The organism is Streptomyces sp. NPDC003284, from assembly GCF_053589675.1.
In genome coordinates this window covers 277,959-382,873 of record NZ_JBSFSI010000008.1, presented here as the reverse complement: position 1 = coordinate 382,873, position 104,915 = coordinate 277,959, and the positions used below count along the sequence as shown (strand labels likewise).

The window sequence follows — 104,915 nt, the reverse complement described above, 5'->3', positions numbered from 1 at the left end:
CCCGAACTCTGGCCCGGCTCGGCCGGGTTGTTCAAGGTGCGTTCACCGTTCCGTTTTCCACAGAGGTACGCATAACTGTTGACCTCGGCGGGCGCGACGGCGCCGCACTTCTCCGTTCCGCACTTCTCCGTTCCGCACTTCTCCGTTCCGCACTTCTCCGTTCCGGGTGAAACATTTCCGGGGGTCCACCGCATCAATGGGGTGAGGGCGCGCGAACGGGCGCGCGGACCACAGGGGGGCGTATGCGGTGGGGCGGCGGCGAGGCGGGGTACGACGGGTACCCCGAGTTCGCGGCGGCGCGTGCCGGACACCTGTACCGGTCGGCCTGCCTGCTGACCGGCGGTGACACCCATCTCGCCGAGGACCTGGTGCAGGAGGCGCTCGGCCGGGCGTTCCTGCACTGGCGGCGGGTGTCCCGGGTGGGCAATCCGGCCGGGTACGTGCAGACCGTGCTGACCCGCTCCTTCCTCGCCCACCAGCGTCGGCACAGCAGCCGCAGGGAACGCGCCACCGAGGTGCTGCCCGAGGTGGCCGGACCCGACCCGGGCGGTGACGCGCCGCTGCGGCTGACGCTGCTGGAGGCGCTGGGACGGCTGTCCGCGAAGGACCGGGCGGTGGTGGTCCTGCGCTACTGGGAGGACCGCAGCGTGGAGGAGACGGCCACGGTGCTGGAGACCAGCCCGGCCGCCGTCCGCACCCGCTGCGTCCGCGCGCTCGCCCGGCTGCGCGTCTCGCTCGGCGACTCCCTCGGCGAGCCCGCCGGACGCTGACCCGCGGCCCCGGCTCCGGCTCCGGCCACGGCGCCTGCGCCGCCCCGGCGCCCGCACGCCCCACCTCACGACCGATCCCGGACCCACTCACAGAAACGGCGGTTCGCCATGCCTGTCGCAGACCACGACCCCCTGGGGGACGAGCACTTCGGGGAGCGGCTCACCGACGCCCTGCGGGACACCGGCAGCACGTTCCGGACCGATCAGGCCCTGCTCGCCGCCCGGGGCGAGCTGCACGGTCGGCGGCTGCGCACGCGCCGGTGGGCCGCCGTCGCGGGCGGTGTCGCCGGGGTCGCGCTGGTCGGCGTGGCCGGGGCGGTGCTCCTGCCGGGCGGGACCGGCGACCGGCAGCGGGAGGCGGCGGCCGCCACCAGCCCCGCGGCCCGCGCCGCCTCGGCCACGCCCGCCGGGGCGGTGACCGCCGACGCCCTCGTGGGCACCCTCAAGAAGCTGCTCCCGCGGGGCAGCTTCAGCAGCCAGGAGGGCCGCGGCACGGACACCCCGGTCGCCGGGAGGACAGTGTCGCCGTACGCCCGGGTCGTCTACGACGACGGGCGGGGCGAGGCCGCCGTGGCCGTCTCCGTGAACCGCCTGCTGCCGGGCGGCGAGGAGGCCCGCCAGACCGCGCAGTGCCCCGACGGGGCGTTCATCGCCTTCGACGACTGCTCCGCCGCGAAGCTCGCCGACGGCTCCGCGCTCGTCGTCCTCAAGGGCTACGAGTACCCGAACCGGCGCGGCGGTACGAAGCTGTGGAGCGCCGAGCTGGTGACCCCGCGCGGCGAGCATGTCTCGGTGCGGGAGTGGAACGCCGCCGCCGGGAAGGACTCCCCCGTCACCCGGGAGCAACCGCCGCTGGACTCAGCCGGGTTGAAGGCGCTCGCCACCGCGCGCGAGTGGCGGGCCTTCGCCGCCGCCGTCCCCGTCGACCCGCGGGCGAGCGCCGCGCCGCCCGCCCGGGGCGGCTCGGTGTCCGCGGCCCTCGCCGGTCTGGTGCCGCGCGGACTGAAGGTGGTCGCGAAGGGGACGCCGGATCCGGGCTTCGGGTACGTCGTCGTGGATGACGGCCGGGGCCGCAGCCTGGTCCAGGTGAACGACCAGCGGGACATGCGCGACGTCGAGGGCCAGTTGTTCGGCGCGGGCGCCGAGACGCTGCCGGACGGCACCAAGGTCGTCACGCGGCAGGGGCCCGGCGAGAAGGGCATCGACGGGATCGTCATGTGGACCGTGGACACGATCCGGCCGGACGGGCGCCGCGTGGTGGTCAGCGCCTTCAACTCCGGCGGGCAGAACGCACCGGCGACCCGGAAGGAACCGGCGCTCACGATGCAGCAGCTGGAGCGGATCGCCACCGACCCGAAGTGGCTGTCGCTCGGCTGACGACCGCTCCGAGGGCGGCCCCGGCGAGGTGCCCGGGGCCGCCCTCGGCCGCCGTCAGTCCTCGCTCTTCTCGCTCTTCGCCGCTGTCCCGGCGGTGGGACCGGCCGCCTCGTCCGTCCCGCTCCCCTCCGGCGCCGTCGACTCCTCCGACTCCGGCTCCTCCGGCTCCGTCGACTCCTCCGCCTCGCCGTCCTCGAAGTACGCGTCGAGGACCGCGTCCAGCTCCGTCTCCCAGGCGGCGAACCGGGACCGGGCCGGGGCCTCGATCTCGATGGGGTACCAGCGGCGCTCGGGGGTGTGCACGGTGACGGTGAACCGCTTGCCGAAGCGGGGCGTCTCCGTCTCCACGGCGCCGATCTCGTCCCAGCGGAACTCGCACTCCTGGTCGTCCAGGGCGAGGCGTACGCCCCGGTGGTCGGCGACGATCCGGGCCCGGCGGTCGGCGGCCTCGAAGACCGGGCCGTCCACGGGCTCCTCCGCGGCCGCCTCGTCGGCTTCCGCGGTCCCGTCCGCGGCGTCCGGGACGGGCGGCTGCGCCTCCGCGTCCGGAGTCCCGGCGTCCGCCGCAGGCGTACCCTCCGGCTCCTCGGGGGCCGTGTCCCGGGCCGCGGCGGGCGAGGTGAGGCCGGGGACGAACGCCGGGTCGAAACCGGCGCCCGACACGGGCTCGCTCTTCAGGGGCTGGCTGCTCGAACCTATGCGCTGCTCCACGCGGGCAGTATGGTCGACGATCCTGTGTCACGAACAGCCAGCCCCCGGCTTCGTTATCAGACCCCTACAACCGCGCGCCGCGACAGGTCCCCGGAGACGTACCGGGGACCCGGCCGCCCGGTCAGACGAACAGGCTCAGCACCGCCGCCACCGCGAAGCCCGCGAGCGAGAGCACGCTCTCCAGGACCGTCCACGTCTTCAGCGTGTCCCGTTCGCTGATGCCGAAGTACTTCGCCACCATCCAGAAGCCGCCGTCGTTGACGTGCGAGGCGAAGATCGAACCGGCCGAGATCGCCATGATGACCAGGGCCACGAACGCCTGCGAGTGGTGCCCCTCGGCCAGCAGCGGGGCGACGATGCCCGCCGTGGTCACGATCGCCACCGTCGCCGAGCCCTGCGCCACCCGCAGCACCAGCGAGATCAGGTACGACAGCACGATGACCGGCAGTCCGACGCCGTTGAAGGTGTCCGAGAGGGCCTGGGCGACCCCGCTGGCCTTGAGGACGGCGCCGAAGACCCCGCCCGCGCCGACCACCAGCAAGATGTTGCCGACCGGCTTCAGCGAGGCCGTGGAGACGGTCTCCAGGGACTTGCGCGACCAGCCGCGGCGGATGCCCAGCAGGTAGTAGGCGAGCACCAGGGCGATGGTCAGGGCCACGAAGGGGTGGCCGAAGAACTCGATCACCGAGCGGCCGGTGGACGGGTCCAGGGCCACGGAGGAGAAGGTGGCGGCGAGGATCAGCACCAGCGGGGTGCCGATGATGCCGAGGACCGCGCCGAGCGGCACCGGGGTCTCCTTCGGCCGCACTCCGGAGGCGTGCTGCTCGGCGAGGACCGCCCGCCGGGCCTCCTCGGCCGCCTCGACCATGTCCTGCGGCACCTCGACGAAGACCCGCTTGCCGATCCACGCGGAGTACGCCCAGGCGGCCAGCACCGCCGGGATGCCGCAGACGACGCCCATGAGGATGATCCAGCCGAGCTGCACGTGCAGCAGTCCGGCGGCGGCCACCGGGCCGGGGTGCGGCGGCAGGAAGGCGTGGGTCATGGACAGGCCCGCCAGCAGCGGCATGCAGTACAGGACGATCGACTTGCCGCCCCGCTTGGCGGCGGCGTAGACGAGGGGCGCCAGGACGAAGATGCCCACGTCGAAGAAGACGGGGATGCCGAAGATCAGGCCGGTCAGGCCCATGGCGAGCGGGGCGCGCTTCTCGCCGAACAGCCCCAGCAGGCGGGAGGCGAGCACCTCCGCTCCGCCGCTGACCTCCAGGATGGCGCCGAGCATGGTGCCCAGGCCGATGATGACGGCGACATGGCCGAGGATGCCGCCCATCCCGGACTCGATGGTGGAGACGGCGTCCGAGCGCTGCACGGTGCCGAACAGTTCGGTGACCGACAGGCCGGCCAGCAGGCCGACGGCTATGGAGACGGCGAGCAGCGCGACGAACGGCTGGAGCCGCGCCTTGATGATCAGGAACAGCAGCAGGGCGATGCCGATGCCGGCCACCAGGAGCAGTCCGGTCGTGCCGTCGACCAGGAGGAGGAGTCCGCCGGTGTGCGGGGGTGTCTGCGGCGCGGCCGCGGCGAGCGGATGGGACATGGGGGTCCTCTGCGTAAGTACATGCAGCTTTCGGGCAGGGAGGATCGCGGCGCGGCGCCCGAAGGGGTGGGGGCGCCGCGCCGTGAAGGGGGCGTGCGGTGGTACGAGCGGGTGGGTCGCGCGGAAGGCTCAGCCGAGGACGGCGAGCGCGTCGATCTCGATGAGGAGTCCCGCGGGCAGTCCGACGTAGACGGTGGTGCGCGCGGCGGGCGGCTGGGTGAGGCCCTGCTCCTCGAAGTAGGTGTTGTAGATCGCGTTCATCTCGGCGAAGTGGTCCACGTCGGTGAGGTAGACGCGGATCATCATCACGTCGTCCCAGCCCGCGCCGCCCTCTTCGAGGATGGCCTTGACGTTGGCGAGGGTCTGGAGGGTCTGCTCGCGCAGGGTGGGCCCGGCGGGGGTGGGGGCCTTGCCCTCCTCGGCGGGCAGGAAGCCGACCTGCCCGGCGACCTGGAGGATGTTGCCCTTCTTCACGCCGTGGGAGAACTTGGCGGGCGGCACGGTGTGGGTCGACGGGGTGAGTGCGGTCTTCTCGGTCATGCGGTGTCCCTGTGCGGTGTGGTGGTGGGGGCGGGTACGGGGGTTCTCCCGGAGTACTCGCCGCTGATGGCGGCCGCGGTGCGGCGCACCAGCGGGAGCAGGGTGAGGAGTTCGTCGGCGGTGACGACGACGTTGGGCGCGGAGACCGACATCGCGGCGACCACGCGGCCGTCGGCGCCCCGGATGGGGGCGGCGACGCAGTTGATGGACTCCTCGTGGCCGCCGAGGTCGGTGGCCCAGCCCTGTTCGCGCACCGTCGCCAGCTCGGTGAGGAAGGCGGCGGCGTGGGGGGTCGAACGGGCCGTGTAGAGGGGGTAGTCGAGCTTCTCGGCGATGGCGCGCCGTTCGCTCTCGGGCAGGTCGGCCAGGAGCAGCTTGGCCACGGCGGCGACGGTGATGGCGACCGGCTTGCCGATCCGCGAGTACATGCGCACCGGGTAGCGGCTGTCGACCTTGTCGATGTACAGCACCTCGTGCTCCTCGTAGACCGCGAGGTGCACGGTGTGGCCGCAGGTCTCGTTGAGGGCGAGGAGGTGGGGGTGGGCGATCTCGCGGATGTCGAGGTTCTCCATCGCCTCCTGGGCGAGCGCGAAGAGCCGGGCGCCGAGCCGGTAGCGCTGGTCGGACTGGCGGTAGACCAGGCCGTGTTCGTGCAGGGTGCGCAGCAGCCGCAGCGCCGTGGACTTGTGGACGCCGAGATGGTCGGCGACCCGTCCGAGGTCGGCGGGTCCCTCGGCGAGCAGCGGCAGGATGCTCAGCGCGCGGTCGACGGTCTGGCTCATGGCGTACGTACCTCCTCCTCGGCCCCTTCAGCGGTGCTCGTCCAGCCGGGGCCGAGTCGCAGTCTCCCCCACGCGGCCTCGTCCAGGGCGGCCAGCCGGTCGGCGCGCCCGCGGGCGGGGGGTGCGGCGAGGTCGCCGGGGACGGTGAGCGCGGCGGCGGCCGTCAGGTGGCCGTGGCGCAGCCGGGCGGTGGCGGGCAGGCCGCGCAGGGTGGCGGAGAGGAACCCGGCGGCGAAGGCGTCGCCGGCGCCGACGTGGGCGACGACGTCGACCCGGGGGGCCGGGACGAAGGTGGCGGCGGCCCGCGCCGCGCCGCCGGTCCGCTCGTGCACCGTGGCGCCGTCCGCGCCGTGCTTGACGACGACGGTGCGCGGCCCGTCCAGCGCGTCGAGGATCTCCGCGCCGCTGTGCAGTCCCCATGCCTCGCGGGCCTCGTCGTCGCCGACGAAGACGAGGTCGGCGCCGCGCGCCAGGTCCAGCAGCACCCGGGCCCCGGCGGGGTCCGGCCACAGTCCGGGCCGGTAGTTGACGTCGAAGGAGACCAGCGGGCGGCCGGGGCGAGGCGCGGTCAGGGCGCGCAGCAGGCCGAGGCAGCCGGTGGACAGGGCCGCGGTGATGCCGGACAGGTGCAGCACGCGGCAGGCGTCCAGGGCGGCGGTGGCGACGGTGTCCGCGGTCATCGCGGAGGCCGCCGACCCGGCCCGGTAGTAGGCGACCTCGTGGGCGTCGGTGGCCCGGTCGCCCGCGGTGCGGAAGTAGACGCCGGTGGGGCGTGCGGTGTCGCGGCCCACGTGGGCGACGTCGACGCCGTGGGCGCCGATGGTCTCCACCAGGTGGTCGCCGAAGCCGTCGGCGCCGACCCGGCTGACCCAGCGGGCGGAGTGTCCGGCGGCGGCGAGCGCGCACAGGACGTTGGACTCGGCGCCGCCGATGGCCCGGTCGAAGGACGGCACGTCGGCGAGGCGGCCGGGCCGGGAGGGCAGGAACGTGACCATGGACTCGCCGAGCGCCGCGACGTCCACGACGTCGGGGCCGTTGCAGGGTCCGGTGGCGGTCACGATGCTCGTAGCTCCTCGGTACGGGGGGCGGGATGCGGGGCTTTTCGTTGACCTCGCGTGGCCGAGATGTTAGACAGCATTAAGCGTTACGTGCAACGGTTGTTGCACATATTGCAATTCACCAGATCAGGGAGGCTCCATGAACACCGAGGCGCTGGCACGCCTGGCCGAGGAACGGGTCGACCACCGGTTCAAGGGCCTTCCGCCGGACGCGGCCGGGCTGACCGTGGGCGAGCTGGCGGCCCAGCGCCGCGACCTGTTCACCGGCGGCTTCACCACGCCGGTGCTGGCGCTGTCCGCCGAGCGCCTGGAGCACAACCTGCGCCTGATGGAGACCTACGCGGCCCGCCACGGCCTCGCCTTCGCCCCGCACGGCAAGACCTCCATGGCCCCCCAGCTCTTCCACCGCCAGCTCGCGCACGGCGCCTGGGGCATCACCCTGGCGCTGCCGCACCAGGTGCGGGTGGCGCGGGCCTTCGGTGTCGAGCGGATCTTCCTCGCCAACGAGCTGGTGGACCCGGCCGCCCTGCGCTGGGCCGCCGCCGAACTCGCCGCCGACCCGGCCTTCCGCCTCGTCTGCTACGTGGACTCGGTGCGCGGTGCGGAACTGATGGACGCGGCGCTGCGCGAGGCCGGTGCCACCCGCCCGCTCGACGTGGTCGTGGAGCTGGGCGCGGGCGAGGGCGCGCGCACCGGGGCGCGCACCGAGACGGAGTGCGCGGCGGTCGCGGACGCGGTCGCCGCCGCGGCCACCCTGCGGCTGACCGGGGTCGCCGGGTACGAGGGCGAGGTCCCGCGGGCGGACCCGGAGCGGGTGCGGGCCTGGCTGGACCGGCTGGTCGCCCTCGCCGCCGCCTTCGACCGGGCGGGCCGGTTCGCGGACGCGGAGGAGATCGTGGTGAGCGCGGGCGGCAGCGCCTGGTTCGACGCGGTCGCCGACGCGTTCGCGGACATCCCGGAGCTGTCCCGGCCGGTGCTCAAGCTGCTGCGCTCGGGCGCGTACGTCTCGCACGACGACGGTCACTACCGCGAGCTCACCCCGTTCAACCGGGTCCCGCAGGAAGGCGCCCTGGAGCCCGCCTTCCGGCTGTGGGCGCAGGTGGTCTCCCGGCCCGCCGAGGGGCAGGCGTTCGCCAACGCGGGCAAGCGGGACGCGGCCTACGACCTCGATCTGCCCGTCGCCCAGGCGGTGCGCCGCGACGGCGCCGAGCGCCCGGCGGACGGCATCGCCGTGACCGGCCTGTCCGACCAGCACACCTGGCTGGCCACCGGCCCGGAGGCCGACCTCGCGGTCGGCGACTGGATCGGCCTCGGACTGTCCCACCCGTGCACGTCCTTCGACAAGTGGCAGCTGATCCCGGTCGCCGAGGCGGACGGCACGGTCGTCGACTACGTCCGCACCTTCTTCTAGACCCACGCCCTCGCGGACCCGCGTCCTCCGGGACGCCCGTCCGCCCCCACCCGTACGTTCTTCCGGGAGCCGTCGGAGCAGACGGCACCGGCGGAAGGAGCCACCCATGGATCCGGTCGAGCCGGCCGATCTCACCGACCTCGTCATCCGGGACGCGGATGTCGTGGACGGCACCGGCGCCCCCTCCTACCGCGCCGATGTGGCGGTCAGCGGCGGCCGGATCGTGTCGATCGTCAAGGAGGCGGCCGCGGCGGGCTGCCAGCGCCCTCGGGCCCGGCGCGAGCTGGACGCGGAGGGCCTGGTCCTCTCCCCCGGCTTCGTCGACATGCACGCGCACAGCGATCTGGCCCTGCTGCGCGACCCCGACCACAGCGCGAAGGCCGCCCAGGGCGTCACCCTGGAGGTGCTCGGACAGGACGGCCTGTCGTACGCGCCGGTGGACGACCGCACCCTGGCCGAGGTGCGCCGGGCGATCTCCGGCTGGAACGGCCACGGCGACGACATCGACTTCGACTGGCGCTCGGTGGGCGAGTACCTGGACCGGCTGGACCGCGGCTTCGGCGGCGAGGGCATCGCCGTCAACGCGGCCTATCTGATCCCGCAGGGCACCGTGCGCGCCCTCGCGGTCGGCTGGGAGGACCGCCCGGCCGCCCCGGACGAGCTGGAGCGGATGCGGCGCCTGGTCGCCGAGGGCCTGGAGCAGGGCGCGGTGGGCCTGTCCTCCGGGCTCACCTACACGCCCGGGATGTACGCCGAGGACGCCGAACTGACCGAGCTGTGCCGGGTGGTGGCCCGCTACGGCGGCTACTACTGCCCGCACCACCGCAGTTACGGCGCCGGGGCGCTGGAGGCGTACGCGGAGATGGTGGAGCTGACCCGGGCCGCGGGCTGTCCGCTGCACCTGGCGCACGCCACCATGAACTTCGGCCCCAACAAGGGCCGGGCGCCCGAGCTGCTGGCGCTGCTGGACGACGCGCTCGCGGCGGGCGCCGACATCACCCTCGACACCTACCCCTACACGCCGGGCTGCACCACGCTGGTCGCGCTGCTGCCGGGCTGGGCGAGCGAGGGCGGCCCGGAGCGGATCCTGGAGCGGCTCGCCGACGAGGACACCGCCGAGCGGATCCGCCACCACCTGGAGGTGACCGGCTCGGACGGCTGCCACGGCGTGCCGGTGGAGTGGGAGACGATCGAGATCTCCGGGATCGGCGATCCGGCGTTCGCCGACCACGTCGGGCGCACGGTGGCCGAGACGGCGGCGGCGCGCGGCGAGAGCTGCTGGGCCGTCGCCCGCCGGCTGCTCGTCGCCGACCGGCTCGGCACGACGATCCTCCAGCACGTCGGCCACGAGGAGAACGTCCGGGCCATCATGCGCCACCGGGTGCACACCGGCGGCTCCGACGGCATCCTCCAGGGCACCAAGCCGCATCCGCGCGCCTACGGCACCTTCCCGCACTACCTCGGGTACTACGTACGGGAGTTGGGGGTGCTGTCGCTGGAGGAGTGCGTGGCGCACCTGACCTCGCGGCCCGCGGCCCGGCTCGGACTGCCGGACCGGGGCGTGGTCCGCGAGGGGCACCGTGCCGACCTGGTGCTGTTCGACCCGGCCACGGTCGCTGCCGGGTCGACCTTCGCCGAGCCGCGCGCGCTGCCCACGGGGATCCCGTACGTCCTGATCGACGGCCGGTTCGTGATCGAGGACGGGCGGCGCACGGACGTCCTGGCGGGGCGGGCGGTCCGCCGGACCCCGGTGTGACCGGCCGCCCCGCCGCGGCCGCTACGGCTTGGGCAGGACGCAGCCGGACCGGTTCAGGTCCAGCTGGTTGCCGGCCTTGAAGCAGGCCGGTATCTGGTAGGTCTCCTCGGCGTAGTTGATGCCCTCGCGGACGGTGACGTTGCCGTTCTCGTCGACCTCACAGGGGTTGTTCTCGGTGCAGCGCTCGCCGTCCTCGTTGCCGGTGTTGTTGACGGCGACGACCTTGCCGGTGGCGGTGTCGATGACGGGCGAGCCGGAGGTGCCGCCGATCGTGTTGCAGGAGGAGGTGTAGCGGACCGAGTCCTTCCATGTCCAGCCGCCCTCCTTGAGGCGGTACACGAAGCCGTCGATGTTGCAGCTGTAGGTGCGCTTCCAGTAGCCGGAGACCACCTTGATCGCGGTGCCGGCCACCGGGTGGGTGTCGCTGACGGTCAGCGCGCTGATCCCGTAGGAGCTCTTGATCTGCGCGTAGGTGCGGGTGAGCTGGTAGATCGTGACGTCGGTGTCGGTCATCGTGGAGTAGACGACCTTGTTGGCGCGCAGCGTGGCGACCTGGGAGCCGGCCGAGTTGAGCAGCCCGAAGGAGCGGCTGGAGCTCTGGTTGACGATGACCTGGCCGGGCGACGGGAAGCCGGTCTCCAGGCAGTGGCCGTTGCTGAGCACGAGCGCCGGGTCGCTGTCGGCGGAGGCGGGGAAGCGGATGACGGAGCCGGAGCAGTTGCTCAGCGCCACGGTCCCGGCGAAGTCGACGGCCTTGGCGGCGGGTGCCGTGCTCCCGGCCTGGGCCGAGGCCGCGGCGGGTGCCACGCCGGCCCCGGTGATCACCAGGGTCGCGAGCGCGGCCAGGAGAGGCTTGTTCATGTGGGGGTCCCCTCTTCGGACGTGAGCGACCGGAGATCTTCCGGCCGCCCTCTTGTCATGCGCATTGTGATGGCCTGCGCGGGCGTGGACAAGAAGCCGTCACGGCATCGCGGGTTCTCCCCCGGTGCGCGGGGCCACCGAGGGGTCCGCGGCGGCGGCTCCGGGACGCGTCAGCCGCGCCGGGCGCCTCACCCGGGCGAGGGAAGCGGGCCGCCGGGTGTCTCAAGTGGCGGAAAACACGAGCCACCGGGCGTTACCCGGCCGTAAGCTCCCAGACATGCAGGTGATCCAGTCGACCAAGCTCGCCAACGTCTGTTACGAGATCCGGGGACCGGTGCTCGAGGAGGCGATGCGGCTGGAGGCGGCCGGTCACCGCATCCTGAAGCTGAACACCGGCAATCCGGCCGCGTTCGGCTTCGAGTGCCCCCCGGAGATCCTGGAGGACATCCTCCGCAACGTCTCCACGGCCCACGGCTACGGCGACGCCAAGGGCCTGCTCGCCGCCCGCCGCGCCGTGGTCATGCACAACCAGACCCTCGGCATCGAGACCGACGTCGAGCACGTCTTCATCGGCAACGGCGTCTCCGAGCTGATCGTGATGGCGATGCAGGCGCTGCTCGACGACGGCGACGAGGTCCTCGTCCCGGCGCCGGACTACCCGCTGTGGACCGCCGCCGTCTCGCTCTCCGGCGGCACCGCCGTGCACTACCGCTGCGACGAGCAGTCCGACTGGATGCCCGATCTCGCCGACGTGGAGCGCAAGGTCACCGACCGCACCAAGGCGATCGTGATCATCAACCCGAACAACCCGACCGGCGCGGTCTACGACCCGGCCGTACTCAAGGGCCTCACCGACATCGCCCGCCGGCACAACCTGCTGGTCTGCTCCGACGAGATCTACGACAAGATCCTCTACGACGGCGCCGTGCACACCCCGACCGCGTCCGTCGCGCCCGACCTGCTGACCCTCACCTTCAACGGGATGTCCAAGGCGTACCGGGTGGCGGGCTACCGGGTCGGCTGGATGGCGGTCTCCGGCCCGCGCGCCCACGCCGACTCCTACATCGAGGGCCTGACCATCCTGGCCAACATGCGCCTGTGCGCGAACATGCCGGGCCAGCACGGCGTGGTCGCGGCGCTCAGCGGGCGGCAGACCATCGAGGACCTGGTGCTGCCCGGTGGGCGGCTGAAGGAGCAGATGGACACCGCCCACCAGCTGCTCACCCAGATCCCGGGCGTGAGCTGCGTACGCCCCAAGGGCGCGCTGTATCTGTTCCCGCGCCTGGACCCCAAGGTCTTCAAGATCAAGGACGACCGGCGGATGGTGCTCGACCTGCTGCGCCGCGAGAAGATCATGGTCGTCCACGGCACCGGCTTCAACTGGCCCGAGCCCGACCACTTCCGCGTCGTCACCCTGCCCTCGGCCGGCGATCTGCGCGACGCGGTGAGCCGGATCGGCACCTTCCTGGACGGCTACGGCCAGCCCTGACGCTCACCGTACGTGGTCCCGCGGACCACTTCCGCGACCCGACTCAACCTTAGACAGATTCTAATGTAGGATGTCTTCTGTCAGAGCACAGGAGGCCGTCCCATGTACGAACCGATCCGCAGCAAGTCGGTCCACAGCACGATGGCCGGCACCGCCTCGGACTTCCCCCACCGCTCCCGCGAGGAGGAGCTGGACATCCAGCTCGCCGGGCATCTCGCCGCGCTGCTCGCCGTCACCGACGAGCTGCGCACCCTGGCCCCGGCGGCCGACCTGGACACGGCGGCCGACCGGCTCGCCGAGCAGGTGGCCCGGCTGCGGGGAGGCCGCGCCCCGGTCCGCACCCCGGTGGCCGCGGTCACCGAGCTGCCGGTCCTGCACCGGCGGGCGCACGCGCTCGCCGGACGGGCACTCGTCGTCGCCGCCTCCCGGGCGGACACGGCGGCGGCCATCCTGGCGGCCGAGCGCATGGACGCGCACGCCGCCGCGCAGGGGGATACCCAGGAACTGAGCGGTACCGCCCAGTAACACCCGCCGTCACCCACACCCGCCGTCACCCCTCACGGCACACATGGCCCCGGGCCTGTCGTCACATTCCCGTCGTCCGCCCGGAGGGCGGGCCTCGCGGCGTCAGGTGCGTGCTCTGGGGGTCCCCCCTGCTCGAAGAGCTTGGGGGAGTGCCGGGTCCTGACCCGCGTACTGGACGTACTCGGGTCAGGACCCGGTGCGGCGAGTGGGGGTCCCCCCTGCTCGAAGAGCTTGGGGGAGCGTGCATGGCGTCGCGGGGCAGGCGGGAATGTGACGACAGGCCCGAGGGCCCCGCACACGGCCCCGGTCCGCGCGCACCTGCAGCGACGCGCGGACCGGGCGCCACACACCCCGCGCGGCCGCGCCCGGGGGACGCCGGTGGAGGAGAAGACGTGACCGTCCCCCGCGCCACCGTCCGGCCCGCCCGCCGCACCGACCTCCCCGAGGTCGCGGCCGTCTACGGCCACCACGCCCTGCACGGCGTCGCCACCTTCGACGAGGCGCCCCGCCCCCTGGCGGAGTGGGAGCGCAAGTACGACGACCTCGTCGCGCGCGGTCTGCCGTTCCTCGTCACCGAGGAGGCGGGCCGTGTCACGGGCTTCGCCCACGCGGGTCCGTACCGGCCCAAGCCCGCGTACCGGTACACCGTGGAGGACTCCGTCCACCTCGCCCCGGACGCCACCGGCCGCGGCCTGGGCACCGCGCTGCTGGGCGCGCTGCTCGACGCCTGCGGGCACACCGGGGCGCGGCGCGTGGTCGCGGTGATCACCGACCCCGGCGGCCAGGCGTCGGCCGCGCTGCACCGCCGCTTCGGCTTCACCGAGGCGGGCAGACTCACCGCCGTCGGGTACAAGCACGGCCGCTGGCTGGACACGCTGCTGTTCCAGCGGGAGCTGTGAGCCCCCCGCCCGGCCGGGCGGACGAGGACCGGCACGTGACCTCGCCGCCCTGCCCCGCCCGCTCGCGCTCCCCCTCCCGGTCCCGCTCCCGCTCCCGCCCTCAGCCGAAGATCACCACGAAGAGCACGAACAGCACCAGGATCGCCAGGATCACCGTCCAGACCGGCCAGTTCCCGCGGCCCTGCGGCTCCTCCGGGCCGCCGCCGCGCGGGCGGTCCTCGTCCAGGTCGGGGTTGTCCGGACGGTCGTGCTTGTAGAAGTCGCCGTCTCCAGCCATGCCTGATCACGCTCCTTCGACGGGGGGACCCCCGGGTACCCCGCAGCCCGCCCGGCCATACGGCGGGCTGAGCCGAACGGGTGAGCGCGCACGCACGGGAGGCCGGACCCGTACGCCGTTGTACGGGTCCGGCCTCCCGCCGGTCCGGCCGCGGCCGGCCGGAGCGACGGTGCAGGTCAGGGCAGGTCGCGACCGGCCGCGGAACTCACGGGGGCGACCCCTCGCGGGCCTCTTGCCGACGAGGGGCCCGCCCGGTCAGCCCAGGCGCTCGACCAGCGCGCGGTACTGCTCCCACAGCTCCTCGGGGGTGTGGTCGCCGAAGGTGTTCAGATGGTCGGGGACCAGCGCGGCCTCCTCGCGCCACACGTCCTTGTCGACGGTGAGCAGGAACTTCAGGTCGGAGGCGGACAGGTCCAGGCCGTCGGTGTCCAGGGCGGCCTCGGTCGGCAGGATCCCGATCGGCGTCTCCACGCCCTCCGCCTTGCCCTCCAGGCGCTCCACGATCCACTTCAGCACCCGGCTGTTCTCGCCGAAGCCCGGCCAGACGAACCTGCCCTCGTCGTCCTTGCGGAACCAGTTGACGTAGTAGATCTTCGGCAGCAGGGACTGGTCCTTGTCCTTGGCGACGTCCACCCAGTGGCCCATGTAGTCGCCCATGTTGTAGCCGCAGAACGGCAGCATGGCGAACGGGTCGCGGCGCAGCTCACCGACCTTGCCCTCGGCCGCCGCGGTCTTCTCGGAGGCGACGTTGGCGCCGAGGAAGACCCCGTGGTTCCAGTCGAAGGACTCGGTCACCAGCGGTACGGCGCTGGCGCGGCGCCCGCCGAAGAGGATCGCCGAGATCGGCACACCGCGCGGGTCCTCCCACTCCGGCGCGATGATCGGGCACTGGGCGGCGGGCGTGGTGAAGCGGGCGTTGGGATGCGCGGCCGGGGTGCCGGAGGCGGGCGTCCAGTCGTTGCCCTTCCAGTCGACCAGGTGGGCCGGGGTCTCCTCGGTCATGCCCTCCCACCACACGTCGTTGTCGTCGGTGAGGGCGACGTTGGTGAAGACCGAGTTGCCCCACAGCGTCTTCATCGCGTTGGCGTTGGTGTGCTCGCCGGTGCCGGGCGCGACACCGAAGAAGCCGGCCTCCGGGTTGATCGCGTACAGGCGGCCGTCCTCGCCGAACCGCATCCACGCGATGTCGTCGCCGATGGTCTCCACGCTCCAGCCGGAGACGGTGGGCTCCAGCATGGCGAGGTTGGTCTTGCCGCAGGCGCTGGGGAAGGCGGCGGCGACGTACTTGGCCTCGCCGGTGGGCGGGGTGAGCTTGAGGATCAGCATGTGCTCGGCGAGCCAGCCCTCGTCGCGGGCCATCACGGAGGCGATGCGCAGGGCGTAGCACTTCTTGCCGAGCAGCGCGTTGCCGCCGTAGCCGGAGCCGTAGGACCAGATCTCGCGGTCCTCGGGGAAGTGCGAGATGTACTTGGTGGAGTTGCACGGCCAGGGGACGTCCGCCCGGCCGGGCTCCAGCGGGGCGCCGAGGGTGTGCACGGCCTTGACGAAGAAGCCGTTGTCGCCGAGTTCGTCGAGGACCGGCTGTCCCATGCGGGTCATGGTGCGCATGGACACGGCGACGTAGGCGGAGTCGGTGATCTCGACGCCGATCGCGGACAGCGGCGAGCCCAGCGGGCCCATGCAGAACGGGACGACGTACATCGTCCGGCCCTTCATCGAGCCGCGGAAGATGCCGCCCTCGCCGCCCTCGCCCCGGAAGATCTCCCGCATCTCGGCGGGGGCCTTCCAGTGGTTGGTGGGACCGGCGTCCTCCTCCTTCTCGGAGCAGATGAACGTCCGGTCCTCGACGCGGGCCACGTCGGACGGGTCGGAGGCCGCGTAGTAGGAGTTGGGGCGCTTGATCGGGTCGAGCCTGCGGAACGTGCCCTTCTCGACGAGCTCCCCGCACAGGCGCTCGTACTCGGACTCGGATCCGTCACACCAGACGACCCGGTCCGGCTGCGTGAGTTCCGCGATCTCGTCGACCCACGAGATCAGGTCCTTGTGGTTGGTCGGGATGACGGGGGGAGCCGCGATGTCGCGCGCCACGATCGCTCCTAAATGAGGGATTTTCTGACTTGTCGCCCCGTGGGGGCTGCGACCCGGATGCTTCGTAGCCGCTCATCCGGTGCCGACCGCACTCATTTGATCATCCGCCGCAGGCGCCCATCTGTCCAGAGGGCCGCACAAGTGAGCAGCGTGAGGAATCCCACGGTCACAGCGGTTTTTTGCGTCTGCATGGAGGCGGGCTGAAAGAATTTTTGCGTTCACCCGGATTTCCGGTGATCACGCCACTCACCCGGTGCACTGACAGCCGACTTACGGTGACCTGGGTACCATGCCGCCCATGACTGCGTCCGCGTCCGACGCGCCCCTGGACACGCCGGCCGGTGGCCGCGGTCCGGCGGCGCTCTCTCTGCCGCACCCGATCAAGCCGAAGCTGCGCGGCTGGCTGCACCTCGGGATGTTCCCGGCCGTGCTCATAGCGGGCCTGGTGCTCACCGCGCTCGCCGACTCCCCCCGGGGCCGCGTCGCCTGCGGGATCTACGTCCTCACCGCGTGCCTGCTGTTCGGGGTGAGCGCCCTCTACCACCGGGGCAACTGGGGCCCGCGGATGGGCGGGCTGCTGCGCCGCCTCGACCACGCGAACATCTTCCTGATCATCGCGGGCACCTACACCCCGCTGACCCTGCTGCTCCTGCCCGGCGGCAAGGGGCAGTGGCTGCTGTGGGGGATCTGGGCCGCGGCGGCGGCCGGCATCGTCTTCCGCGTCTTCTGGGTCGGCGCCCCGCGCTGGCTCTACACCCCCTGCTACATCGCCATGGGCTGGGCCGCGGTCTTCTTCCTGCCCGACTTCATGCGCACCGGCGGCATCGCGGTCCTCGTCCTGGTGGTCGCCGGCGGCCTCCTCTACAGCGCGGGCGGCCTCGTCTACGGCATCAAGCGGCCGAACCCGTCCCCGCGCTGGTTCGGCTTCCACGAGGTCTTCCACTCCTTCACCCTGGCCGCGTTCGCGGTCCACTACGTGGGGATCTCCCTGGTGGCGTACCAGCACGCCTGATCCCCCCCGCCCGCCCTCGTCCCCTCCAGGCCACGGCTCGCACGAGCCGTGGCCTTCTCGCGCGCCCTCGCCCGGCTCCGGCTTCCCGGCGCCCCCGGCCATGGCCGCCCGGGGAACCGATGCCGGACAATGACCCCATGACGGCCGCACGTTCCCCCAAGCTCTCCCCGCCGCCCGCGTCGCCGAGGAGCCGGGGCGCCGCCACCGAGGGGCCCCGGCTCGGCCTGCGGGAGCGGAAGAAGATCAAGACCCGGGAGGCGATCCGCGCGGCGACGTACGCGCTGGTCGGGGAGCAGGGGTACGACACCACGACGATCGAGCAGATCGCGGAGCGCGCCGAGGTGTCGCCGTCGACCGTCCTCCGGTACTTCCCCACCAAGGAGGACATCGTCCTCACCGACGAGCACGACCCGTTCCTGGCCGCGGAGCTGCGCGCCCGGCCCGCCGACGAGCCGTGGCCGGAGTCGGTGCGGGCCGTGCTGCGCCGGGCCATAGCGGTGGGGGTGGACGCCGACCCGGAGGTGTCGCGGCTGCGCACCCGCCTGATGGCGGAGGTGCCCGCGGTGCGCTCGCGGATGACGGAGAGCATGTCGGCCACCAGCCGCCTGCTGTGCGACGCCCTGGCCGAGCGCACCGGCCGGGACCCCGAGGACCTGGAGGTACGGGTCTGGTCGATGTCCTTCATCGGCGCGCTGCTGGAGACCCTCCTGTACTGGGCCGAGAACGGCCACCGCGACGACCTCGCGGACCTCGTCGACCGCACCCTGGACGTGCTGGAGCACGGCCTGGGAGCGGCGAAGAGCTGAGGCAGGGCGCGGAAAACGGCTGCGGCGCGGCGCGCCGCTCGTGCCATCCTGACGCGATGAACGGTCCCGAGATCCATGTCGAGTTCGCCCCCGGCCTGCATCTGTTCGTCCCTCGGGCCAGGCGCCGGGGCGCCACCCCGGTCGTCACCGACGGCGTCTCCACGCTCGGCCATGTCGTGGAGTCCCTGGGCGTCCCGCTGACCGAGGTCGGCGCGCTGGTCGTGGACGGCCGCGAGGTGCCGGTCTCCCACGTCCCGCGGGCCGCCGAGACGGTACGGGTGGGGGCCGTCGACCGCCCCCAGCGGGTGCCCGGCGCCCCGCTGCGCTTCCTCCTCGACGTGCATCTGGGCACGCTCGCCCGCCGGTTGCGCCTGCTCGGCGTCGACACGGCGTACGAGTCGACGGACATCGGCGATCCGGCGCTCGCCGCCCGGTCCGCGGCCGAGAAGCGGGTGCTGCTCAGCCGCGACCGCGGTCTGCTGCGCCGCCGCGAGCTGTGGGCGGGCGCCTTCGTCTACAGCACCCGCCCCGACGACCAGCTCCACGACGTCCTGGACCGCTTCCGCCCCGGCCTGCGCCCCTGGACCCGCTGCACCGCCTGCAACGGCCTGCTGCGCGAGGCCACCAAGGACGAGGTCGCCGACCGGCTGGAACACGGCACCCGGCGCACCTACGACGTCTTCGCCCGGTGCCCCGGCTGCGGACGCGCCTACTGGAAGGGCGCCCACCACGACCAGCTGGCGGCGATCGTGGAGCGGGCCCTGGCCCTGCACCCGCAGGACGGCTGACCCCCTCCCCCGCCTTCGGGCACCGCCTGGCACCGCCTGGCACCGGGCGTCACCGCCCGTCACCGGGGGTGCCGCACCGGGGTGTTCAGCCGCCGAGCGCGGCGCGCAGGCGTTCGGGGTCGGTGGTCGGGGCGTCGCAGGTGAAGTCGCGGCAGACGTAGGCGGTCGCCTCGCCGTCCACCAGCGGGCGGTCGGCGAGCAGCGGGAACTCGTCGCCGCCGGGCGTGCCGCAGGCGACGACGGCGCCGGGCGCGGTGGCCAGGAGAGCCGTGCGGTGCAGGGTGCGGGTCCTCTCGTCGGTGAGGGACGGTCCGACGACGGCGACCTCGCGCGGCCCGTCGAGCAGCGCCTCGGCGACGGCCAGCCCCCAGCCGATGAAGCGCGGCACCCGCGGGCCGAGCGCCGTGACCACGCCCAACGCCCGCTCGGCGGCGGTGCGGTGGGGTGCGGAGCCGGTGTGCGCGGCGTAGCCGAGCAGCGCGCCCGCCGCGGCGGTCCAGCCGGAGGGCGCGGCGTTGTCGGTGGGGTCCTGCGGGCGGCGGATCAGCTGTTCGGCGTCGACGGCGGTGTCGTGGAGGGCGCCGGTGTCCGGGTCGGTGAACCGGGTCAGCACATGGTCGAGGAGCAGACCGGCGAAGTCGAGCCAGACGCCCTCGCAGGTGACCGAGGCGAGCGCGAGGAAGCCCTCGGCGACGTCGGCGTAGTCCTCCAGCACCCCGGCGTTCGCCCCGGCCCGCCCGTTCCTGCTGGTGCGCGCCAGGCCCGCGTGCTCGTCCATGTGCAGCCGTACGAGCAGGTCGGCGGCGCCGAGGGCGGCCTCGACCAGGTCGGGACGGTCGAAGTAGGCACCGGTCTCGGCGAGGGCGGCGACGGCCAGGCCGTTCCAGGCGGCGACGACCTTGTCGTCCCGGCCGGGCGCGGGCCGCTCGGCGCGCGCCCGGAGCAGCCGGCGGCGGATGCCGTCGACCCGGGCCGCGTCGTGGACGCCCTCGCTCAGCGGGAGCTGGAGGACGGAGGCGCCCTCCTCGAAGGTGCCCTCCTCGGTGACACCGAAGTACTGCGCGGCCAGTTCGGCGTCCTCGGCGCCGAGCACCTCGCGCAACTGCTCGGGCGTCCACACGTAGTAGGCGCCCTCGACGTGCCGCCCCGTGCCGTCGTCGCTGTCGGCGTCCAGCGCGGAGGCGAACCCGCCCTGCTCGGTACGGAGTTCGCGGACCATGAAGTCGGCGGTCTCCAGGGCGATCCGGCGGGCCTGCTCGGAGCCGGTGGCGCGCCACAGATGGGCGTAGACGCGGCACAGCAGAGCGTTGTCGTACAGCATCTTCTCGAAGTGCGGCACCACCCAGTCGCGGTCCACCGAGTAGCGGGCGAAGCCGCCGCCGAGCTGGTCGTAGAGGCCGCCGCGGGCCATCCGCTCGCAGGTGTCCCGGGCCATCTGGAGGGCGCCCTCGGAGCCGGTGCGGGCGTGGTGGCGCAGCAGGAACTCGATCACCATGGACGGCGGGAACTTGGGCGCCCCGCCGAAGCCGCCGCGCTGCGGGTCGTACTCCCGGGTCAGCGCGAGCAGCGCCTGCCCCAGCTCCTCACCGCCCGGCGCCCCCGCACCGCCGTGCTCGAACTCCCGCTGCGCCAGATCCCGCACGATCTTCCCGGCCACCTCGGTGACCTCGTCCCGCCGCGTCTCCCACGCCTGCTGCACGCCTTGCAGCACCTGCCGGAAGGACGGCATGCCGTGCCGGGGCTCGGGCGGGAAGTACGTACCGAAGTAGAACGGCTCGGCCTCCGGCGTCAGAAACACCGTCATCGGCCACCCGCCCTGCCCGGTGGCCGCCTGCACCGCCTCCATGTACACCGCATCGACGTCGGGCCGCTCCTCCCGGTCCACCTTGACACTGACGAAGTGCTCGTTGAGGTAGTCGGCGGTGTCCTGGTCCTCGAAGGACTCGTGGGCCATGACGTGGCACCAGTGGCACGCCGAGTACCCGACGCTGAGCAACACAGGCACACCCCGCCGCCGCGCCTCCTCGAACGCCTCCGGCGTCCAGGGCCACCAGTCGACGGGATTGTCCGCGTGCTGAAGCAGATAAGGCGAGGTCACGTCAGCCAGCCGGTTCATGCCTCCATCGTTGCACGACAAGAATCGTGCACGCGTGATTACGCATGCGCACCCGATCCTCACAACAGCACCTCGTCGCTCCGGGGGACGACCGACTCTCATGACCCCATCACGCTGACGGGCCGCCCCCGGTGGATCCTTCCGCGGGACGGTTCATGTCCCTCGCCATGGCGCCCAGGTGGCTCAGTGCCCCGGGGGCGAGGGAAGGAAGCAGCGGGATCGTGCGAGTCCACGCGTCGGACCGCAGGAGCTCCAGCGCGATGTCCCGGGCCGCCTCCTCGACAGGAGGATTGCCCTGGGCCTCAGCTCGGGCGAGTGCCAGGCAGGTCCGGATCACCCGGTCGTGGGCATCGCTGTGCGCAGCAGCCGCCGCCTGGGCGCCCGCCAGGTGCGCGGCTGCGGTACCGAGCGCCACCGCTCGGTCGTCCGGTGTTCGCGCCGCGTCGGCGTACCGCCACACGGCGGTGGTGTCGCCGTTCAGCGCTGCCAGAAGGGCCAGTTCCGCAGGAAGCTGCGGTCCCGACTGGCGCGCGTACCGCCATCTGCCGACCGCGCTTTCGACAGCGTTCACGGCTTCGTCCGGAAGGCAACGGAGCCGTTCCAGCAGGGCGAGGACGGCCATCGACCGTGCCGGCGGCGCCATGGCGGGGGCAGCCACGCGCAGCGCGGCCCGACCGAGCACGTCGCTCAGTCGGGGGGCCGGGTTCCGGATATCCGGGAAGGCAAGAAGCAGCGCCGCCAGCTCGGGAAGAGGAACATGCGGACTGCCTGCCTCCATCCGCCGTGCGAGGACCTCCACCAACGGCTCGGCGACACGTGCCGCCGCCTCCGGATCGTGTCGTACGAGCCCGGCGGCAATGGCCGTCAGCGCCTGCGACCGTTGCGCGGTGTCCCCCTTCGCCATCGCCGTGGCCGCGGCCTCGTCCCCGGCGTGAGCGAGCGCCTGGGCCACGGCATGAGCCAGATCCGGGGTGGCTTCGGCGGGTGCCAGCCTGGCTGCCGTTCGGGCGTAGCGGGCGCCGGGGTCGTCATGTCCGGCAAGGGAGCAGCCTAGGGAGAGAGCCGCCAGGTGCCGCGCGCGGGCAGATGCGTCCGGCAGGTGTTGTACGAACGCTTCGGCCTCGTCCGACACGCCGGCCGCGCCCATGACCTGGCAGAGTTCTGCAGTCCAGTCCTCGGGGAGATGCGAAGAGCTCCCGGGCTGTGCTGCGGGGCGACTCCGCAGCGCCTCCTCCAGGAGGTCCCCGGCATGGAGGAGACGGCCCGCGCTCACCTGGTCGTCCACCTCCAGAAGCACGGGAAGAAGAGGCTGTCCCGGGCGATCGGGGTACGGGCCGTCGCCGGGGCGCAGCAGGCCGGCCGACCGCCGGTGCGGGGCAGGATGCCGGGGCGGGGAGGGCGACCGTGTGTCCTCGGGTTCTGTCCGTGCGGGCTGTGGTGTCCGAGTGGCTTGTGTTCTGTAGGCCGTACGCGCTTCCTTCCGCGCTGCTCGCTCGGCGTCATCCTTCTTGCGCTTCGCCTTGCGTTCTCTCTCGCTCTTCTCGGCAGCCTTCTGCTCTGCCTCGTCGGCCCATCGCCTCCTCTCCTTCTCGGCTGCCTCAAGGATCAATTGCGCCCGTTCCAGCAGGGGATCCCCGAGTATCCCGACGCGATGGTCCTCCGGTACTGCCTCCATCTGATGCCTGATGTCGTCAAGGTCGCCCATCGCCTCCATGGCCACTGTGGCCTTGGCCAGGCGCACCAGTGTCCCGGCGAGTTCGCGGCGCAGGTGGGCGCGATCAGCTTCGGACAAGGCATCAGGTGGAGCGTCGGGATCCCTCAGGGCCTCGATCGTCTGATGCGTCAAGGCTCGTGCCTTCCGCAGCTGTTCAGCGGCTCGGCGATATCGCTTGGCGGGCAGAGCGACGAGCACCGAAGCCGCGGTGGCCAGGACGTCGACCGATCTCAGTCCTTCCGTGTCGCCGAGTTCCTCACAGACGGCCTCGATGCGATCACCTGCGTACCGGCTGAGGTAGGGCGCCACCTGCGCCAACGCACCGTAGAGTTCCACTGCCGCGGTCCGGGCCCGCAGGTCACCGGCGTTGAGTGTGTCCGCCCGGCAGTGCAGCGTCATGACGGCATCCAGTCTCTCCGCCGCCTCGGTGATCGCTGCTGTCCCGGCCGCCGGGTCCTGGAGCACTGCGTGGAATATGGGCCGGGCGGCGTCGGGGCCGTTCAAACAGGCGAGCGTTCCGGCGGCGCAGAGGAGTCGGGCGTACGACTCGGGGTCTCGGAAGGCGCCGGGAAAGCCCTGATGCGCACGGTCCCGGGCCAGCCACTCCGCTGACTCCCACACGAGGACGCCGGTATTCAGGTTGGTCTGTCCCGCAGAGGGCTGTCCCGAGTACGCCAGTTCCACCGCCATCTCCGCCAGGTGCACGGCCCTGTCGACGGCGGTGGGCGCGGAGCGGGCCAAGCCGTGTGCGCGCTCCGAGTCCCCGAGCCTGACGTACAGAGCCGGGGCTCCGTCGGGCACGGGCGTGTCATGTGCCAGGCGCAGCAGGGACCGTGCAGCGTAAAGGGGGATGAGCGCCGCCAGACGGCCGGCGTCGGACGTGATGTCCGTCGACGCGCTGATCTCCCTCTCGAAGGAGTCCAGCTGAGCGAGCGGGATGTCCGGTCCGGCTGTGCGGGCGAGTTGGCGCAGCCGGAGCAGATCGAGGACGTACGACACCCGTTCGGAGGTACCGGCCAGCAGGCGGAGCTGATGCGCCAGAGGGTACGGAGGAGTGTCGTCCGGCCAGCCGGCCGCGCGCCACCTCCGCGACCAGAGCAGCAGTTCCTCGGTGTACCGCAGGACCATGGCTTCTCCCACGTCCTCGCGCACCGCGCGTACGAGGTGGGAATCTGCCAAGGCATACGTCCCGAGCAGCGGATCCTCGGTCACCAGGGCGCGCCCCACCGGGCCCTGCACCAAGCGGTCGAGGCGGTCTGCGGAAAGCCCGGTCAGCTCTGCCAGATCCGTGGTCCGCAGGCCGCCGTCCGCCACAGCCAGCAGCGCCGCGACCGGTTCGCCCAGCGCAGCGGCGTCGGGGGGCGGTTGCCGGAGCTTCGGTACTCCTGCGATGGGCAGGAGCGTTCGCAGATGACGGCTCTGACGCAGTGGATGCCGCTTCCCGGGAACGTCGCGGGGAAGGGGGGCAGAGCGCCGCAGAGAGACGATGACGCGCATGTTGGGCGGAGGACGGGAGGGCAGAAGCGCGGCGATGCTCTTGCTCGCGGATCCCCGTACGGCTCGGTCCGGGACCTCGGGTTCGTCCCCGAAGTGATCCCTGGGCTTCGGAGTCCTGCCCCTGACCGTCGGCCCCGGCCCGGCCGGGGCGCCCGACCAGGCAACGTCGTCGTCGAGTCCGTCAACCATGAGCAGAAGGTTCCGTCCGTGGTTCGCGCTCTCGGCGGCTGCTTCGGCGAAGAGAGCGTTCCACGCACGGGCACCCTTTGGAACCGGGCTCCCGGATATGCCGAGAAAACAGTCGATCTGGCCGGCGATCTCCTTCTCGAACTCGGCTCGTGTGTCCGTGCCATGGGCCGCCGAGACGAAGAAGGTGAGGATGTCGCTACCGACAGGAGGCTTCTGACGGACATACCCGGCGAGCAGGGTCGTCTTGCCCACGGGGCCATCGGCATGCCAGCACAGATAGGACAGTGCCCCAGGACGGGAATCCTGGACAAACGCCTTCATCTCCGTACGTTCGTTCGCCCGCAGGCGGACCTCGGCTGCGGAGACCTCGGGGGCCGCACCGTGCAGTCCGATGAAGCGAAGGCCGGGCCGGTTCACGGAGGTCTGCCCGTGCTGAGCGCTCCTTGCCTCCTCCTTTGCCGCCTTCAAGGCGGCTTCCCACTCGGCTTCCGAGTACGTCGGCGTACTGCTGTGCCCGCCCTGCGACCTGGCCACCACGGCCAAGAAGTGACGCAATCGCTCCGGTGGGGGGACCGTCTGCCCGCCGATCCAGCCTTGCAGCGTCGCGCGAGGGACATCCAGTTCCTTGGCCACACCGACGTAAGTGAGCCGCTCGGAGTCCCACGTCTCCCGCAGCATTCTGTGCAGCGTGCTCCTCGCGTGTCTGGCTGAATCCTTCACCGGCCCGCCCCGTCCGTGTTCACCGCGCGGAAAACTCGACTGCCGCCGTGCCGTTTCAAGCCTCTGACCTGGGTAAACCGCAATGCGATAGGCGGCGCAACTTCCCAGCACAAGGCCGCCGCCGCCAGTCTGGAGCCATCACCGCAGCAGCCGAAACCGGCTCTCGACAGAAAGATGGCCCATGTCCCAGCTTCCCGAACTCCTGCCCTGCACCCTGCTCCTGAGCGGAACCGCCGGCCTACTCTATGTGGTCGCTCTGCTCACCGTGGCCCTCGTCTCGGTCCTCGCCTCCGCACAGGACCGCCGCAGGGACGCGCGGACGACGCTCAGCATCCTGGTGCGTCGGCGGCCGCGTTGAGCGCGGCCCCCTCCGATACCGCGCGCACCGACCGCACCGGCGCTTGTGACGGGTCCTGACCAGGCAGGACAAGTACTTGGCAAAAAGTGGGAACTCGGGAGCTTGAAGTGCACTTTGCTGCACACTTGTTCTCTCTCCATCAATGACCTGAAACCAGCTGTCAGGGGCGGGAGCTGCCGGAGAGAATTTTGTGCGTTGCCGCCTGCTCAAGCCGTGGCGTCGCCTGCAACTCTGCGCCCGCAGAACGCAGGCCCCGACACGAAAGGAGCGACATGGGTAAAGACAGCACGTGAGTGGCTGGGGCACCGCAAGGGGGAGCTGTTCCTCATCCCGGAGGCCGGAGTGGTCAGCGCGGTAGCGGTCAAGGTGATCGACCAACTCTGGTAAAGGGCAGTTCTCGACGCGATAAAGGCCGATGCGGCCGACGAAGCGCTTCCCGCTCACTGCGGGGATGGCCCGTCGGGAGCCTGCAGAGCTCTGGAATGGGCTTTCCCCCGCGTGTGCGGGGACATCCCGTACCTCCGGTCTCCACGGACCGCCCGGAGGACGGCTCGATACGGGGGGCACCGCCCTGGTCTGAACCACCACCTGTTGGGTTTGCGGTCATTGGACAGAAGGAGGTGGCACGGACTTGCCCGAGGTACGACCACCGATTCCCGCCGGGCAGCGCGTCGGCTGGGACCCTCGCTTGCAGCCGTGTATCCCCGCCGTCGACCTCGACGGTGCGACCGCGCACCACTCCCTGAGCGAGGTCTTCAACCGGGCCGACGACCTGGCCGCCCTCGACTGCGCCTCGCCGGGCGAGACCGTCGCCGTCCTCGAATACTTGTTGGCCATCTGCTTCGCCTCCGGCACCTGCCCTTCCTCCGACGAGGACTGGAACGCCTGGATCCTTGGCCAAAGATCCCTCACGCCGGCCGCCGAGTGGCTGTTGAACCAACCGGCGGACTCCTGGGACCTGTTCCATCCCACCCGTCCCCTGGCGCAGAATTCCGACCTGTCGAAGGATCTCCGCAAGAGTGGCACCGGAACCGCTCAGCTGATCATCGAGCACTCCGGCGACTACAACCAGCACTTCGACCACCATCATCTCGAACGCGACAACCCTCTCCCGGCAGCGGACGCGTTCCGCGCCACCCTCACACAACACGTCTACGGCCCTTATGGACGGGCGCGCATGTCCGGGGGCGAGCTCGGCGCCAGGGTCACCAATCTCGCGGCGGGCCGCCTGACGGGCCGGATCCGGATCGTCACCCTGGGGGGAACACTCGGCGAGACGCTGCGCCTGAACCTCTATCCGCCCGACGGGCCGGGGAGGCCGCTCAACACCTCCTGGACCACGTCCGTCGTCGAGCAGCGCAGGTTCGAGGAGAAGCGGAGACCCCGCGCGCCGCGGAGCTCCGCGGACCTGCACAGCGCCCTGGGGCGTTCCGTACTGCTGCGTCCAGCACGCGGTCCACACGGGCAGCTCATGGTCGACCGGGTTCTGATCGGAGCCGGTGAGGTACTGGATCTCGACCCGGCGCGTCATCTTCAGGACGCCGTCTACAGCACGACGACGAACGGTGTGTCCAAGCCCTTGTGGCCCTCACCCAGCCGAGCCCTCTGGCAACAGGCCCACGCTCTGTACGGTGCCGTCAACGAAGGCCGGGGAGGGATGTACGCGCGGCTGCGGTCCCTTCTTCCGTACCGGCGACCAGAACCGGAGGAACAGGACCCGGAAACGCTGCGGGGCGCCCCTTACCACCTCTGGGCTGTCGGCCTGCTGACCAACAAGGCACTCCCTGTCATCTGGACCCACGGCTCCTACCCGTATGCCCCGGGCATGGCCGCGCACCTCTACCGCGCGTCCCGCCGCGGCTCGGACATCGCCGAATACCTGGCGCGGACCCTAAAGAACGCCGCGATCGTGGCCGCGGAGATCGCGTTCCCAGCCATGAGTGCCGCGGACGAGGCCGGTCAGGTGGCACGTCTCGATGCCCGGTACGACTTCTGGCCCGCAGCCGAGGACCCCTTCCTCAAGCTGCTGGACGAGGTGATCGACCGGGGGCTCGAGGACGACGACCCGGTGTCCGCTCCCTTGGTCGCCTACGCGATGAATCTGACGACCACGGCGCGCACCCGGTTGCTCCAGCTCCTCGACACCCTGCCGCCCGGCGACCGCTACAACCGAGCACGGACCCGGGCCGTGCGACTTTTCGAGGAGGCCGTGTCCGGCGACCGGGCCCCGGCCGAACTCCGAGGGGAGACAGCACTTGACTGAGCAGGATTCGTCGGCCGGTACAGATGCACCCCGTCTCGCTCACGACAGCGCGGCACTCACCACTTGGCTCACCACCCTCGTCCGCAACCGCGAGTACGGGACGCTCGCCGAACTCCGCCGGTCCCGGGTCCGTACCAACGCGCACATCCGCGCGGGCTGGTACGGAGGCGACGACCACCGCGACCTCTTCGAGCGGGTGGCCTTCCTGTTCGCGATCTACCACCAGGGGCGCCCCGCACCCTCATACGGCCACGGCAGTCTCGGCGCCGCCGCCCGCAGGATCGGGGACGGGACCGGGCGCGGACCGGACAATCCCGGCGCTCAACGGCTTCTGGACCGTGTCGTCGCGAGCCGACGTGTTCCCTGGCGGCACCTCCAGCACGCGATCACTCGGCTCCGTTCCTGTGAACAGCCCCCACCGTCCTGGACCACCCTGACCGAAGACCTCATCCGGTGGAACGACCGCAAGGCGCGCATCGCCTACGAATGGTCGGTCCACTTCCACACCCCTCCGAGCGCAGCCGGGAAGCACGGGACGAACCCGTGACGCGGGCGACTCCTCCACCGACGACTCGAAAGGACACCACCTCGTGACTGAATCGCCTCGGAGCCAATTCCTCTCCTTGCATCTCATCGAGACCCTGGCTGCCGTTCTTCCGGTACGCGACGAGAACGGGCAGCCCAAGTCCCTGGTCTTCGGCGGCGCGGAACGCCACATGATCACGAGTCAGGCCCGCAGGCGCGCCGAGCGGGTCCACGCCCGGAACCGGGCCAACGCCGGTTTGGGGGAGCTCAAGGGGCGAAGCATGGGCGTCCGTACCCGGGAGTGGGCCCTTCTCGCCGGACGCGAACTCGAGTCCGCCCACGGCTGGGACCGGGACAGGGCTCTGGTCACGGCCCGTGCGGTGATGGAAGCCAGCGGTCTCAAGTTCGGCGATCCGAAGAAGAAGACCGTGGCCAACCTGACCAAGGTGCTCGTCTTCGCGCCGTCCGATGCCGGGGCGAGGATCGCACACCATATCGCCGATCGGGCGGCGGAGGTCGAGGAGTGGCGCGACGCCTACCTCGAAGCTCAGAGTCGCGCCGACGCGGCGAAGAAGACGCGCCGCGGGGCGAGGGGCAAGGATGCGACAGCACCGGACGCGGAGGAGGCTCCCGCGGAAACCACCAGGGCCATCACCCTGCCTCCGCTGCCCAAGGCCACCCGTGACGCCGTCCTGCTGGCCCTCGCGCCTCGGGACGCCGTGGACATCGCTCTCTACGGTCGGTTCCTCGCCGAGATTCCCGACTCGCCCAATGTCGACGGCGCCGTCCAGACGGGGCATGCCTTCACCGTGCACGAAGCAGAACAGATCGAGGACTTCTACGCGGCCGCCGATGACGCGAAGATCGATCGCAAACGCAATGCTCTTGATTTCCTCGATGCCGCGGACGACGCGGGCGCCGGCATGACCGGATACCAGTCTCTGATCTCCGGTACCTTTTACCGACACGCAGTTCTCGATCGTACGCAGCTTCGCGTCAATCTGAGGGCAGCCGGAATGGACGAGGCCGAGGCCGAACAGGTGGCGTCAGAGGCCGAGAAGGAGTTCGTGAACTCCTTCGTGGAGGCATTTCCAGAAGCGAAGAAGAACTCCACCGCTTCCACCGGATCACTGCCGGCTCTCGTCCTCGCCTTCGAAGGGGAACGTCCCTACAACTACGCGTCCGCCTTCCAGAAACCGGTGGACGAGGGGCCCTTGTCCGGCGGTGGCGAAGGACCGGCGGGTCCCGCAGCCGTACGCAGGCTGCTGCGCCACCACATCTTCGTCAGCCGTCGTCGCGGCGATCTGCGCACTACACGGTTGCTCACGTACGACCCTGAGATCGATCTGCTCCTGGGCGAGCTGGAACTGCCCGATTCGCTGTCCGTGGTGGAGCGGACCGAGGAGCTCACTCCGTGAGCGGCAGGAACGACTCGCACGTCCTTCTCATCCGGTTGGCCGGCCCCCTGCAGTCCTGGGGCATCGCCGGCAGATTCGCCCGTCGCGACACACACAGCCGTCCGACGAAGTCGGGCGTGATCGGCCTGTGCGCCGCAGCCCTCGGCCTCTCCCGGGAACAACCTCTCGGGGAACTCGCCGAGGTGCGGTTCGGAGTGCGGGCCGACCGGCCCGGCACATCGCTTCGCGACTACCACACGGTCGGCGGCGGAAGGTATCCGCTGCGTCCACGGGACCTGATCACCGATCACCAGCGAGCTGGCAGGGCGACCACGGACTCATCGCCGACACCACCGCAGGACGACGCCCTGGAGCCCGGTCCATTCGGACGCGCCGAGCTGCATGCCTGGTACGGCTCACCGAAGTACGTCGTCACCGACCCGGCGTCAGGGGTGCTCGTCTCCGGAGAGGTTCGCCGCCACAGCCTGATCACAGAGCGCTGGTATCTCGCCGACGCCGCTTTCCTCGTCGGTCTGGAGCACCAGGACAGGGCTCTCCTGGAGCGGGTGGCCCATGCCTTGGAGCACCCGAAGAGACTGCTCTGGCTCGGCCGCAAAGCCTGTCCGCCCTCGGGTGACCTCGCCGTCGGCATCGCTCCGGGCTCGCTCAAGGAAACCTTCGAGACGCACTCCCTGCTTCCCGATGCCGTCGTTCCCGAAGCCGAGCCGTCGGCAACCATGCAGCGCATACGCCCGTGGGCCTGGATCGAGAGCAGACGGCCGCTCCCCGGCGTCGGCCCCCTGTCCGACCAGCCCGTGCAATTCGGAGCGGACGGAGGGACTCACAGCCTCCGCTGGGAGACCCGCCACCGCATCACCATCGCCGCACACGCCCGTGGATGGGACATCATCCTGTGAACACGAACACCACTGGGGCGAACGCGTCGTCGGGCGCGGGCCGGGCCGCCAGATTCGTCGCCGCGCAGACTCTGCTGACCCTGGACGCCCGGCATCCTTTCGTCGGTAAATCGCTCATCGACGCACAGGACATGCACCGAACCGTCATGAGCGGCTTCCCCGGCTGGGTGGACGACGGCAGCCCGGACCCTCGAGCCCAGATGGCCATCCTGTCGACCTGGACCGTCGACCTCCGGCAGGCGCGGCTCAACTTGGTGGTCCAGTCGTCACTCCCCGCCGACTGGAGCGGCATTCCCCGTACGGCCCTGGCCGAGAAGCCGGAGCCCCTCAGCATCGATCGCACCTTCCGCTTCGGCGACAGGGTCACCTTTCGCACGGTCGTCAATCCCGTCCGCAGCCTTCCGCCTCCGCCGGGCTCTCCGCCGAAGACTCGGGGCACTCGCATCCCCCACACACGCCCCGAACACGTGAAGGGATGGTTCACACGCCGCCTCCAACCGCCCGGCGAACCCGCGATCGCCCCGGACGGCGTCACTCGCATCGGAGCAGACGCCGATGCCGATCGGATCGCCGTACGCATGCTCCCGAACGTCTCGAGTCCAGCACCCCATAAGGGCCTGCGCATCGCTCGTGCGGAGATCAAGGGCATCCTCACGGTCACCGACCCCACAACATTCGTCGCGGCCCTCGCTCAAGGCATCGGCCGCGCACGCGCGTACAGCTGCGGGCTGATTCTCGTACGCTGAACCGCCCAAAACTGACAAAGAAGAACTTCCCATCATCTGGCAACATTTTGCGCCCTGGATGGCATTGCTTCAGAGATCCCCGAATCAGCACTACCGGATTGCTTGTGCCTACTGGCACTAGTCACACACCGAGTATCCGACCGACAGCAGCACGGGCACACCCCGCCGCCGCGCCTCCTCGAACGCCTCCGGTTCCCAGGGCCACCAGTCGACCGGATTGTCAGCGTGCTGAAGCAGACAGGGCGAGGTCACACAGCCAGCCGGTTCATGCACTCCAGCCTCTCACTCCGCCCGGCCGCGACGGCTCAGCCCGCGATCCCTTCGTTGCGGCCCTTGCGACCGGCGGGCTTCCGCTCTCGTACAGCGCCGGTGTCCCGGCCGCAAGACGCAGGACGCTGAGGCGAGCGGCAGAGGACCCGAGCATCCTCGTAGGAGGTGCGCCACGACCGCCGAGATGGTCTCACCCGTGCGGGTGCACACGCGGAGCACCGCGAGGCGGTACGACTCTGCTCCGAGGAGCGAGGAGCAGCGTGCCGGGTGCCGGCGTCGAGGTCGTGGACGGGGCGGCCGTCGTGCGTCCGACCGCGTCCGAGCGCCACAACCGGCCGGCCCGGACCCTGGCCAACGCCCTGGGCACCGCCGCAGGCCCGGACTGGAACACCGACACCGACATTGACACCGACTTCGACGTCCGCCTGCGGGACGCTCCTCTCACCACCCGGCGCCCCGACGTGATTGTGTACCGAGCAGAGACCATCGATCTCACGCTCACTTGCCCGAGCACGAGTTGCTGGTGGCCGAGGTCGTGTCGCCGGTCTCGGAGACCACCGGTCCGAAGACGCTGCACAGCACCACAAGGAACGAGCCCGCGAGGAACGTGAGAGCCGGTACGGGCGTCGGACACCTTCACATTGATCATCGTCTGGCCGATAGCGGCGCAACCGCCCATGCCGACGACGAACCCGGTGACGATATTGGCGATGCCCCGGCCGATGGACTCGCGGCCCTTGAAGAAGCCGATGTCGGTGCTGCCGCCGTGTCGCTGCGCTCCCGCAACGGGTCAAGCACCCTGTTCGGCACTCGCCCACGCGGAACGATCGGTCAACGTGCACTGACGGGACGAGCTGACCAGCCACTCCTATGCGCTGAAAGCGAGCGCCGTCTACAGTGCATGCCATGCCTGCCATCCACCTGCCACGGAGCACCACCCTCGGTAAAGTAACAGCAAAGCCCCTCTGACACTGCAGGTCAGGAAGGGTGCTCTCCGCGCGAGCGGAGGTGGTCCGCGTCTCGCTCTGCTCGAAGCCGACACTCACGCGTGCTCTCCGCGCGAGCGGAGGTGGTCCGCACTCCCGCCCGCCTACACCCAGGGGATCGGCGTGCTCTCCGCGCGAGCGGAGGTGGTCCGGGGCGGAGGCCGTGGTCCTGTCGGTGGCTGGCGTGCCCTCCGCGCGAGCGGAGGTGGTCCGCCGTTGAGTCGCCGACAGCGCCAGGTGATCGTGTGCTCTCCGCGCGAGCGGAGGTGGTCCGGCCGCGAAAGACAACGCCGGCGTCCTCAGCTAGTGCTCTCCGCGCGAGCGGAGGTGGTCCGTGGATGGTGTCGCCCGGCTGGCCCACCAGGGTGTGCTCTCCGCGCGAGCGGAGGTGGTCCGTACTGGTAGGCGCCGCCGAACACGGCGCTGGAGTGTTCTCCGCGCGAGCGGAGGTGGTCCGGTGCGCTGCCATGACTGCCCGGCGTCGGACATGTGCTCTCCGCGCGAGCGGAGGTGGTCCGCTGATCACTTCGATGCCCTGCGGGTGCAGAACGTGCTCTCCGCGCGAGCGGAGGTGGTCCGACCGCGCGGGGTCAGTTCAACGCCCTGATGCGGTGCTCTCCGCGCGAGCGGAGGTGGCCCGCCCACGAGGGTCTGGCGGCCGTCGGTCTTCGAGTGCTCTCCACGCGAGCGGAGGTGGTCCGATGCGTGCCGTCTGGGTGCGGGTCATGCGTGGGTGCTCTCCACGCGAGCAGAGGTGCTCCGGTCCGTGAGTCCGTCCGGTCTGGTATCTACCTCGATCCGAAGCAGGGCGAGATCACCCTCGCCGCCTGGTGGACGGAGTGGTGGCCCGGGCACCAACCGGCCCGCCCGACCACCCGACACCGCAAGCTGTCCCTGTGGACCACGCACATCGAACCGAAGTGGGGCCGGCGCAAGCTCGCCTCGAGGCCGGCCGGGCGAACCCGGTTCTGCGGACCTTGTTGCGCATCGCGCGGGCCATCGGGGTCCCTCTGCACGAGCTGGCAGGGTAAGCGGCCCGCTCCCGACCTGGGTGGCAGGGGCGGGCCGCGGTCTCACTTGCCGGTCACGGCCGGTGGGGAATCACGAAGCCCCGCACGGGCTTCGGCTCTTGCGGGTTGCGGGAGTCCGGTTGCTGCGCGCGCTTCCACGCCGCGACCAGGTCCGCGTACCGTGGGTCAATCCACTCGGACGACATGGCCACCTCCTGAGTCCGGTTCAGGCTAGGGCCGCTCGGGCTTGGGCATCGGCCGGATGGTGCACTCGGGAGCATGCTGGCACTTCGCTGCCACCGAGACGAGGGTCTCGTTGGACGGCGGTCCCCACAGCTCCGGGTCCGGTTCCCACCCGGACTCCGTGATCTTCTCGCGGGTGCGGTCGAGGATCGGGGGGTCGTAGTTCGTCGGGTCGTATCCCGGGTAGTGGTGGACCAACTGGCCGCCGAGTGCGTCGCACAGCTCGGCGTACATCGCGGTGTGAAGGATCAGGGCATGCCAGCCATCGTCCACGATCCGAGACGGGGCCAGGCCTGTGCCGGGGTTCTTCGCGCAGGCCGCCACGAACTTCAGGGCCTCGTCGACGATGCGGCCGGCCATCTCCTCGGACATGTCCGGGTTGGCGTCCATGACGGTGCCGCGGCAGCTGGCGAACTGGGTGTCGGTGATGAGCATGCGGGGCAGCGCCGGTACGGTCTCGGGCGGGTCCATCGGCCCGGGAGGTATCGTCACAGTGATCTCCTTCGCGCTTGATGCGGATGGGGATGGCGCCCCGCCCGTGCCGAGGTTCTTCGCGGGATTCACCGGCCGGGCGGGAGTCTTCAGAGCTGCTGCCAGCGGCCAGCTCGGGACAGGCAGTAGAGGTCGCGGCCCGTCGGGCAGATATCCGGGGCGACGCGGCAGCCGGTGTTGCAGAGCGAGGCGTGAGGGAAGAGCGCGAGGTATGCCTTCTCTCTCGCGCAGGGACGGCAGCCGCGGGGGAACCAGCGCGTGACCCCGCCGCCGCGGAGCTCGCGCGGGCCGAGGTCGACGGCCTTCCGCGCGGACAGCCCGATGCCGCACCACACGCAGGTGATGCCACGGGTCCGGTAGTTGGACAGCTCGGTGAGCGGCGGGAGCGGCAGGATGCTGACGGCTGTTCTGGGGGGGGGCGGGAGAGCGGTACCTTGCTGCACGTCACGTCGACTCCTTCGCAGTCGGCCGCGCCTCGGGAGGCTCGCCGCCTCGCCGGGGCTTTGTCGTGCCACTCGAAGCTAGGAGTGCGCCCCTCGTCACGACCAGCGATGTGCATGCATGTACACGCGTCTTGTCAAGGGGATTGACCAGCTACTGGCTCGGGACGATGGTGATGTACATCTCTGAACACCGAGAGCAGTGGAGGCGGCAGTGCACCTACGGTTCATCGGGATCGATCCGAACACGGGGGACGGCGAGAGCCCGACCGTGTGGGTCGATCAGGACGCGAAAGAACTCGTTCTTCAAGGGTGGAAGCCGAGCCCGCAGCTTCGTGCCCAGTGCGCGGCGTTCGAAGTGCCGGGCCACGCGGTGGGGATCCCGGACCACGAGGCAGTGATCCGTATTCCTGCCCGGATGGTGCCGATGATCAGGGAGGCGTGCGATGCCGTCGAACGTGCCGACGTGGGCTGATCTCCTCGGCTCGGCCACACGGACCGCCGTCCATCTGGAGATGCGCGACTCCTACGCCGTCGACTACGAGAAGGGCCCGTTCGCCGACTGGCGAGCCGGATTCCGCCACGACCCGGCGGACCGCGCCTCCTGGTGGCGGCCGTGGCTCGACCTCATCCAGGAGACCGTGGGCCGGGGCGTCGTCGTGCGCCGGGCCCGGATCGTGTCCGAGCCGGTCAGTGAGTACACCCGCTTCCTGTACGACGGCACCTTCACCAACATCGCTGCGGGCGAGCAGGTGCGCTGGCTTCCCCGCCGCCACGCCTCCGGCATCCCGTTGCCGGGCAACGACTTCTGGCTGATCGACGGCCGCCTCATCCGCTGGAACCACTTCACTGGCGAGGGCACCTCGGCAGGAGGGGAGATCAGTGAGGACCCGGCCGCCGTGAAGTTGTGCGCCGACGCCTTCGAAGAGGTGTGGACGCGCGCCATCCCGCACCACCAGTACACGATCAGCCAGTAAGGCCAGGCCGGCTCATGCCCATGTCCCCGTCCCCGTACTCGTCGGCGCAGGCCGCCCGCGAAGCCGTCGCGCAGCGCCTGAAGGAGCTTCGCGCTGACGCCGGAATCACAGGGGCTGAGCTGGCCTCTCGCTGCGGCTGGTCCCACCCCAAGACATACCGGATCGAGGGCGCCCGCACCCCGCCCTCGGCCGACGACATCCGCCGCTGGTGCGAAGCGTGCGACGCCGGAGAACAGGCCGACGACATCATCGCTCAATCCCGCACGGCCGAGTCGATGTACACCGAGTGGCGGCGGAAGTCCCGTACCGGGCTGAAGCAGTTGCAGAACAGCTACGTCCCGTTGTTCAAGGCGACCAAGCTGTTCCGGATCTACTCGCCCACCATGGTTCCTGGATTGCTCCAGACCGAGGGCTACGCGCGCGGGCTCATGTCCACGATCACCCGCTTCCGCGGCATCCCTGACGACGTCGCCGACGCAGTCGCCGCCCGCCTGGAAAGGTCACGGATCATCCACGAACCCGGCCGCCGGTTCTCCATGGTCATCGAAGAACCGGTGCTGCACTACCAACTCGGCAACCAGGACGCGATGGCCGCTCAGCTCGGGTACCTGCTCACCGCAGGCGCCCTGCCGCAGGTATCGCTGGGCATCATCCCGAGCTCAACTCCTCCACGCCCCGTGTGGCCCCAGGAACTGTTCCACATGTACGACGACACGCTCGTCTCCGTCGAGCTGCTCGCCGCCCGAGTCCAGATCACTCAGCCCTCGGAGATCGCCCTGTACGCCAAGGCGTTCGAGGAACTGCGCGGCCTGGCCGTGTACGGAGCAGCGGCGCGGGGCCTGATCGTGAAGGCCATCGAAGCCCTGCACTGACTTTCCAGGAACGACGAAGCGGCCCCGCCCTCCCGAAGGAGAGCAGGGCCGCGGGTCACGACTGCCAGGGCGCCAGGTCCAGTTCGACCGGTGGCTCGGGCGCCGGCCCGGCCGGAGTGTCCGGGCCCACGCGGCGCGCCCACCGGCGCAGACCCAGGTAGGCGCGCGTCAACGGCTTCCGCTTCCGCTTCCGCTGGGTGCGTTCCTCCTTCACCTCCCGGTCGAGGCGCTCGGTGATCGCCATGAAGTCGCTACGCCGGTTGGTAGCCCGGTTCTGGAGTGCTCTCCGCGCGAGCGGAGGTGGTCCGGTGTCGTCGCTGCGCGCTGCGGCGCCGGGCAGATCATCACCCCGACCGGCGACAGCCACCGTCTCGTCCTGCTGCTGACGGTGACGCCGCTGCACGACTGGGGGCGGGTGTGGATCGGGGCGGGCGTCACCTCCCTGGCTTGCCCAGCCACCCCGGGAACGGCAGTGACCGGCGCAGGTAAAGGTCGTTGGACGCGTTGTCACCCAAATGGTGCTACCCAGGAGGTCTTGCACGTCCATGGCCGCTATCTGCCCCAACTGCCACAAGCCAGAAGTCGTCACGTACATCGTCAACGACGACGGCATCCACCCGTCACCGTGCCTGGAGTGCAGGGCCAGCACCATCACCTCCGGCCCGTACGTGTCCCTGACCGGGGCGACGTCCTGCGGCACCGGCGGGTGCGCCGGATCTGTACGTGATGAGTACTCATACGACCAGCAGGGGCGTCTTCGCTCCCTGGTCAGGACGCAGTGCCCACGCTGCGGGACGCTCAAGACGAATGCGAGTAGCGATGCCACAGGTCCGAGAGAACATTTCATGCCCGACCCCCGGATGCGGCGAGTCCCGAGCCACCATCTGGGAGACTGACGAGAACGGCAACAAGCTGTACGTGGGCGCCAACGAGCCGTGCAGCTCGTGCGGCCAGTGATCTGCGCCTACTGCGACCAGCCGATCCGGCCCGCACAGCCGTACGACACGCATGAGAGCCAAGCCCGACGCCCGCCGAACGGTATCCCACTGCGGTGAAGCCGTCAGCCGCTCCCTGCCTGCCCTCTTCCATCTCCTCGCCTTCTCTCTCCCCTGGTCACCGGTCCACTGGATTGGAGGCGTGCTGGAAGAGAGAGGGCGACCGGGAGCTTGCCAGTCGGCTCATACCTGCCATCGCCGCATGATCCGGAGCCTCGGCGACAGCCCCCATGCTCACCGCACTGCGTCCTGGACTGCCCGTCCGCTACCGCTTTCTCGGCAACGCCGTCCGTCGATGCGGTCGCACCAGCACAGCCGGCTCCTGGAAACAGGCCATCCCGCTGAGCGGCGAGGACGCCGCCCGATGGCGGGCCGATCGCGCGTCGGCCTCCGGCCTGGTCTTGCGCAGCCTCCTGCCGAGCACCAGCCACCCCATGACCGCTTACCACGCCCCGGCCTCTCGGCGGGGCGGAAGGGGAGCGGGGACCTCACCCAGGCAGGACAAGGACATCCGGGTTCCCTACGCGGCCACCCTCTACGAAGGTGTGGCCGTGGTCCGCGACCCCGTCAAGCTCCGCGTCGCCCTGCTGGCCGGGATCGGCCGGGGAAAGTCCTACGGCTGCGGGCTGCTCAGCCTCGCCCCGGCACGCCTCGACGGCTGAACCGGCTTGCGGGAACCTACACACACCACGGCAGCACCCGGGCCGTACGCGGCCGGTCGCCGTCGCTCACAGGAGTAGCCGCGCCATGCCTTCCCCGCACGACAAGCAGTCCGCCCGCCGCCGGATCGCCGCACCGACGCTCGCCATGCTGCCGCGGGGGGGGTGATTCCCTCTCGTTCCTCTACGCCGACGTCGTGCGCATCGTCCAGGACGACACCGGCGTCTGCGCCGAGACCACCACCGCCGACAACGAGACCACGCGCGTCCACATCCCCACCTCCGCGCTCTCCTGCGTCCTGCTCGGGCCCGGCACCTCCATCACCCAGCCGGCCATGGCCACGTTCGCCCGCCACGGCACCACCGTCGTGTGCGTCGGGTCCGGCGGCGTGCGCTGCTATTCCTCCACGGTGCCGCCCGCTCTCACCACCCGCTGGCTGGAACAGCAGGTTCAGCGCTGGAGTGACCCCGTCCTGCGGCTCGATGTCGCCCGTCGCATGTACACCATGCGCTTCAAGGTCCCGGTCCCCGCGGCCACCACGCTCCAGCAACTCCGCGGACTGGAGGGGCAGCGGATGAAGGCCCTCTACAGACTCCTCGCCCAGCAGCATCGCATCGGCCGCTTCCGCCGCAGCTACGACCCGGACTCCTGGGACGCCCAGGACCCCGTGAACCTGGCGCTCTCCTCCGCCAATACCTGTCTCTACGGCATCGTGCACGCCGCTCTCACCGCCCTCGGCTGCTCCCCCGCCCTCGGCTACGTCCACCAAGGAACGCAACTCGCCTTCGTCTACGACATCGCCGACCTGTACAAGGCCGAGCTGACCGTCCCTCTCGCCTTCTCGCTGCACGACCGTCACGACCCCGAGGCCGCCGCCCGCCGAAGCTTCCGTGAACAGCTGCGCCTGTACAGGCTCCTGCCCCGCATCGTTGCCGACGTCCAGAGCCTCCTCGCCCCGGACGAGGCCGAGCCGCTTCCCGACGGGCACAGCGTCCGCATGGTCAACCTCTGGGACCCACGTGCCGGTTCGGTCGCGGCCGGCGTCAACTACGCACGTGACGTCGGCGGGTCGCCGACCGAGGACGACGATCCCCTGCCGGACCTCTCCGACCCGGCGTTTCCTCCCGGTGAACAGGACCCCGATCCGCTCTGACCGGACTCCTTCCATCAACGAATCCCCTCCGTTCACCAGGGAGAGATCTTGCCGATCATGACCGTCCTCGCCACCACTGCCGTTCCCGATCACGTCCGCGGAGCACTCACACGCTGGATGATCGAACCGACTCCCGGCCTCTACGTCGGAACCCTCTCCGCCCGTGTCCGCGAGGAACTCTGGTCCGTCGTCACGGCATCCATCGGCACCGGTGCCGCCGTCCTCCTTCACCCTTCACCGACCGAACAAGGGTTCACCCTCCACACCGCAGGTGAACGCCGCCGGATCCCCCAGGACTTCGACGGCCTCACCCTCGTCGCCTTCCGCCCTGACGATGACGGAGACGAGGCGGTGGCGAATCCCTTCTGAATCCGACGCCGACGGCCGTCCACCGCGTCGTGCGCCGCGCGGCACTCCTGTTGCTGACGGTGTTGTAACGCGCTCTTCCGGGCCATTGCGACGGCAGGATCGAACCGAACCCATGCCCCTTGCCCTGCCCGCCTCATGCCGCACCACGACACCGAGAACACCCTCGCGATCCGGCGAACGTTCACCCCCGCGCACATCAGGAGGCACAACTCGCCCGCTTCGTGCGCCCCGCCTCACCACAGGCCCACCCGGCAGCGCAACGGGATGAACCGTCCGGCACCGGGTCATGCGGTGCGATCGGTCGGCTTGCACTGCCGGGGACGAGCTGACCAGCCACTCCTGTCCCCTGAAAGCCGACGCCGTCTACAGTGCATGCCATGCCTGCCATTCACTTGCCACCGAGCACCACCCCCGGCAAAGAAACAGCAAAGCCCTTCTGACAGCGCAGGTCAGGAAGGGTTCTCTCCGCGCGAGCGGAGGTGGTCCGCCCTGTGCGCCACGCTGCGCCCCGATCCCGTCGTTCTCTCCGCGCGAGCGGAGGTGGTCCGCGGATGTGGGAGTCGGTGTAGAGGGTGGTTGCGTTCTCTCCGCGCGAGCGGAGGTGGTCCGGTGACGGGCACAAGGTGCAGGACCGCAGTCACGTTCTCTCCGCGCGAGCGGAGGTGGTCCGCCCGGTCTCCTGCCAGGAGTCATCCTCCTGCCGTTCTCTCCGCGCGAGCGGAGGTGGTCCGGTCGGTGTGGACACCTCCACCATCCTCATCGCGTTCTCTCCGCGCGAGCGGAGGTGGTCCGCCCTCCTCGCCGCCGAGTTCGGTCCGGCCGACGTTCTCTCCGCGCGAGCGGAGGTGGTCCGCCAACGGGAGCGCGGTTCCGTGTCCTCCATTCGTTCTCTCCGCGCGAGCGGAGGTGGTCCGCTCGCCTTTCGCGTAGCGCTTCCGGGGCGTGAGTTCTCTCCGCGCGAGCGGAGGTGGTCCGTCCACCGCCGGGCCGCTTCCTCCGCCGCCGGTGTTCTCTCCGCGCGAGCGGAGGTGGTCCGCTGTACCGAGCAATTCGGAGTGAACGTGCGGAGTTCTCTCCGCGCGAGCGGAGGTGGTCCGCCGCCCGGCAGATCATGAACAGCAGCTCCGCAGTTCTCTCCGCGCGAGCGGAGGTGGTCCGTCCAGCGGGCTCGGCCCGTTCGAGGCGTAGACGTTCTCTCCGCGCGAGCGGAGGTGGTCCGGCTGCTTGGCCTGCTTCGGCTTGCGAGGTGCCGTTCTCTCCGCGCGAGCGGAGGTGGTCCGCCCTGCTGCGGCAGGCGAGCGACCGGCGCCGCGTTCTCTCCGCGCGAGCGGAGGTGGTCCGAGGCGCTTCCACGTCTCGGGTCCGATGTACCCGTTCTCTCCGCGCGAGCGGAGGTGGTCCGAACTACCCGCGCGTGGTCCAGGTGCCCTACGGGTTCTCTCCGCGCGAGCGGAGGTGGTCCGGGGTGCGGCAGGGCCCTGATGGATCCCGCGTCGTTCTCTCCGCGCGAGCGGAGGTGGTCCGCCGGTCGAGTCGACGTACCGGCCGGTGCTCGGGTTCTCTCCGCGCGAGCGGAGGTGGTCCGGCGAGGTAGTTGGTGGTGGTCGTCTTGGTGGAGTTCTCTCCGCGCGAGCGGAGGTGGTCCATCGTGGGTGGTCGCCGCCGGCGTGCGCGCGGTGTTCTCTCCGCGCGAGCGGAGGTGGTCCGGCGCGGTGGAATCAGCTGTCCTGCTGCGCCTCGTTCTCTCCGCGCGAGCGGAGGTGGTCCGTAGTGGGCGTGGGCGGTCTTGTGCTCGCACGGGTTCTCTCCGCGCGAGCGGAGGTGGTCCGGCCGGCCAGTGGGCGCGGCCGTCCTTGGAGACGTTCTCTCCGCGCGAGCGGAGGTGGTCCATCGATCTGCGCGAACGCGGCGTTGGCCGGGGCGTTCTCTCCGCGCGAGCGGAGGTGGTCCGTTCATGCCGGGCGGCATCCAGCCACCGGAGTCGTTCTCTCCGCGCGAGCGGAGGTGGTCCGGAGCGTGGGGAGCGCACCGCCTACCTCGTCACGTTCTCTCCGCGCGAGCGGAGGTGGTCCGCTGGGCGAGCGGGCTGGGCTGGACCGCAAGACGGTCAATCGGATCGAGCAGGGCGCCCACGCCACCCTCATCGACCATCTGCTGCTCATCGCGGACGCGCTGGACGTCCCTCTCGCCGACCTGGTGCGGGGCTGAGCGGCCGCCCCCGGCGGGGGATTGCGGAGGCGGCCGTTCTCCCGCGCCCGGCGCTGTCGGCAGCGCAGTCAGGAGCGGGGGTCTCGGACCGCCTACCGCCGCAGCCACCACGGTGTCGGCTCCGGGACGGTCTGCTGCGGTGCGGCGGGCTGGCACGCCCCGCGATGCCGGGTGACGGGGGCGGCCACACCGGACCCGGTCTCGGGCCGGATCGGTCGGTCGCAGTGGGCGCAGATCATCAGGCGCCGTCCTGGGCAGGTGACTCGGCGGCCTGGCCCGCGAGCGTGGCGTCCGCCCCGGCCAACTGGTGCACGCTGGCGGCGATGAGCCGGGCGACCGTCAACGGCGCGCACAGCTCGGCGGCCGACGCCATCGGCACGGACCAGTACGACCCCGCCCCGACGCCCCGGAAGGCGGTCGCCGACAGCGGCGGCACGCCGAGGTACGTGCCGCGGCCCAGGCACTCCACGTCCTGGGAGCGCCAGTCGTCGACGGTGCCCCGCCAGGTCGCGGGCATGCTGGCGGGGACGAGGGCGTAGTAGGTGCCCCAGCGTGGGTCGCAGATGACCGGGTCACCGTGCAGGGCCTCGGCGAGGTAGGCGTCGATCTCGGGGAGCGTGCTGCTCCCGGCGAGGGCTTGGACGAGGGCGGCGGGGATGCGCACGGCGGAGAAGAGCGTGCCAAGGGGGAGCAGCGCGGCGCCGTGCTCCCGCCACTCCAGGCGGGCCTGCCGGACGTCCGGGCGGGTGGACAGGAGCCAGTGCTCCGTCGCCCGGCGCCGGTCGGCGGCCGGGTGTACGAGGACGCCCGGCGCCGCCTCGACGGGCGGCCGGGCCGGACTGGGACTGGACATGCTCACGCCTCCACGGTCAGGGTGATGCGCCTCACACCCATGACCGTAGAAGCGGTACCGCGAGGGACGGGGCAGGAATCCTGCCCCGTCGTCAGGCCGCCAGCAGCCCCAGCTTCACAGCCAGTTCCGAGGCGCGTTGGCGCCGCTCGGGATGCCGGGCCTCGGTCTCCTCGAGGACAATCCTCCGTGCGTAGCCGTTGTAGCGGATCGTCTCCGGGGCGGCCTCGTGCGCCTTGTCCAGCGTGGCGAGCGCGGTGTCCGGCTGCCCGTCGAGCTGGTACGCGCGGGCCTCCTCGATGCGGTGCCGGGCCCGCCGCGGCCGGGACCTGATGACCGTCTTGTCCGCGCGCGCAGCCTGCCGCACGGACTCCCCGCCCTGGTGCAGCTCGACCGCCACCGTCACCGCGTGCGCACCCATGACCGCTCGCGAGAACGAGGTGACCGGGTGGAAGTAGTCGGCTGGCAGCTTCTTCGCCGTGCTCCTCGCCTTGTCCCACCAGCCCCACGCCACACCGTCGGCGCCGCGGCGGGCCGCCGTGTACCCGGCCTCGAACTGGAGCGCGCCCGCGATGGCCAGCACGCGGTCGTCGGCCTCGGGCAGCAGCGGGGTGAGGTACTGGAGCGTGTCCAGCGTGACGGCGTCCGCGGCGTCGAAGTGCGCTGGCCCCGAGTCGCGGTGGGCCTGCGCTGCCAGCCAGGCGGCCATGCCGATGGCGTGCGGGTCCTCGGACTCCTGCGCGGCGACCATGCCGCGCTCGGACACCCGCCACAGCAGCGCGGCGTCCGGCTGGTAGGCGATGAAGAACTGCGAGAGGGAGTAGACCTCGGAGAGGACGGCCTGAGCCGCGCGCCGGTCGGCCGCCGAGTCGGCCTGCCGGACGGCGAGCTGAGCGTCCCGGATCAGGCCGGGCAGCAGCGTGCCTACGACCTCGCGGTGGTTCGGTGCCTCGTGCCGTGCCGCCCACGCCCGGTCGAGTCGGTGGCGCAGGTGCAGAGTGGGGGGCGCCTCTTGGTCGGTGGTGAGGGGGAAGCGGTCCAGGGAGGCTTTGACGGCGGCGAGCCGCGGGTGGCCGGGGCCGACGAACAGGTCGACGCTCATGCTCTGGTCGCCGGTGAGGTCGGCCAGGTCCCGGACGCGGAGCAGCTCGGCGATGCGCAGGATCATGGGCAGTTTGGGGGGGTGGATGAGGCCAGACTCGACTTGCTTCACCCACGAGGGGCTGCGGCCGAGGAGCCCGGCGAGGACGGGGCGGCTCATGCCGCGGCGCTGGCGGAGGATCTGCATCCGTTGTCCGAAGACCAGCGGCTCGGCGTACGGGGCCGGGGTAGCATCAGATGGCACGGTCTCGCCTCTCTCTGAACAGGTCGCACTGACAGAGTAGGGGCGGGGCCTTTCTGATGTGAGGGGTCTTCATCCCACCGGGCATGACGAAGCGGCCCCCGCCCTCCCGAAGGAGGACGAGGGCCGCGGGCTTACGACTGCCAGGGGGTCAGGTTCAGCTCGACCGGTGGCTCGCACTCCGGCCCGGCCGGAGTGTCCGGGCCCACGCAACGCGCCCACCGGTGCAGATCCAGATAGGCGCGCGTCAACAGCTTCCGCTGGGTGCGTTCCTCCTTCACCTCCCGGTCGAGGCGCTCGGTGATCGCCATGAAGTCGCTACGCCGGTTCGTCGCCCGGCTCTGGGTGTGGTCTCCCCGCGAGCGGAGGTGGTCCGGTAGCCGGAACGCTGTGCGAGAACGGGCTGCTGTTCTCTCCGCGCGAGCGGAGGTGGTCCGATGGCCGCCGGGACGCCGGGGTAGTACGCCGCGTTCTCTCCGCGCGAGCGGAGGTGGTCCCCGTTGTGGGCGTACTGGTACGGGCTGCCGATCGTTCTCTCCGCGCGAGCGGAGGTGGTCCGCCGAACATGGTGGTGATCTGCTCGATGAGACCGTTCTCTCCGCGCGAGCGGAGGTGGTCCGCCGGGCAGGACCTCCGCTGGGCTCTCCTCGTCGTGCTCTCCGCGCGAGCGGAGTTGATCCGCCCTTGAACTCGCCCAGTTCGGGGGCGCCGAAGCCGCAGTTCGTCCGGGCGGGCGCGTAGGCCGGGCTTCGCTCGCCAGGCGCCGGAGCCCAAACCCAGCCTTCCTGGCCTCCCCGGCCTCACCGCTCCCGCCGCCCCGCCATCCGCATCCCCAGCCCCAGCCGCAACCACAGCCACAGCCACAGCCACAGCCACGAGATAGCGGTCCGCGCAGAGGACGTCACTCTCCGCACCCCCGACTCACCCCTTGGTGCCCGTTGATCGCCACCCCCTCGCGCTCGCGCCCCGCTCGAAGGACACTTGCAGGCAGAGGAGTTGCCGCCGGAGGGGGACGGGACATGCGGGACGCTCATCGGGCGGAGGCCGAACGGCTGCTGGTGCGGGCGGTGGAGGAGGAGGTGCGCCGGTCGGGCGGGCGGGTGGACGGTGGCGTGCTGCTGTCGCGGGCGCGGGCCGGGCTCGACGCGCTGGCGCGGGCGGCGCAGGAGGAGTACGAGGCGTACACGCGGGCGCTGGACGAGGCGGCGGCCGGGCAGCTCACGTTCGGGCAGCGCTACGCGCGCGAGGGTGCCGGAACTCCCCTGCTGGTGGCGGCCGTCGCCGCCGTCGCCGCCGCGGTGGCCGACCTGGCGCTGGGCACCGGCACGGGCACCGCGCTGGGCGCGGGCGCCGTCGCGGGGGTGGCCGGGGCCGCCGCCACCGTCGTCAAGGCGGGTGCCGCGCATCTGCCCGCCGCCCACCACCGGGCGGGCGCGGCCGGCCAGCCCGGCGGGACCGAGCAGTTGCGGCTGCAATGGCTGACCGCGCTGGAGGTGCGCGGCATCCGGCCCTTCCTGGACCAGCAGCGCGTCCTGACCGCGTCCACCGCGCCGAAGAAGAAGGCCGCGCCCCGGCTGCGCGGCACCGACAAGAGCGCGGCGGCCCGCAGGCGCAGTGTGCTGGAGCAGTCGTTCGGTCAACTGCCGGAGCCGGTGGGTGTGTTCGCCGGGCGCCGGACGGAGCTGGCCCGGATCAGACAGTGGGTGCAGGCGGCCCGCGCGCACACCGAGACCCGGCCCACGGTCGTCGTCCTGCACGGCACGCCCGGCTCCGGCCGCTCCACGCTCGCCGTGCGGGCCGCGCACGAACTGCGCGACCAGTTCCGCGGCGCTGTCGTCGTCGACCTGCGCGGCGGCAGCGCGGACGAGCCGCCGCTGCCCACCCGGGACGCGCTGCTGCACCTGCTGAACCGGCTCGGCGCGCCCCGCGAGCAACTGCTGTTCCGCGACCGGTCCTCGGCCGAGCAGCAGGTCAAGCGGCTGGGCGAGCTGTACGACCAGCATCTGACCGGGCTGCCGGTGACGATCGTGCTGGACGACGCCTCGGACGCCGGGCAGGTCCGGGCCCTGGTGCCCGCGCGGTCCGACAGCCTGGTCCTGGTCACCGCCCCCGCCCCGCTGGAGCTGCCCGCCGAGCTGTCGGCCTGGGTGCACCAGCTGCCGGTGGACGCCCTGGACGAGGCGGGTTCCGAGGAGCTGCTGGGCGCCACGGCGCAGGACGGGTCCGGCCCGTACGACGCGGAGTCCGCCGAGCGGATCCGCGAGCTGTGCGGCGGGCTGCCGCTGGCGCTGCGCGTGGCGGGCTCCTCGCTCGGCCCGCGCTCGCCCCGCCGACTGGCCGCCGACCTCGGGGCGTACGGCCCGGTGGAACCGGTCGAGCGGGCGCTGTGGCTGCGCTACACCGACCAGTCGGAGGCGGCCCGGCGGCTGCTGCGCCGGCTGGCCCTGGCGGGCCGGGCCTCGCTGGGCGGCGCCGCGGCGGCCGCGCTGCTGGCCACCGACGAGGCGGAGGCGGGCCGACAGCTTGAGGCCCTGGCCGGCGCCGGTCTCCTCGACCATGTGCGCGGCAGCCGCTACCGGCTGCACGACCTGGTGCGGGCCTTCGCGCACGCCCGGCTGCTGGACGAGGAGGAGCCCGCCGAGCGGACGGCCGCGCAGGAGCGGCTGATCGGGAACTACGCCGAGCTGGCCGACTCGGTGCTGCGCCTGGTCGACGGCAACAACTCGACCCGCTCGGACCGCTTCAGCCCGCACGGCTTCACCTCCCTGGACGAGGCGCTGCGCTGGCTGGACGACGAGTCGAGCTTCATCACGGCGGCCCTGCGGCACGCGGAGGGCGTGAACCAGGCGGCCGTGCTGAATCTGCTGGGCGCGCTGTGCGACTACTGCCTGCTGCGCGGCGACCTGTACCGGCTGGGCGAGATCAGCGAGCTGACGCAGGCCGTCGACCAGGGGCTGCTGGTGCGCTCGGTGCAGTGGCGCACCGGCATCGCCGCCCGGCAGCTGGGCGAGCTGGACAAGGCGCGCACCACGCTGGCCTCGGTGGTCGACCTGTACCGGGAGGCGCACCACGACGCGGGCGCGGCCCGTGCGCTGAACTCGCTCGGCATCACCCTGCACCACCAGGGCAACCTGACCGAGGCGGCGGCCCGGCTGCGCGAGGCCATGGCGCTCCAGGACGTACCGGAGCTGGCCGGTGACCGGGCGTGGACGATGCACGCGCTGGCGGCCGTGGAGCGCGACCGGGGCCGTCTCGCCGAGGCGCTGGACCTGCTGACCCGGTCCCTGGTGCTGCACCGGGAGGGCGGTTCGGTGCACGGCGAGGCGTGGGCGCACTTCCAGCTCGGGCAGCTCGCGCTGCGCCAGGGCGAGGTGGAGCGGGCCGAGGAGGATCTGCGCGAGGCCCTGGAGCGCTACGGCCGCACCCGGGACGCGCGCGGCGAGGCATGGGCGCTGACCCAGCTGGCACGGGCCCGGCTGCTGGCCGGGGAGACCGCGGAGGCGGTGGAGGCGCTGCGCGGCGCCGCCGGGCGGCACCGGGACAACGAGGACGCGCGCGGCGAGGCGTGGTCGCTGTACTACCTGGGGCAGGCGCTGGAGGAGACCGGCGACCTGGACCGGGCGGTGCGCGAGCTGGAGCGGGCCCGCACGATGTTCTCCCGGATGCGGGACGTCTACGGGCTGGCCTGCGCCCGGCACCACTCGGCCCGGGTGACGCGCGACCAGCGGGCGGCGCAGACCGGTTCGCTGCGCAACTCCGGCTTCGCCCGTCAGCTCCTGGTCGACGCCCGCGCCGACTTCCAGCGCATCGGGGTGGCGCACGGCGAGGCGTGGACGTGCCTGGAGCTGGCCGTGGTGGACGCGGGCAACGCCCGTACGCCGCAGGCGCTGGCCCTGTGCGACGAGGCGCTGGCCCTGTTCACGTCGTACGGGGACCGGCGCGGCGAGGACTGGGCCCGGTTCCTGCGCTGCACGCTGCTGCCGTACGCGGCGCCGGGCGGGGTGGAGGTGGGCACGGCGGTCGCCCAGGAGGACCTGTCCGCGCTGGCCCGCGCCGGGCACCGGCTGCGGGACCGCAAGCTGGAGGGGTACATCGACGCGTATCTGCTGGTGCTGGAGCGCGGGGTGAGCCTGGAGGCGGGCTGGCAGGCGTGGCCCCTGGGGATGGTGCCGGACCGGCACGCCCGCGAGGTGATGGGCGTGGAGGCGGTCCCGGCCGGCGGGTCCGGGCACGCCTGAGGGTGCTTCCGGCCGGCGGGTCCGGGCACGCCTGAGGGTGATTCCGGCCGTCCTGGACCGGTCTCACCGGCCCGACCGGCGGGCGGAACCACCCTCGGGGCCGGACCCGACCCCCCTCGGGGCCGGACGCGACCACCCCGGGGCCGGACGCGCGGCCCGGCCCTGTCCTCGCGGCGGACTCAGGCCCGGTCCCCGCGGCGGACTCAGCCCTTGGAGGGGTGCGCCCGGCCGGTGCCCGGGGCGCCCGGACCACCGGCGGTGCTCCCGTCCGTCTCCGGGGTCTCCTTGAAGTCGACCTTGCCCATGTGGCGGTTCATGGACTTCATCAGGAACCACACCGCCAGGGCCATCACCGCGAAGACGATGAAACCGAGGACGCCGGGGGTGACCTTGTTCTTGTCGAACTCGGCCAGGGTGACCAGATGCGTCGTTGCCAGGCTCGCGCTTGCGCTCATGTCAGGCATTCTCCCTCAGGGCTACCGGACACCCGCAAAGAGGTCGTCCTCGGGGAGCGAGGTGTCCACGAGCGACTTCGCCAGCTCGTACTCCTCGGTCGGCCAGACCTCCTTCTGGACGTCCATCGGCACCCGGAACCAGCCGCCGTCCGGATCGATCTGCGTGGCGTGCGCGATCAGCGCCTTGTCGCGGATCTCGAAGAAGTCCGCGCAGGGCACGTGCGTGGTCAGCGTGCGGTCCTTGTGGCCGGACTTCTCCCAGCGCTCCAGCCACTCGCCGTAGGGCGACTCCAGGCCCCGGTCGAGCAGCGCCTTGTGCAGGGCCTCGGTGCGGGCGCGGTTGAAGCCCTGGTTGTAGTACAGCTTCACCGGCCGGTACGCCGGGCCGTACTCCTCCTCCGGGTACGTGCCGGTGTCCGCCGCGCCCTCGAACGCCACCATCGTGATCTTGTGGGTCATGATGTGGTCGGGGTGCGGGTAGCCGCCGTTCTCGTCGTAGGTGGTGATCACCTGCGGACGGAAGGAGCGGATGCGGCGCACCAGCTCACCGGCCGCCCGCTCGACGTCCTCCAGGGCGAAGCAGCCCTCGGGCAGCGGCGGCAGCGGGTCGCCCTCGGGCAGGCCCGAGTCGACGAAGCCGAGCCAGTCCTGCTCGACGCCGAGGATCTCCCGGGCCTCGTCCATCTCCTTCTTGCGCACTTCGTGGATGTTCTCCTCGATGTACGCGTCGCCCTGGAGCTTCGGGTTGAGGATGGAGCCGCGCTCTCCGCCCGTGCAGGTCACCACCAGCACGTCCACCCCCTCGGACACGTACTTGGCCATGGTGGCCGCGCCCTTGCTCGACTCGTCGTCGGGGTGCGCGTGCACGGCCATCAGTCGCAGCTGGTCAGTCAAGGCTCAATCCTCAAGGTCAAGTCGGTGCCCGGTGCACCGGGCGTTCCACAGGTGCCGCCCCGGGTGGGTCGTCGGGCCGGGGTGGCGGGTCGAGCGGCGGGCCGGGGCTTCTATAGTGACCGAATCGGAGGACGAATAATTCCGGGGTGCGGCTCCGGAGTCCCCGCGCGGGACGGCCGTCCCGCCCCTGCCGAGAGGACGATCATGAGTACGGCGAGCACCCGGCTCCCCGAGGGCCGCTACGGCCGCTCCGCGGACGAGCGCGCCGACCACAAGCTCAAGATCGCCGGTGCCGTGCTGGGCGCCCTCCTGCTCGCCCTGGTCGGCTACTTCGCCTACCACTACGTCGGCGAGAACAAGATCAGCGCGCAGGTCGTCTCCTTCCAGGCGTCCGACGACGCGGTGCGCATCCATCTGGAGGTCCACAAGGACGCCGGGGCGCGCGGCTACTGCACGCTGCGCTCGCAGGCGGCCGACGGCACCGAGGTGGGCCGGGCCGACTTCCGCTTCGACCAGGACGCCAAGCAGATCGACCAGGTGCTGACGCTGCGTACCACGTCCCGGGGCACGACCGGCGAGCTGCTGGGCTGCCACGCCGGCTGACACCGGGGCGTCATCCGGAATACGTAGGCCCTGACCTGCGTTGACGTAATTTAGATGCCTTATGTCCTCCCCCTTTCGCCGCTGAATTGTTAGGCTCGTGGTTTCGCCCATCCATGAGGGACCATTCTTCTGGGTAGGGCGATGCTTTGTATTCCCAGTACCGACGAGGAGCACCTGTGACCCAGACCAGCGAGAACGTCACCTGGCTGACCCAGGAGGCGTACAACAAGCTCAAGGACGAGCTTGAGTACCTTACTGGTCCTGCGCGCACCGAGATCGCCGCCAAGATCGCGGCCGCGCGCGAGGAGGGGGACCTGCGCGAGAACGGTGGGTACCACGCGGCCAAGGAGGAGCAGGGCAAGCAGGAGCTCCGTGTGCGCCAGCTGACCCAGCTCCTGGAGAACGCCCAGGTCGGCGAGGCTCCGGCCTCCGCGGACGGTGCGGTCGCGCCCGGCATGGTCGTCACGATCGCCTTCGACGGCGACGAGGACGACACGCTCACCTTCCTGCTGGCCTCCCGTGAGTACGCGAGCGCCGACATCGAGACCTACTCCCCCCAGTCCCCGCTGGGCTCGGGAGTGCTCGGCCACAAGGTCGGCGAGGAAGCGGAGTACGAGCTGCCGAACGGCAAGAAGGCCTCGGTGACCATCCTCAAGGCGGAGCCGTACAACGGCTGAGTCCGCGCACCGGCGGGCCGACCCGCCGCACGGACGGACGGCCGAAGCCCCCCGGGCTCCTTCCTGGAGCACGGGGGGCTTCGCCGTGGTGCGGCGGGTCCCCGCCCGAGCGCCGGTGTGCGCCGGTGCTCGGGCGATGACCGTGTGCCCGACGCCCGACGCCCGGCGCCCGGGTCAGGCGATGACCGTGTATCCGGCCTCGCGCAGCGCCTCGCGGACCTCGGCGCAGTGCGCGGGCCCCTTCGTCTCCAGGTGCAGTTCCACCTCGGCCTCCGTGAGCCCCAGCCGTGGATCGGTCCGTACGTGGCTCACGTCGAGGACGTTGGCGTCCGTCGCCGACAGCACGCCCAGCAGGGTGGCCAGCGCCCCCGGCCGGTCCGTCAGCCGCAGCCGCACGGCCAGGTAGCGGCCCTGCGCCGCCATCCCGTGCCGTAGCACCCGCTGGAGCAGCACCGGATCGACGTTGCCCCCGGAGAGCACGGCCACCACCGGGCCCTCCAGGGCCGCCCCGGCGCCCCGCTCCCCGCCCAGCAGCGCCGCGACCGGGCTGGCACCGGCCGGTTCGACCACCAGCTTGGCCCGCTCCAGGCAGAGCAGCAGCGCGGCGGAGAGCTGGTCCTCGCCGACCGTGCGCACCTCGTCCACCAGCTCGGACACGATCTCGAACGGCACATCGCCGGGGCGGCCGACCCGGATGCCGTCGGCCATCGTCGTCGGGTTCCCGATCGCCACCGGGCGCCCGGCCGCCAGCGAGGGCGGGTACGCCGCCGAGCCCGCCGCCTGCACCCCGATGATCCGCACCTCGGGGTGGAGCGTCTTGACGGCCACCGCGATCCCGGCCGCGAGCCCGCCGCCGCCGATGCCCACGACGATCGTGCGCACCTGCGGGCACTGCTCCAGGATCTCCAGCCCGACCGTGCCCTGGCCCGCGATCACGTCCGGGTGGTCGAAGGGGTGGATGAAGACCGCGCCGGTCTCGGCGGCGTACTCCTGCGCGGCGGCCAGCGTCTCGTCGACCACCTGGCCGTGCAGCCGCACCTCGGCGCCGTACCCGCGGGTCGCGCTGACCTTCGGCAGCGGGGCCCCGACCGGCATGAACACCGTGGCGTGCACCCCGAGCAGCGCCGACGCCAGCGCGACGCCCTGCGCGTGGTTGCCCGCGCTCGCGGCGACCACGCCCGCGGCGCGCTCCTCCGGCAGCAGCCCGGCGATCCGGACGTAGGCGCCGCGCAGCTTGAAGGAGCCCGTGCGCTGGAGGTTCTCGCACTTGAGGAGCACCGGCGCGCCCGCCAGCTCCGACAGGTACCGGTTGCTCTCCAGGGCGGTCACCCGCGCCACGCCCGAGAGCATCTTCTGCGCGCCCCGCACGTCGTCCAGCGTGACGGACGGGAAGGACGGGAAGGACGCAGCCGTGCCGTAACTCATGTTTCGAGTCTCGCAGCTCACGGTCGGGGCGCGCTGGTGCGACCGAACCGCGAGACCGGTTTGCGCAGCGCCGGTACGGGCCGCCTCCCGGCCGCGTACCCTGTCCCCCAACCCAGCAGCCCGTCAGAAGTGAGCCTCCGGCCATGCCCACTACACCTGAAATGTCGATGGACATGACGACCGTCGGTGACACCGGTCTCCTCGAAACCCTCCAGCACGAGGTCGCGCTGTTCGCCCGCCGCGCGGAACAGACCCGGCTCGGCGGGGTCGGGCAGGTGCGCAACTCCATGGACCGAGCCGCGTACCTGCTGCTCAACCGGCTCGACAAGGAGGGCCCGATGGGCGTCAAGGCGCTCGCCGGGAGCATGGGCATCGACTCCTCCACCGTCACCCGGCAGGTGGCGCCGCTCGTGGACACCGGGCTCGTCAAGCGCACCTCCCACCCCGAGGACGGGCGGGCCGTGGTGCTCCAGCTCTCCCCGCGCGGCCTGGCCCGGCTGGAGGAGGTCCGCACCTCGCGGCGCCGGCTGATGGCCGAGCTGACCGAGGACTGGACCCCGCAGGAGCGGGCCGCCTTCTGCTCGCTGCTGACCCGCTTCAACGGCGCGCTGTCCGCCCGCCAGGCGCCGCAGGGCGGTACGGCGGGCCGCGAGCCGGACTCCACAGACGCCACGGACGCCACGGACTCGTCGGGCTGCCGGACCTCCTGACCCCCGGCCGTTCCGCCCCCCGGCCTTCCCGGCGGTTCCGCCGCCGCGCCGCCCGGCCGGAGCCGGTCCGCCGGGCCGCCTCCCGCGCGGCTCTTGACCGGCGGGCCGCCGCTGGCCTGGTATGAGACCCGGGGCCCCGGGCGCACCGGTTCTCGTGGCGCGTGCGCGGCCGGATCCCCGTCTTCCGGATCGCCTGGCAGGAGGCGCGGTGCGAGAACGGCAGGTGTCGAACGGCGTACGCCGGGCGCGGGACTTCGAGGCGTTCGTCGCGGGCGCGGCCGGACGGCTGCTGCACACCGCCACCCTGCTCACCGCCGAGGCCCCGGACGGCAACCCGCGCGCGCGGCGCCTGCTGACCCTGGCCCTCGCGCACACGTACGCGTGCTGGGACCGGCTGCGCGGCGAGGACCCCTACGAGCGGGCCCGGCAGGCGCTGGCCGCGCGGTTCGCCCGCGAGGCGTGGCACCAGCACGGGGTGCGGGGCCACGGCCGTCCGGAGCCGCCCGGCACCCTGGCCGTGCTCACCCCGCAGGAGCGTCTGGTCGTCGTCCTCCGGCTGTACGAGGGCGTCGCCGAGGAGCAGGCCGCCGCGCTGCTCGGCCTGCCGCCCGAACGCGTCCGTGTCATCGGCGACCGGGCCATCGCCACCCTCACCCGGGCGCCCGCCCGTCCCGTCCAGGCCGCGAGCGGAAGCAGGGCGGCGCCCTCGTAGCCGCGGACGCGGGGACGGGGAACGCAGGCCGCAGGCGCAGAGGGACCGACGGGGGCGGATGTGAGACGGGGGCGGATGTGAACAGAGCGGAGCGTGAGGCGGCCGTACGGCGGCTCCTGGAGCAGACACCGCCGCAGGTGCCCGCCGGGCTGTACGAGGACGCCGTGCGCCGCGGCGGGCGCATGCTGCGCCGCCGGGCGGTGGCCCGGCGCGCCCTGTGGCTGGTGCTGTGCGCCGCGGTGGCGGCGTTCACCGTGTGGGCGCTGACGGTACGCCCCTGGGCACAGCCGCCCTCGCAGACGACCCCGCCCGTGACCGGCTGGTGAGACAGCGGGCGGCGGCCGGTGCGGCGCCGAGGGCTCGCCGGTGGGGCACCGGGCGGCGCCCCACCAGCGGCTCGTGCGGCCTCGTACCGCCTCGTACCGGCTAGCCGAGGGCCTGCTGGAGGTCCTCCAGCAGGTCGTCGACGTTCTCGATGCCCACGGAGAGCCGGACCAGGTCGGCCGGGACCTCCAGGGCGGAGCCCGCCGCGGAGGCGTGGGTCATGCGCCCCGGGTGCTCGATCAGGGACTCGACACCGCCCAGCGACTCGCCGAGCGTGAACACCTTCGCCCGGTCGCAGACCGCCACGGCCGCCTCCTCGCCGCCCTCGACGCGGAAGGAGACCATGCCGCCGAACGCCTTCATCTGCTTGGCGGCGACCTCGTGTCCCGGGTGGTCGGGCAGCCCCGGGTACAGGACCCGCGTCACCCGCGGGTGCCGGGACAGCATGTCGGCGACCTTCGCGGCGTTCTCGCTGTGCCGGTCCATGCGGACCGCGAGCGTCTTGGTGCCGCGCAGCACCAGCCAGGAGTCGAAGGGCCCGGCGACCGCGCCCATGGCGTTCTGGTGGTACGCCAGCTCGTCCCCGAGTGCGATGTCGCTCACGATCAGCGCGCCGCCGACGACGTCCGAGTGGCCGCCCATGTACTTGGTCAGCGAGTGCACGACCACGTCGGCGCCGAGCGCCAGCGGCTGCTGGAGGTAGGGGGTGGCGAAGGTGTTGTCCACGACCAGCTTCGCCCCGGCGTCCCGGGCGACCTGGGCGACGGCGGCGATGTCGGTGATGCCGAGCAGCGGGTTGGAGGGCGTCTCCACCCACACGACCTTGGTCCGCGGGGTGAGGGCGGCCCGTACGGCGGCCGGGTCGCTGGTGTCGGCGACCGACCACTCCACGCCCCACCGGGAGACGACCTTGGCGAACAGGCGGAACGTGCCGCCGTAGGCGTCGTTCGGGATCACGACGTGGTCGCCCGGGGCGAGCAGCGTGCGCAGCAGGCAGTCCTCGGCCGCCAGCCCGGACGCGAACGCGAGGCCCCGGCGGCCGCCCTCCAGGGCGGCGAGGTTCTCCTCCAGGGCGGTCCTGGTGGGGTTGGCGCTGCGGCTGTACTCGTAGCCGCCGCGCAGACCGCCCACGCCGTCCTGCTTGTAGGTCGAGACCTGGTAGATCGGCGGGACGACCGCGCCGGTGAGGGGATCGGCGGTGTTGCCCGCGTGGATCGCGAGGGTCTCGAAGTGCTGACTGATGTGCTCGTCGCTCATGGGCCCGAGCGTAGTGCTCCCGGGGCACCGGCGCGGGACACCGGGCGCGGCGGCGGTGCCGGGGTTGTCCACAGGCCGGGGCGCAGGTTGGCCAATTGTCGGCGCGGTCTGGTTCGCTTGAGGCATGGAGATTCTCTGGGTCCTGACAGCAGTGGTCCTGCTGAGCTTCGTGCTGCTGCCCTTCCTCAGGCGCAGGCGCGGCGGCATCGAGCAGGTCCCGCCGGGACACCCGGACGCCGCGGACCCGGCGGACTACGGGTTCGTGCGCCAGGAGGAGCTGGACGTCCGCATGCCCGGCCCCGACCAGGACCTGCTGGACGTGCTGGACCTGGTGCAGCGCACCCAGGACTACCGCGCCGCGGCCCAGCTGCTGGCGGGCACCGAGGCGGCGGGCGAGCTGCGCTGGCAGCGCGTGCAGGCGTTCGCCGGTGCCGCCTCGCTGGAGTTGCAGCAGCGTCCGGGCGGGGTCAGCGAGACGCCCGGCGGCCAGTGGCTGCGGGTGTGGCGGGCCGAGGCGCCCAAGGACGCGGGCGGCGCGGCGGTGCACGCCGAGTTCCTGGTGCAGCAGGCGTGGCGGACGTCGACGCCGGGGACGGACGAGTTCCGGATCATCATGGAGGAGGCCAGGGAGTCCTGCGGCCGGGCCGCGCTGCTGGCCCCCGGCGACCCCGTGCCGTACATCACCGAGCTGTCGGTGGCGCGCGGCCTGGCCTATTCCCGGCCGGAGTTCGAGCAGCTCTGGCTGAAGATCCTGGACCGCGCCCCCACCCACATGGGCGCCCATCTGGCGGCGCTGCACTACTGGTGCGAGAAGTGGCAGGGCTCGCGGGAGCTGGCCATGGAGTTCGCCGAGGCCGCCGCGGCGCGCGCCCCGCGGGGCTCGCTGCTGGCCGCCATGCCGCTCTTCGCGGTCTTCGAGCACCTGCCGGAGGTGAACCTGGTCCGCGGCTTCTACCAGAGCGAGGTCGTCACCAAGGCGGTCCACGGCGCCCTGCACGCCCTCCACGGCGCCCGCCCCGGCGACCCGATGGCCGCGCACGTGCGCCATCTGCTCGTCTTCTTCCTGGTCCGCTCCGAGCGCTGGGCCGAGGCCATGAACCAGCTCATACACGTCGACGGCCATGTCGGCGCCCTCCCCTGGATCCTCTCCGAGGACCCCGCCGCCGAGTTCGCCGTCTACCGCGCCCTCGCGGTGGCCGGCTACGAGGCGAACGGCGGAAGCCCGGCGACCCTGCCGCAGTGACCCGGCCGGGGGCACCCGACGACCGGTCGGGGCCGGGGCCGTCGCCGGACGGCACCGGCCCGCTCCGCCCGGAGGCGACGCGCCACCGCCCCCGCCCGCGCGGTGCGGGCGGAGGCGGTGGGACCGGGACCGGGTCCGGTCCCGGGGCCGGTCGGGGTCAGATCGTCGAGGTGTCGATCACGAAGCGGTAGCGGACGTCGCTGGACTCGACGCGTTCGTACGCCTCGTTGACGCGGGACGCGTCGATCAGTTCGATCTCGGCGCCGATGCCGTGGGCGGCGCAGAAGTCGAGCATCGCCTGGGTCTCGGCGATGCCGCCGATGTTGGAGCTGGTGAGGTTGCGGCGGTTGCCGAAGAGGGCGCCGTAGGGGATCTGCACCGGCTCCTCGGGCAGGCCGACGTTCACCATGGCGCCGTCCAGGCGCAGCAGGGACAGGAAGGCCGGGAAGTCGAGCGGCGCCGAGACCGTGTTGAGGATCAGGTCGAAGCTGCCCTTGAGCCGCTCGAACGTCTCCGGGTCGCTGGTGGCGTGGTAGTGGTCGGCGCCCAGGCGCAGCCCGTCGTCCTGCTTGCGCAGGGACTGCGAGAGGACGGTCACCTCCGCGCCGAGCGCGTGGGCGAGCTTGACGCCGACATGGCCCAGGCCGCCGAAGCCCACCACGGCGACCTTCTTGCCGGGGCCGGTGTTCCAGTGCCTCAGCGGGGAGTACGTGGTGATGCCGGCGCACAGCAGCGGGGCGGCCACGTCCAGGGCCAGGCCGTCGGGGATGCGGACGACGTAGTTCTCGTCGACCACGATCTTCTGCGAGTAGCCGCCGTAGGTGGGCTTCCCGTCCTTGCCGACGGCGTTGTACGTCCAGGTGGGGCGGCTGGTGCAGTACTGCTCCAGGCCCGCGGCGCAGTTCTCGCAGGTGCGGCAGGAGTCGACCATGCAGCCGACGCCCACCCGGTCCCCGACGGCGTGGCGGGTGACGCCGGGGCCGACCTCGGAGACGACACCCGCGATCTCGTGGCCGGGGACCATCGGGAAGACGGCCTCGCCCCAGCCTTCGCGGGCCTGGTGGATGTCCGAGTGGCAGATGCCCGCGAACTTGATGTCGATCAGCACATCGAACTCGCCGACTGCCCGGCGTTCGATGGTGGTGCGCTCCAGCGGTGCCTTCGCTGCGGGCGCGGCGTATGCGGCGACGGTGGTCATACGGAGGGTTCTCCTCGGTGGTTGCCTGCCGTGCCCGGCTGCCTTCCGGGCTGCCTCGCGGCTGCCTCGTGCTGCCATTGCCTTCGTGCCGGGCACGCCCTCCACAGTGCCCGCTCGCGCGCCGTTCACCCAGGCCACGCCTCTGCCTACGACCAGCGTGCCTACCACTGGCGGGGGCAGGATGCGGTGCGTAGGACCGGTGATACTGGACGTATGGACGACAAGCCGGACAGCGCCGCCCCCGGAGCCGGTCCCGGAGCCGCCCCCGGAGTCGGCCGGGGCGTCGGCGTGGACGCCGGGGCCGGTCTGGAGCGCCGGGCCGAGCTGAGCGAGTTCCTGCGGACCCGCCGCGCCCGGCTGCGGCCGGAGGACGTCGGGCTGCCGCACTACGGGCGCCACCGCCGGGTCCCCGGGCTGCGCCGCGAGGAGCTGGCCCAGCTCGCCGGGGTCTCGGTGGCGTACTACACGCGTCTGGAGCAGGGCAACGGCCGCAATGTCTCCGCCGAGGTGCTGGACTCCATCGCCCGCGCGCTGCGCCTGACCGACGCCGAGCACGCCCATCTGACCCATCTGGCCAAGCCCAAGCACAAGAAGCGGCAGAGCGCGCCGACCCAGCAGGTGCGGCCCTCGCTGCGGCAGCTTCTGGACACGATGGACGGCGTCCCGGCGTACATCGTCGGGCGCCGCTCGGAGCTGCTGGCCTGGAACCGGATGGCGGCGGCCGTCTTCGGCGACTGGTCCCGGCTGCCCGCCCCGGAGCGGAACTGGGCCCGGCTGGTCTTCCTGCATCCGGAGACCCGCGACCTGTACGCCGACTGGGAGCAGAAGGCGATCGACGTCGTGCTCTCGCTGCACATGGAGGCCGGCTGCTATCCGGACGACCCGCGGCTGTCGGCGCTGGTCGGTGAACTGTCCGTGAAGAGCGAGGACTTCCGCCGTCTGTGGGCCACGCACGACGTCAAGGAGAAGAGCCACGGCGTCAAGCTGCTGCGCCATCCGCTCGTCGGCGAACTGGCCCTGCGCTACGAGTCGTTCAAGGTCGCCGACGCCGGTGAGCTGACCATGACCGTCTACCACCCCGAGCCGGACTCCCCGTCGGTCGAGTCGCTGCGCCTGCTGGCCAGCTGGGGCGCGGACGCGACACGGACGGGGAGCGGCAGCCCGACGCCGTAGCGGCGCCGGGGGGCGTGCGCGGGTCAGGCCGTGACCGGGCCCGCGGTGTTCTCCTTGACGGTGATGCGGCCCTTGCGCAGGGTCGCCAGGCGCGGGGCCCTCTTCGCGATCGTGGAGTCGTGGGTGACCATGACGAACGTCAGCCCGTGCTCCTTCCACAGACCTTCGAGCACGCCCATGATCTCGTCGCGGGTCGACTCGTCCAGGTTGCCGGTGGGTTCGTCGGCGAGCAGCACCTTGGGCCGCTTGACCAGCGCGCGGGCGATGGCGACGCGCTGCTGCTGGCCGCCGGACATCTCGCCGGGCAGATGGCCGAGCCGTTCGCCGAGGCCGACCGACGTCAGCGCCTCGGCGGCGCGTTCGCGGCGTTCGCGGGCCTTGACGCGGAGCGGGACGAGGGCGGTCTCCACGTTCTCCTGCGCGGTCAGCGTGGGGATCAGATTGAAGGACTGGAAGACGAAGCCGATGTTCTCGCTGCGCACCCGGGTGAGCCGGGCCTCGGAGAGTGCGGCGAGGTCGGTGCCGTCGAGCACGACCTCGCCCGAGGTCGGCCGGTCCAGTCCGCCGAGCATCTGGAGCAGGGTCGACTTGCCGCCGCCGGTGGGTCCCTGGATGACCAGCCGGTCGCCGTCGCCGATGGTCAGGTCGACCCCGTCGAGGGCGTGGACGGTCTGCTTGCCCCGGGTGTAGTGCTTGGTGACGCCTCTGAGTTCGTACATGTGGATGGCTCCTGGGCTGCTGGAGAGGACGGAGGGCGGAGGGCGGGGGGCGCGGACGCCGGGGGCGTACGGAGACCACGGGAGCCTCCGTACGCGGGCGCGCGGCACATGGGGCACGGGACCCCGTACGCGGGCGCGGGGCCCTGCGTACGCGGGCGTGCGGGTGCTACGCGACGCGGCGCAGTGCGTCCGCCGGGCGCAGCCGTGAGGCGCGCCAGCCGCCGAACGCGCCCGCGATGAGGCCGCCGGCCACCGCGAGGCCGACCGCGACGGCGATGGTGGTGAGACCCACCGGCGCGGTGAGCGCGACGTCGAGGGACTTCGCCGCCTGTCGGCCGGGACCGCCGAAGCCGCCTCCGCCCCCGCCGCCGAAACCGCCGCGCCCGCCGGAGCCCGCGCCCGAGGAGCCGAGCTGTGCCTGGAGCGTCGGGCTGATCGCGCTCACGGCGTACGCGCCCGCCAGGCCGAGCGCGATGCCGAGGACACCGCCGATCAGGCCGTTGACGACGGCCTCGCCGACCACCTGCCGGGTCACCCGGCCGGACCGCCAGCCCAGCGCCTTGAGCGTGCCGAACTCGCGCACCCGGCGGGAGACCGCCGAGGAGGTCAGCAGCCCGGCGACCAGGAACGCGGCGATCAGCACCGCGACGGACAGCCACTTGCCGACGTTGGAGGCCAGGTCGGAGGCGGTGGACAGGGATCCGGAGACGGTCTTCGCGAGGTCGGCGGAGGTGGTGACCGTGGTCCCCGGGACGTTCTTCTGGATGGCGCTCTTGACGGAGTCGATCTGCTGGGAGCCGGCCGCCTTGACGTAGACCGTGGTGACCTTGTCCTTGTCGCCGCTGAGCGTCTGCGCCTGCTTCAGCGGCAGGTAGAGGTTGGCCGCCGCGTCGCCGCTGGTGGCGGTGGCGATGCCGATCACCTGGTACTTCACGTTCTTGACGGTGACCGTGGAGCCGACCGCGAGCTTCTTCTCCTTGGCGTAGGCCGCGTCGGCGACGGCGACCTCGGCGTCGGTCTCGGTGGTCTTGAAGGTGCGGCCGCCGGTGATCTTCGAGGAGGTCAGCGGGCCGAGCGCGGGCTGGGTGACGTCGGTGCCGTAGACCGTGTACTGGTTGACGTCGAAGTCGGCACCGCCGCCCTCGACCTCGCCCTGCGGGGTGGGCTGGGCGCCGCGTCGGCCGCCCTCGCCGCCCCCGCCGCTCTCACCGTCGCGCATCCGGAACTGGCCGCGGGTGAACTGGCCGTCGACCTTGACGACATTGAGGCTGAGCCCGCCGACGGCGGCGGAGACGCCCTTCTGCCCGGCGACCTGGGTCACCGTGGCGGCGGGCAGGGTGGTGAAGCCCTGCGCCCGGACCATGTCGCTGCTCTGGCTGGAGCTGTCGCCGTCGCCCTTCGCGTCGAACTTGAAGCGCGGGCGCTGGGACTCGCCGGAGGTGGGCGTGGCCGCCTTGGTCACGGTCATGTCCGTGCCCAGCCCGTAGAGCGACTGGAGGACCTTGTCCTGGGCCTTGCTCATGCCGTCGGACACGGAGGTGACCACGATGACCAGGGCGATCCCCAGCGCGAGACCGGAGGCGACGACGAGGGCCGCCTTTCTGCGGCGGCGCAGCTCGCGCCTCAGGTAGGTGAAGAACATGCGCCGCAAGCTAGGGACGTCCCGTGATGAAGGGATAAGCCCGCCATAAGAGAAGGATGAGAAGCCCGGCGGACGGCCGCGGCACGGCGAACGGCGCCGCCCCTTCAGAAGGAGCGGCGCCGGTGCGCGGTACGGGCGGGTCGGGCGGGTCAGGCGGCGGAGCCGGCCTTCCACTGGGACCAGCTCATGTTCCAGCCGTTGAGGCCGTTGTCCGGGGAGACCGTCCTGTCACCGGTGTGCTGGACCACGACGACGTCACCGATCAGGGAGTGGTTGTAGAACCACGCGGCGGGCGTCTTGGTGTCCTTGGCGCCCTTGGTGTCCTGGAGGCCGACGCAGCCGTGGCTGGTGTTGGCGTTGCCGAAGACGGACGGCGCGTTCCAGTAGGCGCCGTGGATGAAGGTGCCGGAGGTGGTCAGGCGCATGGCGTGCGGGACGTCCTTGATGTCGTACTCGCCCTTGCCGTCGGAGTCCGTGAAGCCGACCGACGCGCCGTTCATCCGGGTCTGGGTGAACTTCTCCGAGATCACCATGGCGCCCTCGTAGGTGGTGTGCTCGGGCGAACCGGCGGAGATCGGGATGGTCTTGACGGTCTTTCCGTTCCGCGTGACCTTCATCTGCTTGGTCTTCGCGTCGACGTAGGAGACCTGGTTGCGGCCGATGTGGAAGGTGACCGTCTTCTGCTGGACGCCGTAGACGCCCTGCGCGCCCTGGACACCGTCGAGGTCGAGCTTGAGCGTGACGGTGGAGCCTTCCTTCCAGTACTGCTCGGGGCGGAAGTCGAGGCGGTTGGCGCCGAACCAGTGGCCGACGACCTGCTGGCCGCCGGAGGAGCTGACGGTGATGTGCTTCTGCACGGCCGCCTTGTCGGTGATCGACTTGTCGAAGTTGATCGAGACCGGCATGCCCACGCCGACGGTGCTGCCGTTGTCCGGCGTGAAGGTGCCGATGAAGCTGTGCGCCGGGGCGACCGTGGTGAACGAGGCGTTCTCGTGGGCGGCGCGGCCCTTGGCGTCCGTGGCGGTGGCGGCGACCTTGTAGGTGGTGGAGCGGGCCAGCGGGGCGCTGGGCTTCCAGCTCGCCTTGTCGGCGGATATCTCGCCCTTGACGGCCTTGCCGTCCGCGGTCGTCATGGTGACGTCCGTCAGCGTGCCCTTGGCCACGGTGACCGCGGCCGAGTTGTTGATGGAGGCGTCGGCGGAACCGTCCGCCGGAGTGATCTTGATCTGGGCCTCCGACGTCTGCTGGGCCGCGGCCTTGTCGGCCTTGGCCTGCGAGGGGTCGCCGTCGCCTCCACCGGCCGCGTTGCTGCTGCCGGAACAGGCCGTGAGCACCAGTACACCGCCGAGCAGTGCGGACGAGCCCATCAGGGCCCTACGCCGCCTACTGTTCGTCATCACACGCTTCTCCATCGTTGCCGTAATCCCCAGGACCCCCGATTCCCCCCGTCGCGAATCATCAACGCTACGACCGTTTCGTCCCGTTCCCCAGGGCGCCCGAGTGTGGGCCTCGCCACGTCGGCACGGCCCCGGACGCCGCCCGCCCCGCCAAGTCCCTGCCCCGGCGGGACGGCGTCATGCCGGACGGCCGCCCCCGCCGGTACGGGCCGCCCCGGTGTCTTGCGTCACACCGGCCGCCCCCGTGCACCCGGAGCGGACGAAAAGGTACAAAGAGTGACAGTCCACGGCGCCCGCCACGACCGGCCGGATCTCAAACCTCCCGTGACTTTCCCGTGACCCGTGACGTTCACTACGATCGCCCCACACGGCCAATTCGCCAGTGCCACAAGGGGATCGATATTCCGTGTCAACCGCTCGCCGTACGCTGCTGACCGCCACCGCCGCGGGCACCCTGCTGGGCGCCCTGTGGTTCGTCCCCTCCGCGAGCGCGAGCGGGGACGCGCCGACGAGAACGGTGGCCGACGCGGTACCGACCGCGCAGGCCACCCAGCAGGGCCGGGCCGCGGGTACGCCGACGGACGGCACCGGGATGCGGACCACGGCGGTGCGCACCTCGGCGGCGGACACGACGGCGGACACGGCGGCCGTCAGCACGGCCGGGGACGCGGCGGCCTCCGCCGGATCCCTCCCGGCCGACGGCACGGAGCTGGCCGACACCGGAAGCATCGACACCACCCCCTACGTCATCGGCGGATCCCTCTTCCTCGCCGCGGGCGCCGGCTTCGTGGTGTATTCGGTACGCCGGGAACGCCTGGGCTTCTGACGGCCCCTGGCGGGGCGGCTCCGGCGCCCCCACCCGACCTGAGCGGGTCGGCCGCGCCGGTCCTGCCCACGGGTGGGACGGAGGGCGCGGACGACTTCCCCGGCGGGGGCGGGCGCGACGCCGCCTTCTTCCCGGCAGACCGGGCGGCCTGCGGGCCCCTTCCCGGCCGACGGGCGACGCGAGTCCCCTTCCCGGCAGACCGCGCCACGCGGATCTTCCCGGCAGACCGCGCCACGCGGATCGGCTTCCGTCCGTCCGGGCCGGGCGGACCGGCGGCCCCTTTCCCGGCAGATCGGAGGGCACAGCCCCCTCCCGCCACGCCCTCCCCTGCCGGGCGGGCGCGCACGGTCACCTGCCCCATGCCGGGCGGGCACGGACCCCCGCGGGTGGCCCGGCATGGGGCAGGTGTCCGCCCCGTCCCGCCCGGCGCGGGCAGGGCTCAGTTCAGCGGGCCGGTGACCGTCTCCGCCGCCGCGACCAGCGCGCCCTGGGCCACGAAGGTGTCGGCGGCGGCGAGGTCGGGCGCCAGGAAGCGGTCCGGGCCGGGACCGCCCACCCCGGCGGCGCGCGCGGCCTCGATGACCGCCCGGCTGGCCGGGGCCGGTTCCAGGCCCGCCCGCAGCTCGACGGCGCGCGCGGCGGCGTACAGCTCGATCGCGATGATCCGGGTCAGGTTGCCCACCGCCGTGCGCAGCTTGCGCGCCGCCGACCAGCCCATGGAGACGTGGTCCTCCTGCATGGCGGAGGACGGGATGGAGTCGGCGGAGGCGGGCACGGCCAGCCGCTTCAGCTCGCTGACCAGCGCGGCCTGGGTGTACTGGGCGATCATGAGCCCGGAGTCCACGCCGGGGTCGTCGGCGAGGAACGGGGGCAGGCCGTGGCTGCGGTTCTTGTCCAGCAGCCGGTCCGTGCGGCGCTCGGCGATGGAGCCGAGGTCGGCGGCGGCGATGGCGAGGAAGTCCAGTACATAGGCGACCGGGGCGCCGTGGAAGTTGCCGTTGGACTCCACCCGGCCGTCCGGCAGGACGACGGGGTTGTCGACGGCCGCCGCGAGTTCGCGTTCGGCGACGAGCCGGGCGTGCGCCAGGGTGTCCCGGCCCGCACCGGCGACCTGCGGGGCGCAGCGCACGGAGTAGGCGTCCTGGACGCGCGGCGCGTCGTCCTGGTGGTGCCCGGTGAGCTGGGAGCCCTTGAGCACGGCGAGCATGTTGGCGGCGGAGGCGCCCTGGCCCGGGTGCGGGCGGATGGCGTGCAGTTCGGGGGCGAGCACCCTGTCGGTGCCGAGCAGCGCCTCCAGCGAGAGGGCGGCGGTGATGTCGGCGGACTTGTAGAGGGTGTCGAGGTCGGCGAGGGCCATGACCAGCATGCCGAGCATGCCGTCGGTGCCGTTGAGAAGGGCGAGGCCCTCCTTCTCGCGCAGTTCGACGGGCGCGATGCCGTGCTCGGCGAGCAGTTCGGCGGCGGGCCGCACCGTACCGTCCGGGCCCTCCGCGTCGCCCTCGCCCATCAGCGTGAGCGCGCAGTGCGAGAGCGGGGCCAGGTCACCGGAGCAGCCGAGGGAGCCGTACTCGTGCACGACCGGGGTGATGCCCGCGTTGAGGACGTCGGCCATGGTCTGCGCGACCTCGGGGCGCACCCCGGTGTGGCCCGAGCAGACGGTCTTCAGCCGCAGGAACATCAGGGCGCGTACGACCTCGCGCTCGACCCGCGGACCCATGCCCGCGGCGTGCGAGCGGACGATGTTGCGCTGGAGCCGGGCGCGCAGCTCGGGGCTGATGTGCCGGGTCGCCAGGGCACCGAAGCCGGTGCTGACGCCGTAGACGGGCTCGGGCTTGGCCGCCAGCGCGTCCACGACCTCGCGGGCCGCCGCGAGGGCCGCCACCGCCTGCTCGGAGAGTTCGACCCGCGCGCCGGCGCGCGCCACGGCGAGGACGTCGGACGCGGTGACACCGGACGTCCCCACCACCACAGTGTGCATATCCATATTCAGGAGCGTACGCAGTGAATGCGACGGTGTCACTAGTGGGTGCCGGGAGTGCCCCTTACCCAGCGGATGGCCCGGCGGCCCGCCCGGCTCACCCGGCTCACCCGGCTCACCCGGCTCACCTGGGGCCAGGGCCTCACCGGGGGCGGCCCCGGAAGCTGCGCCGTTCGACCGGCGCCTCGGGCGTGGGCGAGGGCTCGTCGGCCAGCCGGACCACCGGATCGCCGGGGCCCTCCCGCCCGGCGACCACCGGATGGTCCGTGCGCAGCGCCTTCGCCCGGTACTGCGCGGCGTCCGCGAGCCGGAACAGCCGGCGGGCCGAGCGCACCGGCCCGACCGCGTCCTCGGTCGACGCCACCCCGCAGGCGACGCCCTCCCCCAGCTCCAGCCCGGCCGCGCGGCGGCACAGCTCGTCGGCCGCCTTGACCACCTCGTCGACGGAGGGGCCGACCGCCAGCAGGCAGAACTCGTCCCCGCCCAGCCGGGCCGCGAGCGCCCCCGGCACCATCGCCCCGCACAGCGACAGCACCGAGCCGAACCGTTCCAGCAGCCGGTCGCCGACCGCGTGGCCGAGGGTGTCGTTGACCCGCTTGAGGCCGTTGAGATCGCAGACGACCAGGCTCACCACGACCCCGTCCTCCCGGTGCCGCTCGATCGCCTCCTCCAGCCGTACGTCCACCGCGCGCCGGTTGGCGAGCCCGGTGAGCGCGTCGGTGAAGGCCAGCCTGTGGGCCTCCTCCAGCCGCTCCGTCTGGGCGAGGCCCGCCGCGACCACCGCGGCCAGGACCGTGGCGAAGTCGGCGTCGGCCCGCCCGAAGAAGGGGGCACCGGCCGAGCGGGCGACGTACAGCTCGCCCCAGGCCCGCCCGTGCAGCACGATCGGCGCGACCACACAGCTGCCGCGCCCGCGCCTGCGCAGCGCGGCGACCCGCTGGTGGCAGTAGCCGGGCCGCCCCTCGGCCGGTCCCTCGGCGGTCTCCACCCAGGCGTCCGGCTCCCCGCCGGACGCCCACCGCTCGTGCAGGAACTCGGCGATCTCCGGGAACTGGTGCACCGGGTACGCCTCGCCCTCCGGGAACTCCTCCTCCCCGGGAGAGCGCTCCCCCACGTTCACCAGCACCCGCAGCCGCCCGCGCTCGCGCTCCCACACCGAGAGCGCGGCGAAGCTTCCCTCCAGCGCCCCGCACGCCCCGAGCGCCGCCGCCCGCCACGACTCGCGCGGACTGTGCGCCGCGGCCATCCCCTGTGCCAACGCCACGACGGCGGCCAGCCGCCTGTTCTCGCCCATCACCCCAGGCTAGGGATGTTTCGCGCGGACCGGGACATCGGTGGGGGCGCCCGGGGGACCCGCCGGGGACCGGCCACGCGTCAGGCCGGGCCGCCGGGCGCCCTCACTCGCCCGGCCAGCGCGGGGCGCGCTTCTCGTTGAAGGCCGCGACGCCCTCGGCGCGGTCCGCCGAGAAGGCCGCCGTACGCCAGGCCGCGTCCTCGACCTCCAGGCCCGCGCGCAGGTCGAGCCCCTGGCCGAGCCGCAGCGCGCGCTTGGCGGCGCGCAGGCCGACCGGGGAGTTGGCCGCCATCCGGGCGGCCAGTTCCAGCGCCTCGGTACGGTCCCGGCCCTCGTCCACCAGCACGTCCACCAGCCCCAGACCGTGCGCCTCGGCCGCCTCCAGCCGCCGGGCGGTGAAGATCAGCTCCGCGGCCCGCGCCGCGCCGACCCGCCGGGGCAGCAGCTGCGTACCGCCGCCGCCGGGGATCACCCCCACGGACACCTCGGGCAGCCCGACCACGGCCGTACGGTCGGCCACGATCACATCGCAGGACAGCGCCAGCTCGAACCCGCCGCCGAGCGCGAAGCCGTGCACCGCGGCGACGGTCGGCATCGGCAGCTCCAGTACGCCGGTGTACGCCCCGCGCGCGACCGGCCGCTGGCGCCGGAGGTCGGCGTCGCTGAAGGAGTTGCGCTCCTTCAGGTCGGCGCCGACACAGAACGCGCGTTCGTGCGTGGAGGTCAGCACGACCACGCGCGCCCCGGGATCGGCGGCGAGCGCCGCGCACGCCCCGGCGATCGACCGGGCCATGTCCGTGGACACGGCGTTCATGGCCTGGGGCCGGTCCAGGACGAGTTCCGCCACCTGGTCGTGCCGCCGCACCAGCACGAACTCCCCGAACCGCTCCTCGCTCATGACACCCTCCGGTTAACGCGGGTTAACAGCATCCGGTCCCGATCATCTCAGCCGCCCCGCGCACGACGGAAGGGGCGACCCCGAGGGCCCGTACGGACTCGCACGGACTTGTACGGACTCGGGGCGGCCCGGCCACCCGTTCGGGTGACATCCCGCCCAACCCCCGCGAAACCGCCTGCGCCGACGCATAACGTGCGTCGCGCCAGGCGCGACGGGGGCGCGGGGCGTTCGGGGAGGGTGCGGCGATGACGACGGACACGGCCGGTACGGGACGGCGGGGTGCCCGGGACGACATGGGCGCCATAGGTGCCGCGGTCGGCGGCCCCGGGGCGCCGTTCCGCCTCCCGCGCGTCCGGGGCCGGCACCGCAGGCCCCGGCCCCGCCGGGTACTGCTCACCGCCGGGGGCCTCGCCCTCGCCGCCGGTGTGCTGAGCCTCGTACGCCTGACACCGCAGAGCGCGCAGACCTCGCCGCAGGCCGCCGGTCCCGGGGCGGCGGAGGCGGCGCCGCGCGCGGACACCGGACCGGTTGACGGGCCGGACACCGGGCCGGGCGGCGGGCCGGGCGGCGGCGCCACCGCGGTGTCCCCGGGGTTCGCCGCCCCCGGCCGGACAGGTCCGTCGGTGTGGCCCACCGCACCGCTCCCCATGGGCGGGATCGGCACCGTGGCCGCCCCGGGAGCGGGAGCGGCGCCGTCCACTTCGTCCGCCGGTACGGCCGGGCCCACCGCCCCGGCTCCCCCGCCCGGAACCACGCACGCGTCCGGGGCCGCTCCGGGCCGCCCGGCCGCCTCCGCCGGTACGCCTCAGGCGCCCGCGCGGCCGACCGTCCGCCCGACCGCCCCCGCGCAGCAGACCCGCCCGCCGTCCCCCAGGACCACACCGGCATCCGCGCCCCCGGCCCCGCCCCCAGGCGGCGGTGGCGGCGGGCGCCTGTGCCTGCCGCTCATCAAGCTCTGCGTCGGGCTCCGCTGAAGCCCTGCGTCGGGCTCCGCTGAAACGCACACCCGCACGCACGCACCCGCACGCACCCGCACGCACCCAGTCGCAGCCCCGCCCACGTCACTGCGGCGCGTCGGCCCGCCGGGTGAGCAGCCACGGTTCCACCACGCCGAGGCCGCGCACCGGACGCTGCCAGGTCGGCTGGAGGGCGAAGCGGTACACCGGGGGCTCCGCGCCCTCCTTCTCCGCCGCTGCCGCGGCCTCGGCCGCCGCCGCCTCGGACGCCGGGGAGTCGCCCGTGCGGATCAGCTCCTCGGCGAAGGCGCTGTCGACGAGCACGGCGTCGCGCGGGGCTATGGAGGTCAGCCGGGAGGCGAGGTTGACGGTCGTGCCGAAGACGTCGCCCATGCGGGTGGTCACCGTGCCGAAGGCCATCCCGACCCGCAGCTCCGGCATGGTCTCGTCGTTCTCCATGGTCTCGACCAGGCGCAGCGCGATGTCGGCGGCGGTGCCCGCGTCGTCGGCGGCGTACAGCACCTCGTCCCCGAGGGTCTTGATCAGCCGCCCGCCGCGCGCGGCCACCAGGTCGGCGGCGGTCGTCTCGAAGGCCTCGACCAGCTCGCCCAGCTCCTCCTCCTCCATCCGGCGGGTCAGCCGGGTGAAGCCGACGAGGTCGGCGAAGCCGACGGCCAGACGGCGGTCCACCATCTCCTCGTCGTCGGCGACCTGCACGACCCGCCCGGCGGAGGCGGCGAGCTGCCGCCGCCAGACGTAGACCAGGAACTCCTCCAGCTCGGGCAGGAGCAGCTCGACGATCGGATAGGTGACCTCGGTGCGGGTCATGCCCGGCTCGGGCGGCTCGGTCAGGCCCTCCAGGAAGGAGTCGATCTGCCACTCGGCCAGCCGGGCGGTGGTCTGCCCGGTGGAGCGGGCGACCTGCACGGCCATGGCCTCGCTGAGCAGCCCGGCCTCCACCAGACCGGCCAGCCGCCGCAGCGCCAGGACGTCGGCCTCGGTGAGCGCCTTGGCCTGGCCGATGTCCGCGAAGCCCATGGCCCGCCAGAAGCGGGAGGCCAGCTCCATGGAGACGCCCGCGCTGCGGGCCGCCTGGAAGGGGGTGTAGCGGCGCTCCGCGCCCAGGATGAGCTGTTCGAGACGGAGCGCGAGCGGGTCCTCGCCGGAATCGGCGGGGTCGGCGGCGTGGGGATCCCCCCGGCCGTCCGCGTCCTGCGCGCCCGAGCCCGTGTCGTCGACGGTCACGCCTGCTGCCCTTCCGATCTGCCACGGTCAGGTACCGACCGGCCTCAACTCTACGGCAGATGTGCCCCAGCTCACTCCGCCAGTCCGCCCCGAAGAGTGACCTGAACTGGGCCGTCACCGTCCGCGCACCCGAGCGACCCCTTGCTCCCGCGCCCTTCGCGCCCCACCCGGGAAGCCCCCTCCGGACCCCCTCCGGACCCCCTGCGGCCCCCCTCCGGGAGCACCCCGGCGCACGGAGCGCACATCCACCGCGCCAGGCGCACGCCCGGTGCACAGACCATCCACTCGTCTCCGTCGGCCCCCCCCGTCCACCCCGGTCCCGCCGCCGATCTCCCGCCGCGCCGCGCCCCTCCCCTACGAGGGCCTACGCGGGCCTACGCGGGCCGCAGATGCACGATGTCCCCCGCCCCCACCGGCTGCTGCACCCCGTCCTGGGTGGCGAGGACGAGACGGCCGTCGCCGTCGACCGCGACCGCCTCGCCGACGAGGGAGCGGTCCCCGGGGAGTTCGGCGCGCACGGTGCGGCCCAGGGTGGCGCAGCCTGCGGCGTAGGTCTCCTGGAGGCCCGCGGCGGCCGGATCGCCGTCGGCGGCGCGCCACCGGCCATACCACTCCTCCAGGGAGCGCAGCACGGCGCGCAGCAACGGATCGCGGTCGGTGCTCACGGCCCCGGCCAGCGCCAGGGAGCCGGCCTGCGGCACGGGCAGTTCGTCCTGGCGCAGAGTGACGTTGATGCCGACACCGATGACGACGCCGCCGTCACCGGCGCCCTCCGCCAGGATGCCGCCGGCCTTGCGCTCCTCGCCGTCCACGGTGACCAGCAGGTCGTTGGGCCACTTCAGGGCGGTGTCGACCCCGGCGGCCCTGGCCAGACCGGTGGCGACGGCCACGCCGGTGAGCAGCGGCAGCCAGCCCCAGCGGGCCACCGGCACGCCGTCGCCGGGCCGCAGCAGCACCGAGAAGAAGAGCCCGGAGCGGGCGGGCGCCGTCCAGCGGCGGTCCAGCCGGCCCCGCGCCGCCGTCTGCTCCTCGGCGATCAGGACGGTGCCCTCGGCCGCCTCACCCGCCGCGGCGCGGGCCACCAGATCGGCGTTGGTGGAGCCGGTGCGCTGCACGACCTCCACCCGGGTCCACAGGCCGCCGTCGCGCACCAGACCGCGCCGCAGCGCGGCCGCGTTGAGGGGCGGGCGGTCCAGGTCGGACCAGCGGCCGGACCGCCCGGAGTCGCCCGGTGTGCCGTGGCTGTCGTCTGCTGCATCTCGCGGCGTCATGCAACCCACCCTAGGTGTGGGAAACGCCGCACTGCCGGACGGAGGGGCCCCCATTACTCTACGGATGAGTAACCGTCCCCCCGTTTTTGAGCAGGCAGGGAGCCGCGATCCCGATGTCCGAGCCGGAAGAGCGCCAAGAGATCGACATCCACACGACCGCGGGCAAACTCGCGGATCTCCAGCGGCGTATCGAGGAAGCGACGCACGCCGGTTCGGACCGCGCGGTCGAGAAGCAGCACGCCAAGGGCAAGCTGACCGCCCGCGAGCGCATCGAACTCCTCCTGGACGAGGACTCGTTCGTCGAGCTGGACGAGTTCGCCCAGCACCGCTCCAGCAACTTCGGCCTGGACGCCAACCGCCCCTACGGGGACGGCGTGGTCACCGGCTACGGCACGGTCGACGGCCGTCCCGTCGCCGTGTTCTCGCAGGACTTCACGGTCTTCGGCGGCGCGCTGGGCGAGGTGTACGGCCAGAAGATCGTCAAGGTCATGGACTTCGCGCTCAAGACCGGCTGCCCGGTCATCGGCATCAACGACTCCGGGGGCGCCCGTATCCAGGAGGGTGTGGCCTCGCTGGGCGCGTACGGCGAGATCTTCCGCCGCAACACGCACGCCTCCGGTGTCATCCCGCAGATCAGCCTGGTCGTCGGCCCGTGCGCGGGCGGGGCGGTCTACTCGCCCGCGATCACCGACTTCACGGTCATGGTCGACCAGACCTCGCACATGTTCATCACCGGCCCGGACGTCATCAAGACCGTCACCGGCGAGGACGTCGGCTTCGAGGAGCTGGGCGGCGCCCGCACCCACAACACCGCCTCCGGTGTCGCCCACCACATGGCGGGCGACGAGAAGGACGCGGTCGAGTACGTCAAGCAGCTCCTGTCGTACCTGCCCTCCAACAACCTCTCCGAGCCGCCGGTCTTCCCCGAGCAGGCCGATCTCGCGCTGACCGACGAGGACCGGGAGCTGGACACCCTGGTCCCGGACAGCGCCAACCAGCCGTACGACATGCACACCGTGATCGAACACGTGCTGGACGACGGGGAGTTCTTCGAGACGCAGCCGCTGTTCGCGCCCAACATCCTCACCGGCTACGGCCGGGTGGAGGGCCACCCGGTGGGCATCGTCGCCAACCAGCCGATGCAGTTCGCCGGCTGCCTGGACATCGACGCCAGCGAGAAGGCCGCCCGCTTCGTCCGCACCTGCGACGCGTTCAACATCCCCGTGCTGACCTTCGTCGACGTCCCCGGCTTCCTGCCCGGCGTCGGCCAGGAGCACGACGGCATCATCCGCCGCGGCGCCAAGCTGATCTTCGCCTACGCCGAGGCCACCGTCCCGCTGATCACCGTCATCACCCGCAAGGCGTTCGGCGGCGCCTACGACGTGATGGGCTCCAAGCACCTGGGCGCCGACCTCAACCTGGCCTGGCCCACCGCGCAGATCGCCGTCATGGGCGCCCAGGGCGCCGTCAACATCCTGCACCGGCGCACCATCGCGGCGGCCGACGACGCCGACGCCACCCGGGCCCGGCTGATCCAGGAGTACGAGGACACCCTGCTCAACCCCTACACCGCCGCCGAACGCGGCTATGTCGACGCGGTGATCAGGCCCTCCGACACCCGCGCCCACCTGGTGCGCGGCCTGCGCCAGCTGCGCACCAAGCGGGAGTCCCTGCCGCCCAAGAAGCACGGCAACATCCCCCTCTGACCGCTCCGAGCCCGCCGGGAGACCACATGACGATCAAGGTCCTACGAGGCAATCCGACCCCCGAGGAGCTGGCCGCCGCACTGGCGGTGGTCAGGGCGCGCGCCGCGGCGGCCACCCCCGAGCCGTCCGGCGCGCCCGGCCCCCGCGACTCCTGGTCCGACCCGTCCCGGATCGCCGCGCACCGCACCCCGCGGCCGGGCCCTACCGCCTGGGCCCGCACGTACTGGCCCGGCTGAGCCCCCTCCGGGGGCGCCCGGCGGGGGCGACCGGGGGCCCGGCCGCCAACTTGAGTACGCGTACTCAGGCGCCGGACCCGCCCCCCGCCGGACCATCGAGGGATGCTGTGGTCCGACCCCGACAACGAGCCGCCCGAGGAACTGCGCGACATGCAGGCGATGTTGCGGCGGCTCGGTGTCCTCATGGCACTGGCCATGGTGCTCGCGATGTTCGCGATCGGGCTGAGATGAGCGGACCGGGACGAGCGGACCGGGACGGGCGGGCTGAGATGAGCGGGCGGGCGGCCCGCGCCGATACGCTGACCGCATGACTGACCAGCCGCGCCGCCGACTCGTACTCGCCTCCCAGTCCCCCGCCCGGCTCGGTCTGCTGCGGCAGGCCGGACTGGACCCCGAGGTGATCGTGAGCGGGGTCGACGAGGACGCGGTCACCGCGCCCACGCCCGCCGAACTGGCGCTCGCCCTGGCCCAGGCGAAGGCGTCCGTCGTGGCGGCCCGGCCGGAGGCCGCCGGTGCCCTGGTGATCGGCTGCGACTCGGTGCTCGACCTGGACGGCCGGGCGCTCGGCAAGCCCGCCGACGCCGAGGAGGCCGTCGCCCGCTGGAAGGCGATGCGCGGCCGGGCCGGCACCCTCCAGACCGGCCACTGCGTCTGGGACACGGCCACCGGCCGGCACGCCGCCGCCACCGCCTCCACCGTGGTCCGCTTCGGCGAGCCGACCGACGAGGAGGTCGCCGCCTACGTCGCCTCGGGCGAGCCGCTGCACGTCGCGGGCGCCTTCACGCTGGACGGCCGATCGGCCCCGTTCATCGACGGCATCGACGGCGACCACGGCAACGTGATCGGCATCAGCCTGCCCCTGGTGCGCCGACTGCTGGCCGAACTGGGCGTGGGCATCACCGAGTTGTGGTCGAAGCGGGACTGAGAACCGGCTCAGGACGCCTCGGGGGACACCGGGGCGTCCGCCGGAGCGGGGTCCGCCGCCCGCCCCTCCTGGTCGTACGTCATCAGGAGCAGCACGATCAGCGCCAGTACGACGATCATGAACACGAAGGCCGCGGGACCCACCGGACCCCACACGAAGGCGGCCAGCAGCCCGTGCACCACGGCCGCGCTGATCAGCAGGCCGCGCCCGAGCCCGGCCGGACCGCGGCCGCGCACGGCGACGAGCAGGGCGGCCAGCGCGCACAGGACGAAGTACAGGCCGAAGACCAGCCCGGCCGCCTTCGAGGACGTCGACATCACGTCCGGGTCCAGACCGGCCAGGGACATCTGCTGCCGGTGCACGACCTCGCCCAGGATCCAGTTCAGCGCGACGAGTCCGACCGCCTCGGCGAGGAGCACGACCGCCACGACCCATGCCACCGGTCTGCGCACCACCGGATCCACCCACTTCCGACCGCCGCTCCACCCGGAGCCCTGTTACCGCCAGTACCGTCCAGACATCGCGAACGCTACTAACGGGTAAACCAAGGGACAAGAGTTCCGCCGAGGGCAAAGATTCATTGGGCCATTCGTAGGGACTCCACAAAGAAACGAAGTGGGCCGCAGCACGCTCTCACAGAGACCTTGACCACACCGTGGGGCTAGGGTTTTCCGGAGGAGTCCTGCGTACCGAGGTACGACAAGGGCTTTCGCGGGTCGAGCGAGCCTCGAATCACGCTCCGTGTGGGCAAGCTCACCATTGGGGACGGGTCGAAGTGCCGTGTCGGCAGTCCCTAAACTCGGCTTGTTTCAAGGAGGGAGCCTCAATCGTGCGCAAGGTGCTCATCGCCAACCGTGGCGAAATCGCTGTCCGTGTGGCCCGCGCTTGCCGGGACGCCGGAATCGCGAGCGTGGCCGTCTACGCGGACCCCGACCGGGACGCTCTGCATGTCCGCGCCGCTGACGAGGCGTTCGCCCTGGGCGGTGACACCCCGGCCACCAGCTATCTGGACATCGGCAAAGTCCTGAAGGCGGCCGAGGAGTCGGGTGCGGACGCCGTCCACCCCGGCTACGGCTTCCTCTCGGAGAACGCCGAGTTCGCCCAGGCCGTCCTGGACGCCGACCTGATCTGGATCGGCCCGCCGCCGCAGGCCATCCGCGACCTCGGCGACAAGGTCGCCGCCCGGCACATCGCCCAGCGTGCCGGCGCGCCCCTGGTGGCCGGCACGTCCGACCCCGTCTCCGGCGCCGAGGAGGTCGTGGCCTTCGCGAAGGAGCACGGCCTGCCCATCGCGATCAAGGCCGCCTTCGGCGGCGGCGGACGCGGCCTCAAGGTCGCCCGCACCCTCGACGAGGTCCCCGAGCTGTACGACTCGGCGGTTCGTGAGGCCGTGGCCGCCTTCGGCCGCGGCGAGTGCTTCGTCGAGCGCTACCTCGACCGGCCCCGCCACGTCGAGACCCAGTGCCTGGCCGACAAGCACGGCAACGTCGTGGTGGTCTCCACCCGCGACTGCTCGCTCCAGCGCCGCCACCAGAAGCTCGTCGAGGAGGCCCCCGCGCCGTTCCTCTCCGAGGCCCAGGTGGCCGAGCTGTACCGCGCCTCCAAGGCCATCCTCAAGGAGGCCCGCTACGAGGGCGCCGGCACCTGCGAGTTCCTCGTCGGGCAGGACGGCACGATCTCCTTCCTGGAGGTGAACACCCGCCTCCAGGTCGAGCACCCGGTCACCGAGGAGGTCGCGGGCGTCGACCTGGTCCGCGAGATGTTCCGCATCGCCGACGGCGAGGAGCTCGGCTACGGCGACCCGGAGCTGCGCGGCCACTCCTTCGAGTTCCGCATCAACGGCGAGGACCCGGGCCGGGGCTTCCTCCCCGCCCCCGGCACCGTCACCCGCTTCGACGCCCCCACCGGCCCCGGCGTCCGCCTGGACGCGGGCGTGGAGGCCGGCAGCGTGATCGGCCCGGCCTGGGACTCCCTGCTGGCCAAGCTGATCGTCACCGGCCGCACCCGCGCCGAGGCCCTCCAGCGCGCCTCCCGCGCCCTGGAGGAGTTCCAGGTCGAGGGCATGGCCACCGCCATCCCCTTCCACCGCAAGGTGGTCACCGACCCGGCCTTCGCCCCGGAACTGACCGGCTCCACCGACCCGTTCACGGTCCACACCCGCTGGATCGAGACCGAGTTCACCAACGACATCAAGCCCTTCACCGCCCCCGCCGACGGCGAGGCGGACGAGGAGACCGGCCGCGAGACCGTGGTCGTCGAGGTCGGCGGCAAGCGCCTGGAGGTCTCTCTGCCCTCCTCGCTGGGCATGTCCCTGGCCCGCACCGGCCTGGCCGCCGGCGCCAAGCCCAAGCGCCGCGCCGCCCGCAAGTCCGGCCCGGTCGCCTCCGGCGACACCCTCGCCTCGCCCATGCAGGGCACGATCGTCAAGATCGCGGTCGAGGAGGGCCAGGAGGTCAAGGAGGGCGACCTCATCGTCGTCCTGGAGGCCATGAAGATGGAACAGCCCCTCAACGCCCACAAGGACGGCACCGTCAAGGGCCTGTCCGCCGACGTCGGCGCGTCCATCACGTCGGGCGCCGCGATCTGCGAGATCAAGGACTGACCCCGCAGCACCCGCAGCACCCGTAGCACCGGGAGGCGCCCGGCGGACCGCGACAGCGGCCGCCGGGCGCCTCCCGTCGTCACGAACGAAAACCCACCGCCCCGCACCACGCCCGAGAGACGCGACGGAGGACCGGCAGCCGACCCGTACGGACCGGACCGGCGACCGACCCGTACGACCCGTACGGACCGGACCGGCAGCCGACCCCTACGACCGAACCGAACCGGAGCGAACCGGACCGAACCGCCGCGCTCCCGCCGCGCTCCCCGCGGAGCGGCTCAGCGCCGCCGCAGATCCGCCACCCGGGCCGCCCGCTCGGCGCCCGCCGAGGGGTCCTGCCCCAGCCCCGCCGAGCGCAGCGCAGCGGCGGTCTGGCCCGTGACCTGACCGCGGCGCGGTGCGGGCAGCGGAACGTCCCTGCGGCGCTCGCCGCGGCCCGGCACCTGCTCACCACCGCCCACCGGGTGGCCGCTCGGACCGGCCACGGCGATCTGCACGCCCTGGTCGGCGAGCGCCTGGAGCTCGGTGCCCGCGCGGTCGTCGTGGGCCGGGGGCTCGTCCGTGACCAGCCGGGTGATGAACTCGGTCGGCACGGTCTGGAACATGGTGTCCGCGCCCAGCTTGGTGTGGTCGGCGAGGACGACGACCTCGGCGGCGGCCTGGACGAGGGCGCGGTCGACGGAGGCCGACAGCATGTTGGAGGTGGACAGCCCCCGCTCGGCGGTCAGACCGCTGCCCGAGAGGAACGCGCGGGAGACGCGCAGCCCCTGGAGCGACTGCTCGGCCCCCGACCCCACCAGGGCGTAGTTGGAGCCGCGCAGGGTCCCGCCGGTCATCACGACCTCGACCCGGTTGGCATGGGCCAGCGCCTGGGCGACGAGCAGCGAGTTGGTGACCACCGTCAGCCCCGGGATCCGGGCGAGCCTGCGGGCCAGCTCCTGGGTGGTCGTACCGGCCCCGACGACGATGGCCTCGCCCTCTTCGACGAGGCCCGCGGCGAGGTCGGCGATGGCCGTCTTCTCCGCGGTCGCGAGGTGCGACTTCTGCGGGAAGCCCGACTCCCGGGTGAAGCCGCCCGGCAGTACGGCACCGCCGTGCCGGCGGTCGAGGAGTCCTTCCGCCTCCAGCGCCCGCACGTCCCGCCGTACGGTCACTTCGGAGGTCTGGACGACGCGGGCGAGTTCACGGAGCGACACGGCACCGTTCGCTCGCACCATTTCGAGGATCAATTGGCGACGTTCAGCAGCGAACACGAAACTGACAGTAACCCCAGCGACCGTCTGCTTTCAGCAGTTTGCGCCGGATAACAGAAATTGTTCGCATGGCAGGTCACGGAGTGGTATAAGCACTACTCCGGCCTATGCCACGCGCAAGAGCCGCGCCCCGCCCCGCCCTCCGGACTACGCCCCTCCGGTCTCCTTGCGGCCGTGCAACTGCCGGGCCACCTCGGCGATCGAGCCCGACAGCGAGGGGTACACGGTGAAGGCCTTCGCGATCTGCTCGACCGTCAGGTTGTTGTCGACGGCGATCGAGATGGGGTGGATCAGCTCGGAGGCGCGCGGCGCCACGACCACACCGCCGACCACGATCCCGGTGCCCGGCCGGCAGAAGATCTTGACGAAGCCGTCCCGGATGCCCTGCATCTTGGCGCGCGGGTTGCGCAGCAGCGGCAGCTTCACACAGCGGGCGTCGATCTTCCCGGCGTCCACGTCGGCCTGGGTGTAGCCGACGGTGGCGATCTCGGGGTCGGTGAAGACGTTGGAGGAGACCGTCTTCAGGTTCAGCGGGGCCACCGCGTCGCCGAGGAAGTGGTACATGGCGATACGCCCCTGCATCGCGGCCACGGACGCCAGCGCGAAGACGCCGGTCACGTCACCGGCCGCGTAGACGCCCGGAGCCGTCGTGCGCGAGACCTTGTCGGTCCAGATGTGCCCGGAGTCGCGCAGCCGGACACCGGCCTCCTCCAGACCGAGCCCGGCGCTGTTGGGGACGGCGCCGACGGCCATCAGGCAGTGCGAGCCGGTGATGACGCGCCCGTCGGCCAGCGTCACCTCCACCCGGTCCCCGACCCGCTTGGCCGCGGCGGCGCGCGAGCGCGCCATGACGTTCATGCCGCGGCGCCGGAAGACGTCCTCCAGGACGGCCGCCGCGTCCGGGTCCTCGCCCGGCAGCACCCGGTCGCGGGAGGACACCAGGGTGACCCGCGAGCCCAGCGCCTGGTAGGCACCGGCGAACTCGGCGCCGGTCACACCGGAGCCGACCACGATGAGTTCCTCGGGCAGCTCGGTGAGGTCGTAGACCTGGGTCCAGTTCAGGATGCGCTCGCCGTCGGGCTGCGCGTCGGCCAGCTCGCGCGGGTGACCGCCGGTGGCGATCAGCACCGCGTCCGCGGTGAGCGTCTCCTCGGTCCCGTCGGCGGCGGTGACGACGACCTTGCGCGAGCCGTCCAGGGCCTGCATGCCCTCCAGGCGCCCGCGCCCGCGCAGCACCCGGGCACCGGCCCGCGTCACGGAGGCGGTGATGTCGTGCGACTGGGCGAGCGCCAGCCGCTTCACCCGGCGGTTCACCTTGCCCAGGTCGACACCGACCACCCGGGCGGCCCGGTCGATGTGGGGGGTGTCGTCGGCGACGATGATCCCCAGCTCCTCGTACGAGGAGTCGAAGGTCGTCATCACCTCGGCCGTGGCGATGAGGGTCTTGGACGGCACGCAGTCGGTCAGCACCGACGCCCCGCCCAGTCCGTCGCAGTCGACGACGGTCACCTCCGCGCCGAGCTGAGCGCCCACCAGGGCCGCTTCGTATCCGCCGGGTCCGCCACCGATGATCACGATCCGAGTCACGTACTCCATTGTCCCGCACTCCTCAAGATGCTCACCCCCGGGGGCACCGCCCGGGGCAGGAGACGCCTTCTGTGCCGGATGAGCCGCCCGCGTCGCTGCCGTACCCTTCGACCCATGTCGCTCTACGCCGCGTACGCCGGCAATCTCGACGCGCGGCTGATGTCCCGCCGCGCCCCGCACTCGCCGCTGCGCGCGACGGGCTGGCTGAACGGCTGGCGGCTGACCTTCGGCGGCGAGCACATGGGCTGGGAGGGCGCCCTGGCGACCCTGGTCGAGGACCCGATCTCCCAGGTCTTCGTCGCGCTCTACGACCTCGCGCCGATGGACGAGGAGCCGCTGGACCGCTGGGAGGGCGTCGGCCTGGACATCTACCGCAGGATGCGGGTGCGGGTGCACACCCTGGACGGCGAGGAGCCGTCCTGGGTCTACGTGTTGAACGCCTACGAGGGCGGCCTGCCCTCCGCCCGCTACCTGGGCGAACTGGCGGACGCGGCCGAGTCAGCGGGCGCCCCGCACGACTACGTGATGGAACTGCGCAAGCGCCCCTGCTGAACCCCCCGCCGAAAGAGCCCCGCCGCTCGTCGGAAACGACAAGACAACGATCCCGTTCCCGTCCACTCCGTCATCTACGCGCGTAGGCGAATTGCGGCTACCCTCGTCCGCGTGAACGCATCTCTTCTTCCGGACGACATCCAGGGCGACCCCTACGCCGCCGCCGACGCCGCCGCCGCGCGCCTGCGGGAACTCACCGGCGCCGAGACCCACGACGTCGCCCTCGTGATGGGCTCCGGCTGGGCTCCGGCCGTCGACGCCCTGGGCACCCCCGACGCCGAGTTCCAGGTCACCGAGCTGCCCGGATTCCCGCCTCCGGCGGTGGAGGGCCACGGCGGCAGGATCCGCTCGTACAGCACGGGGACCAAGCGCGCCCTGGTCTTCCTGGGCCGCACCCACTACTACGAGGGCCACGGCGTGGCCTCCGTGGCCCACGGTGTGCGCACCGCCGTGGCGGCCGGGGTCAAGACGATCATCCTGACCAACGGCTGCGGCGGCCTGCGCGAGGGGATGCGTCCCGGTCAGCCGGTCCTGATCAGCGACCACATCAACCTGACCGCCACCTCCCCGATCGCCGGCGCGAACTTCGTCGACCTGACCGACCTCTACTCCCCGCGCCTGCGCACCCTGTGCAAGGAGGTCGACCCCAGCCTGGAGGAGGGCGTCTACGCCCAGTTCCCCGGCCCGCACTACGAGACGCCGGCCGAGATCCGCATGGCCCGCGTGATCGGCGCGGACCTGGTCGGCATGTCCACCGTCCTGGAGGCCATCGCCGCCCGCGAGGCAGGCGCCGAGGTCCTCGGCATCTCCCTGGTGACCAACCTCGCCGCGGGCATGACCGGCGAACCCCTCAACCACGAGGAGGTCCTCCAGGCGGGCCGCGACAGCGCCACCCGCATGGGCTCCCTCCTGGCCCAGGTCCTGGAGCGCCTCTAGCCTCCGGCGGGACCGCCGCCCAGGCGGTCCCGCACGCCGCGCCCGCGGACGACCCGCACCCGCGCACGGCAGCACCCGTCAGCCCCCAGGAAGGGGCCCCGCACCCGCGTACGGCGGGAAGGGGACGTGACGGGGGGTGTCCGCCCGCAGCGGTTGGCGCGTCCACGAGGCCCACCCGACAACCGACCGATTCCGCGCCGTTCCGAGGACGGACACCCCCCGGCGCGGCCCCGCCCCACCCCGCCCCGGAAGGCGCGAGGCGCACCCCCACACACCGCGACGGGCCGCCGCAGGCACCACCGCACACGGCCCGGAAGCGCACCACGCACCGCACCGACCGCACGGACCGCACCGACCGACCACGAGAGGCTGACCCGACGTGCACGACGACCTCATCGCACGGGCCAAGGCATGGCTGGCCGAGGACCCCGACCCGGACACCCGTGACGAACTCGCCGCGCTGCTCGACGCCGGGAACCACACGGAACTGGCCGCCCGCTTCAGCGGCACCCTCCAGTTCGGCACCGCCGGCCTGCGCGGCGAACTCGGCGCCGGCCCCCAGCGCATGAACCGCTCGGTCGTCATCCGCGCCGCCGCCGGCCTCGCCGCGTACCTGAAGAAGCAGGGCCACACCGACGGCCTCGTGGTGATCGGCTACGACGCCCGCCACAAGTCGGCGGACTTCGCCCGCGACACCGCCGCCGTCATGACCGGCGCGGGCCTGCGCGCGGCCGTACTGCCCCGCCCCCTGCCCACCCCCGTCCTCGCCTTCGCCATCCGCCACCTGGGCGCGGTCGCCGGCGTGGAGGTCACCGCCAGCCACAACCCGCCCCGCGACAACGGCTACAAGGTGTACCTGGGCGACGGCTCCCAGATCGTCCCGCCCGCCGACGCGGAGATCGCGGCGGAGATCGACGCGATCACCACGCTCACCGCGGTCCCCCGCCCGGACTCCGGCTGGGACACGCTCGGCGACGACGTCCTGGACGCCTACCTGGCCCGTACGGACGCGGTCCTCGCCCCGGACTCCCCGCGCACGGCCCGCACGGTCTACACCGCGATGCACGGCGTCGGCAAGGAGACCCTGCTCGCCGCGTTCGCCCGCGCCGGCTTCCCGGAGCCCGTCCTGGTCGCCGAGCAGGCCGACCCGGACCCGGACTTCCCGACCGTCGCCTTCCCCAACCCGGAAGAGCCCGGCGCGATGGACCTGGCCTTCGCCACGGCGCGCGCCGCCGCACCCGGCCCTGACCTGATCATCGCCAACGACCCGGACGCGGACCGCTGCGCAGCCGCCGTCAAGGACGGCGCCGACTGGCGCATGCTCCGCGGCGACGAGGTCGGCGCGCTGCTCGCCGCCCACCTGGTGGCGCGCGGCGCGCAGGGCACGTTCGCCGAGTCGATCGTCTCCTCCTCCCTCCTCGGCCGGATCGCGCGGACGGCGGGCCAGCCGTACGAGGAGACCCTCACCGGCTTCAAGTGGATCGCCCGCGTCGAGGGCCTGCGCTACGGCTACGAGGAGGCCCTCGGCTACTGCGTCGACCCGGACGGCGTCCGTGACAAGGACGGCATCACCGCGGCCCTGCTGATCACCGAACTGGCCTCACAGCTCAAGGAGCAGGGCCGTACGCTGCCCGACCTGCTGGACGACCTGGCCGTCGAGCACGGCCTGCACGCCACCGACCAGCTCTCGGTCCGCGTCGAGGACCTCTCCCTCATCGCCGACGCGATGCGCCGCCTGCGCGAGCAGCCCCCGACCGCCCTGGCCAGTCTGCCCGTGACCCGCGCCGAGGACCTGACGCGCGGCACGGAGGCGCTGCCCCCGACGGACGGCCTGCGCTACACGCTCGACGGCGCCCGGGTGATCGTCCGCCCGTCCGGTACGGAGCCGAAGCTGAAGTGCTACCTGGAAGTGGTGGTCCCGGTACCGGACCGCACGCACCTTCCGGCGGCCCGCGCGAAGGCGGCGGACCTGCTGGCGGCGATCAAGCGCGACCTGTCGGAGGCGGCGGGCATCTGACGCACAAGGCACCCCCCCCCGGGGGGCGCCTTGTACACAGACCCCGTACGCACCCGCAGAACCCCGCCCTCGCCCTCACCCCACCGCGAGCAGAATCGCCAGCACCACCGCACCGGCGACCGCGGGCCCCGCGATCTCGTAGGCCCACCGGACGGTCACCTCACCCTGGGCGCCCTCGGCGTGCGCCCGGTTCTCCTGGAGTTCGCGCAGGTCGTTCATGAACTGGTCGCCCTCCGCACGGATGGGCGCGCCGGGCGCACCGGACGCACCGCCGCGCCCCGCACCCCCACCGGCGATCCCGCCGAGCCCGCCGACACCGGCGCCGCTCCGGCCGAAGAGACCGCTGCGCCGCTCGGCCCCGGGCTCCCCCGCGGCGGCGGCCCGCGCCTCCTGCCGGGTGGCACGCTTGCGCGCCCGCAGCGACACGGGCACGGCCCACAGCTGGTACCGCTTCCCGGACACGGTGACGACCTCGTTGGAGTAGCCGGACCGCAGACCGGCGACCTGGCTCCAGGGGAGCACGACCACCCGGAAGGGATTCCGGATGCGCAGCCGGTCGTCGTTGACGTACACGGCGGGCCGGAAGGTGAAGGCGGTCACGAGCGGCACGGCGAGGATCATCCCGGCCAGCGCCAGCCACGGGACGCGCCCGCTGCCGGTGAACATCGCGTCGAAGCCCAGCCACAGGATGATGGCGAGCAGCAGGACACCGCCCGCGATGGCGCCGGACGACCGGCGGACCCGGTCCGGGAACTCGGGGGCCGTCGGCTGCGGCGCGGAGGGCTCGTGCTCGGGCGTCGTCATGCCCCCGATTCTGCCCGACCCACGCTTTCCCCCCGCACCACCACCCACCCCACAAGCACCACCCACCCACCGCAACCACCCCATGAACACCACCCACCCACCGGCTCCCGCCCCACAAGCACCACCCACCCACCGACCCCAGCCCCCACCCCACCCCACCCCGCCCCGCCCCGCCCCGCCCCGCCCCCAGGGCTGTACAGCCGCTACGCGCGTAGATATGCTCCTCTGGTGACCATGCCCACCACTGCACCCTCCGCGCAGCCGCTCTCCGACGTCACGGCGTCCGACAGCTCCCTGCGCCGCTTCCTGCACGGGCTGCCCGGCGTCGACGCGGTCGGCCTGGAGGCGCGCGCCGCCTCGCTCGGCACCCGTTCCATCAAGACCACCGCGAAGGCGTACGCCATCGACCTCGCCATCTCGATGGTCGACCTGACGACGCTGGAAGGCGCGGACACCCCGGGCAAGGTCCGGGCGCTCGGCGCCAAGGCGGTCCGTCCCGACCCCACGGACCGCACCACGCCCGCCACCGCCGCGGTCTGCGTCTACCCCGACATGGTGGCCGCCGCCAAGGAGGCCGTCGCCGGCTCGCCCGTCAAGGTCGCCTCGGTCGCCACCGCCTTCCCGGCCGGCCGCGCCGCCCTGGACGTGAAGCTGGCCGACGTGCGCGAGGCCGTCGCCGCGGGCGCCGACGAGATCGACATGGTCATCGACCGCGGGGCGTTCCTCGCCGGCCGGTACCTGAAGGTGTTCGACGAGATCACCGCGGTGAAGGAGGCGTGCGGGACCGCCGCCCGGCTGAAGGTCATCTTCGAGACCGGCGAGCTGTCGACGTACGACAACATCCGGCGCGCGAGCTGGCTCGGCATGCTCGCCGGGGCGGACTTCATCAAGACCTCCACCGGCAAGGTCGCCGTCAACGCGACCCCCGCCAACACCCTGCTCATGCTGGAGGCCGTCCGCGACTTCCGGGCGCAGACCGGCGTGCAGATCGGTGTGAAGCCGGCCGGCGGCATCCGCACCAGCAAGGACGCGATCAAGTTCCTCGTCCTGGTCAACGAGACCGCGGGCGCGGACTGGCTGGACAACCACTGGTTCCGCTTCGGCGCCTCCTCGCTGCTGAACGACCTGCTGATGCAGCGCCAGAAGCTGGCCACCGGCCGCTACTCCGGCCCCGACTACGTGACGGTGGACTGATCCCCATGGCTTCCGCATTCGAGTACGCACCCGCGCCCGAGTCCCGCTCGGTCGTCGACATCGCCCCCTCCTACGGCCTGTTCGTCGACGGCGAGTTCACCGACGCGGCCGACGGCAAGGTCTTCAAGACGGTCAGCCCGTCGACCGAGGAGGTCCTCGCCGAGGTCGCCCAGGCCGGTGCGGCGGACGTCGACCGCGCGGTGAAGGCCGCCCGCAAGGCGTTCGAGAAGTGGTCGGCGCTGCCGGGCGCCGAGCGCGCCAAGTACCTGTTCCGCATCGCCCGGATCATCCAGGAGCGCAGCCGCGAGCTGGCCGTCCTGGAGACCCTGGACAACGGCAAGCCGATCCGCGAGACCCGCGACGCGGACCTCCCGCTGGTCGCGGCGCACTTCTTCTACTACGCGGGCTGGGCCGACAAGCTCGACCACGCCGGTTTCGGCGCCGCCCCGCGCCCGCTGGGCGTGGCCGGCCAGGTCATCCCGTGGAACTTCCCGCTGCTGATGCTGGCGTGGAAGATCGCCCCGGCGCTGGCGACGGGCAACACCGTCGTCCTGAAGCCCGCCGAGACCACCCCGCTGTCCGCCCTGTTCTTCGCGGACATCTGCCGCCAGGCGGGCCTGCCCAGGGGCGTCGTCAACATCCTGCCGGGCTACGGCGACGCGGGCGCCGCGCTCGTCGCGCACCCGGACGTGAACAAGGTGGCGTTCACCGGCTCCACGGCCGTCGGCAAGGAGATCGCGCGCACGGTCGCGGGCACGGCCAAGAAGCTCACCCTGGAACTGGGCGGCAAGGGCGCCAACATCGTCTTCGACGACGCCCCGCTCGACCAGGCCGTCGAGGGCATCGTCACCGGCATCTTCTTCAACCAGGGCCAGGTCTGCTGCGCGGGCTCGCGCCTGCTGGTGCAGGAGTCGGTCCAGGACGAGCTGCTGGAGGCGCTCAAGCGGCGGCTCTCCACGCTGCGCCTGGGCGACCCGCTGGACAAGAACACCGACATCGGCGCGATCAACTCCGCCGAGCAGCTGGCCCGGATCACCGCGCTGGCCGACCAGGGCGAGGCGGAGGGCGCCGAGCGCTGGTCACCGGCGTGCGAACTGCCCGGCTCCGGCTACTGGTTCGCCCCGACGCTGTTCACCGGCGTGACCCAGGCGCACACCATCGCCCGCGACGAGATCTTCGGCCCGGTGCTGTCCGTACTGACCTTCCGCACCCCGGACGAGGCGGTCGCCAAGGCGAACAACACGCAGTACGGCCTGTCGGCGGGCATCTGGACGGAGAAGGGCTCCCGCATCCTGGCGGTGGCGAACAAGCTCCGCGCGGGCGTGATCTGGTCCAACACGTTCAACAAGTTCGACCCGACCTCGCCCTTCGGCGGGTACAAGGAGTCGGGCTTCGGCCGCGAGGGCGGTCGCCACGGCCTGGAGGCGTACCTCGATGTCTGACCGATCTGACCGACTGTCTGTCTTCAAGACCTACAAGCTGTACGTCGGCGGGAAGTTCCCGCGTTCGGAGAGCGGCCGGGTGTACGAGGTGACGACGCGCACATCAGCCGCCGGCGCGGCGGGCAAGGGCCACTGGCTGGCGAACGCGCCGCAGGCATCCCGCAAGGACGCCCGGGACGCGGTGGTCGCCGCGCGCAAGGCGTTCGGCGGCTGGTCGGGCGCGACGGCGTACAACCGCGGCCAGGTCCTGTACCGGGTCGCCGAGATGCTGGAGGGCCGCCGCGAGCAGTTCGTGCGCGAGGTGGCCGACGCGGAGGGCCTGTCGAAGGCGAAGGCGGCGGCGGTCGTGGACGCCACGGTCGACCGCTGGGTCTGGTACGCCGGGTGGACCGACAAGATCGCCCAGGTGACCGGCGGCGCCAACCCGGTGGCGGGCCCCTTCTTCAACCTGTCCTCCCCGGAGCCGACCGGCGTGGTGGCCGTCCTCGCCCCGCAGGAGTCGTCCTTCCTGGGCCTGGTCTCGGTGGTGGCCCCGGTGATCGCGACCGGCAACACCGCGGTCGTGATCGCGAGCGAGCGGTCCCCGCTGCCCGCGCTCTCCCTGGCCGAGGTGCTGGCCACCTCGGACGTGCCCGGCGGCGTGGTCAACGTCCTGTCCGGCCGCACGGCGGAGCTCGCGGCACCCCTCGCCGCCCACCAGGACGTCAACGCGATCGACCTCGCGGGCGCCGACGAGGCGCTGGCGAAGGAACTGGAGATCGCCGCGGCGGACAACCTCAAGCGCGTACTGCGTCCACAGCCTGTGGACAACACCGACTGGACGGCCGCCCCGGGCACCGAGCGTCTGACGGCCTTCCTGGAGACGAAGACGGTCTGGCACCCCACGGGCTCCCTGGGCGCCTCGGGCTCGTCGTACTGACACACCCCGGAGGCGACCCCACCGCCCCCCAAAGCCGAGAGCCGCGCCTCCCCTCCGTCCGGGGGAGCCGCGGCTCTCCGCGTGCCGCGACCGGCTGCCCGCGCCCTACCGCACCGCGCCGAGCACCTGCCCGACCACCGGCACGCTCCCGACCGACGGCGCCTGCGCCACCGGACCGGTGAGCATCTGCGAGGTCAGCGGCTTGAAGTCGGCGAGCTGGGTGCCGACGCCGTTGTCCAGCGGGTCGACGCCGGTCCCCGCCAGCGGGTTGGGCTTGAGCCCGGCCACCGGCCCGGTGATGTACCCGACCGTCCCGGCCAGCGCCTGGACCCCCGCCTGCGGGTCGACCTTGCCGAGCGACCCCGTCTCGTAGTCCCCGCCCACGACCGGCAGGCTCGCCGCCTCGGCGGACACCACCCCCGCCCCCAGAGCGACACCGATGGTCGTCACGGCGGTCAGTACACGCCGGACGGCGGAACGGGAAGCGGACGCGTGTCGGGCCATTTCTGATGCCACCTTCTGATGCGCAGAGTAACGAGAACAACGCACAGGGTAGTTGAGACCCATCCCACGCACCAAAGCCGACCCACCCTCTCGGCACCCGGGCAACCATGCGTCAAACTGGTGTTCCGTGAGCGTCTCTGATCAGCCATGTGTTCTCCCCCTGGACGTCATGTCCGGCGAGGGGTCCGCCCATAGCGGAGGAGTGGCGTGGGCGTGGAGGTGAAACCCGGCGCCCAGAACCGCCCCTCGCGGCCGGTGCCGCCGTGCGGGGACCGTACTGATCGTGATCGCGCCCTGGTGCCGGTCCGCCGCGCGGGGCAGCCGTCTCCGGTCCGTGTGAGCGCGTCCCTCCGGACGCTGGTCCGCCTGCCCCGGGGAGCCGGCGGAGGAGGGTGCCCCGCGTCGCCTGGGCGCGGGGCGTGTGGAACGGGGCCGGGTCGGCCCTGTCTTGGTACGGTCCCGGCTGTCTGGGGTGGCGACGACCACGGCCCGGCGTTCGAGACGGTCCACCACGGCGCGGACGGCCAGGGCGCCGCCGCTCCGGCTGGCCACCGTCTTCGTCTGATGCGTCAGGCCGCGTGCTGCGATGCGTCTGCACGCTCCGGCATCACGGTCACCCTGCCAACCGCAGCCGGGGCCGGGGCAGATCGCCCACTTCCAGCCCGCCACGGTCGGCCGGTCCGGCGCCTTGCCGTGCCGCAGCGGAGTCAGGCAGCAGGGGCAGCGCCGGGAGGTGTCACGGGCGGGTACGGTCACGACCGCGATTCCTGCTTCGGCGGCGAGATGGCGCATCCGGGCGACGATCTGCCCGCGCACCAGTTGGGAGAGCCGGGTGTTGAGCGTGCGTCCCATGCCTCTGGCCTCCAGCGATCGCAGGTCTTCGACATAGATGACCGTGGCGCCGATCGCGATGGCCTGATCGACGCTCCAGCGGGCGGCGGCGCGCGCGAGAGCGCCGTTCAGGTGCGAACGCCGAGCGCGGACACGTCCGAGTTCGGCCGTGAGGAGCCGGTACCGGGCGGCCAGCGGATGATCCGGGTCGTCACCGGTCAGCCGCCGGTAGCGGTCGGCCTTGGTCCGCAGTCGTTCGCCCTGGCGGCGCAAGCGGTGCTGTTTCGCCAGAACGCCCGCCGCACGGAACATCGCTCCCGCTCCGAGAGCGGTGATGCGTCCGTCGTCACGGAGGCGGACAGCAGCCGCGCTGAGGAGCGTATGGAGACCCCAGTCCACGCCGAGTGCGACCGCGTGTCCGGTCCGTGCCGCCGCGGGCACGGCATGGGTGAAGGCCAGCTCGACCTGCACCCGGCCCTGCCGGACGCGCAGTGTGGGCAGATGCAGTGCGGCGGACGTCGGGACCGTCGCGGGCAGCAGGAGCGGGCAGGACACCCAGGCCCAGTCGGCGTAGGAACAGGGATCGGGCCGCACGGGCAACAGCAGGCGGAGGTGAACGCGGCGGGGGTCGTCCCCGCGCACAAGCACGGCCTGCTGTCTGTCGCACGCGGACAGCACCAGCATCGCGGCGGCGCGCGGCGCCGACTCCAGCTCGAACACATCAGCAGGCGGGCGACCGTGCTGACGCGCGAAGGCGGCAGCCTGCCGAGTGCGCGCGGTGATGACGGTGGACGGCAGATGACCGCCATCGGGGACGGCCGCCCGAACGGCCTCCCATTCGTCCTCTGTACGCCTGTCCGGATTCCGGGGCCATGTGGCAAGCACACCGGCGGTGATCCCGGCCCGCCAGGCCGCCGCCCGCAGAATGCGCCCGGCCTGCTCCTGGGCCATACGCACGATCCGGTCGTTGACGGTCACCCCCGCGGGCGGCGCCACGGTCCAGCCCAGACGTCTGAGGGCCGTCCACGCGTGCGACGGCAGGGTCCGGCCGTCGGCATCCACGCCCGCGGCCAGTCGGCCCACATCGGTGGCGTTCCAGTGTGTGACCAGCAGCGAGGAGGCCATGGCGGAGACGAGATCCGCCGCCCAGCCCACCCTTCGGGCCAGCACCGCGGCCGACAGCGTCTCGCCCGTCCTCTCCACGGAGCCCGTGCGCAACCGGCCCCGGACACCGGCCATGCGGGCCACCTGCCCCTCGCCGGGCCGCGATGCCTGCCCCATGACCACCCCCACCCCACCCGATGACACCCTCATCCGGTCAACGACCCTCTCGCGAGAAGGTCACGCATTCGATCGACGAACCGGCGTACGACACCAGGGCCAGGCGCTGCGCAGGACATCGGACGCGACACACCACTACGGACCCCGAAGGAAACACGTGAGTCTTCATCCCCCGTCACCCGCCCGCGTCGTGCTGCTCTGCGGCCCCTCCGGTTCGGGCAAGTCCCTGGTCGCCGCCCGTTCCGGGCTGCCTGTGCTGCGTCTCGACGACTTCTACAAGGAGGGGGACGACCCCACGCTGCCGCTGGTGGCGGGGAGTTCGGACATCGACTGGGACCATCCCGGCTCGTGGGACGCGGAGGTCGCCGTGGAGGCGATCGTGCGGCTGTGCGCGACGGGCAGCACCGGGGTACCGGTGTACGACCTCGCGTCCAGTTCCCGGACCGGCGAGGAGACGCTGCACATCGGGCGGACGCCGCTGTTCGTCGCGGAGGGGATCTTCGCCGCGGAGATCGTGGAGCGCTGCCGCGAGCGGGGCGTGCTGGCCGACGCGCTCTGTCTGGCCCGGGGGCCGGTGACCACCTTCCGGCGGCGTTTCCTGCGGGATCTGAAGGAGGGGCGCAAGTCGGTGCCGTTCCTGCTGCGCCGGGGCTGGCGGCTGCTGCGGACCGAGCGGGCGATCGTCGCCCGCCAGGTCTCCCTGGGCGCCCACGCCTGCGGCCGGGACGAGGCCCTGAGCCGGCTCGCGGCCGCCGCGGCGGGCCGGCGGGTGCGGACGCGTACGGCGGCGTAGCCGCACCCCGCGGCGCCGCGCCCCGCGCGGCCGCACCCCGGGCGCGCACACGGAAACGGAAAGCGGGGCCGGAAGGACCCCCCGGCCCTCCAGCCCCGCTCGTTTCCCCCGTGTTCCCTGCTTCCCCTGTTCCCCCGTATCCCCGTATCCCCTATCCCTTTTCTTTCCTTTCCCCTGCTTCCCCGTCCCCCGTGCTTCCCCCGTTCCTCCCCCAGACCTCCGGTGGACCGGCTCAGGCGACCAGTTCGCCGAAGGACTCCTCGTGGTCACGGCCGAAGCTGAGGACCTCGTCCTCGCGCAGCCGGCGCAGCGAGCGCCAGATGCTGGACTTCACCGTGCCGACGCTGATGCCGAGGATGTCCGCGATCTCCGGATCGGTGCGGCCCTCGTAGTAGCGCAGGACCAGCATCGTGCGCTGGAGTTCGGGCAGCCGGGCGAGCGCCTGCCACAGGACGGCGCGCAGTTCGGTGCCGCGCATCGCGTCCGTGTCGCCGGGCGTCTCCGGCAGTTCCTCGGTCGGGTACTCGTTGAGCTTGCGGCGCCGCCAGGCGCTGATGTGCAGGTTGGTCATGGTGCGGCGCAGATATCCGCCGACCGCCGCCTTGTCACTGATCCGGTCCCACGCCCGGTAGGTCGAGAACAGCGCGCTCTGGAGCAGGTCCTCGGCCTCGTAGCGGTCGCCGGTGAGGTGGTAGGCGGTGGCGTACAGGGAGGCGCGGCGCTCCTGGACGTAGGCGGTGAACTCCACCTCCGACACGGTGCGGCGCTCCCCCGAGCCCTCCCCGTACGCGCTTCCCCCGTGTGTCTCCCCCGTGGGTGCGTCCACGACCGTCATATAGGCGGCGTGCTGACGCCCGGTGCCGCGAGCACACCCCCGCAGGCTCTGGGCACCGGACTTCTCCGATCCGCGGGTCACGTCGTGCAGACGCGTGACCACTGCGCTGGTGCTGGTGCTGTGCAGCGTGTTCATCTCGCGCCTCCCGTCGGTGGACCTCTGGTGTTCGGATCGCTCTCGTGCTGTGTCGAAAAGCCTGCCGGGGGCACTTCATGGCCATGTCCGCCGACTGTCACAGACCTGTCACAGGGGTCCGGTCCGGCGGCGGAGGGGTGCGAAGCCGTACGGGTGTCGAAACCCCGGGCCCGCATGGGCCAGAATGAGGCCCGTGCCTTCCCTGTTGCTGATCGAGGACGACGACGCCATCCGGACGGCCCTGGAGCTCTCACTGACGCGCCAGGGTCACCGGGTGGCCACCGCTGCCAGTGGTGAGGACGGTCTGAAGCTGTTGCGCGAGCAGCGGCCGGACCTGATCGTGCTGGACGTGATGCTGCCCGGCATCGACGGGTTCGAGGTGTGCCGGCGCATCCGGCGCACGGACCAGTTGCCGATCATCCTGCTCACGGCGCGCAGCGATGACATCGATGTGGTGGTCGGTCTGGAGTCCGGTGCCGACGACTATGTCGTCAAACCCGTGCAGGGGCGGGTGCTCGACGCCCGGATCCGGGCGGTGCTGCGGCGCGGTGAGCGGGAGGCGAACGACGCGGCGGCCTTCGGCAGCCTGGTCATCGACCGGGCCGCGATGACGGTGACGAAGAACGGCGAGGACCTCCAGCTGACCCCGACCGAGCTGCGGCTGCTGCTGGAGCTGAGCCGGCGGCCCGGTCAGGCGCTGTCGCGGCAGCAGTTGCTGCGGCTGGTGTGGGAGCACGACTACCTGGGTGACTCGCGGCTGGTGGACGCCTGTGTGCAGCGGCTGCGGGCCAAGGTGGAGGACGTGCCGTCCTCGCCGACGCTGATCCGGACCGTGCGTGGCGTCGGCTACCGCCTGGACGCGCCTCAGTGACGAAGGAGCAAGGGGGGTCCGGCGGCTGGGCCGCGGGACGCAAGGGTGTGCTGTCGCGGTGGCGCTTCACGAGCCTGCGGCTGCGGCTGGTCGTGGTGTTCGCGCTGGTGGCGCTGACGGCGGCGGTGTCGGCGTCGGGGATCGCGTACTGGCTCAACCGCGAGGCGGTGCTGACGCGCGCGCAGGACGCGGTGCTGCGGGACTTCCGGCAGGAGATGCAGAACCGCGCGGGCACGCTGCCGGTGCACACCACCCAGGACCGGTTGCAGCACACCGCCGGGCAGATGGCGGGCAGCAGCCAGCGGTTCAGCGTGCTGCTGGTGGGCCAGGACGCGGACGGGCGTGCGGTGTACGCCAGTTCGGGCGGCCTGAGCGGTTTCTCGCTGGCGGACGTGCCCGCCTCGCTGCGCGCGGCGGTGGACAAGGCGCAGTCGCCCTCCTCCTCCAACAAGTCCCCGTACCACCTGTACTGGCAGCGCGTCACGCTGCACGGCACGCCGTATCTGGTGGCCGGTACGAAGGTGATCGGGGGCGGTCCGACCGGCTACATGCTGAAGTCGCTGGAGCCGGAGGCGAAGGATCTCAACTCGCTGGCCTGGTCGCTGGGGATCGCGACCGCGCTGGCGCTGGTCGGCGCGGCGCTGCTGGCGCAGGCCGCGGCGACGACCGTGCTGAAGCCGGTGCACCGGCTCGGGGTGGCCGCGCGGCGGCTGGGCGAGGGCCGGCTCGACACCCGGCTGCGGGTGTCCGGTACGGACGAACTCGCCGATCTCTCCCGTACGTTCAACAACGCGGCGGCCGCGCTGGAGAAGCGCGTCGCGGACATGGCCGCCCGGGACGAGGCGTCGCGGCGTTTCGTCGCGGACATGAGCCATGAGCTGCGGACGCCGCTGACCGCCATCACCGCCGTGACGGAGGTGCTGGAGGAGGAGCTGGAGTTCGAGGGCGGCGGTATCGATCCGATGATCGAACCGGCGGTCCGGCTGGTGGTGAGCGAGACCCGGCGGCTGAACGACCTGGTCGAGAACCTGATGGAGGTGACCCGCTTCGACGCGGGCACGGCCCGGCTGGTCCTGGACGACGTCGACATCGCCGACCAGATCACCGCGTGCATCGACGCGCGGGCCTGGCTGGACGCGGTGGAGCTGGACGCCGAACGGGGCATCCACGCGCAGCTCGACCCGCGGCGGCTGGACGTCATCCTCGCCAATCTGATCGGCAACGCGCTCAAGCACGGCGGCTCGCCGGTGCGGGTGTCGGTGCGGGTGTCGGACGGCGGAGAGCCGTCCGGGGCGCCGGAGTCCGCCGGGGAGCGGGAGCCGGGCGCCGTGGCGGAACAGGGCGCGCAGATCGTCATTCAGGTGCGCGACCACGGGCCGGGCATCCCGGAGGACGTCCTGCCGCATGTCTTCGACCGGTTCTACAAGGCCAGCGCGTCCCGGCCGCGTTCGGAGGGCAGCGGTCTCGGTCTGTCCATCGCGCTGAACAACGCGCACATCCACGGCGGCGACATCACCGCGGCCAACTCGCCGGACGGCGGCGCGGTGTTCACGCTGCGGCTGCCGCGCGACGCCTCCGCGCTCACCGGGGACGGCGCGGAGGGCGACGGACGGCACGGCGCGGGCGCGGCGGGCAACGCGAAGGGGGGTGCCCGGTGAGGGCGCGCGGGACCCGAGGGCGCTGGGCGTCCGCACACCGGAGCCGTCGGAACCACCGGAACCACCGGAGCCGTCGGCCGCGTGGGGCGCTGCTGGCGCTGCCCGCGCTGGCCCTGCTGCTGGCCGGCTGCGGGATCCGGCCGACCGGGGTGCCCACGGACTTCGGCGGCGCGCCGTCGCGGGTGCCGTGCTCGCTGTCCCAGCCGGACGTGGTGACGCAGACCTCGCGCGGGGTGCCGGTGCAGGCGTTCCTGCTCTGCGGTGCCTCGCTGGTGACGGTGGACCGCGCGGTGCCGGTGCCGGAGGGCGCGGCGGACGCGCAGCGGCGGCTGATCGTGGCCCGCGGGCTGCTGGGCCAGCTCGCGGCGCCGCCCTCGGCCGCCGAGCAGGCCGCCGGGTACACCACGCACGTCCCGGCCGGTCTGACCGTCGCCGGGCCGCGTCCCAAGGATCCCGAGGACAGTCTGCGGCTGAGCACCGCGCCGGGCGGCCTCGATCCGTACGCGCTCGCGCAGATCGTCTGCACGCTCTCCGACTCGGCGGCGGCCGAGGGCGACGGCTCGGTGGTCCTCGGCGGCCCCGGCGACGTCCGCCTGAGCCGCTACGCGTGCACCGACGAGCTGCGCTCCCGCCCCGGCACGACGAAGCCCCCGTCCTCGGAGGTCACGGGCTCCTGAGAGCCGTACGGCACGGGCGGGGCAGGGGCGGGGCAGGGGCGGTACGGGTCCGTACGCGCCGGGCCGTACGCGCTGGGGCCCTGCCCGCCGCCGTACGGGCCGGACGGGTCCGGGTGTGGCGCGGGACTCACCGGGGTAGGGGCCGGGGGCGGAACCGATCGTGGGGAGCGCCGCGTCTTGGGGGGCGTGCAGCTTGAAGGGTCCGCCTGCGGCAGTGCCGCGTTCCGCGTCCGCGTGGCAGGGAGTGTCCTCCTTGCCGCCCATCTCGCGTTCGTCGCCTGGCTGATGCTGCGTCCGCTGGACGTCCCCTGGGTGATGCCGGCGAATCTGCGCCCGCTCACCACCATCCGCGCCGATCTCGCCCTCGGGGGCGCCCAGGCGGCCCGGCGGATCGGGGAGGGGCTGGTGCTGCTGGCACCGCTGGGGGTGCTGCTGCCGATGGCGCACGGCCGGATCGACTCCCGTCCGCTGCCGTCCGGGCTGCGGACGACCGCGGCGGGCGCGCTGGTGTCCGTGGGGATCGCGCTGCTTCAGTCGGGGGTGCCCGGCCGGGTGGTGGACGTGGACACGGTACTGCTGAACACCGCGGGGGTGGCCCTCGTGTACGGGGCGGTCGTCCCGGCGGTCCGTGCCCGGCTGCGCCGCAGGGCCGGGCGGCCGCAGCGGCGGACCGTGCCCGTGGAGGAGACGGCTCAGGGTCGGACCCCGACGATTCCCAGGGTCGGGATCGCCCCGTAGAGCGACGCTTCATCCCCTTCGTCTCCGTAGCGTGGAGGTCATGAGGGGGTCCCGCCGGGGCCCGCACCGACAGCCCACGGAGGCATCGAGATGAGCGCCCTTGCCCGTCCCACCAACGGCCGCGTGATCGGCGGGGTGTGTGCCGCGCTGGCCCGGCGCTTCGGCACCTCCGCGACGACGATGCGCGTGATCTTCCTGCTGTCCTGCCTGCTGCCCGGACCGCAGTGCCTGCTCTATCTCGCCCTGTGGATCCTGCTGCCCGCCGAGGGCAGGCCGGGCCGTACGGCGTGGTAGCCGACGCGGCGCGCGTACGCCGCCGGGGCGCGCCCTGAAGCAGGGGTGCGCCCCGGCGGCGTACCGGCCGGACCGGAGGGGTCGGCCGGACCGGCCGGGTGCGCCGGATCAGCCCAGCGGGAGGCCGTTGACCGGAAGGCCGTGCGTGGGCAGGCCCTTGACCGGGAGGCCGCCGAGCAGACCGGCGACCGGGGCGGTCGGGCCGTGTTCGAGCATGCTCTGGGCCACCGGCTGGGCGGCGGCGAGGCCCGTCGCGACGGTCGGCTTGGCCTGGTCGAGCGCCTGACCGGCCCCCGGCAGCGCCTTGGTGACGTTCTCGGTGGGGAGCGCCTTGCTGACGGTGCCCAGCGCCTGGCCGGCGTCCGGGGCGGCCGGGGCGGCGTTCGCGGCGCCGGCGCCCGCCGCGGCGAACGCGGCGCCGAGGGCGGCGACACCGAGGGTCTTGACGGCAGACTGCTTCATGTAAACGCGTCCTTGACTGGAAGACGGGGGACTGAGCGGTTCTCGACCGTAAACACGGCGAGTGCCGTACCGCAAACATCGAATTGCGGACGGATGGTGAAAACAACTCACCCGGCCGTCACCCCGGATATCCCGTCGTCAGCCTTCCGGGGTGGAAGAACCGCTGGTGGAAGCGGTCTGCCGGAACAGCCATTCGGATTTCAACGCCGCATATCCGGGCTTGATCACATCGTTGATCATGGCCAGACGTTCATCGAAAGGAATGAACGCTGATTTCATCGCATTGACGGAGAACCACTGCATGTCGTCGAGCGTGTAGCCGAACGCGTCGACAAGGTGCTCGAATTCCCGGCTCAGGGTGGTGTGGGACATCAGACGGTTGTCGGTGTTGACGGTGGCGCGGAAGTGCAGCCGCCGCAGCAGCCCGATCGGATGCTCCGCGTAGGAGGCGGCGGCGCCGGTCTGGAGGTTGGAGCTGGGGCACAGCTCCAGCGGGATGCGCTTGTCGCGGACGTACGCGGCCAGCCGGCCGAGCGCCACCGTGCCGTCCTCGTGGACCTCGATGTCGTCGATGATCCGCACCCCGTGCCCGAGCCGGTCGGCGCCGCACCACTGGAGCGCCTGCCAGATGGACGGCAGCCCGAAGGCTTCGCCGGCGTGGATCGTGAAGTGGTTGTCGGCCCGCTTCAGGAACTCGAAGGCGTCCAGGTGCCGGGTGGGCGGATGACCGGCCTCGGCGCCCGCGATGTCGAAGCCGACGACCCCCGCGTCCCGGTACCGGTCGGCGAGTTCGGCGATCTCCAGCGAGCGCGCCGCGTGCCGCATCGCCGTGAGCAGCGCGCCGATCCGGACCCGCCGCCCGGCGGCGAGCGCGGCCCGCTCCCCTTCCCGGAAGCCCTCGTCGACCGCCTCGACGACCTCCTCAAGGCTGAGGCCGCCCTCCAGGTGCTGCTCGGGGGCGTAGCGCACCTCGGCGTAGACGACACCGTCGGCGGCGAGGTCCTCGGCGCACTCGCGGGCCACCCGCACCAGCGCGTCACGGGTCTGCATCACGGCGACCGTGTGGGAGAAGGTCTCCAGATACCGTTCCAGCGACCCGGAGTCGGCGGCCTCGCGGAACCACAGGCCCAGCTTCTCCGGATCGGTGGTGGGGAGGCGGTCGTAGCCGGTGGCGCGGGCCAGGTCGACCACGGTCGCGGGCCGCAGTCCGCCGTCGAGGTGGTCGTGCAGCAGCACCTTGGGCGCCCGGCGGATCTGGTCACGGCCCGGCGCGTTCCCCGGGCGGGCAGGCTGGCTCGTCATTTTCGCACCCTATGCCCTACGCGCGTAGAAAGCGCCGTGCGCGCGCCGCTCCCTCCGGGCCGGTCACGGGCCTTCGCACAGCCGCCGATACGTAACGGTGACCGCACGGACGGGTCGCGTACACGGAGCCTTCTGACACTGTTCTGCCATGGCACAGCAAGCGACGCCGGTTCGCACGGCCCGGCTGGGAAGGACGCTCGGCCCGGAGCCGGCCACGGTGAGCGCGGTGGTGCTGCTGCTCCCGGCCGGCCGGGAGACGTCCGCGCGCAGACCCTCCGCGGTGCTGGCCGCCGCCTCGGTACGGACCCTGGGGCGCGGGCTGGCCCGCGCGGGCCGCGCCGAGGGGCTGGCCGCGCATGTGGTCCACTACCGCTACAGCGGCTGGAACGGCGGCGAGGCGCATCTCGCGCAGGACGCCACCTGGGCCGTCGAGGAGACCGTACGGCGCTACGGCGATGTCCCGGTGTGCCTGGCCGGTCTCGACATGGGCGGCCGGGCGGCACTGCGCTCGGCCGGTCACGAGGCGGTCAACTCCGTGGTGGCCCTCGCCCCTTGGCTGCCCGAGGACGATGTCGCCGCCTCACCCGAACCGGTCCGGCAGCTGGCCGGCCGCCAGGTGCTGATCGTGCACGGCACCAACGACGAACGCACCGACCCCGAGCTGTCCTTCCGCTTCGCGGAGCGCGCGAAGAAGGCGAACCGGGACGTGTGCCGTTTCGAGGTCCACTCCGACCGGCACGGGTTACGCCAGTACCGCAGCGAAGTCGCCGCGCTCACCGCCGACTTCGTGCTGGGCGCGCTGTTCGACCGGGGTTTCTCCCGGCCGGTGCAGGACGCCCTGGCCGCACCGCCACCGCTGGGACTGAGGATGCCGCTGGCAGCGGGCTTCGGCACGACGCTGCGGCGGCGGTAGAGCCTCGCGCCGCCGTCCGGCCGGACGCGGGGGCCGGTCCGGTGACCCGTCGCGGCGCGCCCGCCCAGGTGGCCGGCCGTGGGGGCTCCGCACGCGCGGCCGGTTCCGGTGGCCCGGAGGGCGGGGCGCGTCCGGGGCGACGGGACGGCTGCGTCCGCCGCATCCAGGCCCTGCTCGGCCGGAGCGCCTGCCCGCGGCGCGAGCTGATCGAGCGGCGCGCCCCGGCGTTCGCGCGACTCGCCGCCGAGGACGAGGCGGGCACCGCCCGCAGGGAACTGGGCGATGCCACGCAGGAGTCCGTCCGGGCGGGGCCGGGTGTCTCAGCCGGGTGTCTCAGTGGGTGGAGAACCCGCTGGTGCCGGGGCCCGAGGTGCCCGGCGGCGGTAGCCGGTCTCGTGGCCCCCGGGCGGTCTCGGTGATACGGCCCAGGTGGCCGGTCCCGGTGGTCCGGCCCTCGTGGCCGGGCCGCACCAGGCTGTCCCCTGTCACGGCAGCAGTTTGCCGCGCCGGGAGAGCAGGAACTTCTTGAACGCGGCCACCGGCGGTGTGTCCGGATGTCCCTCCAGCCAGGCCACGCCGATCTCGCGGACCGCGCGCGGAGCGGTGACCGTCAGCTCGGCCACGCCGGGCCTGGGGACGGCGGGCGGAGGCAGCAGGGCGACGCCGAGCCCGGCGGCGACCAGGCCCCGCAGGGTCTCCGTCTCCTCGCCCTCGAAGGCGATGCGCGGGGTGAACCCGGCCTCCCGGCACAGCGCGTCGGCGATCCGGCGCATGCCGTAGCCCGGTTCCAGGGTCACGAAGGTCTCCTCGGCGGCCTCGGCCAGCCGGATCCGGCGCCGGGCGGCGAGCCGGTGCCCGGCCGGGACGACCAGGCGCAGCTTCTGCTCGTCGAGGCGGCGGGCGACCAGGTCGGGGGCTTCGGGCACCGGAGAGGTGAGGCAGAGGTCCAGCTCACCGGCGCGCAGCCGCTCCAGCATGGCCTCGCCGTAGTTCTGGACCAGGCTGAAGCGGACCCGGGGATGGTCGGCGCGGAACGCCTGGAGGAGGCCGGGCACGGTCTCGGCGCCCATGGTGTGCAGAAAGCCGAAGGCGACCTTGCCGGTGGCCGGGTCGGCGTCGGCGCGCACTTCGTCGGCGGCGCGGGCGATCTCGGCGAGGGCGCGTTCCACGGAGCCGAGGAAGGTGCGTCCGGCGGGGGTGAGGGAGACGCTGCGGCCGCGCCGGGCGAACAGGTCGACGCCGAGGTCCTGTTCCAGCCGGACCATGGCCCGCGACAGCGTGGACTGCGGGACCCGCATCTCCTGCGCGGCGCGGGTGACGTGCTCGGTGCGGGCGACCCCGGCGAAGTGGGCGAGCCGGGGCGCGAGCAGCCGCGTGATCTCCTCACTGGTCCGCTCTGTCATGACTTCTGTGTCACCGGACGGTGACAGACGCCCCTGTGACCTCTGCTGATGCATCATGGGAACGATTATGGCGAGTCCGTGCATTGGACGGATGAAGGTGTCCTTCCTACCGTCGAAGCATGTCTCCCGCCGATACCGGGGCGTCCACCGCCGTGGACGCCTCCCCCGCCGTCTCCTCCGTCTCCCCGGCCTCGTCCGTCTCCTCAGGCTCCTCCGTCTCCTCCGCCGACTCGCGGATGGCGCCCGGCGGTCCCGGTTACCGCCGGATGAGCCTCGCCCTCTTCCTCGCCGGGGTCGCCACCTTTGCCCTGCTGTACTCCACGCAGGCGCTGCTGCCGCTGATCTCCGGCGAGTTCGGGGTCGCGGCGAGCGAGGCGAGCTGGACGGTGGCGGCGGCGACCGGCGGCCTGGCCCTGTTCGTCCTGCCGATGAGCGCGCTCTCGGAGCGTTTCGGACGGCGTACGGTGATGACGGCGTCGCTGGTGGTCGCGGTGGCCGTCGGCCTGGTGGTGCCCTTCGCCCCGTCGCTGGGCGCGCTGGTGGTGCTGCGGGCCCTCCAGGGCGCCGCGCTGGCCGGGGTGCCCGCCTCCGCGCAGGCGTATCTCGCCGAGGAGGTCCGGCCCAAGGCGCTGGTCACCGCGATCGGCCTGTTCGTGGCGGGCAACAGCGTCGGCGGGATGAGCGGCCGGGTCATCACCGGCTGGGCCGCCCAGGAGTGGGGCTGGCGGGTCGCGGTCGGGCTCGTCGGGGCGATCGCGGTGGCGTGCGCGGTGGCCTTCCGCCTGCTGCTCCCGGCGCCGCGCCACTTCACGCCGGGCTCGCTGCGCCCGCGGGTGCTGGCCGGTACGGTCCGCGACCACCTCTCCGACCCGCTGCTGCGCCGCCTGTACGCGATCGGCGCGCTGTTCATGACGGTGTTCGGCGGCGTCTACACGGTGATCGGCTACCGCCTGACCGAGGCGCCCTTCTCGCTCCCGCAGGGCATCGTCGGCTCGATCTTCCTGGTGTACCTGGTGGGCACGGTGTCGGCGTCGACGGCCGGCCGTCTGGTGGGGCGGCTGGGCCGCCGGGGCGCCCTGTACCTGGCGGGCGCCACGACGGCGGCGGGCCTGCTGCTGTCCGTGCTGGACTCGCTGGTGTCCGTGCTGCTGGGCCTGGTCCTGATCACCGCGGGCTTCTTCGCCGGGCACGCGGTGGCCTCCTCGGCGGTCAGCAGGACCGCGTCGCACGGCCGTGCCCAGGCGTCCGCCCTGTACCAGTCCGCGTACTACATCGGCTCCAGCGTGGGCAGCACGGTCGGTGCGACGGCCTTCCACGGCCAGGGCTGGGACGGCACCGTCGGCGTCGGACTGCTGGCCGTGGCGGGGGTCGTGGCGATCACGGCACTCGGCTCGCATGCGGCCCGGCGCGCCGCTCGGCGCGAGACACGGCGCGAGGCGGCGGTGGCCTGAGCCGGACCGGCACCGGCTCCCTCGCCCCACCCTCCTGACCTGCCGTTCTCCCGGCTCCGGGGGCCGTTGTCAGTGGGCTGCGGTAGCTTCCGGGGTGTCGGGTGCGACGACGCACTCCGGCGGGACGGCCACAGGGGTGGGTGGACGACGATGGGCGACGGCACGGCGGCGACGGCGGACCTCGCGACACAGCTGGAGAAGCACCGCGTCGAGCTGACCGGTTACTGCTACCGCATGCTCGGCTCGTCCTTCGAGGCGGAGGACGCGGTCCAGGACACCCTGGTGCGCGCCTGGCGCAGCCACGACCGGTTCGAGGGCCGCTCCAGCCTGCGTTCCTGGCTGTACCGGATCGCGACGAACGTGTGCCTGGACATGCTGAAGGCGGGCGGCAAGCGGGCCAGACCGATGGACCTGACCGAGTCGGCACCGCTGGCGCAGGCGGCCCTGGCGCCCCGCCCGGACCATGTGTGGCTGGAGCCGGTGCCCGACAGCCGGGTGCTGCCCGCGGCCGGGGACCCGGCGGAGGCGGCCGTCGCCAAGGAGTCCGTGCGGCTCGCCTTCATGGCCGCGCTCCAGCGGCTGCCGCCCAAGCAGCGGGCCGTGCTGATCCTGCGCGAGGTGCTGGCCTGGCGGGCGAGCGAGGCCGCCGAGCTGCTCGGCACCACGGTCGCCTCGGTCAACAGCGCCCTCCAGCGGGCCCGCGCCACCCTCGCCGAGCGGGCGGAGAGCGGCGCGGACGCCGAGGTGTCCGACCCGCTGGACGAGGAGCAGCAGAAGCTCCTGGAGCGCTATGTGCAGGCGTTCGAGGGGTACGACATGACGGCGCTGACCGCGCTGCTGCACGAGGACGCGGTCATGACGATGCCGCCGTTCGACCTGTGGCTGACCGGGCCGTCCGACATCACCGGCTTCATGTCGACGATGGGCGCGGCCTGCGCGAACTCCCGGCTGGTGCCGGTGCGGGCCAACGGCCTGCCCGCCTTCGCCCAGTACAAGCCGGACCCGGAAGCGGGCGGCTACGCGCCGTGGGCGGTGCAGGTGCTGGAGATCTCAGCGGGCCGGATCACCGGGTTCCACTGCTTCCTGGACACCCAGCGGTGGTTCCCGCTGTTCGGGCTGCCTCTCCGTCTCGAAGGCGAGGCCGACCAGGTCGAGCAGCAGGGGTAGCGCGGGGTCGGGGTCGCGCAGCCGGATCCGGCCGCCGGACCGGCGGGCGGCCAGCTGGAGCCGTGCCAGCAGCTCCACGGCCCACAGGCCCGGCGGTCCCAGCCCGCCGACGTCGCAGACGACGACCCCGGGCGGCCCTCCCCCGTCCAGCAGCGAACGTACGGCGGCGCAGAGCCCGGCCACCTCGTCACGCGTGACGGGGCCGGTCAGCACGAGCACGGCGGGTGTCCTGGCATCCACGTGCGGTAGACGCCCGCGACGGCCCGGACTCATCGGCACACCCCGGACTCATCGGCACGGCCCGGCCCGAACTCCTTTGCGCGACCCGGTGTGTTCCGGTCCCGCGCCCACCCGGGGAGCACCCCGCGCCTCCTTGAGTACGCCCTTGAGTACGCGGTGTGAGTACGCGCGCCCATGTCCGGCCCGCCGTCGCCCGGCAGCATGCTGCCCATGACACGAGGTCCGCTCGCCCCGTCCGCCCCGCCCATGCCGCCCGCGCCGCCCGCGCGGCCCGTCGCGGCCGTCTCCGGTCCGCGTCCGGCCGGCCCGCGCCGTACCCGGGTGACGGTGGCCGTGGGGCTGACGGCGCTCGCCACCGTGCTCAGCCTCGGCGCGGGGCTGACGGCGCGGCAGTGGTGGGACGGCGACGCCTATCCGGTCGCCGACCCGGCCGTCACCGCCGACCGGCTGGACGCCCGCGCCCAGGAGGTCTACGCGGCCCTCGCCCTGCCGGACGCCGAGCTGGACGACGGGCCCACGAGCGGCCCGCGCCGCCGGGCCGAGTCCGACTGCCCCTACACCGGTCTGAGCCACCTGGCGGACCGGTTCAGCGACGCGCCGCCGCCGGACATGCCCGGCGTGGTCACCGTGAGCAGCGGGTGGACGCTGAAGAACGTCCCTGCCTCCGCGGGGCAGTCGGCGCTGCGGCGGGCGGCCACCGAGCTGCGGCGGCAGGGCTGGGACGTCACCGAGAACGCGACCGCCGACCGGAGGACCACCCTGCGGACGGTGCCGCCCGGCGGCGGCGCGACCCTGTACGCCAGGGCCCTCCCCGGCGGCCGGCTCGCCGTGTCCGCCGCCGCGGAGTGCGCCCGCTACCCGGAGACCACCCCGACCGGCGCGGACGGGAACCCCGAACTCCCGCCGCAGCGGCTGCCGGACGGCCTGCGCCGCTGACCCGGCGGCGACCGGGCGGAGATCACATTGACCGCCCGCCCTCCCCCGCCGGAGGGTGGGCGGCATGCGCCACGGACCCCCGCCGCTCCCGACACCCGCAGGACCCCCGACACCCGCAGCACCGCCGGCCGCCGAGGGGGCCGTGTGCAGGGGGTGCTGACCGGTTTCGCGGTCATCGCCGTGGTCATCGGCGTGGGGTACGTCCTGGGCCGGCGCGGCTCGCTCGGCGAGCAGGGCCGCGAGGTGCTGACCCGGCTGGCCTTCCAGGTGGCGACCCCGGCCCTGCTGTTCACCACGCTGGCCCGCGCCGATCTGTCCGTGGTGTTCTCCAGCCGGCTGCTGGTGACGGCGCTGAGCACGGCGGCGGCAGCGGGGGTGTTCGTCGCGGCCGGTGCCGTACGCCGCTGGGGCGTGGGCCGCACCACCATCGGCGCGCTGTGCTCCAGTTACGTCAACTCCGGGAACCTGGGCATCCCGATCGCCGCGTACGTCCTCGGTGACGCCTCCCTGGTGGCGCCGGTGCTGCTGTTCCAGCAGATCGTCGTCACCCCGGTCGCGCTGACGGTGCTCGACCTGACCGGCGCGGGCGACAAGGGGCCGCTGTGGCGGCGGCTGCTCACACCGCTGCGCAATCCGATCGCGGTGGGCGCGCTCGGCGGCGTCCTGGTCTCGGGGACGGGGCTGCCGCTTCCCGGCCCGGTGCTGGAGCCGCTGACCCTGATCGCCAACATGTCCGTCCCGGCCGTCCTGCTGGCGTACGGCATCGCGCTGCGCGGCAGCGCCGCACCCGGCCGGGGGCTCGACCGCCGGCCGGTGCTGCTGTCGGTGGCGTTGAAGGCCGTGGGCCAGCCCGTGGCCGCCTGGGCGCTGGCGGCGGGCGTCTTCGCACTGCACGGCGCCGCGCTGCTGGACGTGGTGGTGACCTCGGCGCTGCCCGCCGCGCAGAACCTCTTCACCTACGCGAGCCGGTACGGCGTCGGCGAGGACCTGGCCCGCGAGTCGATCCTGCTCTCGACGGTGCTGTCGGTACCGGTCCTGGTGGCGGTGGCGGCACTGCTGG

General features: G+C 72.6%; 96 protein-coding genes, 3 pseudogenes and 3 CRISPR repeat arrays (1 of these 102 only partly in view). Of the genes and pseudogenes, 56 read left to right on the top strand and 43 right to left on the bottom strand.

The genetic code is table 11. The features are described 5' to 3' along the window. Positions 1-242 precede the first annotated feature (242 nt). Both ACWDYF_RS20125 and ACWDYF_RS20120 read left to right on the top strand, forming a co-directional pair. Positions 243-770, top strand: coding sequence for a SigE family RNA polymerase sigma factor (locus tag ACWDYF_RS20125; RefSeq protein WP_389469535.1), 528 nt, complete (start codon positions 243-245; stop codon positions 768-770). 108 nt (positions 771-878) lie between these two features. After that, positions 879-2,147 carry a hypothetical protein gene (locus ACWDYF_RS20120; RefSeq protein WP_389469537.1) on the top strand — a complete coding sequence of 423 codons (1,269 nt, stop codon included), beginning with the start codon at positions 879-881 and terminating at the stop codon, positions 2,145-2,147. Positions 2,148-2,201: 54 nt separating this feature from the next. Here the strand turns inward: ACWDYF_RS20120 and ACWDYF_RS20115 are convergent, their stop codons facing one another. The 5 genes from ACWDYF_RS20115 to ACWDYF_RS20095 all read right to left on the bottom strand — a co-directional run bounded on the left by ACWDYF_RS20115 (position 2,202) and on the right by ACWDYF_RS20095 (position 6,835). Further along, complete coding sequence (locus ACWDYF_RS20115; RefSeq protein WP_389469540.1) at positions 2,202-2,858, bottom strand: hypothetical protein; 657 nt, start codon at positions 2,856-2,858, stop codon at positions 2,202-2,204. Between the two features lie 121 nt (positions 2,859-2,979). Beyond that, positions 2,980-4,455 carry a GntP family permease gene (locus ACWDYF_RS20110; RefSeq protein WP_389469543.1) on the bottom strand — a complete coding sequence of 492 codons (1,476 nt, stop codon included), beginning with the start codon at positions 4,453-4,455 and terminating at the stop codon, positions 2,980-2,982. 129 nt (positions 4,456-4,584) lie between these two features. Continuing rightward, on the bottom strand, positions 4,585-4,995 hold the full coding sequence (locus ACWDYF_RS20105; RefSeq protein WP_355484912.1) for a RidA family protein: 411 nt from the start codon (positions 4,993-4,995) through the stop codon (positions 4,585-4,587). Further along, entirely contained in the window at positions 4,992-5,777 is a 786-nt protein-coding gene (locus ACWDYF_RS20100; RefSeq protein ID WP_018565128.1) for an IclR family transcriptional regulator, read from the bottom strand. The genes ACWDYF_RS20105 and ACWDYF_RS20100 overlap by 4 nt, the downstream gene beginning before the upstream one ends. Then, the gene (locus ACWDYF_RS20095) at positions 5,774-6,835 is read right to left on the bottom strand and encodes a sugar kinase (RefSeq protein WP_381738357.1); all 1,062 of its coding nucleotides are present in this window, start codon (positions 6,833-6,835) and stop codon (positions 5,774-5,776) included. The genes ACWDYF_RS20100 and ACWDYF_RS20095 overlap by 4 nt, the downstream gene beginning before the upstream one ends. 139 nt (positions 6,836-6,974) lie before the next feature. Between ACWDYF_RS20095 and ACWDYF_RS20090 the strand changes: the two genes are divergently transcribed. After that, positions 6,975-8,246 carry an alanine racemase gene (locus ACWDYF_RS20090; protein ID WP_389469553.1) on the top strand — a complete coding sequence of 424 codons (1,272 nt, stop codon included), beginning with the start codon at positions 6,975-6,977 and terminating at the stop codon, positions 8,244-8,246. 106 nt (positions 8,247-8,352) lie between these two features. Further along, positions 8,353-10,002, top strand: coding sequence for an N-acyl-D-amino-acid deacylase family protein (locus ACWDYF_RS20085; RefSeq protein ID WP_389469555.1), 1,650 nt, complete (start codon positions 8,353-8,355; stop codon positions 10,000-10,002). A gap of 21 nt (positions 10,003-10,023) precedes the next feature. Here the strand turns inward: ACWDYF_RS20085 and ACWDYF_RS20080 are convergent, their stop codons facing one another. Then, on the bottom strand, positions 10,024-10,863 hold the full coding sequence (locus ACWDYF_RS20080) for a S1 family peptidase (protein ID WP_381738362.1): 840 nt from the start codon (positions 10,861-10,863) through the stop codon (positions 10,024-10,026). A 277-nt stretch (positions 10,864-11,140) separates the two neighbouring features. On the opposite strand from ACWDYF_RS20080, the gene ACWDYF_RS20075 reads away from it, so the two are divergent. The 3 genes from ACWDYF_RS20075 (at position 11,141) to ACWDYF_RS20065 (ending at position 13,776) form a co-directional block, all read left to right on the top strand. Further along, complete coding sequence (locus tag ACWDYF_RS20075) at positions 11,141-12,352, top strand: pyridoxal phosphate-dependent aminotransferase (RefSeq protein ID WP_018565123.1); 1,212 nt, start codon at positions 11,141-11,143, stop codon at positions 12,350-12,352. 102 nt (positions 12,353-12,454) lie between these two features. Further along, positions 12,455-12,877, top strand: coding sequence for an SCO4983 family protein (locus ACWDYF_RS20070; RefSeq protein ID WP_389469560.1), 423 nt, complete (start codon positions 12,455-12,457; stop codon positions 12,875-12,877). A 392-nt stretch (positions 12,878-13,269) separates the two neighbouring features. Next, positions 13,270-13,776 carry a GNAT family N-acetyltransferase gene (locus ACWDYF_RS20065; RefSeq protein ID WP_389469563.1) on the top strand — a complete coding sequence of 169 codons (507 nt, stop codon included), beginning with the start codon at positions 13,270-13,272 and terminating at the stop codon, positions 13,774-13,776. Positions 13,777-13,876: 100 nt separating this feature from the next. Here ACWDYF_RS20065 and ACWDYF_RS20060 read toward each other — a convergent pair whose 3' ends face one another. Together ACWDYF_RS20060 and ACWDYF_RS20055 are read right to left on the bottom strand one after the other, a co-directional pair. Then, positions 13,877-14,053, bottom strand: coding sequence for a hypothetical protein (locus ACWDYF_RS20060; RefSeq protein WP_018565120.1), 177 nt, complete (start codon positions 14,051-14,053; stop codon positions 13,877-13,879). 255 nt (positions 14,054-14,308) lie between these two features. Next, on the bottom strand, positions 14,309-16,141 hold the full coding sequence (locus ACWDYF_RS20055; RefSeq protein WP_381738368.1) for a phosphoenolpyruvate carboxykinase (GTP): 1,833 nt from the start codon (positions 16,139-16,141) through the stop codon (positions 14,309-14,311). A 298-nt stretch (positions 16,142-16,439) separates the two neighbouring features. Between ACWDYF_RS20055 and trhA the strand changes: the two genes are divergently transcribed. From trhA to ACWDYF_RS20040, 3 genes are all read left to right on the top strand, one after another. Further along, positions 16,440-17,153 carry a PAQR family membrane homeostasis protein TrhA gene (gene trhA / locus ACWDYF_RS20050; protein ID WP_381738369.1) on the top strand — a complete coding sequence of 238 codons (714 nt, stop codon included), beginning with the start codon at positions 16,440-16,442 and terminating at the stop codon, positions 17,151-17,153. A gap of 137 nt (positions 17,154-17,290) precedes the next feature. Further along, the gene (locus tag ACWDYF_RS20045; RefSeq protein WP_381738371.1) at positions 17,291-17,959 is read left to right on the top strand and encodes a TetR/AcrR family transcriptional regulator; all 669 of its coding nucleotides are present in this window, start codon (positions 17,291-17,293) and stop codon (positions 17,957-17,959) included. A 56-nt stretch (positions 17,960-18,015) separates the two neighbouring features. Next, on the top strand, positions 18,016-18,747 hold the full coding sequence (locus tag ACWDYF_RS20040) for a Mut7-C RNAse domain-containing protein (RefSeq protein ID WP_389469570.1): 732 nt from the start codon (positions 18,016-18,018) through the stop codon (positions 18,745-18,747). Between the two features lie 85 nt (positions 18,748-18,832). Here ACWDYF_RS20040 and ACWDYF_RS20035 read toward each other — a convergent pair whose 3' ends face one another. After that, complete coding sequence (locus tag ACWDYF_RS20035; RefSeq protein ID WP_389469572.1) at positions 18,833-20,863, bottom strand: thioredoxin domain-containing protein; 2,031 nt, start codon at positions 20,861-20,863, stop codon at positions 18,833-18,835. A gap of 109 nt (positions 20,864-20,972) precedes the next feature. Further along, the gene (locus ACWDYF_RS20030; RefSeq protein WP_389469575.1) at positions 20,973-24,941 is read right to left on the bottom strand and encodes a hypothetical protein; all 3,969 of its coding nucleotides are present in this window, start codon (positions 24,939-24,941) and stop codon (positions 20,973-20,975) included. Between the two features lie 223 nt (positions 24,942-25,164). Between ACWDYF_RS20030 and ACWDYF_RS20025 the strand changes: the two genes are divergently transcribed. The 6 genes from ACWDYF_RS20025 to ACWDYF_RS20000 all read left to right on the top strand — a co-directional run bounded on the left by ACWDYF_RS20025 (position 25,165) and on the right by ACWDYF_RS20000 (position 31,189). Continuing rightward, complete coding sequence (locus ACWDYF_RS20025; RefSeq protein ID WP_389469578.1) at positions 25,165-25,341, top strand: hypothetical protein; 177 nt, start codon at positions 25,165-25,167, stop codon at positions 25,339-25,341. A 631-nt stretch (positions 25,342-25,972) separates the two neighbouring features. Then, a complete protein-coding gene (locus ACWDYF_RS20020) occupies positions 25,973-27,604 on the top strand; it encodes a type I-E CRISPR-associated protein Cse1/CasA (RefSeq protein WP_389469580.1) in 1,632 nt (543 codons plus the stop codon). After that, on the top strand, positions 27,597-28,151 hold the full coding sequence (casB, locus tag ACWDYF_RS20015; protein ID WP_389469583.1) for a type I-E CRISPR-associated protein Cse2/CasB: 555 nt from the start codon (positions 27,597-27,599) through the stop codon (positions 28,149-28,151). Before ACWDYF_RS20020 ends, casB begins: the two co-directional genes overlap by 8 nt. 43 nt (positions 28,152-28,194) lie before the next feature. Beyond that, positions 28,195-29,547 carry a type I-E CRISPR-associated protein Cas7/Cse4/CasC gene (locus ACWDYF_RS20010; RefSeq protein WP_451584286.1) on the top strand — a complete coding sequence of 451 codons (1,353 nt, stop codon included), beginning with the start codon at positions 28,195-28,197 and terminating at the stop codon, positions 29,545-29,547. Beyond that, the gene (gene cas5e, locus ACWDYF_RS20005; RefSeq protein ID WP_389469590.1) at positions 29,544-30,443 is read left to right on the top strand and encodes a type I-E CRISPR-associated protein Cas5/CasD; all 900 of its coding nucleotides are present in this window, start codon (positions 29,544-29,546) and stop codon (positions 30,441-30,443) included. Before ACWDYF_RS20010 ends, cas5e begins: the two co-directional genes overlap by 4 nt. Further along, positions 30,440-31,189 carry a type I-E CRISPR-associated protein Cas6/Cse3/CasE gene (locus ACWDYF_RS20000; protein WP_389469594.1) on the top strand — a complete coding sequence of 250 codons (750 nt, stop codon included), beginning with the start codon at positions 30,440-30,442 and terminating at the stop codon, positions 31,187-31,189. Before cas5e ends, ACWDYF_RS20000 begins: the two co-directional genes overlap by 4 nt. Before the next feature lie 123 nt (positions 31,190-31,312). Here ACWDYF_RS20000 and ACWDYF_RS19995 read toward each other — a convergent pair. Beyond that, positions 31,313-31,458: pseudogene (locus ACWDYF_RS19995) on the bottom strand (DUF255 domain-containing protein); the annotation flags it as partial. A 185-nt stretch (positions 31,459-31,643) separates the two neighbouring features. On the opposite strand from ACWDYF_RS19995, the pseudogene ACWDYF_RS19990 reads away from it, so the two are divergent. Further along, a pseudogene (locus tag ACWDYF_RS19990) lies at positions 31,644-32,018 on the top strand (Uma2 family endonuclease); the annotation flags it as partial. Here the strand turns inward: ACWDYF_RS19990 and ACWDYF_RS19985 are convergent. The 3 genes and pseudogenes from ACWDYF_RS19985 to ACWDYF_RS19975 form a co-directional block, all read right to left on the bottom strand. Next, positions 32,006-32,198, bottom strand: a pseudogene (locus ACWDYF_RS19985) (SulP family inorganic anion transporter); the annotation flags it as partial. The pseudogenes ACWDYF_RS19990 and ACWDYF_RS19985 overlap by 13 nt on opposite strands. A 253-nt stretch (positions 32,199-32,451) precedes the next feature. Further along, a CRISPR array of direct repeats spans positions 32,452-33,207; the repeat unit is 24 nt; unit sequence CTCCGCGCGAGCGGAGGTGGTCCG. Between the two features lie 479 nt (positions 33,208-33,686). Continuing rightward, a complete protein-coding gene (locus ACWDYF_RS19980) occupies positions 33,687-34,169 on the bottom strand; it encodes a glycine-rich domain-containing protein (protein ID WP_389469840.1) in 483 nt (160 codons plus the stop codon). Positions 34,170-34,279: 110 nt separating this feature from the next. Beyond that, positions 34,280-34,633, bottom strand: a complete 354-nt coding sequence (locus ACWDYF_RS19975) for a hypothetical protein (RefSeq protein ID WP_389469598.1) — start codon at positions 34,631-34,633, stop codon at positions 34,280-34,282. Positions 34,634-34,844: 211 nt separating this feature from the next. Between ACWDYF_RS19975 and ACWDYF_RS19970 the strand changes: the two genes are divergently transcribed. Genes ACWDYF_RS19970 through ACWDYF_RS19960 form a run of 3 tightly spaced genes read left to right on the top strand, consistent with a single transcriptional unit; the run spans position 34,845 to position 36,479 of the window. Next, entirely contained in the window at positions 34,845-35,105 is a 261-nt protein-coding gene (locus ACWDYF_RS19970) for a hypothetical protein (RefSeq protein ID WP_382846990.1), read from the top strand. Further along, on the top strand, positions 35,077-35,607 hold the full coding sequence (locus ACWDYF_RS19965; protein ID WP_389469601.1) for a DUF6879 family protein: 531 nt from the start codon (positions 35,077-35,079) through the stop codon (positions 35,605-35,607). Before ACWDYF_RS19970 ends, ACWDYF_RS19965 begins: the two co-directional genes overlap by 29 nt. Before the next feature lie 20 nt (positions 35,608-35,627). After that, a complete protein-coding gene (locus ACWDYF_RS19960) occupies positions 35,628-36,479 on the top strand; it encodes a helix-turn-helix domain-containing protein (protein ID WP_389469843.1) in 852 nt (283 codons plus the stop codon). A gap of 55 nt (positions 36,480-36,534) precedes the next feature. On the opposite strand, the gene ACWDYF_RS19955 is transcribed toward ACWDYF_RS19960, so the two are convergent. After that, complete coding sequence (locus tag ACWDYF_RS19955) at positions 36,535-36,723, bottom strand: hypothetical protein (protein WP_389469603.1); 189 nt, start codon at positions 36,721-36,723, stop codon at positions 36,535-36,537. Between the two features lie 981 nt (positions 36,724-37,704). Here ACWDYF_RS19955 and ACWDYF_RS19950 point away from each other — a divergent pair. The 4 genes from ACWDYF_RS19950 to ACWDYF_RS19935 all read left to right on the top strand — a co-directional run bounded on the left by ACWDYF_RS19950 (position 37,705) and on the right by ACWDYF_RS19935 (position 41,864). Then, the gene (locus ACWDYF_RS19950; RefSeq protein ID WP_389469606.1) at positions 37,705-38,136 is read left to right on the top strand and encodes a type I-E CRISPR-associated protein Cas6/Cse3/CasE; all 432 of its coding nucleotides are present in this window, start codon (positions 37,705-37,707) and stop codon (positions 38,134-38,136) included. A gap of 194 nt (positions 38,137-38,330) precedes the next feature. Then, entirely contained in the window at positions 38,331-39,287 is a 957-nt protein-coding gene (gene cas1e, locus ACWDYF_RS19945) for a type I-E CRISPR-associated endonuclease Cas1e (protein ID WP_389469608.1), read from the top strand. 48 nt (positions 39,288-39,335) lie between these two features. Further along, positions 39,336-39,656 carry a type I-E CRISPR-associated endoribonuclease Cas2e gene (gene cas2e / locus ACWDYF_RS19940; protein ID WP_355483052.1) on the top strand — a complete coding sequence of 107 codons (321 nt, stop codon included), beginning with the start codon at positions 39,336-39,338 and terminating at the stop codon, positions 39,654-39,656. A gap of 458 nt (positions 39,657-40,114) precedes the next feature. Beyond that, a CRISPR array of direct repeats spans positions 40,115-41,729; the repeat unit is 29 nt; unit sequence GTTCTCTCCGCGCGAGCGGAGGTGGTCCG. Beyond that, positions 41,730-41,864: a helix-turn-helix domain-containing protein gene (locus tag ACWDYF_RS19935; protein ID WP_389469846.1), complete on the top strand. Its 135-nt coding sequence runs from the start codon at positions 41,730-41,732 to the stop codon at positions 41,862-41,864. A 238-nt stretch (positions 41,865-42,102) separates the two neighbouring features. Here the strand turns inward: ACWDYF_RS19935 and ACWDYF_RS19930 are convergent, their stop codons facing one another. The 3 genes from ACWDYF_RS19930 to ACWDYF_RS19920 all read right to left on the bottom strand — a co-directional run bounded on the left by ACWDYF_RS19930 (position 42,103) and on the right by ACWDYF_RS19920 (position 44,367). After that, the gene (locus tag ACWDYF_RS19930) at positions 42,103-42,717 is read right to left on the bottom strand and encodes a hypothetical protein (protein WP_389469611.1); all 615 of its coding nucleotides are present in this window, start codon (positions 42,715-42,717) and stop codon (positions 42,103-42,105) included. Between the two features lie 91 nt (positions 42,718-42,808). Further along, positions 42,809-44,059: a helix-turn-helix domain-containing protein gene (locus tag ACWDYF_RS19925; protein ID WP_389469613.1), complete on the bottom strand. Its 1,251-nt coding sequence runs from the start codon at positions 44,057-44,059 to the stop codon at positions 42,809-42,811. A 131-nt stretch (positions 44,060-44,190) separates the two neighbouring features. Continuing rightward, positions 44,191-44,367 carry a hypothetical protein gene (locus tag ACWDYF_RS19920; RefSeq protein ID WP_389469616.1) on the bottom strand — a complete coding sequence of 59 codons (177 nt, stop codon included), beginning with the start codon at positions 44,365-44,367 and terminating at the stop codon, positions 44,191-44,193. A gap of 36 nt (positions 44,368-44,403) precedes the next feature. Then, a CRISPR array of direct repeats spans positions 44,404-44,736; the repeat unit is 28 nt; unit sequence GTTCTCTCCGCGCGAGCGGAGGTGGTCC. Between the two features lie 339 nt (positions 44,737-45,075). Between ACWDYF_RS19920 and ACWDYF_RS19915 the strand changes: the two genes are divergently transcribed. Next, entirely contained in the window at positions 45,076-48,294 is a 3,219-nt protein-coding gene (locus tag ACWDYF_RS19915; protein WP_389469618.1) for a tetratricopeptide repeat protein, read from the top strand. Positions 48,295-48,497: 203 nt separating this feature from the next. Here the strand turns inward: ACWDYF_RS19915 and ACWDYF_RS19910 are convergent, their stop codons facing one another. Both ACWDYF_RS19910 and mca read right to left on the bottom strand, forming a co-directional pair. Further along, positions 48,498-48,758, bottom strand: coding sequence for a hypothetical protein (locus ACWDYF_RS19910; RefSeq protein WP_026252074.1), 261 nt, complete (start codon positions 48,756-48,758; stop codon positions 48,498-48,500). A 12-nt stretch (positions 48,759-48,770) separates the two neighbouring features. After that, positions 48,771-49,643, bottom strand: a complete 873-nt coding sequence (gene mca / locus ACWDYF_RS19905; RefSeq protein ID WP_389469622.1) for a mycothiol conjugate amidase Mca — start codon at positions 49,641-49,643, stop codon at positions 48,771-48,773. Between the two features lie 204 nt (positions 49,644-49,847). Here mca and ACWDYF_RS19900 point away from each other — a divergent pair, with 204 nt between their 5' ends. After that, positions 49,848-50,246 (top strand): DUF4307 domain-containing protein, encoded by a 399-nt coding sequence (locus ACWDYF_RS19900; RefSeq protein WP_018565090.1) that lies wholly within the window; start codon positions 49,848-49,850, stop codon positions 50,244-50,246. Positions 50,247-50,422: 176 nt separating this feature from the next. Next, complete coding sequence (greA, locus tag ACWDYF_RS19895; RefSeq protein ID WP_018565089.1) at positions 50,423-50,923, top strand: transcription elongation factor GreA; 501 nt, start codon at positions 50,423-50,425, stop codon at positions 50,921-50,923. Between the two features lie 174 nt (positions 50,924-51,097). On the opposite strand, the gene ilvA is transcribed toward greA, so the two are convergent. Further along, positions 51,098-52,348, bottom strand: coding sequence for a threonine ammonia-lyase (gene ilvA / locus ACWDYF_RS19890; RefSeq protein WP_389469626.1), 1,251 nt, complete (start codon positions 52,346-52,348; stop codon positions 51,098-51,100). A gap of 167 nt (positions 52,349-52,515) precedes the next feature. Between ilvA and ACWDYF_RS19885 the strand changes: the two genes are divergently transcribed. The 3 genes from ACWDYF_RS19885 (at position 52,516) to ACWDYF_RS19875 (ending at position 54,096) form a co-directional block, all read left to right on the top strand. After that, the gene (locus ACWDYF_RS19885; protein WP_451584289.1) at positions 52,516-53,058 is read left to right on the top strand and encodes a MarR family winged helix-turn-helix transcriptional regulator; all 543 of its coding nucleotides are present in this window, start codon (positions 52,516-52,518) and stop codon (positions 53,056-53,058) included. A gap of 208 nt (positions 53,059-53,266) precedes the next feature. Then, complete coding sequence (locus ACWDYF_RS19880; RefSeq protein WP_389469632.1) at positions 53,267-53,770, top strand: sigma factor-like helix-turn-helix DNA-binding protein; 504 nt, start codon at positions 53,267-53,269, stop codon at positions 53,768-53,770. Between the two features lie 77 nt (positions 53,771-53,847). Further along, a complete protein-coding gene (locus ACWDYF_RS19875; protein ID WP_389469634.1) occupies positions 53,848-54,096 on the top strand; it encodes a hypothetical protein in 249 nt (82 codons plus the stop codon). A gap of 100 nt (positions 54,097-54,196) precedes the next feature. Here the strand turns inward: ACWDYF_RS19875 and ACWDYF_RS19870 are convergent, their stop codons facing one another. After that, on the bottom strand, positions 54,197-55,351 hold the full coding sequence (locus ACWDYF_RS19870) for a cystathionine gamma-synthase (protein ID WP_389469636.1): 1,155 nt from the start codon (positions 55,349-55,351) through the stop codon (positions 54,197-54,199). Between the two features lie 124 nt (positions 55,352-55,475). Here ACWDYF_RS19870 and ACWDYF_RS19865 point away from each other — a divergent pair, with 124 nt between their 5' ends. After that, positions 55,476-56,594, top strand: a complete 1,119-nt coding sequence (locus ACWDYF_RS19865) for a hypothetical protein (protein ID WP_026252071.1) — start codon at positions 55,476-55,478, stop codon at positions 56,592-56,594. 157 nt (positions 56,595-56,751) lie between these two features. On the opposite strand, the gene ACWDYF_RS19860 is transcribed toward ACWDYF_RS19865, so the two are convergent. Further along, the gene (locus tag ACWDYF_RS19860; protein ID WP_389469640.1) at positions 56,752-57,792 is read right to left on the bottom strand and encodes an NAD(P)-dependent alcohol dehydrogenase; all 1,041 of its coding nucleotides are present in this window, start codon (positions 57,790-57,792) and stop codon (positions 56,752-56,754) included. Between the two features lie 213 nt (positions 57,793-58,005). Here ACWDYF_RS19860 and ACWDYF_RS19855 point away from each other — a divergent pair, with 213 nt between their 5' ends. Then, positions 58,006-58,965, top strand: coding sequence for a helix-turn-helix domain-containing protein (locus ACWDYF_RS19855; RefSeq protein ID WP_389469643.1), 960 nt, complete (start codon positions 58,006-58,008; stop codon positions 58,963-58,965). A 23-nt stretch (positions 58,966-58,988) separates the two neighbouring features. Here ACWDYF_RS19855 and ACWDYF_RS19850 read toward each other — a convergent pair whose 3' ends face one another. The 3 genes from ACWDYF_RS19850 to ACWDYF_RS19840 form a co-directional block, all read right to left on the bottom strand. Next, positions 58,989-59,684: an ABC transporter ATP-binding protein gene (locus ACWDYF_RS19850; protein WP_381736594.1), complete on the bottom strand. Its 696-nt coding sequence runs from the start codon at positions 59,682-59,684 to the stop codon at positions 58,989-58,991. A 166-nt stretch (positions 59,685-59,850) separates the two neighbouring features. After that, positions 59,851-61,326, bottom strand: coding sequence for an ABC transporter permease (locus tag ACWDYF_RS19845; RefSeq protein ID WP_389469647.1), 1,476 nt, complete (start codon positions 61,324-61,326; stop codon positions 59,851-59,853). Positions 61,327-61,475: 149 nt separating this feature from the next. Continuing rightward, positions 61,476-62,738, bottom strand: a complete 1,263-nt coding sequence (locus ACWDYF_RS19840; RefSeq protein WP_389469650.1) for a L,D-transpeptidase — start codon at positions 62,736-62,738, stop codon at positions 61,476-61,478. Positions 62,739-63,129: 391 nt separating this feature from the next. On the opposite strand from ACWDYF_RS19840, the gene ACWDYF_RS19835 reads away from it, so the two are divergent. Next, entirely contained in the window at positions 63,130-63,549 is a 420-nt protein-coding gene (locus tag ACWDYF_RS19835) for a cell wall protein (RefSeq protein ID WP_389469652.1), read from the top strand. Positions 63,550-63,988: 439 nt separating this feature from the next. Here the strand turns inward: ACWDYF_RS19835 and hutH are convergent, their stop codons facing one another. The 3 genes from hutH to ACWDYF_RS19820 form a co-directional block, all read right to left on the bottom strand. Beyond that, positions 63,989-65,527 (bottom strand): histidine ammonia-lyase, encoded by a 1,539-nt coding sequence (gene hutH / locus ACWDYF_RS19830; protein ID WP_389469849.1) that lies wholly within the window; start codon positions 65,525-65,527, stop codon positions 63,989-63,991. 142 nt (positions 65,528-65,669) lie between these two features. Continuing rightward, positions 65,670-66,821, bottom strand: coding sequence for a GGDEF domain-containing protein (locus ACWDYF_RS19825; RefSeq protein ID WP_382846977.1), 1,152 nt, complete (start codon positions 66,819-66,821; stop codon positions 65,670-65,672). Positions 66,822-66,924: 103 nt separating this feature from the next. Continuing rightward, on the bottom strand, positions 66,925-67,719 hold the full coding sequence (locus tag ACWDYF_RS19820) for an enoyl-CoA hydratase/isomerase family protein (protein WP_037887935.1): 795 nt from the start codon (positions 67,717-67,719) through the stop codon (positions 66,925-66,927). A 245-nt stretch (positions 67,720-67,964) separates the two neighbouring features. Between ACWDYF_RS19820 and ACWDYF_RS19815 the strand changes: the two genes are divergently transcribed. Next, on the top strand, positions 67,965-68,693 hold the full coding sequence (locus ACWDYF_RS19815; RefSeq protein ID WP_389469656.1) for a hypothetical protein: 729 nt from the start codon (positions 67,965-67,967) through the stop codon (positions 68,691-68,693). Between the two features lie 87 nt (positions 68,694-68,780). On the opposite strand, the gene ACWDYF_RS19810 is transcribed toward ACWDYF_RS19815, so the two are convergent. Together ACWDYF_RS19810 and ACWDYF_RS19805 are read right to left on the bottom strand one after the other, a co-directional pair. Then, entirely contained in the window at positions 68,781-69,920 is a 1,140-nt protein-coding gene (locus ACWDYF_RS19810; protein WP_018565073.1) for an adenylate/guanylate cyclase domain-containing protein, read from the bottom strand. A 374-nt stretch (positions 69,921-70,294) separates the two neighbouring features. After that, positions 70,295-71,191, bottom strand: coding sequence for a biotin--[acetyl-CoA-carboxylase] ligase (locus tag ACWDYF_RS19805; protein WP_018565072.1), 897 nt, complete (start codon positions 71,189-71,191; stop codon positions 70,295-70,297). A 113-nt stretch (positions 71,192-71,304) separates the two neighbouring features. Here ACWDYF_RS19805 and ACWDYF_RS19800 point away from each other — a divergent pair, with 113 nt between their 5' ends. The 4 genes from ACWDYF_RS19800 (at position 71,305) to ACWDYF_RS19785 (ending at position 74,058) form a co-directional block, all read left to right on the top strand. After that, the gene (locus ACWDYF_RS19800) at positions 71,305-72,897 is read left to right on the top strand and encodes an acyl-CoA carboxylase subunit beta (protein WP_389469660.1); all 1,593 of its coding nucleotides are present in this window, start codon (positions 71,305-71,307) and stop codon (positions 72,895-72,897) included. A gap of 26 nt (positions 72,898-72,923) precedes the next feature. Beyond that, positions 72,924-73,133 carry an acyl-CoA carboxylase epsilon subunit gene (locus tag ACWDYF_RS19795; RefSeq protein ID WP_389469663.1) on the top strand — a complete coding sequence of 70 codons (210 nt, stop codon included), beginning with the start codon at positions 72,924-72,926 and terminating at the stop codon, positions 73,131-73,133. A gap of 102 nt (positions 73,134-73,235) precedes the next feature. Continuing rightward, positions 73,236-73,364, top strand: a complete 129-nt coding sequence (mmpB, locus tag ACWDYF_RS19790; protein ID WP_257784415.1) for a morphogenic membrane protein MmpB — start codon at positions 73,236-73,238, stop codon at positions 73,362-73,364. A gap of 76 nt (positions 73,365-73,440) precedes the next feature. Next, the gene (locus ACWDYF_RS19785; RefSeq protein WP_381736602.1) at positions 73,441-74,058 is read left to right on the top strand and encodes a Maf family protein; all 618 of its coding nucleotides are present in this window, start codon (positions 73,441-73,443) and stop codon (positions 74,056-74,058) included. Between the two features lie 8 nt (positions 74,059-74,066). Here the strand turns inward: ACWDYF_RS19785 and ACWDYF_RS19780 are convergent, their stop codons facing one another. Then, complete coding sequence (locus tag ACWDYF_RS19780; protein WP_389469673.1) at positions 74,067-74,522, bottom strand: hypothetical protein; 456 nt, start codon at positions 74,520-74,522, stop codon at positions 74,067-74,069. Between the two features lie 365 nt (positions 74,523-74,887). Between ACWDYF_RS19780 and ACWDYF_RS19775 the strand changes: the two genes are divergently transcribed. After that, entirely contained in the window at positions 74,888-76,660 is a 1,773-nt protein-coding gene (locus ACWDYF_RS19775; RefSeq protein ID WP_389469675.1) for an acetyl/propionyl/methylcrotonyl-CoA carboxylase subunit alpha, read from the top strand. A 278-nt stretch (positions 76,661-76,938) separates the two neighbouring features. Here the strand turns inward: ACWDYF_RS19775 and ACWDYF_RS19770 are convergent, their stop codons facing one another. Then, positions 76,939-77,913, bottom strand: coding sequence for a DeoR/GlpR family DNA-binding transcription regulator (locus ACWDYF_RS19770; RefSeq protein ID WP_381736605.1), 975 nt, complete (start codon positions 77,911-77,913; stop codon positions 76,939-76,941). A gap of 147 nt (positions 77,914-78,060) precedes the next feature. Further along, entirely contained in the window at positions 78,061-79,509 is a 1,449-nt protein-coding gene (locus tag ACWDYF_RS19765; RefSeq protein WP_018565064.1) for an NAD(P)H-quinone dehydrogenase, read from the bottom strand. A 105-nt stretch (positions 79,510-79,614) separates the two neighbouring features. Here ACWDYF_RS19765 and ACWDYF_RS19760 point away from each other — a divergent pair, with 105 nt between their 5' ends. The 3 genes from ACWDYF_RS19760 to ACWDYF_RS19750 all read left to right on the top strand — a co-directional run bounded on the left by ACWDYF_RS19760 (position 79,615) and on the right by ACWDYF_RS19750 (position 83,005). Continuing rightward, positions 79,615-80,052, top strand: coding sequence for a gamma-glutamylcyclotransferase (locus ACWDYF_RS19760; protein WP_018565063.1), 438 nt, complete (start codon positions 79,615-79,617; stop codon positions 80,050-80,052). A 111-nt stretch (positions 80,053-80,163) separates the two neighbouring features. Further along, positions 80,164-80,988 carry a purine-nucleoside phosphorylase gene (locus tag ACWDYF_RS19755; RefSeq protein ID WP_018565062.1) on the top strand — a complete coding sequence of 275 codons (825 nt, stop codon included), beginning with the start codon at positions 80,164-80,166 and terminating at the stop codon, positions 80,986-80,988. 379 nt (positions 80,989-81,367) lie between these two features. Continuing rightward, entirely contained in the window at positions 81,368-83,005 is a 1,638-nt protein-coding gene (locus tag ACWDYF_RS19750) for a phospho-sugar mutase (RefSeq protein WP_389469681.1), read from the top strand. A gap of 75 nt (positions 83,006-83,080) precedes the next feature. Here ACWDYF_RS19750 and ACWDYF_RS19745 read toward each other — a convergent pair whose 3' ends face one another. Beyond that, on the bottom strand, positions 83,081-83,809 hold the full coding sequence (locus ACWDYF_RS19745; protein ID WP_381736607.1) for a PH domain-containing protein: 729 nt from the start codon (positions 83,807-83,809) through the stop codon (positions 83,081-83,083). A gap of 234 nt (positions 83,810-84,043) precedes the next feature. Here ACWDYF_RS19745 and deoC point away from each other — a divergent pair, with 234 nt between their 5' ends. From deoC to ACWDYF_RS19730, 3 genes are read left to right on the top strand one after another with little or no spacing between them, the layout of a single operon-like run. Next, a complete protein-coding gene (gene deoC / locus ACWDYF_RS19740) occupies positions 84,044-85,003 on the top strand; it encodes a deoxyribose-phosphate aldolase (RefSeq protein ID WP_381736608.1) in 960 nt (319 codons plus the stop codon). Between the two features lie 5 nt (positions 85,004-85,008). Further along, positions 85,009-86,445 carry an aldehyde dehydrogenase family protein gene (locus tag ACWDYF_RS19735; RefSeq protein ID WP_381736609.1) on the top strand — a complete coding sequence of 479 codons (1,437 nt, stop codon included), beginning with the start codon at positions 85,009-85,011 and terminating at the stop codon, positions 86,443-86,445. Beyond that, on the top strand, positions 86,438-87,364 hold the full coding sequence (locus tag ACWDYF_RS19730; protein ID WP_389469692.1) for an aldehyde dehydrogenase family protein: 927 nt from the start codon (positions 86,438-86,440) through the stop codon (positions 87,362-87,364). Before ACWDYF_RS19735 ends, ACWDYF_RS19730 begins: the two co-directional genes overlap by 8 nt. Positions 87,365-87,469: 105 nt before the next feature. Here the strand turns inward: ACWDYF_RS19730 and ACWDYF_RS19725 are convergent, their stop codons facing one another. Both ACWDYF_RS19725 and ACWDYF_RS19720 read right to left on the bottom strand, forming a co-directional pair. After that, a complete protein-coding gene (locus ACWDYF_RS19725; protein ID WP_037887919.1) occupies positions 87,470-87,868 on the bottom strand; it encodes a hypothetical protein in 399 nt (132 codons plus the stop codon). 141 nt (positions 87,869-88,009) lie between these two features. After that, positions 88,010-89,980, bottom strand: a complete 1,971-nt coding sequence (locus ACWDYF_RS19720; protein ID WP_389469697.1) for a zinc ribbon domain-containing protein — start codon at positions 89,978-89,980, stop codon at positions 88,010-88,012. A 157-nt stretch (positions 89,981-90,137) separates the two neighbouring features. Between ACWDYF_RS19720 and ACWDYF_RS19715 the strand changes: the two genes are divergently transcribed. Further along, complete coding sequence (locus tag ACWDYF_RS19715; RefSeq protein ID WP_381736612.1) at positions 90,138-90,773, top strand: uridine kinase family protein; 636 nt, start codon at positions 90,138-90,140, stop codon at positions 90,771-90,773. Positions 90,774-91,005: 232 nt separating this feature from the next. On the opposite strand, the gene ACWDYF_RS19710 is transcribed toward ACWDYF_RS19715, so the two are convergent. Continuing rightward, the gene (locus ACWDYF_RS19710) at positions 91,006-91,743 is read right to left on the bottom strand and encodes a SigE family RNA polymerase sigma factor (protein WP_381736613.1); all 738 of its coding nucleotides are present in this window, start codon (positions 91,741-91,743) and stop codon (positions 91,006-91,008) included. Between the two features lie 193 nt (positions 91,744-91,936). Between ACWDYF_RS19710 and afsQ1 the strand changes: the two genes are divergently transcribed. The 5 genes from afsQ1 (at position 91,937) to ACWDYF_RS19685 (ending at position 95,981) form a co-directional block, all read left to right on the top strand. Beyond that, positions 91,937-92,614: a two-component system response regulator AfsQ1 gene (afsQ1, locus tag ACWDYF_RS19705; RefSeq protein WP_158679181.1), complete on the top strand. Its 678-nt coding sequence runs from the start codon at positions 91,937-91,939 to the stop codon at positions 92,612-92,614. After that, a complete protein-coding gene (locus ACWDYF_RS19700) occupies positions 92,611-94,272 on the top strand; it encodes an ATP-binding protein (protein WP_389469701.1) in 1,662 nt (553 codons plus the stop codon). The genes afsQ1 and ACWDYF_RS19700 overlap by 4 nt, the downstream gene beginning before the upstream one ends. Positions 94,273-94,361: 89 nt before the next feature. After that, positions 94,362-94,949: a hypothetical protein gene (locus ACWDYF_RS19695; protein WP_381736839.1), complete on the top strand. Its 588-nt coding sequence runs from the start codon at positions 94,362-94,364 to the stop codon at positions 94,947-94,949. A 186-nt stretch (positions 94,950-95,135) separates the two neighbouring features. Continuing rightward, on the top strand, positions 95,136-95,687 hold the full coding sequence (locus ACWDYF_RS19690) for a VanZ family protein (RefSeq protein ID WP_381736615.1): 552 nt from the start codon (positions 95,136-95,138) through the stop codon (positions 95,685-95,687). Positions 95,688-95,777: 90 nt separating this feature from the next. Then, the gene (locus ACWDYF_RS19685) at positions 95,778-95,981 is read left to right on the top strand and encodes a PspC domain-containing protein (RefSeq protein ID WP_018565049.1); all 204 of its coding nucleotides are present in this window, start codon (positions 95,778-95,780) and stop codon (positions 95,979-95,981) included. Between the two features lie 108 nt (positions 95,982-96,089). Here ACWDYF_RS19685 and ACWDYF_RS19680 read toward each other — a convergent pair whose 3' ends face one another. Both ACWDYF_RS19680 and ACWDYF_RS19675 read right to left on the bottom strand, forming a co-directional pair. Continuing rightward, positions 96,090-96,443 (bottom strand): hypothetical protein, encoded by a 354-nt coding sequence (locus ACWDYF_RS19680; RefSeq protein ID WP_018565048.1) that lies wholly within the window; start codon positions 96,441-96,443, stop codon positions 96,090-96,092. Between the two features lie 138 nt (positions 96,444-96,581). Next, the gene (locus ACWDYF_RS19675) at positions 96,582-97,745 is read right to left on the bottom strand and encodes an adenosine deaminase (protein WP_381736617.1); all 1,164 of its coding nucleotides are present in this window, start codon (positions 97,743-97,745) and stop codon (positions 96,582-96,584) included. Between the two features lie 148 nt (positions 97,746-97,893). Between ACWDYF_RS19675 and ACWDYF_RS19670 the strand changes: the two genes are divergently transcribed. Next, on the top strand, positions 97,894-98,658 hold the full coding sequence (locus ACWDYF_RS19670) for an alpha/beta hydrolase (protein WP_078509670.1): 765 nt from the start codon (positions 97,894-97,896) through the stop codon (positions 98,656-98,658). A gap of 333 nt (positions 98,659-98,991) precedes the next feature. Here the strand turns inward: ACWDYF_RS19670 and ACWDYF_RS19665 are convergent, their stop codons facing one another. Together ACWDYF_RS19665 and ACWDYF_RS19660 are read right to left on the bottom strand one after the other, a co-directional pair. After that, complete coding sequence (locus ACWDYF_RS19665; protein WP_381736859.1) at positions 98,992-99,147, bottom strand: hypothetical protein; 156 nt, start codon at positions 99,145-99,147, stop codon at positions 98,992-98,994. Continuing rightward, positions 99,144-100,118 (bottom strand): LysR family transcriptional regulator, encoded by a 975-nt coding sequence (locus ACWDYF_RS19660; RefSeq protein WP_389469712.1) that lies wholly within the window; start codon positions 100,116-100,118, stop codon positions 99,144-99,146. Before ACWDYF_RS19660 ends, ACWDYF_RS19665 begins: the two co-directional genes overlap by 4 nt. Positions 100,119-100,180: 62 nt before the next feature. Here ACWDYF_RS19660 and ACWDYF_RS19655 point away from each other — a divergent pair, with 62 nt between their 5' ends. Together ACWDYF_RS19655 and ACWDYF_RS19650 are read left to right on the top strand one after the other, a co-directional pair. Next, a complete protein-coding gene (locus ACWDYF_RS19655; protein ID WP_389469714.1) occupies positions 100,181-101,512 on the top strand; it encodes an MFS transporter in 1,332 nt (443 codons plus the stop codon). 150 nt (positions 101,513-101,662) lie between these two features. Continuing rightward, entirely contained in the window at positions 101,663-102,679 is a 1,017-nt protein-coding gene (locus ACWDYF_RS19650; protein ID WP_389469716.1) for a sigma-70 family RNA polymerase sigma factor, read from the top strand. On the opposite strand, the gene ACWDYF_RS19645 is transcribed toward ACWDYF_RS19650, so the two are convergent. Then, on the bottom strand, positions 102,563-102,952 hold the full coding sequence (locus ACWDYF_RS19645; protein WP_389469719.1) for an STAS domain-containing protein: 390 nt from the start codon (positions 102,950-102,952) through the stop codon (positions 102,563-102,565). The genes ACWDYF_RS19650 and ACWDYF_RS19645 overlap by 117 nt on opposite strands. A gap of 177 nt (positions 102,953-103,129) precedes the next feature. On the opposite strand from ACWDYF_RS19645, the gene ACWDYF_RS19640 reads away from it, so the two are divergent. Continuing rightward, entirely contained in the window at positions 103,130-103,855 is a 726-nt protein-coding gene (locus tag ACWDYF_RS19640) for a hypothetical protein (RefSeq protein WP_389469723.1), read from the top strand. Positions 103,856-103,999: 144 nt separating this feature from the next. After that, positions 104,000-104,915: the 5' portion of an AEC family transporter gene (locus ACWDYF_RS19635; RefSeq protein ID WP_381736621.1), read on the top strand. Its footprint extends 5 nt past the window's final position; the window shows 916 of its 921 coding nt (coding positions 1-916); the start codon lies at positions 104,000-104,002; its stop codon lies beyond the right edge, outside the window.

Excerpts from the sequence above, each read along its gene's own strand:
- ACWDYF_RS19730 (WP_389469692.1), top strand. The coding sequence starts at position 86,438 with ATGTCTGACCGATCTGACCGACTGTCTGTCTTCAAGACCTACAAGCTG.
- ACWDYF_RS19640 (WP_389469723.1), top strand. The coding sequence starts at position 103,130 with ATGACACGAGGTCCGCTCGCCCCGTCCGCCCCGCCCATGCCGCCCGCG.
- ACWDYF_RS20040 (WP_389469570.1), top strand. The coding sequence starts at position 18,016 with ATGAACGGTCCCGAGATCCATGTCGAGTTCGCCCCCGGCCTGCATCTG.
- ACWDYF_RS20110 (WP_389469543.1), bottom strand. The coding sequence starts at position 4,455 with ATGTCCCATCCGCTCGCCGCGGCCGCGCCGCAGACACCCCCGCACACC.
- ACWDYF_RS19645 (WP_389469719.1), bottom strand. The coding sequence starts at position 102,952 with ATGAGTCCGGGCCGTCGCGGGCGTCTACCGCACGTGGATGCCAGGACA.
- ACWDYF_RS19745 (WP_381736607.1), bottom strand. The coding sequence starts at position 83,809 with ATGACGACGCCCGAGCACGAGCCCTCCGCGCCGCAGCCGACGGCCCCC.
- ACWDYF_RS19980 (WP_389469840.1), bottom strand. The coding sequence starts at position 34,169 with ATGGACCCGCCCGAGACCGTACCGGCGCTGCCCCGCATGCTCATCACC.
- ACWDYF_RS19865 (WP_026252071.1), top strand. The coding sequence starts at position 55,476 with ATGGAGATTCTCTGGGTCCTGACAGCAGTGGTCCTGCTGAGCTTCGTG.
- ACWDYF_RS19845 (WP_389469647.1), bottom strand. The coding sequence starts at position 61,326 with ATGTTCTTCACCTACCTGAGGCGCGAGCTGCGCCGCCGCAGAAAGGCG.
- ACWDYF_RS20025 (WP_389469578.1), top strand. The coding sequence starts at position 25,165 with ATGTCCCAGCTTCCCGAACTCCTGCCCTGCACCCTGCTCCTGAGCGGA.
- ACWDYF_RS20080 (WP_381738362.1), bottom strand. The coding sequence starts at position 10,863 with ATGAACAAGCCTCTCCTGGCCGCGCTCGCGACCCTGGTGATCACCGGG.
- ACWDYF_RS19920 (WP_389469616.1), bottom strand. The coding sequence starts at position 44,367 with ATGGCGATCACCGAGCGCCTCGACCGGGAGGTGAAGGAGGAACGCACC.
- deoC (WP_381736608.1), top strand. The coding sequence starts at position 84,044 with ATGCCCACCACTGCACCCTCCGCGCAGCCGCTCTCCGACGTCACGGCG.
- ACWDYF_RS19670 (WP_078509670.1), top strand. The coding sequence starts at position 97,894 with ATGGCACAGCAAGCGACGCCGGTTCGCACGGCCCGGCTGGGAAGGACG.
- ACWDYF_RS19765 (WP_018565064.1), bottom strand. The coding sequence starts at position 79,509 with ATGGAGTACGTGACTCGGATCGTGATCATCGGTGGCGGACCCGGCGGA.
- ACWDYF_RS19785 (WP_381736602.1), top strand. The coding sequence starts at position 73,441 with ATGACTGACCAGCCGCGCCGCCGACTCGTACTCGCCTCCCAGTCCCCC.
- ACWDYF_RS19800 (WP_389469660.1), top strand. The coding sequence starts at position 71,305 with ATGTCCGAGCCGGAAGAGCGCCAAGAGATCGACATCCACACGACCGCG.
- ACWDYF_RS19860 (WP_389469640.1), bottom strand. The coding sequence starts at position 57,792 with ATGACCACCGTCGCCGCATACGCCGCGCCCGCAGCGAAGGCACCGCTG.
- ACWDYF_RS19650 (WP_389469716.1), top strand. The coding sequence starts at position 101,663 with ATGGGCGACGGCACGGCGGCGACGGCGGACCTCGCGACACAGCTGGAG.
- ACWDYF_RS20035 (WP_389469572.1), bottom strand. The coding sequence starts at position 20,863 with ATGAACCGGCTGGCTGACGTGACCTCGCCTTATCTGCTTCAGCACGCG.
- ACWDYF_RS19725 (WP_037887919.1), bottom strand. The coding sequence starts at position 87,868 with ATGGCCCGACACGCGTCCGCTTCCCGTTCCGCCGTCCGGCGTGTACTG.
- ACWDYF_RS20045 (WP_381738371.1), top strand. The coding sequence starts at position 17,291 with ATGACGGCCGCACGTTCCCCCAAGCTCTCCCCGCCGCCCGCGTCGCCG.
- mmpB (WP_257784415.1), top strand. The coding sequence starts at position 73,236 with ATGCTGTGGTCCGACCCCGACAACGAGCCGCCCGAGGAACTGCGCGAC.
- ACWDYF_RS19760 (WP_018565063.1), top strand. The coding sequence starts at position 79,615 with ATGTCGCTCTACGCCGCGTACGCCGGCAATCTCGACGCGCGGCTGATG.
- ACWDYF_RS20085 (WP_389469555.1), top strand. The coding sequence starts at position 8,353 with ATGGATCCGGTCGAGCCGGCCGATCTCACCGACCTCGTCATCCGGGAC.
- ACWDYF_RS19825 (WP_382846977.1), bottom strand. The coding sequence starts at position 66,821 with ATGGGCGAGAACAGGCGGCTGGCCGCCGTCGTGGCGTTGGCACAGGGG.
- ACWDYF_RS19815 (WP_389469656.1), top strand. The coding sequence starts at position 67,965 with ATGACGACGGACACGGCCGGTACGGGACGGCGGGGTGCCCGGGACGAC.
- ACWDYF_RS19680 (WP_018565048.1), bottom strand. The coding sequence starts at position 96,443 with ATGAAGCAGTCTGCCGTCAAGACCCTCGGTGTCGCCGCCCTCGGCGCC.
- ACWDYF_RS19965 (WP_389469601.1), top strand. The coding sequence starts at position 35,077 with ATGCCGTCGAACGTGCCGACGTGGGCTGATCTCCTCGGCTCGGCCACA.
- ACWDYF_RS19735 (WP_381736609.1), top strand. The coding sequence starts at position 85,009 with ATGGCTTCCGCATTCGAGTACGCACCCGCGCCCGAGTCCCGCTCGGTC.
- ACWDYF_RS19855 (WP_389469643.1), top strand. The coding sequence starts at position 58,006 with ATGGACGACAAGCCGGACAGCGCCGCCCCCGGAGCCGGTCCCGGAGCC.
- ACWDYF_RS19660 (WP_389469712.1), bottom strand. The coding sequence starts at position 100,118 with ATGATGCATCAGCAGAGGTCACAGGGGCGTCTGTCACCGTCCGGTGAC.
- ACWDYF_RS19685 (WP_018565049.1), top strand. The coding sequence starts at position 95,778 with ATGAGCGCCCTTGCCCGTCCCACCAACGGCCGCGTGATCGGCGGGGTG.
- ACWDYF_RS20100 (WP_018565128.1), bottom strand. The coding sequence starts at position 5,777 with ATGAGCCAGACCGTCGACCGCGCGCTGAGCATCCTGCCGCTGCTCGCC.
- ACWDYF_RS20105 (WP_355484912.1), bottom strand. The coding sequence starts at position 4,995 with ATGACCGAGAAGACCGCACTCACCCCGTCGACCCACACCGTGCCGCCC.
- ACWDYF_RS20125 (WP_389469535.1), top strand. The coding sequence starts at position 243 with ATGCGGTGGGGCGGCGGCGAGGCGGGGTACGACGGGTACCCCGAGTTC.
- hutH (WP_389469849.1), bottom strand. The coding sequence starts at position 65,527 with ATGCACACTGTGGTGGTGGGGACGTCCGGTGTCACCGCGTCCGACGTC.
- ACWDYF_RS20075 (WP_018565123.1), top strand. The coding sequence starts at position 11,141 with ATGCAGGTGATCCAGTCGACCAAGCTCGCCAACGTCTGTTACGAGATC.
- ACWDYF_RS19930 (WP_389469611.1), bottom strand. The coding sequence starts at position 42,717 with ATGTCCAGTCCCAGTCCGGCCCGGCCGCCCGTCGAGGCGGCGCCGGGC.
- ACWDYF_RS20070 (WP_389469560.1), top strand. The coding sequence starts at position 12,455 with ATGTACGAACCGATCCGCAGCAAGTCGGTCCACAGCACGATGGCCGGC.
- ACWDYF_RS19720 (WP_389469697.1), bottom strand. The coding sequence starts at position 89,980 with ATGGGGCAGGCATCGCGGCCCGGCGAGGGGCAGGTGGCCCGCATGGCC.
- ACWDYF_RS19820 (WP_037887935.1), bottom strand. The coding sequence starts at position 67,719 with ATGAGCGAGGAGCGGTTCGGGGAGTTCGTGCTGGTGCGGCGGCACGAC.
- ACWDYF_RS19885 (WP_451584289.1), top strand. The coding sequence starts at position 52,516 with ATGGACATGACGACCGTCGGTGACACCGGTCTCCTCGAAACCCTCCAG.
- ACWDYF_RS19955 (WP_389469603.1), bottom strand. The coding sequence starts at position 36,723 with ATGGCGATCACCGAGCGCCTCGACCGGGAGGTGAAGGAGGAACGCACC.
- ACWDYF_RS19870 (WP_389469636.1), bottom strand. The coding sequence starts at position 55,351 with ATGAGCGACGAGCACATCAGTCAGCACTTCGAGACCCTCGCGATCCAC.
- ACWDYF_RS20060 (WP_018565120.1), bottom strand. The coding sequence starts at position 14,053 with ATGGCTGGAGACGGCGACTTCTACAAGCACGACCGTCCGGACAACCCC.
- ACWDYF_RS20120 (WP_389469537.1), top strand. The coding sequence starts at position 879 with ATGCCTGTCGCAGACCACGACCCCCTGGGGGACGAGCACTTCGGGGAG.
- ACWDYF_RS19960 (WP_389469843.1), top strand. The coding sequence starts at position 35,628 with ATGTCCCCGTCCCCGTACTCGTCGGCGCAGGCCGCCCGCGAAGCCGTC.
- ACWDYF_RS19795 (WP_389469663.1), top strand. The coding sequence starts at position 72,924 with ATGACGATCAAGGTCCTACGAGGCAATCCGACCCCCGAGGAGCTGGCC.
- ACWDYF_RS20090 (WP_389469553.1), top strand. The coding sequence starts at position 6,975 with ATGAACACCGAGGCGCTGGCACGCCTGGCCGAGGAACGGGTCGACCAC.
- ACWDYF_RS19950 (WP_389469606.1), top strand. The coding sequence starts at position 37,705 with ATGCTCACCGCACTGCGTCCTGGACTGCCCGTCCGCTACCGCTTTCTC.
- ACWDYF_RS19915 (WP_389469618.1), top strand. The coding sequence starts at position 45,076 with ATGCGGGACGCTCATCGGGCGGAGGCCGAACGGCTGCTGGTGCGGGCG.
- ACWDYF_RS19910 (WP_026252074.1), bottom strand. The coding sequence starts at position 48,758 with ATGCCTGACATGAGCGCAAGCGCGAGCCTGGCAACGACGCATCTGGTC.
- ACWDYF_RS19675 (WP_381736617.1), bottom strand. The coding sequence starts at position 97,745 with ATGACGAGCCAGCCTGCCCGCCCGGGGAACGCGCCGGGCCGTGACCAG.
- ACWDYF_RS19850 (WP_381736594.1), bottom strand. The coding sequence starts at position 59,684 with ATGTACGAACTCAGAGGCGTCACCAAGCACTACACCCGGGGCAAGCAG.
- ACWDYF_RS19655 (WP_389469714.1), top strand. The coding sequence starts at position 100,181 with ATGTCTCCCGCCGATACCGGGGCGTCCACCGCCGTGGACGCCTCCCCC.
- trhA (WP_381738369.1), top strand. The coding sequence starts at position 16,440 with ATGACTGCGTCCGCGTCCGACGCGCCCCTGGACACGCCGGCCGGTGGC.
- ACWDYF_RS19710 (WP_381736613.1), bottom strand. The coding sequence starts at position 91,743 with ATGAACACGCTGCACAGCACCAGCACCAGCGCAGTGGTCACGCGTCTG.
- ACWDYF_RS19840 (WP_389469650.1), bottom strand. The coding sequence starts at position 62,738 with ATGGAGAAGCGTGTGATGACGAACAGTAGGCGGCGTAGGGCCCTGATG.
- ilvA (WP_389469626.1), bottom strand. The coding sequence starts at position 52,348 with ATGAGTTACGGCACGGCTGCGTCCTTCCCGTCCTTCCCGTCCGTCACG.
- ACWDYF_RS20030 (WP_389469575.1), bottom strand. The coding sequence starts at position 24,941 with ATGCTGCGGGAGACGTGGGACTCCGAGCGGCTCACTTACGTCGGTGTG.
- ACWDYF_RS19805 (WP_018565072.1), bottom strand. The coding sequence starts at position 71,191 with ATGACGCCGCGAGATGCAGCAGACGACAGCCACGGCACACCGGGCGAC.
- ACWDYF_RS19900 (WP_018565090.1), top strand. The coding sequence starts at position 49,848 with ATGAGTACGGCGAGCACCCGGCTCCCCGAGGGCCGCTACGGCCGCTCC.